Here is a 115,343-nt window from a genome sequence, read left to right on the forward strand (position 1 = left end):
GACCCCGCCCGGGTGGGCCCCGGCGGCGGGCCCCCCCCCCCCCCCCCCCGGGGGGGGCCCGCGGGGGGGGGCCCCGCCGGGGGGGGGGGGGGGGGGGGCCCCCCCGGGGGGGGGGGGGGGGCCCCCCCCCTTCCCTGCGACCGTCAGTCCGTCTCCGCCATCAGCCGGTCGAGCACCTCGGCGAGCCCCGCGACGTGCGGCGGACGCAGCACACCGAGGTGGTCGCCGCCGACCCGGTGCAGCTCCAGGCCGCCGGGGGTCAGCTCGGTCCAGCGCGCCAGGTAGTCCCTGAAGGGCTGGCCGGAGGCCACGTCGTGCCCGCCGCCCGCGAGTTCGTCGCCGGCCAGCAGGTGCATCCGCCCCGGGTAGGGCCGGTGCCGGTAGCCGAGGGTGGCCTGGGCCAGCTCGCGCCAGACCTTGAGCCGGCCCGCCCAGAAGGTGTCACCGGGCCGGGGCGCCAGCCGGGCGCCCTCGTCGATGACGTAGTCCAGCACCTTGAGGAACTCCCCCTGGAGGAGGGCGATCTCCTCCTCCCCCACCGCCAGGTCGAGTTCGCCGAGCAGGCTCTCGCCGCGGGCGAACATCGCCACCTCCTCCCACAGGTTCCTGCGGGTGTGGCTGTCCAGGGCGGGGTCGAGCAGGGCGAAGGTGACCTGTTCGCCGTCGCGGTGCAGCCGGTGCGCCAGTTCGCTGGTGACCGGTCCGGCGCCGCACCAGCCCAGCAGGTGGTACGGGCCGGTGGGCCGGATGGCCCGGATCCGTCCGAGGAACTGCTCGGCGACGCTGCCGATGCTCTGCGGGGAGGCGACGTCGCGGTGCAGCCCCGGCCACTCCAGGCCGACCACCTGCCGGTCCTCGGCGAGGTGTTCGGCGAGGTGGACGTACCACTGGGCGCCGCCCGGGTAGACGCAGAACAGCGGTGCCCGGTCACCCTCGCGCCGCAGCCACAGCACGGAGTCCGCGAGGCCGTCCGCGGCGTGCGCCGGGTCGGCGGCGCGGGCGGGCGCGAGGTCGGCGGCGACGGCGGGGTCGATCGCCCGGGCCAGCTCGGCGACCGTGCGGTGCTGGTAGAAGTCCCGGAAGGCGACCGCCGTCCCGTGCTCCTCGCGGAGCCTGACGATCACCCGCATCGCGATCAGCGAATGCAGGCCGAGGTCGGTGAAGGAGTCGTCCACGCCGATCCTGGGCAGGCCGAGCACCTCGGCGAGGGCCGCCGCCAGCAGGCCCTCGACCGCGGTGCGCGGCGCCAGGTACGGGGTGGCGGGGAGGCTGTCGGCGTCGGGCTCGGGCAGGGCGCCCGGGTCGACCTTGCCGCTCGGGGTGAGCGGCAGGGCGTCCAGCAGGACGAAGCCGGACGGGACGAGGTACTCGGGCAGGTGGCCGAGCAGCCAGTCCCGCAGCTCGGCGGCCCCGGTGACCGTGCCGTCGCGCGGCACCACGTAGGCGACCAGGCTGCGGTCGCCGCCGGGCGCGGTGCGCACCCGGACGGTGGTCTCACGGACCGCCGGGTGGCGGCGGAGCACGCCCTCCACCTCGCCGGGCTCGACCCGGTAGCCGCGGATCTTCACCTGGTTGTCGGCCCGGCCGCCGAACTCCAGCAGGCCGTCCTCCCGGTGGCGGGCCAGGTCGCCGGTGCGGTAGAGCCGGGCGCCCGGCACCGCCGCGTACGGGTCGGGGACGAAGCGGTCGGCGGTCAGCCCGGGCCGCTCGGCGTAGCCGCGGGCCAGCTGGGCGCCGCCGATGTACAGCTCGCCCGTGACGCCGGCCGGGACGAGCCTCAGATCGCGGTCGAGGATCCGCATCACGGTGTTGGCCACCGGCCGGCCGATCGGCACCGGGCCCGCGGGAAGCCGGTCGGCCGTGGACTTCAGGATGCAGCAGCCGACGGTGGCCTCGGTCGGGCCGTAGTGGTTGACCACCGCCGTGGCCGGGGCGTGTTCGGTCCAGGCGCTGAGCGCCTCGCGGGTGAGTTCCTCGCCGCCCACCACCAGCCGGTCGGTGGCGGCGGCGAGCGCGGCGGGCGCCAGGGTCTGGTTGAGCAGCGCCAGGTGCGTCGGGGTCAGCTTGACCAGGCCGAATCCGCCGCGTTCCAGGGCGGCCACCAGGCCGTCCAGGCCGGGGGTGCCGTCGTCCTCGGTGAGGGTGACCGGCCGGCCGGACAGCAGGGCGGGGAAGAGCGAGGTGACCGGCAGGTCGAAGGTCATCGCGGAGTACAGCGGGGAGCCGGTGCCGCGCACGTCCGGGAACTCGGCCGCCGCCCAGGAGGCGTAGTTGACCAGGGAGCGGTGCTCGATCATCACGCCCTTGGGGGTGCCGGTGGAGCCCGAGGTGTAGACGATGTAGGCCAGGTTGCCGGGCGTGGCGACCGGGCCGAGGTCGCCCGGGTCCAGCGCGTCGAGTTCCGCGTCGCGGTCGAGCAGCACCGTCCCGGCGGGGTGGCCGGCGACCAGGCCGGCCAGCTCCTCCTGGGTGAGGACGGCCGCGGCGCCGGTCTCGGTGAGCACCCCGGTCAGCCGCCGGGCGGGGTGGGCCGGGTCGAGCGGCAGGTAGGCGGCACCGGCCTTGAGCACCCCGAGCAGCGCCGCGACCAGGTCGGGGCCCCGGCGCAGCAGCACGCCGACCTTGGACTCGGGGCCGACGCCGAGCCCGCGCAGCCGCCGGGCGATCCGGTTGGCCCGGGCGTTGAGTCCGGCGTAGTCGACGGTGCCGCCGTCGGCGCGGTGCAGCGCGACGGCGTCCGGGGTGCGGGCGGCCTGCCGCTCGAACAGCTCGTGCACGCAGGCGTCCGGGACCGCCGTCCGGGGCCCGGTCGCGTAGCGGTCCAGCAGTTCACGCTCCTCGGCGGCGAGGGCGTCGGCCCCGGCGTCGCCCTGCGGGTCGGCGGCCATCGCCTCCAGGATCCGCCGGTACAGCCCGGCCAGCCGCTGCCCGTTGGCACGGCTGATCCGCTCGGGGCGGCCGTAGAGGACGAACACGCCGGGGAAGGTCGAGGCGTCCAGCGCGAACTCGTTGGGGCTGACGTCGACGACCTTGTCGGACTCGATCTGCCGGTCGTCCAGCACGTGGAAGTCCAGGTAGGTGAAGGACACCTCGATCAGCGGGGTGCCGTCGCCCCAGGCGCGCTGCATCTCGGGCAGCGGGAAGCGGCGGTGCGGCCAGGCCGCCACCTCGGCGGCGAAGACCCGCCCCACCAGCTCGCGCCACGTGCCGCCGGTCAGTTCGACGCCGAGCGGCACGGTGTTCAGGTGCATGCCGCGCACCAGCTCGCCGCCCTCCGTCTCCAGGCGGCCGTTGAAGACCAGTCCGCTGTGGAAGCGGTGGCTGCCGCTGATCGTGGCCATCGCCTTCAGGTGCGCGGCGAACAGCACGCTCTTGAGCGGCACCCCGGCGGCGGCGGCCAGAGCGCGCAGGCCGGGCTCCAGGTCGCGGAACGGAACGGCGACCTGGTACGGCTGCTCGCCGGCCGCCGGATCGGCGGCCCAGGACGGCGGCAGCACGACGCGCTCGAAGCCGGCCACCCCCTGCTGCCAGAACGTCCGGTCCTCGGCACTGGCGAGGGAGCGCCGCTCCAGCGCGATGTGGTCGGCGTAGCGGACGGTGTGCCGCTGCCCGGCGGCGGCCGGGGCCTGCCCGGCGCGGATCGCCCGGTAGTCGCGCATCACCTCGTCGATCAGCGAGTGGTGGCTCCAGCCGTCGAGGATCGCGTGGCACTCGATGAAGGAGAACGTCCAGCGGTCGTCGGCGGTCTGGTGGACGTGGAAGCGCAGCATCGGCGCCCGGCCGACGTCGAAGGGCGTCCGGCGGGTCCGGGCGGTGAACTCCGCCAGCTCGGCGCTGACCCGCTCCTCGTCGAGCCCGCGCAGGTCGTCGTAGCCGACCTCCAGGGTCGCGTCGGCGTGGACGAGCTGGAGCGGCTCGGAGTAGCCGGTGAGGTCGAAGGCGGTGCGCAGGATCTCGTGCCGCCGGACGAGCAGGGCGGCGGCCTCCCGCAGCGCGGGCAGCGCGAACGGCGCGTCGTCGACGAACGGGAAGAGCGTGATGTTGTGGTAGGGGCTCTCGTCCCGGTCCGCGAGCATCTGGTAGACCATCGCGGCCTGCACCATGGCGAGCGGGTAGGCGTCCACCAGGCCGGGCGGAAGGGCGGCGCGGTCGGCGTCCGGGAGCAGCGCGAACGGCGCCACCCGCTGCTCCTCCACGCTGGCGGGTCCGCCGGGCCTGGCGAGGTCGGCGAACCGGGCCAGGCCCTCGACGCTCTGGTGGACGAGCAGGTTCTGCACCGTCAGGTCGATCCCGCGCCGCCGCAGCGCGCCGACGACCTTGATCGCCCGGATCGAGTCGCCGCCCAGGTGGAAGAAGTTGTCGAGGGCGCCGACCCGGGGCAGTCGCAGCACCTCGGCCCAGGTCTCGGCGACGGTCTGCTCCGTGCCGGTCCGCGGGGCGACGTGTTCGGGGCCGCCGAGGCCGCGGTGGGCTTCGGGGGCGGGCAGGGCGCGGCGGTCGATCTTGCCGTTGGCCGTCATCGGGAAGGCGTCCAGCGGGACGAGGATCGCCGGCACCATGTAGCCGGGCAGCGTGCGGCCGAGGGCGGCGCGCAGCTCCGCCACGTCGAGGGTGCGGCCCGCCCCGGGCACGACGTACGCGACCAGCCGGGCCTCCCGCTCGTCGGGGCGGCGGTGCGCGATCACCAGGCTGGTCTCCACCCCGGGGAGCGCGCCGATGGCCGCCTCGATCTCGCCGGGTTCGATCCGGTGGCCGCGGATCTTCAGCTGGGCGTCGGCCCGGCCGGTGAACTCCAGTTCGCCGTCGGCGCCGTAGCGGGCGAGGTCGCCGGTGCGGTACATCCTGGCGCCCGGGGTGGTGGCGTACGGGTCGGGCAGGAAGCGCTCGGCGGTCAGCGCCGGGCGGTGCAGGTAGCCGCGGGCGAGTCCTGGGCCCGAGACGTGGAGCTGGCCCCGGACGCCGATCGGCACCGGGTTGAGGTCCGCGTCGAGGAGGTGGAGCCGCAGGTCGCCGAGCGGGCGGCCGATCGGGCTGCGCCTGGCACCGCCGGTCTCCTCGGCCCGCACCGGGCGGTAGGTGACGTGGACGGTGGTCTCGGTGATGCCGTACATGTTGACCAGGACGGGCCGCCGGTCGCCGAACCGGTCGAACCAGGGCGCCAGTTCGGCCACGTCCAGCGCCTCGCCGCCGAAGACGACGGTCCGCAGCGAGAGCGCCTCCGGCCCGAGGCCGGCCAGCGCGACGGCCTCCTGGAGGCCGCGGAAGGCGGAGGGGGTCTGGTTGAGCACGGTGACGCGCTCGGTGACCAGCAGGTCGAGGAAGTCCTGCGGCGAGCGCGAGACGGCGAACGGCACCACCACGGCCCGGCCGCCGTTCAGCAGCGCGCCCCACAGCTCCCAGACCGAGAAGTCGAAGGCGTAGGAGTGGAACAGCGTCCACACGTCCTCGGGGCCGAAGCCGAAGTCCTCCTGGCAGGAGCGCAGCAGGCGCAGCACGTTGGCGTGGGTGACCGGGACGCCCTTGGGGGCTCCGGTGGAGCCGGAGGTGTAGATGACGTAGGCGGTGTTGCCGGGATCCGCCCGCGGGGCCGGGTCGGTGTCGGGCCAGTCCTGGCCGGTCTCGTCGAGCAGCAGGGTGGTGACCGTCTCCTCGCCCGTGCTCCGGTCGGTGACCAGGGCGGTCACCCCGGCGTCGGCGAGGATGTAGGCGAGCCGGTCGGCCGGCTGGCCCGGGTCCAGCGGGAGGTAGCCCGCGCCGGACTTGAGCACGCCGAGCAGGGCCACCACGAGGTCGAGCCCGCGGTCGCAGCGCACGCCGACCAGGCTCTCCGGGCCGGCGCCGAGCGCGCGCAGCCGGTGGGCGAGGCGGTTGGCCCCGGCGTTCAGTTCCGCGTACGTCAGCGAGACGCCGTCGCAGGTGGCGGCGAGGGCGTCGGGGGTGCGCTCGGCCCACTGCCGGAAGACCTCGGGCAGGGTCTCCTCGGCGGGGTAGCTGCGGCCGGATCCGCCCCAGGAGGCGAGGAGTTCGCGTTCGGCGGCGGGCAGCAGGTCGAGCCGGCCGACCGGCCGTCCTGGCTCGGCGGCGATGCCGGCCAGCAGCCGCAGGTAGTGCCCGATGGTCCGCTCGATCGTCGCCCGGTCGAACAGCGCGGTGGCGTACTCCAGTTCGCCGGTGACGGAGCCGTCGGCGGTGGTGGTGAGCGCGAGGGTGAGGTCGAACTTGGCGGTGTGCCAGTCGACCGGCCGCTGCTCGGCGCGCAGCGCGCCCGGCTCGGCCTGGGTGTGCGCGGCGAGCTGGAAGACCACCTGGAAGATCGGGTTGCGGGAGGGGTCGCGCTCGGGCGCCAGCTCGTCGACCAGCCGCTCGAACGGGGTCTCCTGGTGGGTGAACGCGCCGAGCGCGGTCTCCCGGACGCGGCCGAGCAGGTCGAGGAAGGACGGGTCGCCGGAGAGGTCGGTGCGCAGTGCGACGGTGTTGGCGAACAGGCCCACCATGGGCTGGGTGTCGGCCTGCTCCCGGCCCGCGACCGGGGTGCCGACCACGACGTCGCTCTGCCCGCAGCCGCGGCCGAGCAGCAGCTGGAAGGCGGCCAGGAACACCATGAACGGGGTGGCGCCCTGGGCGCGGCCCAACTCCACCAGGGGATCGGCCAGTTCGGCCGGTACGGTGAACGTCTCGATGGCGCCGGCGGCGTCCCGGACCGGACCGCGGGGCCGGTCGGTCGGCAGATCGAGCGGCGTGAGGTCGGCCAGGGCGCCGCGCCAGTAGGCGAGTTGACCGGCCAGCCGGTCGCCGGACAGGTGGGCGCGCTGCCAGGCGGCGAAGTCCGCGTACTGTACGGCGGGCGGGTCGAGCGGGCTCGGCCGGCCGGCCGCGTACGCCTCGTAGAGCTGCCCGAGTTCGCCGAGCAGGACGTCCTCCGACCAGCCGTCCGAGGCGATGTGATGGATGGTCAGCAACAGTGCGCACTCATCGCCGGCGAGCCGGGCGAGCAGCGCCCGGACGGGGTGCTCGGCGGCCAGGTCGAACGGCCGCCGGCCGTCCTCGGCCACCAGCTCGGCGAGCCGCCGCTCCGCCGGCTCCGGCTGCTCCCACCGCTCCGGCTCGGCGGACCCCAGGTCGACGGTGGTCAGGGCGATCGGCCCCGGGGCGTCGATCACCAGCACCGGCTCGTCGTCCACGGCCGGGTAGCGGGTGCGCAGCACCTCGTGCCGGGCGACCAGTGCGTCCAGCGCCCGCCGCAGCGCCACCCGGTCCACCGGTCCTGGCAGCCGCAGCAGCAGCGGCATCAGGTACTCGGTGCCGCCGGGCCTGAGCCGGTCGAGCACCCACATCCGGTGCTGCGCGAACGACAGCGGGAGTGCGCCGTCCCGGGGCACCGGGGCGATCCCATCCTGCCGCTTCTTCGTCAAGCCGCGCAGGCGTCGCTGCAGCAGCTCCGTGCGGGAGCTCGGGCTCGTGCTCATCCTTCGCCTTCCTGTGCGTGCGACGGGGTCCGGTGACGGTGCAGGGCCTGTCCCTCGGGTCCTTGCCGGCCGGGCGTCAGCCTGCCGACTGCGGGAAGCGGGCGGCAGGGTCAGCACGGCCGAGGTTGCGGCGGCGGACTGCGCGCGTGACTGCCGGTCCTTCTCTGGGCCCGGGGCGGCCGACCTCCCAGCATCGACCCATGACCGACACCGTGCGCGAGGAAGTCCCCGAGAAGGTCCCGCCGTTGGCGCGCAACCGGGACTTCCTGCTGCTCTGGCAGGGAGCGGCGGTCTCCGGGCTGGGCTCCAACGTCTCCGGCGTGGCCTATCCGCTGCTGGTCCTCGCGCTGACCGGCTCCCCGGCCGACGCCGGGTTCACCGGCTTCCTCGCGCTGCTGCCGCACCTGCTGTTCCAGCTCCCGGCGGGAGCGCTGGTCGACCGCTGGAACCGCAGGCAGACGATGATCTGGTGCGACGTGCTGCGCTTCCTGGCCATCGGCAGCGTCGCGGCGGCGCTGCTGCTGGACCGGCTGTCGCTGCCGCACATCCTCGCGGTCGGCTTCGTCGAGGGCACGCTGACGGTGTTCTTCCAGATCGCCGCCTCGGCGGCCGTCCCCAACGTGGTGCACCCGTCCCAGCTCGCCACCGCGCTCTCCCGCAACGAGGCGCGGGCCCGCGGCGCCACGATGCTCGGCAAGCCGCTGGGCGGCCTCCTGTTCGGCCTCGGCCGGGCGGCGCCGTTCCTCTTCGACGCCGCCAGCTACCTGTGGTCGCTGGTCTCCCTGCTGCTGATCCGCACGCGGTTCCAGGCCGAGCGGAGCCCCCGCGGCGGCCCGCTGCACCGCGAGCTCACGGAGGGCGTCCGCTGGCTGTGGCGCCATCCGTTCATCCGCACCACGACCTTCCTGATCGCGGGCAGCAACCTGCTGTTCCAGGCGGTCTTCCTGACGGTCATCATGATGGCGCGCGGCCAGGGCGCCTCGTCGGCCTCGATCGGCCTGATGTTCGGCCTGGGAGCGGTCGGCGGGGTGCTCGGCTCCCTGGTGGCGCCCGGGCTGGAGCGCCGGCTGTCGATGCGGGCCGTGGTGGTCGGCGCCAACTGGGTCTGGGCACTGCTGGTTCCGCTGCTCCTGGTGGTCCACGGCCCGTACCTGCTCGGCGCGGTGTACGGCCTGATGTGCTTCGTCGGCCCGGTGTGGAACGTGGTGACGTCCGCCTACCAGCTCGCCGTCACGCCGGACGCCATCCAGGGCCGGGTGCTCGGCGCCGTCGGCCTGGTCGCCTACGGCGCCGTCCCGCTCGGCTCGCTGATCGGCGGCCAGCTGCTCTCCCGGATCGGCGCGGACTCCACCGTGGGGGTGCTGGCCGCCTGGATGGTCCTGCTCGCCGCGACCGCCGCTCTCAGCCCCTCGGTGCGCTCCGCCCCCTCGCTCTCGGGCGCCGCCGCCGAGTCCGCTCCGACCGCCTGACCCGGGGCCCCGGCGGCAGGGCGCGCGTGCTGCTCCTGCTGCCCGTTTGTCTCTTGCCGCCGTTCCCCGGCGCCCGGCAGGCTCACCCCGTCGCAGTGTCAAACCCCGAGGCTAGGAGGGCCGTGATGGCCGAGGAAGCCACCGACACCTGCCCGTACCGGCTCGTCGCCCCCGACCGGCGGCATGCCCGCCGGCGCGCCGGCGGGGAGTGCCCGGCGCACCCCGGGACCGGGCGGACCGGGCGGCTGCCGCTGAGCCCGTGCCGCCGTACGGACAGCGGTGTCACCGGGGGCTCCCGTGCGCGGGTCTGACCAGGTGCCGGCCGGCGTGCTCCGGACCGTGGGCCGGACGCCGCTGGTCGAGCTGACCAGGATCGACCCGACCAGCCACTTCCGCCTGTTCGCCAAGCTGGAGGCGCACAACCCGGGCGGCTCCATCAAGGACCGCTCCGCGCTGGAGCTGCTGTCCGAGGGCATCCGCTCGGGCCGACTGGTCCCCGGCCGGTCGGTCGTCGTCGAGTCCAGCTCGGGCAACCTGGGCATCGGACTCGCCCAGGTCTGCGGGTACTTCGGGATCCGCTTCATCTGCGTGGTGGACCCCCGTGCCAACCGCCAGAACATCGCCGTCATGCGGGCGCTGGGCGCCGAGGTCGAGGTGGTCACCAGGACCGACCCGGTCACCGGCGAGTACCTGCCGGTGCGGATCCGGCGGGTGCGCGAGATCCTCGCCACGACCGAGCACGCCTACTGCCCCGACCAGTACTCCAACCCGCTGAACCCGCGCTCGCACCACGCGACCATGCGCGAGATCTGCGAGGCCGTGCCCGACGGCCTCGACTACCTGTTCTGCGCGACCAGCTCGTGCGGAACGCTGCGCGGCTGCGCCGAGTACGCGCGGGAGCACCGCCTCCCGGTGACCATCGTGGCCGTCGACGCCGAGGGCAGCGTCATCTTCGGCCGCAGCCCCGCGCCCCGGCTCATCCCCGGGCACGGCGCGGCCGTCCGCCCGGCCCTGCACCAGGACGGCCTCGCGGACGAGGTGGTGCACGTCAGCGATCTCGACTGCGTGGTCAACTGCCGACGGCTGGCGCACCGCGAGGCGATCCTGGCCGGCGGTTCGGCGGGCGCGGTGATCGCCGCGGTCCGGCGGATGAGCGCCCGGATCCCGGCCGGCGCGACCTGCGCGGTGATCCTCCCCGACCGGGGCGAACGCTACCTCGACACGATCTACAACGACGACTGGGTCGCGTCGCACTTCGGCGACGTCGCCCGCCTCTGGAAGGAGAACGGCCCGGTGGCCGAGGTGACACCATGCTGATCCTGACAGCCCGTGAGGTCCGGCAGGTCCTGGACGGTGCCGAGCACCAGGTCGTCGCGGCGGTCAGCCGGGCGTACCGGCTGCACGCGGCCGGCCGGACGGTGCTCCCCCACTCGCTCTTCCTGCGGTTCCCCGAAGCGGCCCGCGACCGGATCATCGCCCTGCCCGGCTACCTCGGGAACGCCGGGGGCCCCGGGGGCTCCGGGGGCTCCGGGGGCTCCGGGGACGAGGAGCCGGTCGCCGGCATCAAGTGGATCTCCTCCTTCCCCGGCAACCTGGACGCCGGGCTGGGCGTCCTCGACCTCGCCGTCGCCGACCTGGTCCGCCGCAGGGCGCGGGAACAGGGCCTCGGCACGGACGTCCCGGACTTCCTCAGCCCCGAGGCGTAGGGGCCGTGACTGCGCCAGGGGCGTGCGCCGTGACGCCGCGAGGGGAGTGTGCCGCGGGCCGGTCAGTCCCCGCACAGCGCCCGGGCGAGGCCGCACAGCTCCGCACGGTCCGCGCAGCCGGTCTTCTGGAGCAGGCTGGAGATGTGCTTCTCCACCGTGCGGGGCGAGATCGACAGCCGCTGGGCGATGTCCTGGTTCCCCGGGCGCTCCACGAGCAGGGCGAACACGTCGTACTCACGCGGCGTCACCCCGACCCTCCGCAGCCCCTCCGGGATCAGCTCCCGCCCGGTGCGCCGCTGGGCGACCACCACGCCCGCCTGCCGGATCAGCGACCGGCAGGCACCGGCCACCGAGCGGACGCCGGCCTGGTGGAAGTGCTCCTCCGCGGTCCGCAGCCAGGTGACCGGGTCACCCCAGCCGTCGGCGAGGGCCGCCTCGGCGACCAGGCGCAGCCCGAGGTGACGGGCGGTCGGGAAGCCCCGGAACTCCTGCGACGCCAGCTCCACCAGGCCCACGGCCTCCCGGCCGCGGCCCTCGCGCCCGAGCAGGACGGCCTCGGCGAGCACCAGGAACTGCCGGTTCCACGCCAGAGCCGCGGCCGGGGCCGCCAGGACCGTCGCGTACACCGAACGATCGGCGGTGTCCGCGATGACGGCGAGCAGCGGGCCGAGGCCGTGCCGTCCGCTGATGTAGAACACGCTGGGGTGCCGGTCCTCCCAGGCGGCCGAGGCGGCCAGCTCCTCCAGCGCCTGGGCGCGGTTCTCCTCCAGCAGGGCGCAGAAGGCCCGGCACAGGCCGTGCAGGACCGGCGTGAGGAAGGAGGCGGAGTCGTCGGCCCGCTCGAAGCGGAGCAGTTCCCGCTCCATCTGCCGCCGCCGGCCCTGGTGGGCGGCGACGGCTGCCGCCACCAGCAGCAGGTAGCGGTGGATGCCGAGGTTGCGCATCCGGGCGCTCGGCTCCAGGCAGCGGTCGATGATCTCCCGGGCGGCCGTGAAGTCGGCGCGTTGCAGGGCGTCCATGGCCAGCAGGCCTTCCGCGTTCTGGGCGAGGACGAGGGCGCCCAGGTCGCGGGCGGCGTCCCTGGCCTCCCGGATCCGGCGCGCGTCACCGGTGCGCAGGAAGGCGTTCCCGCCGAGCCGCAGCAGCGCCTCCACCCGCCAGACCGGCAGGGCGTGCTCCTCCGCGACGGCGAGCATCCGCTCCAGGCACGCGTCCGCGTCGTCGAAGCCGTGCTCACGGGCCAGCAGGGCGAGCAGCTGCCAGGCCTGGCAGGCCACCACGGGGAGCTTCTCGCGCTCGGCGACCTCGGCCGCCTCGCGGGCCAGCCGCTCGGCCTCCGCCCTCGCCCCGCCGTGGCCGGGCAGCAGCGCCAGGTGGCCCTCGACCACGGCGAGGGCGGCGTTCTGCCGGGGATCGCCGGCGCCGCCGAGCTGCGCACGGGCGGCGGCGAGCTGCGCCACGGTGTCGGCGGCGCGCTCGGCGATCACCGCCACCCAGGCGAGCCTGGTGTGCAGGGCGACGCGGCGTTCGATGTCCAGCGCGCCGGCCCCCGCGTCCGGCAGCGACTCGGCCAGCGCGAGCACCCGGTCCAGCTGCCCGGCCTCGGCCAGCGCGTAGACCAGCGACTCGACGATGTCGGTGCGGTCGGCCGCCGCGGCCAGCTCGTGGGCCCGCTCCAGCAGTTGCACGGCGGTGGCCGAGGCGCCCGCGGCGAGCGCCCGGCGGCCCGCCTCGGCGTACAGCAGCGCCGCGCCCGGCCCGTCGCCGCCCAGTTCCCGCAGGCGCGCCACCAGCTGGCAGCGCCCGTCCCAGAGTGCCGGGTCGGCCGCCAGGATCGCCTCGGCCGCCCGCCGGGCCAGCACCGCCCGCTCGGCCGGCGGCAGCCCGGCGAGCAGCGCCTCCGCGGTGAGCGCGTGCCGGAAGGCGTACTGGTCGACGGCGGTGAAGTCGGGGACGACGAAGCCCGAGGCGGCCGCCTCGGCCAGGTGGTCGAGCAGCAGCCGCATGCTGTGGCCGGTGATCAGTTCGAGCGTGCCGAGCGAGAAGCCGGTGCCCAGGGTGGCGGCGAGCAGCAGCAGGTCGCGCACCTGCGGATCGAGCTGCTCCAGCCGGTGCCGCAGGCCGCTGACCACGCTGGCCGGGACGGCGGCCGCCAGGTCGCCGGCGACCCGCCAGCCGCCGTCGTCCTGGCGCAGCGCCCCGGAGCTGACCATCTCGGTGAGCAGTTCCTCGACGAGGTAGGGGTTTCCGTTGCTGAAGGTGCTCAGCCGGTCGACGACGGCGGCGGGCACCTGCTCGGAGCGCAGCTCCAGGCAGCCGGCGGCGAGCGCGCCGATCTGGCGCGTGCCGAGCGGCTCCAGGGCGGCCAGCGAGGCGACCCGGCGCCGCTCGCCGCCCCGGGCCAGCTCAAGGGCGGCTCCCGGCTCGGGCCGCAGCGTGGCGACCAGGAGGATCGGCAGTCCCGCCAGGTTGTCGACCAGGTAGTCCACCACGGCGATGGTGTCCGAGTCGGCCTCGTGCAGGTCCTCCAGGACGAGCAGGCAGCCGCCGTCCCGGCCGAGCACGGTGAGCAGCCGCAGCATCGCCTCGGCCAGCTCGACCGCGCTCTCCGGGTAGCCGGGCACGGCGGTGTGCCGCCACTCCGGGATCACCCGGCCCAGGGCGGGACGGTAGGGTTCCAGCTCCGGGTCGTCGGGGACACCGATGACCCGGAAGCGGGAGTTCAAAGCCTCGATGAGCGGGCGGTACGCGATCCCGGCACTGGTCGGGCTGCCGCGTCCGCGCAGCACCGGCAGGCCCAGTGACTCGGCCCGGCCGGCGCAGTCCCCCGCCAGCCGGGACTTGCCGATCCCCGCCTCCCCCGCCAGGAAGACCGCGTGACCCGCATTGTGCTGAAGATCACTCAGGACACGCTGGATCAGCCCGAGTTCGCTCTCGCGGCCGATGGTCGTCGGGGATGTGTTGCGCACATTTGCAGGCTACTGTGCCGAACTTGTGCTGAGTAGTGATCTCCGTAGGAAGATAATCTTGCTTCCTCGGGAACACCGGCCTGTTCCGGCCGGTCCGCCCGACTGGACGGTCAGGGGCGCTCGTCAGCGACCGGGACGACGATGGTGGTCCACCCGACGGTGGTACGGAACGCCGAGGGCGCGTGCAGCAGCCGGGACCGGCGGCCGAGCGCACCGCCGCCGCGCAGCCGGATCTCACCCGCCGGGTGGTCGGCGGTGGCTCTGTTCCCGCCGACGGGCTGCTGTGCGTGCGGCGCGAGGTCGGTGGTGTTCATGAACGGTGTCCTTCCGCTGAGGATGGTCTCGGGGGCGACGTCAGATGGTCCCGGAGGTGACCGCACCTCCGGACACGGGTCGGGCCTGCGGGGTTTCGAGGCCCCGTGATGGTTCGGAGACCGACGGTGGTTCAGGGGCCGGTGCCCGCATCAGCAGCACCGACGGGACGCGGTCGGCGAAGCCGAGCCGCAGCAGGCCGTGGCCGAGGCCGGCCAGGCCGGTGAGCAGTCCGGGCGACGCGATCCCGCCGGAGGCCGCGCGGCGCGGGCCGCTCCGGACCGCACCGGCGGCCCGGTCCCGCGGGGCCGGACGGCCGGGCGTCAGGTGCAGCAGCTCCAGCGCGCCCCACTCGCCGTGGCACAGGCCGGGGTCGGGCAGCGGTCCGGCGCCCGCGAGCCGCCCGAGGGCCTCGGCGACGGCCTCGGCCGGCCCCGGGTCCGCCATCGCCTCGGCCCGGTCGGCGACCGCCAGCGCCACCCCGGACAGACCCGCGCACCAGGAGAGGTCCGCTCCGGCGGACGGCAGCGCGGCCACCGCCGACCGCAGCGCGGCCAGCCCCGCCCGGCGGTACCGCTCGCCTCCGCCGGCGGCGGCGAAGCCGAGCAGCGCCCAGCCGACCCCGGCGGCGCCGGTGGCGAAGCCCGGCGCCGCCGGGACGGGCGCGGCGGCGAGCCGGTCGGCGCAGGCACCCGCGCCGCGCCAGAGTTCGGCCGACGGGCGCACCCGGTGCGCGGCCAGCAGCGCGGCCAGGCCACCCGCCGTACCGTCGAGCACACCGGTCGGCCGCTCGGCCCCGGCGGCCCGGACGGTCAGCGCGGCCGCCGGACCGGTCAGGGCGCGCAACCCGGCGTCGTCCAGGGCGGCCGCCGTCAGGGTGAGGGCGTGCAGGATGCCGCCGAGCCCGGTGAAGCCGCCCGAACCGACCGCGCCGAGGTCCTCGTCCGGGAGCGCGGCGAGGCGGTCGAGCAGCTCCGGCACCGGGCGCAGCGCGTCGAGCGCCGTCCCGGCGTAGCGGTCATCGCCGGTGACGGCGGCCAGCTGGGCGAGGAACAGGGCGATCCCCGGGTATCCGTGCCCCAGGTCGGCACCGCAGGGCCCGAGCCTGCGGTACCGCTCGCCGAGCAGTTCCGTGCCCAGCCAGTTCGCCCGTCCCCGCGCCCGGTGGGCCTGCCCGACCAGCAGGTCGCCGAGTTCCCGGGCGGCGGCGAGCAGCAGTTCGGGGGCGGGCGGTTCGCCGAGGTGCGGGCCGGGCACGTCGGCACCCGGGCCCGGCACGGCCGCGGGGTGGGCCGCTTCCGCGGCACGGCAGGCCAGCGACGCCCGGACAATCCGCTCCTGCCCGGCGAGGCCGGCCTCGTCCATCGCCGCGAGGCGGTCCGTCACCCGGGCCAGTCCCGGCCGGTCGAGGGCCCCGGGGATGCGGGTGCCGGTGCCGCTCCACAGGTCGACGCGGCCGGGGCGGGCGGTGAACACCGGCACGTCGCCGTCCCACAGTTCGGCGACCTCGTGGTCGAGCAGTCCCGGCCAGCCCTGGTCGTCCACGGCGTCCGTACCGAGCAGCCGCAGCAGTCCCTCCCGCTCGCCCGGCTCCCGCAGCACGTCGGGGTGGGTGGCCTCGGCGAGGACCGTCGCGTAGACCTGGGTGGCCCGGGTGACCACCCTGACCTCGTCGTCGGCGAAGCGGCGCAGCAGCCCGGTCAGCTCCCGCCGGCCCGCCAGGATCGCGCGGTAGCCCGCGCGGAAGCCCGCCACCAGTGCCTCGGCGTGGGCGGCGGGCTCGGCGTCGGCGCCGCCCAGCCGGGGGCGGTTGGCGCCGCCGCCGACCGTGCCGGGCCGGCGGACCAGCCGCATCCCGTCGGTGCCGGCGCCCTCCCAGCCGACCGTCTCCAGCGGCGCGTGGTGGTCGGTGCCGCCGCCGAGGCCGGAGAGGTCGAGCGCGGCCTCGTCCCCGAGCACCAGGTGCGGCAGCAGGCCGGTCCGCTGGACGGAGGCCTCCAGCGCGCGGCCCGCCGGGTCGTCGGCGGCCGGGTCCGCGGGCCTGGGCGGGTGGAAGAGCGTCTCGACGTCCACCGGCACCGGGTGGTCGGCGCAGGCGATCAGGTTCTCGAAGTGCAGGTCGGTGAGGTCGAGGAGGTGGGCGAGGGCGAGCAGCGCGCCCTGGCGCCGGTAGAACCGGTCCAGCTCGGCCCGGGAGGTGCAGGGGCGGGCCTCGACGAACTCCGACCAGCCGTGGCCGGGGCGGGTCAGCAGCGCGGGTGTGCGCAACCCGGGTGTCCCGGGGCGGGCGTTGAACCAGTCGACCAGGTCGCCGAAGTGACGGTCGGCCGCGAGCGGGCGGGGCTTGTAGACCACCCGGCTGCCGTCGGCGAAGCGCAGGACGGCGACCCGGCGGCCGCGCCGGTGCGCGTCGCCGGTGGTCCGGTCCACGGCGACCAGCGGCCCCGGGTCCCGTCCGGCCAGCAGCCGGGCGACCAGGTCCGGGCGGTCGGCGGTGTACCGGGTGAGCAGCTCCGCCATGGCCTCGACGGCGTTCACACAGGTACGGCCGACCAGCAGGGCCAGCAGCGGGTACCCGGCGCACAACCGGGCCAGGCCGGACCGGGTGCCGGTGGTGGCGACGAAGTCGCGGAACCTGTCCTGCGGGGTCGCGCCCGACAGCCGTCCCTCCTCCCGGGCCCCCCGGAGCTCCAGCACCAGCGCGCGGGCCGCCAGATCGCCCAGCGCGGTGGCCGTGGCGGCGGTGAACTCCTCAGCGATCCCGGGCAGTCCGGCCGACCGGCCGACCGCCGGGCCGAGCGCGGCGAGCAGCCGCTGCCCGGCCAGGCGTGCGAACGGTGCGAGCACGAGGGCGAAGCCGGCCGTACCGGGCAGCGGCCCGGACGGCGGGACGGGGTGACCGGGTGCGGTGGCGAGAGCGGCCTCGACGAACCCGGCCGGATCGGACCCGGCCGGGCCGAGGTGTCGCGGGCCCGGGAACGGCACCGGCGTGAGAGTCGGCGACCACCGGGGCGGGGCGACCGCCTCCGCTGTCACGAACGCTCTGTCACCGATCACGGCGAAGAGCCTGTCAGTCCGCGCGGTGACGGCGCAAGAGGTGAAATCCTGCCGGAATTACCCTACCCGGCGGCGGCCTTGAGGGGCCCTCACGTGCCCCGGGGGCCGGCGGGCGGGGCGGATGCCGGCTGAGGCCCGGAGCACGAACCGGCGGCGCTGACCGGCGGACGGGGGATGGCCCGGCAGATGTCCCGCCAGGGCCACGGCTCTCCGGCCTCGGCCGCCGTCCGCCGACGGCCCCGCGCGTCCGGTGGGGTGACCGGCGGGGTGACGGGCGGTGAGCGGGAGGCCTGGAGTGACGTCGGAGCCGCCGCATCCGCCCGAGCGGGATTGCCCGTGGCATAAGGCCGCGGGACAGGACACCGCGAGATGGTCGCAAGAACACACAACCTGCGCAAAAAACAAGGGAGTTGATGTTCAGTCAGCTGTACCGTGGAATGAGCATGACGCTCCTGGCCGGCGCCCGTGCCCCGGGTCGGGGCCGGCCGGCCGTGGCTGCCATCGGCGCAAAGGGGGAGCTTCCTGATGGCATACGCGAAGGGTTATGACGTCTCCGACTTCCAGTCGGGCATTCCGGGAGACGCGGAGTTCGTCTTCATCAAGGCCAGCGAAGGCGGCCACACCGGCCAGTCGGGGTACGCCGGCAAGCTCGCGGACGCCCGGGGGCGGGGGCTGGTGGTCGGGCACTACCACTTCCTGCACGCGGAGAACCCCGTCGACGGCGAGGTGGAGCACTTCTGCCGGGTCGTGGGCGGGGTTCCCGCGGGTGAGCTGCTGGTGCTGGACTTCGAACCGTACGGGCAGTCGGTCGGCGACGGGGACGCGACCGCGGCGAAGAACCGCTGGCTGGCGGCGGTCAAGCAGCGCTACCCGGACCGCCTGGTCGGGCTCTACACCAACCGGGACTACTGGTTCAGGACCGACGACAACGCGGGCGACTTCCTGTGGATCGCGGACTACGTGTCCGCGGGCTCGCCGCGCATCCAGGCCTCCTGGCGCTTCCACCAGTACAGCGACGACCCGCTCGACGCGGACGTGTTCAACGGCTCGCTGGACGAGTTGAAGGCGTGGGCCGGCCTCACCCGGGCCCCCGCCCCCGAGCCGCCCGCGCCGGCGCCGGCCCCCTCGCCGCAGTCGCCCGACTGGCCGGGCCTGCAACTGGTGAACCGGGACCAGTGGGGCGCGCGGCCCTGGCGCGAACCCAACGGTTCGATCCCGTACGCCGGTCCGCGCGCCGGAGTGAAGGTGCACTACCTCGGCACGGCGTACACCTTCGACACCCACGACACCTGCCCGGCCTACGTACGGCGGCTCCAGGCCTCGCACATGGACGACGACGGCTGGTCGGACATCGGCTACAGCTTCGTGGTCTGCGAGCACGGCCACGTGTTCGAGGGCCGCGGCCTGAACCGGCGCAACAGCGCCAACGGCGACGTCCCGCTCAACGAGGCGCACTACGCGGTGTGCGGACTGCTCGGGTGCTCCGGGTCGACCGAGCCGACCCCGGAGCTGCTCAACGGGCTGCGGGACGCGATCGAGTACTGCGCGCGACAGGGCCCGGCGGGCCCGGAGATCAAGGGGCACCGCGACGGCTACTCGACCGACTGCCCCGGGCCGGGCCTGTACGCCTGGGTGACCTCGGGTGCGCCGCGCCCGTCCGGGACGGTGGTCACCCCGCCCCAGCAGCCCGCGCCGCAGCCCGACCCGACCCCGGCCCGGTACCAGAACGGCATCGGCGGCCTGTCGTACGGCTACGGCGCGCACGGCCCGCACGTCACCGCCGTCGGCGAGGCGCTGGTGGCGGCGGGCTTCGGCTCGCACTACGGCGAGGGCCCCGGCCCGGACTGGACCGACGCCGACACCCTCAACTACGCCGACTACCAGCGCAGTCTGGGCTACTCCGGCGGGGACGCGGACGGCGTGCCCGGCGAGGCGACGCTGCGCCGGCTGCTCGGCGGGGCCGTCCCGCTGGCCGAGGTGTCCAAGTCGAACGTGGTCGCGGCGGCCCGGCAGGACCCGGACGCGCCCCAGGGCGCCACCACCCACGCGGACGACGTGTACACGGTGGAGCGGGCGCTCGTCGCCGAGGGGCTGCTCGACCGGCAGTGGGCCGACGGCTCGTTCGGCACCAGCACCATCGCCGCCTACTCCGCCCTGCAACGCGGGTACGGGTACAGCGGGCAGCAGGCCGACGGCGTCCCCGGCATCGACTCGCTGACCCGGCTCGGCCAGGCGCACGGCTTCACGGTCGTCGGCTGACGCCGACTGAGGAGGACCGATGTACCAACTCGCCCTGTCCCTGTGGCGCACCTGTGTGCCCTACATCGTCGCGTTCCTGGTGGTGCAGGCCGCGCGACTCGGCCTCCACCTGGACAACGCCTCCGTCACCTCCGCCCTGGTCACCGGCTTCGGCACGGTCTACTACGCGGCGTTCCGGTTCCTGGAGCACCGGTACGGGGCGACCTGGGGCTGGTTCCTGGGGGCCGCCCGGCCACCGTCCTACGAGCCGCCGGCCGCCCCGGCCGCACCTGCTCCGAGCGCCCCGGCCGCACCTGCTCCGAGCGCCCCGGCCGCACCTGCTCCGACCGCTCCGACCGCTCCGGCGACGACTCCGCCGTCCGCGCCCGAGCCCGCGACGCCCGCGCCCACTCCCCAGCCCGAGCCGACGCCGACGCCCGAGCCGACGCCGGCAGTCCCCCCGACGGCCCGGCCCGACTACCGCAACCTTCCCGAAGGCGGCTGACCGGCCCCACCCGGCACCGCCAGGGGGTGCGGATTTCCCACGCCCACACCCCCCCACATAATTATCACAGTAATACAATTGGCTTTCCCAGTTCGGGTCTTGACGAATAGTCAACCCGAATATGAGACTGAGCCTGCCACCAATGCATCAGGACCTCGCGGCCCGTCCGCGATCCGATTCATTTCTCCGGGTCTCTTGATGCACGAAGTGAACGGAGGGGGAATTTGCCGACGACACCGACCTATCCGGGCGTCTACATCGAAGAGCTTCCCAGTGGCGTCCGTACCATCACCGCGGTCAGCACCTCGGTGACCGCCTTCGTCGGGGCCACCCGGCGCGGTCCGCTCGACCAGCCCGTCACCATCACCAGTTTCGCGGACTTCGAACGCCGTTTCGGCGGGCTCGCGAGCCAGAGCCCGGTCAGCTACGCCGTCCAGCAGTTCTTCCTCAACGGGGGCTCGCTCGGCGTCGTGGTCCGGGTCGCGGCGGCCGGCACCGGCGCCGCCGCGGGCGTCACGATCGGCTCGACGCAGACCTCCACCGCCACCCCGGCACTGGAGGTCACGGCCGTCGAGCCGGGGGCCTGGGGCGCGGCGCTGCGGGTCGCCGTGGACTACCGGACGCCGACCCCGGCCGAGACCTTCAACCTCCAGGTCTTCGACACCTCGGGCGCCGTCCGGGAGTCCTTCGCGGACCTGTCGGTCCGGGACACCGCTCCCCGGTTCGCCGAGACGGTGGTGAACAGCGGCTCGGCGGTGGTCCGGGTGAAGGTCCTGGCGGAGAGCCGGCCGGACCCGGTGGGCACCGTCTCCAAGCCGTTCGCGGCGACCCTGCCGGACCTCACCCACGAGATCCAGGTCAAGATCGGCGACGTCTCGCGGACCGTCAGGATCCACGACCCCGCCGCGGACGGCGCCGCGCCGGCCACCGTCGCCGAGCTGGCCCTGCTGCTGGAGCGCAAGCTGCGCGCACTGCCCGACGCCCCTGGCCGGCGGGCCTTCGCGGGCACCCGGGTGGGTGTGTTCGGCCGGCAGCTCCAGGTCGTGGCCGGCTCCTCCGAGCCGGCCGACGTGGTCCGCTTCCTCGGCGAGGCCGCCAACAACCTCGGGCTGGAGGGCTCGGTCAGCCCGCCGGTCCACGCGCTCGCCGGCGGCCAGGACGGCGGAGCCCCCGGCCTGACCGACCTGATCGGCAGCGAGGCGGGCAAGACGGGCATCCAGGCACTGCGCGACGTGCAGGACGTCAACCTGCTGGTGCTGCCCGAGCTGGCCGGCTACGCCTCGATCGACGACGCCGTCACGGTCGTCTCGGCCGCCCAGGCGCTCTGCGCGGAGAAGCGGATGTTCCTGATCGTCGACCCGCCGCAGGCGTGGACGACGCTGGACGCCGCCAGGGCGGGCCTGTCCGCCTTCGACTCGGTGCGCAGCGACCACGCGGCGCTGTACTTCCCGCACCTGGAGCTGGTCGACCCGCTCACCGGCCGACTGCGCGGCTTCCCCCCGTCGGGCACCGTCGCCGGGGTGATGGCGCGCACCGACGGCCGGCGGGGCGTCTGGAAGGCGCCGGCGGGCACCGAGGCCGGGCTGCCCGGGGTGCGTGCGCTGACCGTCCCGCTGACGGACCGGGAGAACGGCCTGCTGAACCCGCTCGCGGTGAACTGCCTGCGGACGTTCCCCGTGGTGGGCCCGGTGGTGTGGGGCGCCCGGACCATGGCCGGCGCCGACGTGCTCGGCTCGCAGTGGAAGTACGTCCCGGTGCGGCGCCTCGCGCTGATGCTGGAGGAGAGCCTCTACCGCGGCACCAAGTGGGTCGTGTTCGAGCCCAACGACGAGCGGCTGTGGGCGCAGATCCGGCTGAACGTGGGCGCGTTCCTGCACTCGCTGTTCCAACAGGGCGCGTTCCAGGGCACGTCCGCGCGTTCCGCCTACTTCGTCAAGTGCGACCGGGACACCACCACGCAGGACGACGTCAATCGCGGCGTGGTGAACGTCGTGGTCGGATTCGCACCGCTCAAGCCCGCGGAATTCGTGATCGTCAAGATCGAGCAACTCGCCGGACAGTTCGAGGTTTAGGATCTCCATGGTCGAGTTCACCGTCAATCCCCACCGGTTCGATCCGTACAAGAATTTCAAATTCCTGGTCGTCTGGGACGGCCGGGTCGTCGCCGGAATCAGCAAGATCAGCCCGCTGAAGCGCACCACCGAGGTGGTGAAGCACCGCAGCGGCGGCGATCCGAGCTCGCCGCGCAAGTCGCCGGGCCGCACCGACTTCGAGGCGGTCACCCTGGAGCGCGGCGTCACCCACGACCCGGAGTTCGACCGCTGGGCCAACAAGGTCTGGATGGTCGGCGCGGGCCGCGGGGCGGAGGTCTCGCTGCGGGACTTCCGCAAGGACCTGGTGATCCAGGTGCTCAACGAGTCCGGCCAGGTGGCGGTCGCCCACAAGCTGTACCGCGCCTGGCCGAGCGAGTACCAGGTGCTCGGCGAACTGGACGCCAACGCCAACGCGGTGGCGATCCAGAGCCTCAAGCTGGAGGTGGAGGGCTGGGAGCGGGACGAGGAGACGCCCGAACCGGAAGAGCCGTCCTTCCAGCAGCCGGCCTGAGCGGCGGACGATGGAACTCGCCGGACAGGCCGCCCTGTTGGCCACCTGGGAGGCCGGTCTGGCGGCCGGCCGCGCCGGACGGGCCCTGCTGCTGCACACCGTCGCCCGTCCCGGCGTCGGGGCGGCGGAGCTGCTGGCCGTGCCGCTCGGCGAGCGGGACGCCGAACTGTTCGGCCTGCGCGTCGAGTTGTTCGGCGAGAAGCTCGACGTGCGGGTCGGCTGCCCGGGGTGCGCGGAGGAGATGGAGTTCGCGTTCGAGGCCGGGCAGCTGCTCGGTGCCGCGCGGCCGGCGACCGGGCCACCGACGGCGTCCGCGCCACGGCCGGTGTCCGCACCGCAGCCGGCCACCGCACCGCAGTCGGTCACCGGGCCGCAGTCGGTCACCGAGGCACTGCGGGTGGAGCTGGACGGCTGGCGGGTCCGCTTCCGGCTGCCCACCCCCGGCGACCTGGCCGCCGCCGAACAGGCCCCCGGGGGCCTGGCCAGGGCCGTACTGCTGGAGCGGTGCGTCCTGACCGCCGAGCACGACGGGGAGCCGGTGGCCGCCCGGCAGCTCCCCGAGCCGGTCCAGCGGCGCCTGGCCGAGGCCGCCGCGGCCGCCGACCCCTGCGCGGACGTCCGGCTGAACCTCAGCTGCCCCGGGTGCGGCGAGCCGGCCCTGGCCGAGCTGGACATCGCCTCCTACCTCTGGGAGGAGCTGGACGACTGGGCCCGGGCGACCCTGCTCGACGTCCACCTGCTGGCCACCGCCTACGGCTGGAGCGAGACGGAGATCCTGGCGCTGAGCCCGCTGCGGCGCCGCTACTACCTGGAGCTGTGTGCAGATGCCTGACCACTTCGACCGCCTGGTGGCGAAGGGCGCCCCGGGCCGGGCCCCGGCCGGGGCCGAGGTGCGCGTGCGCCCGCGCCTGCCCGGGCCGTTCGAACGGCTCGACACGCTCGGCCCGGCGCTGCCGGCCGTCCACGAGGAGCCGGCCGTACCGGGCCGTACCGTCGGGCCGCCGGTCTCCGCACCGCTCCCCCGGCCGACGGCGGCGCCGCGCCCGGCACCGGCCGGGGGAGCGCCCCGGGCGGCGGCCGGCGACGACCGGCCGGCGGCCGCCGCGCCCGTCCTCCCGCTGCCGCGCCCGCCGCTGCTGGTCACGCCGCCGAACGCCCCCGCCGCACCGGCCGCCGAGCCGGTGGTACGGGCCGCGGCCGCCCGCCCGGCAGCCGGCCCGTCCGTCGCCGTACCGCCCCGGGCGCCCGCGCCCGGGCTGCCCACCACGGCACCGCCGACGCCGGTACGGCCCGCCCTCTCACCGGCCTCCGGACGGCGGGCCGCCGTGGCGGCCGCCCCGGGCCGCGCCTCAGGGAACGCCGCCCGCGGCCGGCAGCGGCCCGTCGAACAGGCGGTCCGGGTCCTGATCGGACGGGTCGAGGTCAAGGCCGCCGAGCGCACCCCGGCCGCCCCGCGCAGGCCCGCGGCGGCCCGCCGGGCCCCCGCCCTCGACCTGGACGAGTACCTCGGCCGGGAGCCCTCATGACCGGACGGGAGGACCCATGAGCAACCACCTCGCGATCGCGACCGTCAGCGAGGCGCTGCGGCTGCTCATCAGCCGCGCGCTCTCGCCCGACATCCCGTTCGCGGTCGAGGTCGGCACCCGCAAGCCGCCGACCGAGCCGCCGGCCGACCCGGCCATCACCGTCTTCCTCTACCAGGTCACGCCCAACGCCTCGCTGCGCAACCGCGACGCGCCCACCCGCGCGACGGACGGCACCGTGCTGACCCGGCCGGCCGCCGCCCTCGACCTGCACTACCTGATCAGCTGCTACGGCGAGGAGTCCCAGCTGGTCGGCCAGCGGCTGCTCGGCTGCGTGGTCCGGGCGCTGACCGAACAGCCGGTGCTGTCCCGGCAGTTGATCGAGGAGGCGGCCGACCAGCCGTACCTGACCGGGACGGACCTGGCCGCCGCGCCGCAGCGGGTGCGCTTCACGCCCACGACCATGGACGTCGACGAGATGTCCAAGCTGTGGAGCACGCTGCTCCAAACGCCGTACGCGCTGTCCGTGTCCTACCAGGCCACCGCCGTCTTCGTGGAGGGCAAGACCGATCCGGTGGCCGGCAAGCCGGTGCTGCGCCGCACCGTACGGGCCGTGCCGTCCCGCGGGCCGGTCGTCGAGCGGGTGCGCTCCCGGCCGGCCGGGTCGCGGGGCGCCCCCGAGGAGGGGCCGGTGACCAAGGACCGGGAGCTGGTGGTTCACGGCTCCGGGCTGCGGGCGGACCTGGTCGTGGCCCGGCTGGGCGGACGGCGGGTGCCGGTCGGCCCCGCCGGAGTCCGGGACGACCGCCTCGTGGTCGCCGTACCGGAGGACCTGCCGCCCGGCGTGCACCGGGTGCAGGTGCTGCACGGACTCGCCCTGGACGGCCGGCCCGCCGCCGAGCACCTCGCCGTGGAGTCCAACGCCCAGACCTTCGCCCGGCAGCCGCGGATCGTCGCGCCGGTCGGCACCGCGGACCGCGACGACGGACCGGCCGGGGTCTCGGCCCGGCTGGACGTCCGGCTGGACCTTCCGGTCCTGGACGACCAGCAGGTCCTGCTGCTGCTGGACGAGTTGGACCCGCCCGCCGGGCGGCCCGGGGCGAGCCACCAGTTCCGCGCGCCCGCACCGCCGCGGCCGCGCCCCGACCCGTTCGAGGTCCGGGTGCCGGTCGTCGGCGTCCGCCCGACGGCGTACCTGGCCCGGGTCCAGGTGGACGGCGTACCCAGCGAGTTGACGGTGTCCGCCGACGGGTCCTTCACCGGCCCCGTCGTGGACCTGACGCACTGACCGCAGGACGGGGGACGGGGGACGGGATGAGCACGCGCCGAAGGCAGGGCCGCGACGGCCCGGCGGACGAGCCGCACCGGCGGTCGCTGTCGGCCGCCGTCACCGCCGTGCTCGAACGGCTCGACGCCCACGCGGCCGGCCGCACCGACCGGCCGCCGTCCGGCGGGCCAGCACCGACCGGTGAATCCGCACCGTCCGGTCAACCCACGCCGCCCGGTGAACCCGCGCCGCCCGCTCCCGCCGGCCGCCGGGGCGGGCGCCGGCAGCCCGCCACCGCCCTGGACGCGCTCACCGCCTCCTTCGGGCTCACCCCGTTCGAGCGCGACGTCCTCGTGCTGGCCGCCGCCCCCGCGATCGACCCCACCACCGCCGCCCGGTGCGCCGCGGCGTGCGGCGACCCCGGGCACACGTACCCGACGTTCTCGCTCGCCCTCGCCGCCCTGGACCAGCCGCACTGGAGCGCGCTCACCCCGGTGGGCCCGCTGCGCCGCTTCCGGCTGGTCGAACCGGACGACGAGACGGCGCTCACCGCCTCCCGGCTGCGGATCGACGAGCGGGTGCTGCACTTCCTGGTCGGCGTGCCGTACCTGGACGTACGGCTGCACGGCCTGCTCACCCCGGTCCGGCCGCCCGGCGAGCTGCCGGGCCCGCACGAGCGCTGCGCGGCCGAGCTGGCGCACGGATGGACCACGACCGGGCTGACCGGCCCGCCGCACACCGAACTGACCGGCGCCGACCGCCGTACCCGCTGGGAGATCGCGGCGGCGGCGGCCCACCGCGCCGGGCTCGGCCTCTACGCCGCCCACCGGGAGGACCTGCCCACCGAACCCGCCGAGCGCGAGCGGCTCGCCCGGCTCTGGCAGCGGGAGGCGATCCTGATCCCGGCCGCGCTGCTGGTGGAGGGCGGGGAGCCCGGCCGGGAGCGCCCGCAGGCCCCGAACGGCACGGAGGCCTTCCTCGCGAGCCTGGCGGTGCCACTGGTCGTGTCCGGCGACGAGCCCCCGCCGGCCGGTACCTCGGACCGCGCCCGGCTGACCGTGCCCCCGCTCGGCCCCGAGGAGCAGCTGGCGATCTGGGCCGCGGCGCTGGACGGTGCGCCGGGCATCGCCGAGGGCGAACTCCGCGCACTGGCCGCGCAGTTCTCGCTGCCCGGCCATGTGATCCGGTCGGCGGCGGCGACGGCCCGGCGGGCGGCCGAGGACGGCGGGGACAACGGCGCGGACATCAGCCCACTGGCCTGGCACGCCGGGCTGGTGGAGGCCCGGATGTCCCTGGACGAGCTGGGCCGGCGGGTCGAGCCGCGCGCCGACTGGGAGGACCTGGTCCTGGAGGAGCGCCAGCGCGCGACGCTGCGCGAGATCGTCGCCCACGTCCGCCGGCGCGGCACGGTCTACCAGGAGTGGGGGTTCGAGTCGGTGCTGCGCCGCGGCCTCGGCGTCACCGCGCTGTTCGCCGGCGGGTCGGGCACCGGGAAGACGCTGGCGGCCGAGGTCGTCGCCGGGCGGCTCGGCGTGGACCTGTTCGTCATCGACCTCTCCCAGGTCGTCAGCAAGTACATCGGCGAGACCGAGAAGAACCTCCGGCGGGTCTTCGACGCGGCCGAACGCGGCGGCGCGCTACTGCTGTTCGACGAGGCCGACGCGCTGTTCGGCAAGCGCAGCGAGATCAAGGACAGCCATGACCGCTACGCCAACCTGGAGGTCAGCTACCTGCTGATGCGGATGGAGGCCTACCGGGGCCTGGCCGTGCTCACCACCAACATGAAGAAGGCGCTGGACCCGGCGTTCATGCGGCGGATCAGGTTCGTGGTCGACTTCCCGTTCCCCGGGGTGCCGGAGCGCGCCGAGATCTGGCGGCGGGTCATCCCCGAACAGACCCCCAGCCGGGGCCTCGATCCGGAGCGGCTCGCCCAGCTCACCGTGGCCGGCGGCTCGATCCGCAACATCGCGCTGTCCGGCGCCTTCCTGGCCGCGGACGAGGGCTGCCCAGTGGAGATGCGGCACCTGCTGGCCGCCGCGCGCACCGAGTACCTGAAGCTGGAGCGCTCGCTGACGCCCTCGGAGGTCGGCGGATGGATCTGACCGAGGGGCTCGGGGCAAAGCAGAGCGACCCCGGGCGGAGCGACCCCGGGCACAGCGGCGCCTGGCCCGGGGGTACCAGGCCCGGGGGTACCCGACGGATCGAGGTCGAGATCGGCGAGCTGGTCCTCGACGGCTTCGCGCACCTCGACCACGACCGGCTGGCGGCGGCGTTCCGGCGCGAACTGACCCGCCTGGTCAAGGCGCGCGGCGTGCCGCTCGCGGCCGGCGGCGACCGCACCCTCGACCTGCTCTCCGGGCTGCCCCCGCTGCCGCCGGGCACCTCGCCGCAGCGGCTCGGTGAGGCGCTCGCCCGCGCCGTGCACACCGGACTGTCCGGCGGCGGCCGGCCGCCGGGACGGGGGCGGACATGACGCGACTCGCCGCCGCCGCGAAGGATTCCGCACCGGACAGCAGGCAGGGCTCGGCCCGGCGGAAGACCCGGACGCCGAAGGCCAGGACGCCCGAACCGAAGGAGATCGTCTCCGGCGCCGGCCAGCCGCTCGACCCGGGCGTGCGCCGGGAGCTGGAGGCCAGGCTCGGGCACGACCTCAGCCGGGTCCGGGTGCACACCGACCGGGACTCCGCCGCGCTGACCGAGCTGATCGGCGCGGACGCCGTCGCCGTCGGCCCCGACCTCTTCTTCGGCGAGGGCAGGTACCGGCCGGCCGCCGAGGACGGCCGGCGGCTGCTCACCCACGAGCTGCTGCACACCGTCCAGGCCCCGAACCCGCTCGGCGCGCTGCGGGCCGGCCGCGACCTGGGCGCGGTCAGCCTGCCGCAGGACGCGATCGAACGGGAGGCGGAGCACGGCGCGCGCGCCGACCGGCCGACGGCGGCGACCCCGGGAGCCACCCCGGGCTGGCTCCGCTACGCGACCGTCGACGCCGACCGGTTCCGCACCGAGCGGCTCGATCCGGCGACGCTGGTCGACCGGCTGGCGGCCGGCATCCTGCGCTCGCTGCGCGGCGACCCGACCGACTCCTCCGGCCGGGTGCGCCTGCAACTCGCCCGCTTCGCACCCGAGTTGCAGGAGTCCGTGCTCGCCCGGCTGGAGGACGGGCTGCCCTCCTCGGACTACACCCGGGTGCTGGAGCTGGTCGAGGCCGCCGAACACCGCCCGGCCGACGGGGACGGCGCGCAGACGCCCGAGCCGGTCACCGGCGCCGCCGAGCGGGCCGAGGACGAGCGCGAGCAGGACGACGACCCCGGACCCGAGCGGGACCGGCGACCGGCCCAGGAGGCGGATCAGGAGGCGGACCGGCCGGACGGCCCGAAGGGGCGGCGCAGGCACCGCAAGGGCCGGGACGGCGAAGCGGAGGACACCGAGGAAAGCCCGAAGCAACAGGACGAGCAGCCGGCACCGCCCGCTGAGGGCGAGGCGGGCCCGGCACCTCAGGGCGCGCCGACAGCCGGGCGGCCCGCGGCCGGTCAGGAGCAGCCCGCGTCCGTCCCCGAGACGACGCCGGAGGCTCCCGTCGCGGCGGAGGCGGCCGCCGCCCCGCCGGTGGCCGTCCCCGTGACCGGCGCGCCCGGGGCCGGGCAGCCGGACACCGCCGCCCAGCCCTCGGCCGGGACGACGCCGCAGGAGCCCGCCGCAGGACCTCCGCCGCAGCCCGCACCCGTCAAGCCCGAGCGCCTGGACGCGATCGCCCAGGCGCCGGACAGCCCGCTCGCCCGGCACGGGCTGCTGGAGGGCGACCACCCGCAGGGCGAAACCCGGGACGAGGAACGGCCGTTGGGCGTGGAGCCCGGCGCGGACGCCGAGGTCCACGACACCCCGGGCGCGGACCAGGAGCGGCAGGCGCAGTCGACCGGCGCCACCGATCCGGAGCTGGGGCCCGGGGACTTCCTGCCCTCGTCGGACCTCGACGTGTCCGCCGTCCCGACCGTCGACCGGATCCCGCTGTCGGCGGACGGCGCACCCGCGGCGAACGCCGAGGCACCGGCCTTCCCCGAGCCGCCCGCGACCAAGGCCGAGCAGGTCCAGGAGGAACGCGAGAGCCGGCCGGAGACCGACGAGGAGCCGGCGGCACCACCCGAGCCGGCCCAGCCCGGGGCCGCCCCCTCCCCGGCCCCCGCGGCGGGGGCCGGGGAGGCCGAGGACCGCGGTGGCCGCGACCTCCAGCCGGAGCGGCCGGTCGAGCAGGAGGTCGGCCCCGATCCGGCCCAGGCCCGGGCCGTCGAACCCGTGGCCCCGGAGCCGCAACCGGAGGCTGAGCCGGAGCAGCGGGAGCCGGAGGCCGCGGCGGCGCCCGCCGGGACGGCGCGGGAGGCCGAGCCCGCGGCGTCACCCGAGCCCGCCGTCCCGGAGCCCGTCCCGGAGCGCGGCGCGGCCCCCGGCGCGGCGGGGCCGGTCGGCGGCGAGGGCCCGGGCGGGCCCGCCGGCGTCCGGGACAGCGCGCCCGAGACCGCGCCCGACACCATGCCGGGCGCCGCCGGTCCGGCGGCCGAGCAGGCCGACGCACCGTCCGCGCTCGCCGGCGGGCCCGCCCAGGACGCCTCCCTGGAGGCCGGCGGCGGCGCCTGCGCGGGCCCGCAGCAGCCCACCACCGAGGCGGAGCCGGACGGTGCCCCCGGTGGCGGTGGCGGCTGCGCGGCCGGAGCCGCCGGCGGCGCGGGCCCGGCCCCGGCCAAGGAGGAGGAGAAGCCCGCCCCGCCCGACGTCTCCGCCCAGGACCCGCAGAGCGCGCTCGCCACCGCCGCGAGCCTGCCGCCCGATCAGCTGGCCGCCACGCTGGACGGCGTGGACGGTTCGGTGGACCGTACGGTCGCCGAGCAGCACGCCGCCCTTCAGGCGTCCCCGCCGGCCGCCCAGCGCCCGTCCGGGGCGCCGCAGACCCAGTCCGGCACGCCCGAGGCCGCGCCGCCGGCCGAGGCGGTGACGGAGCGGCTGGAGCGGGTCGGTCCTGCCGGCCCGGACGGCGAGCAGCAGGAGGCCGAGCGGAAGAAGGTCGAGGGCCGCAACCCCGGCGACCGGGTCGCCGCACCCCACGTCGCCGACGACGCGGGCAACCAGGTCTCGGCGCAGGAGGTGCAGCAGGTCCAGGGCGCGGTCGACGGTGTGCCCTCCACCGACCCGGCGCTGAACACCACCGTCGGCCGGGCGCCCACGGTCGAACTGACCGGCGAGAGCGATCCGGCACGGACCGACCGGCAGGCGGCGAAGCTCAAGGACGGCTCCGCCAGGATCCTCGGCGTCGGCCGGGAGGACGCCGCCAAGCCGATGGGCGAGGACCGGATCTACCCGGACGTGCCGAAGGAGACCCTCACCGCCTCCGTCCCCGGCGGCAGCCGCAGGCGCGGGGGCGCCGGCGCCGGGAGCGCGGTCGACACCAAGCCGGGCATCGGCATCGTGACCCGGCAGGAGCGCGGCCCGCAGATCCAGGCCGCGGTCGGCCGGGGCCAGGGCCGGCTGGCCTCCGAACAGGCCACGCGGAAGCAGGGCGAAGCCGACGCCCGCCGACAGAACCAGGCCGAGGTCGACCAGGCGGTGGCCGACAACGCCCAGTCCCAGGCCGGCGAGCGGGGCGAGGCCGCGGAGAAGGTCACCGCCGAACGCGAACAGTGGCGCACCGAGCAGGACCAGCAGATCTCCGGCGCGGACCGGGACGCCGACGCCGAGCACAAGGACAGGACCGGCGCGATCGACAAGAAGCGCACCGAGGCCGACAAGGACGTCCAGGACCGCCGGCAGCAGGACAACCAGAAGATCCAGGACAAGCGGAAGGAGGCCGAGGAGAAGGCGCGGAAGGAGAAGGACCGCAAGAAGGAGGAGTCCGAGGGCTGGTGGGGCTGGGTCAAGTCCAAGGTCAAGGCGGCCTTCGACGCCCTGGTCGAGGCGGTCACCAAGGTCTTCGACTACTTCCGCGGCCTGATCAACGACATCATCGACGGCTTCCGGAAGTTCGCGGACTGGGCGATCGACCAGGCCAGGAAGTTCGCCGTCGAGCTGATCGACAAGCTCGCGGACGCGCTGATCAGGATCTGCGACGTCCTGCTGGCGGCGTTCCCCGAACTGCGGGACAGGTTCCGCAGGAAGATCGAGGAGTGGCGCGACAAGGCCGTCGCCAAGGTCAACGCGTGGGCGGACCGGCTCAGGAACGCCGTCAACAAGCTGCTCAACGCGCTGGCGGCCGGGCTGAACGCCCTGCTGGACGCGCTGGAGACGGGGCTCAAGGCCGCGATCGAGGCGGTCCGCACGGCGGTGATGGACGCGATCGACTTCGTGCGGAAGGCGATCGCGGTGTTCGGCGAGTTCGCGGCCCTGATCGGCGACATCGCGCCGGACCCCGGCGGGTGGCTGAAGAAGCTCGGCACCGCCGCGGTCGACGGCATCCAGCACTACCTGTGGGGTGCGATCAAGAGCGCGGTGCGGACCTGGTTCGACGAGAAGGTGGAGTCGGTCGTCGGCCTGACCTCCACCCTGGTGAACGTGCTGGTCAAGGGCTGCGTCTCGATGGCCCAGATCGGCCGGATGGCCTGGCAGGCGATCGTGGCGGCGCTGCCCGGGATGATCGTCTCGATCGTCGTCGAGAAGCTGGTGTCGATGATCGTGCCGGCGGCGGGCGCGATCATGGCGATCATTCAGGGCCTGACGGCCGCCTGGAACACCATCAGCAAGATCATCGCGGCGATCGGGAAGTTCGTCGCCTTCCTCAAGGCGGTCAAGTCCGGATCGGCCGCCTGCCTGTTCGCCGAAGCGGTCGCGGCGGGCGTGGTCGCGCTGCTGGACTTCATCTCCAACTTCCTGCTCAGCAAGCTCAAGGGGGCCGGCAAGGCGGTCGGCACCAAGCTCAGGGGGATAGCCCAGAAGATCCTCAAGGGCCTGGCCAGGGCCGGCCGGGGCACCCGCGAGGCGGCCGGACGGGCGGTCAACAAGGCCCGGGCCGGCCTGCGCCGGGCCGGCCAGTCGCTGCGCCGTCGGCCCTCCCCCGCCCACGGCCGACCCGCCCGTACCGGCCCGGCCCGGCACACCGTCCGCCGCGCGGAGCACCACCAGGAGACCGCCCCCGGCCGCCAGCGCCGCCAGGTCACCCACCCGAAGTCCACCCGGCCCCGCCGCCCCACCTCCCCCGTCGGCCGCGCCCTCAACACCTCCCGCCAGACGGTCAAGGCGGCACTCAACCGCGTCCGGGTCGCGGCCCGCACCCTCGGCCGCAAACTCCTCAACAGCAAACTCGGCCGCGCCCTCACCAACGGCGCCCACCGCATCCGCGACGCCTACCGCAAACAGCGCGACCGCCTCCGCGCGTGGCACCAGAAGCGCCAACAGCAGCGCGCCCAGCGCCGCGCCCACGAGAACTCGCGGGCGGCCAAGGAGCAGCGGCTCTCTCTGATCGTTGCAAAGATCACTCCGAAACTGCAGGGACTGCTCCACCGCGGCGCCTCTGACATCACCATTCGAGCCGTACTCGCGGCGATGCGGACCTGGTACCGACTTTCCGGCCTGGAGTGGCTCGGAGAGCGGAGTATCCGCTTCCGTGCCTGGCTCAATCCCGACATCGTCTTCCTGCACGGCGTGGCTTTCCCGATCGATGATCTGCTGGCGTTCGTCCGCAAAGTCGGCGCAGAGGTCGTGCGAGCGCCGCAGTGGGCACGTACCGCCGGAGTCAGCCAGGATTCGATACCCGGCCCCACCTCCATACCGACATCCGCCGGCAGGGGCTACGAAGTACACGAACTCGGCAACCGCTCCGGCGCGGAGGTACAGGAGTATCTCCGCGGGCGCCCGGGAACAACCATGTGGCAGGTGGACATCCAACGCTATCGGGATCAGTCCGGAGCCGCCCTCGACGTCGACTGGCAGCAATGGTGGGGGCGAGCCACGAGGAACCGAGGGATCCTTTTCAGCATTCCTTACCGTTCGGAAGAGAAACAGCCGTGGCGAGGTGAGCGAAAAAGAGCTCCGTCCCGCAGGGACAGCATGGGTCTGTCATATAAGGAGATTGCAAATCTGTTCGACTCGTGGCAGGGACGACGCGGCGCCCTGAAGCAGCAGGTGATCGCCCAACAGGCGGTCGGAATGCTCGGTGGAAGAATGCCGGACGGGCCGAACCGGCGCTTCACCGCAGAGTTGACTTCGCTGATGATCCAGCAGGAGGGCCTGCGGAACGTCGGAACCATGTCGACCGGTGCCATGCTCCTGGACATGGCGGCACGTGGCCATGTCACCCTCGCGGACGCGGCACGACTCCACCCGATGGCGCCCAAGGATTCACAGGCAGGGGCCAGGGAGTTGCGCGCGTCCATCTTCCAGGGAGCGGACCGGACGTCTTTCGCGGAACGGCTACGCGATCGGGAAGTCGATGTCGTCGAGGCGTGGGTCCGAAGCCTGGGCAAGGAAATCGTCGTGGATTCCTATGCCACCGGACAGGAGAAGCGAAAGCAACTCATGCAGCAGATCCGAGATCGAATTCACCGGATGTACAATATCGACCCGCGCTACACGGCGCTTCGGAACGGAATGGACTGATCGATGCGGAACTCGAAATTCAAGACAACCAGAATCGTGTTGCGCTCGTACCCGGCGGAGGACGAGGTGGACGAGTTTGCCGGCCTCCACGGCTGGCCGAGGAGAGCGGAAGTGGAGGCCCGGCGCGAAGGCGGAAGCCCGTACACCGTCTCCTGGGATCTGGGTGATGAAAGCGTCCTCGATTATGTCGAGGACGGCATGTCGAAGAATTGCTATCTCATCGTACACGGCCCGACCCGCGAGAGCGTGGAACCAGTCGGGGAGATGATTTCCGAGGAGCTCTTCCCGTGGGACCACACCGAGTTGCTCTGGTGTGTCGACAACGCACCGAATCCCATTGAACTCGGCCTGTCAATCATTCGACTCGCGCTCGGATCTCCGGATGGCTTTCACGACGAGACATTTCGGCGGGTCAAAAGCGGGCTGACCCATCCGGATTCCCAGGTGCGGGACATGTCACTGTGGGCCAGCACGTATTCACCGTGGGCCGAGTACATCCCGCTGCTACAGAATCTGGCAGCACAGGATCCCGTCACCGAGATTCGCGAGCGGGCAGGGCTCGTCCTTGAGGCCTATCGCGTCCGAGGGGGAGGTGATGGGTCATGACCGGGTACACGGACACCCCCAGGCCCATCAGGGCCGGGCTGGTGATCGTCGATGCGCTGCGCGGGACGCCGCAGCGGGTCGTCGTGTTGCAGTTCAACCCCGACAGTCTGGAGCGCTCGCTCGCCCCGCAGGCCGCGGGGGCCGACGGGACCGGGGACCGGACGGAGGCGTTGCGGCTGAAGGGTCCGGCGGTGGAGACGTGGAAGTTCACCGCGGAGCTGGACGCGACCGACCAGTTGGAGCTGCCGGCGCCGAACGGGATCCATCCGCAGCTGGCCACGCTGGAGTTGCTGGTGCAGCCGGCCAGCGCCCGGCTCAGGACCAACCAGGGGCTGGCCGCCGTCGGCACCCTGGAGATCACCCCGGTCGAGGCCCCGCTCACCCTGTTCACCTGGGGCAGCAAGCGGATCCTGCCGGTGCGGCTGACCGAACTCACCATCACCGAGGAGGCGTTCGACATCGACCTGAACCCGATCAGGGCCACCGTCGGGATCGGCCTGCGCGTCCTGACCGTCAGCGATCTGCCGACCGGCCACCGTGGGGCCGAGCTGTACCTGGCGCACCTGGCGCAGAAGGAGCGCCTGGTCGGTTCCGCGGCCGACGGCCGGCTGAGTGCGCTCGGCCTGGGAGGAGGATTCCGGTGACCGCCGACCACCCGCTGGACGCGCTGCCCGCGCCCTCGCCGTACCCGCCGACCAGCCGGTACCACGGCGTCCCGGTGGCGTTGCACACGGCACCGGACGGACGCCAGGTCCCCTACCTGCGACGGCGGTTGATGCCGGGCACGGACGGTCTGACCCCGCTCGCCGAGCACACCGTCAGTGCCGGCGACCGCCCCGACCTGCTCGCCTACCGCTATCTCGGCAGCGCCGACCAGTGGTGGCGGATCGCCGACGCCAACCCGGTGCTCGACCCCCGGGAGCTGACCGCGACGCCGGGCCGGCGGATCGTCGTCGCGCTGCCCGGCGGGGTGCCGGGGGTGGGGAATGCCTGACGCCCCGGCCGTCACGGGCGGCGGGCCGATCGGGTCGGTCCACCTGAGTCTGCTGATGGGTCCGCAGATCCCGGTGCCGGTGCCGCAGCCGGTGACCGACGCCCTGCTGTCGGCGCAGGTCACGGTGGCGTCCGGGCAGCGCAGCGGCTTCCAGCTCGCCTTCGACCTGTCGAAGCGCGGGCCGATCAACACCGCGCTGCTGCCGGGCGGCTTCTTCGACCCGAAGATCAGGGTCGTGCTGATGGTGACCGTCACGGGCACCCCGACCGTGCTGATGGACGGTGTGATCATCCGCCAGGAGGTCGGCATCAGCAACCAGCCCGGCCAGTCCACGCTGACCGTCACCGGCGAGGACCTGACGGTGCTGATGGACCTGGAGGAGCGGGCCGGGGTGCCGTTCCCCGCGATGTCCCCGGCGGCCCGGGTCGCCGCGATCATCGGCACGTACGGGCAGTACGGCATCGTGCCGCTGGTCATCCCGGAGCTGGTGCCGCAGACGCCGATGCCCACCCGGCGGATCGACTTCCAGAAGGGCACCGACCTCGGATACGTCAACGAGCTGGCCAAGGCCAACGGTTACGTGTTCTACCTCGATCCGGGGCCGGTCCCCGGGACGAGCCGCGCCTACTGGGGGCCGGAGAACCGGCTCGGCGTCCCGCAGCACGCGCTGAACGTGAACATGGACGCGCTGTCCAACGTCGACCAGCTGACCTTCGCCTTCGACGGGACCGCCCGCGAGGAGCCGGAGGCCCGCATCCAGCTCCCGGCGACCAGGGTGTCCGCCGTCCTGCCGGTGCCGGAGGTCAGCATCCTGCGCCCGCCGCTCGCGCTCAGGCCCGCGCCGGCGCTGAAGAAGAAGGTCATCGCGGACACCGCCAAGAAGGACACCGCCCAGGCCGTCGCCGAGACCATCGCCAAGGCGATGCAGTCGGCGGACGCCGTCTCGGGCTCCGGGCAGCTCGACGTCGTCCGGTACGGCCACGTCCTGCGGCCGCGCGAGCTGGTCGGCGTCCGCGGCGCCGGGCTCACCTACGACGGCCTGTACTTCGTCAAGAGCGTCACCCACAACCTCCAGCGCGGCTCGTACACCCAGAACTTCACGCTGACCCGCGAGGGCCTGATCGCCCTCCAGCCGACCGTCGTCCCGTAGCGCCACACCGTCGTGGCGGCACAGTCCCGCGGCGCCACACCATCGAGGTACCACAGTCAGGAGTTGCCGGCATGGCCGAACCGACCCGCTACCTCGGCAAGTTCCGGGGAACGGTGGTGAACAACGTCGACCCGCTCGGGATCGGCCGCATCCAGGCCCAGGTGCCCGACGTGCTGGGCGAGGTCACGTCGACCTGGGCGATGCCGTGCTTCCCGGTGGCCGGCCCCGGCATGGGGCACTACGCGGTCCCGCCGGTCGGGGCGGGGGTGTGGCTGGAGTTCGAGCAGGGCGACCAGAGCTACCCGGTCTGGACGGGCTGCTGGTACGGCTCCGCCTCGGAGGTCCCGGTGGAGGCGACGACCGGCCCGCCGGGCGTGCCGAACACGGTGCTGGAGACCTCCGGGCGGCGGGTGATCGTCCTGTCCGACGATCCGACCACCGGGATCACCCTCCGCACACCGGGCGGAGCCTCGATCGTGATCAACGACACGGGCATCCGGATCAGCAACGGCCAGGGCGCCGAGATCTCGCTCGTCGGCGCCACCGTTTCCATCAACCAGGACGCCCTGAGCGTGACCTGACGGGGGGATTCTCGTGCCCGGAAATCTGCTGCACGTCAATGCGACGGTGACCTGCCCGCACGGCGCCCAGGCGACGGCCCGGCCCGCCCAGGCCCGGGTGCTGGTCGCCGGCCAGGCCGTCACCGGCACCGCCGACCCGTACACCGTGACCGGCTGCCCGTTCACGGTGGCCGGCAAGCCGCAGCCCTGCGTCACGATCCGCTGGGTGGTGCCGTCCGCCCGGATCCGGGTGAACGGCTCCCCCGCGCTGCCGCGGTCCGCCGTCGGACTGTGCCAGAGCGCCGAGCAGATCCCGCAGGGGCCGCCGGTCGTGACCGTCGTCCAACAGCGGGCGGTGGGGACATGAGCACCGCACCCCCGGCCAGGACGGACCTCGCGTTCCCGTTCCGGATCGACAGCCGCGGGCGCACCGCCGAGGCGGCGTACGACGACCACGTACGGGACCTGATCGAGCAGTTGCTGTTCACCAGCCCCGGCGAGCGGGTCATGCACCCGGACTTCGGCTGCGGACTGCTCGACCTGGTCTTCGCCCCGAACAGCCCGGAGCTGGCGGCCACCCTGCAACTGTCCGTGCAGGCGGCGCTGCAACGGTGGCTCGGCGACGTGATCGAGGTCGTCTCGCTCGACGTGGAGAGCGAGGACAACGTGGTGCGGGTCGAGCTGGCGTACGTCGTGCGCCGGACCGGTGCGCAGCGGCAGGACGTGTTCGAGGGCGGGGTGGCGGCATGACCGGCCGATCCGAAGTGACCGGGCAGTCCGACGTGACCGGGCAGTCCGACGTGACGGGCCGATCCGAAGTAACGGGGCAGTCCGACGAGGCGACGGCCCGGTGCGGGACGGAACTCCGCCGCGCCGACGTCCGCGCGGCCCGCCTGCTGGGCCTGGACGGCGCCGAGCCGGACGACGACGGGCGCACCCTGAGCGTGACCTTCCTCGGCCGGGCGCCGGACGAGCTGGGCCCGGAGAACATCCGCGTCGACGGCGGCCGGCGGATCACCGGCCTGCGCGCCCTCGCGGTCGACATCGAGCGCGCCGACGACCCGGAGCTGGACGACCGGATGCACGTCACCCTCGACCGGGCCGGCGACACCTCCCGCTACCGGCTGACCGTCGTCGAGGCGGACGCCTACGGCCGGCCGGGCAGCCGCCCGTACCCGGGCTTCGACCCGAGGTACGCGAGCACCGGCTTCTCCTTCGGCGCCGACTGCCCCTCCCCCTACGACTGCCGCGCCGAGGAGAGCTGCCCGCCCGCCGTCCGGCCGGCCCCGGTGATCGACTACACCGCCCGCGACTACGAGAGCCTGCGCCGGCTGGTGCTGGACCGGATGAGCCTCACCACCCCGGGCTGGACCGAGCGGCACCTGCCCGACCTCGGCGTCACCCTGGTCGAGCTGCTCGCCTACACGGCCGACCAGCTCTCCTACCAGCAGGACGCGGTGGCCACCGAGGCGTACCTCGACACCGCCCGCCGCCGGGTGTCGGTGCGCCGGCACGCCCGGCTGGTCGACTACCCCGTGCACGACGGCTGCAACGCCCGCACGTTCGTCGCGCTGACGGCCGACCGCCCGCTCACCCTGCGGCACGGCACCTTCCGCTTCGCCGCCGTCGACGTCAGCCGGCTCGGCCCGCAGGAACGCCCGGACCTGTCCACGGTGATCCCGGACGAGGAGCTGGACGCGCTCACCACCACCGCCGCCGTCGAGGTGTTCGAGCCGCTCGGCGGGGCGGACCTGGTGCTGCGCCCCGCGCACAACACCATCCGGTTCTGGACCTGGGGCGACCAGGACTGCGTCCTGCCCCGGGGCGCGACCGGCGCCACCCTGCGCGACGACTGGCACCGGGCCGACCGGCCGCAGGACCGCGACCGCGGCCGGCACCTGGCGCTGCGCCCCGGCGACCTGCTGGTCATCGAGGAGGTGCTCGGCCCGCGCACCGGCGCCGCCGCCGACGCCGACCCGGCGCACCGCCAGGCCGTCCGGCTCACCTCGGTCACCCCCCTGGTCGACGAGCTGTACGAGCAGCCCGTGGTCGAGGTCGCCTGGGCGGCGGAGGACGCGCTCTCCTTCCCGGTCTGCCTGTCCGCGCACGGCGGGAGCGACTGCGGCCCGATCGCCGACGTGAGCGTCGCCCGCGGCAACGTCGCCCTGGTCGACCACGGCCGCTCCCTGACGTTCTGCGGCGCGGCCCCGGAGACCTTCGCGGTGCCGCCGGAGCCGGTCCGCGTGGCGCCCTGCGGGCCGGACGGCTGCGGCTGCGCGGACCGCGCCGAGGGCAGCCCCGCGGCGGAGGCGATCCACGCGCTGCTCGACCAGGCGAGGACCGGCCGCCGGCTCGGCCCCGGGCAGGTCCGCGAGCTGGACGCGCTGGTCGGCGAGGCGGCCGTCCGGCGGGCCGGGCTGAGCATCCGGCTCGCGCCCGGCGCCAACCGGGAGGACGCGGAGAACGCGGGCGCGGAGGGCGGGGACGGCCCGGGCGCGGTGGTCGAGCCGCCCACCGCCGACGCCCAGGCGGAGGCGCTGGAGACGCTGCTCGACCAGACCCGCTACCCCGTCCTGCCGCAGCCCTTCCGCCCGCCGCTGCGCCACGCGCCGGTCACCCAGGCGGCCGCCTACCCGGACCGGGCGCACGTCTGCGCCCGGCAGGCCGCCCTGCTCGCCGGCGTTCCCGGACTGGTCCGGCAGCGGCTGGAGGAACTGTGGCACCGGGCGAGCCGCGGCCACGACCTCTCCCGCGCCGAACTCGCCGAACTGACCCTGCTGTTCGGCGCCCAGGTGGTGCACGAGCTGCGCCTCGCCGAGCGGCCCGCCGCCGCGCTGCGCGAGCTGCTGGCCCGCCGCACCCGCCTGCTCGCCGCCAAGCTGCGCCGCCTGGAGGTGCTCACCGCGCGGGCCCGCTCCGGCGGGGTGCTCCGGCAGCCCACCGTCTGGGAGGTCGCCCAGAGCTGGGGCGCCCGGTACGCCGCCGGGCTCGACCCCGACTCCCCCGCGCTGGCCGGCCCGGCGAGCGGGATCACCGTCCAGGACCCGCGTTCCGCCCTGCCCGCGGTCCTCGCCACCGCCGAGGGCCAGGAGTGGACGCCCCGCCGGGACCTGCTCGCCGACGGCCCGCGGGACCGGCACTTCGTGGGCGAGCCCGAGGACGACGGCGGGCTCGCGCTGCGCTTCGGCGACGGCCGCCACGGCCTGCCGCCCCGGCCCGGCACGGAGCTGCGGGTCGCCTACCGCGTCGGCAACGGCACGGCCGGGAACGTGGGCGCGGAGGCCGTCAACCACCTGGTGGTCTGCCGGGACCGGCCTCCCCACCCGCGGACCCGGCCGCGGGACGCGGTGCTCCGGGTCCGCAACCCGCTGCCCGCGACCGGCGGCGTCGAGCCCGAACCGCTCGACCGGGTCCGGCAGCTGGCCCCGCTCGCCCTGAGCCGCACCCGGCTGCGCGCCGTCACGGCCGCCGACTACGCGGAGCTGGCCGCCACCCTGCCGGGCGTCCGGCGGGCCGCAGCCGAACTCCGCTGGACCGGCAGCGGCCAGGAGGTCCACGTCGCCGTCGAACCGTACGGGCAGGCCACCGCGGACACCGCCCTGCTGGAGGCGGTCGGACACGGCCTGGAGGCGTACCGCCGGATCGGCCACGACCTGGTCGTCCGTCCCGCCCTGCTGGTGCCGCTCGACCTCGGACTGCTGATCTGCGCCGCCGCCGGCCACCAACGCGGCCATGTCCTCGCCGAGTTGCGGCGGGTGCTGGGCAGCCGCGCCCTCCCCGACGGCCGCCCCGGCTTCTTCCACCCGGACGCGCTGGGCTTCGGCGACCCGGTGCGGGTCTCCCGGCTGGTGGCCGCGGCCGCCGCCGTGCCGGGTGTGGTCAGCGCCCAAGTGACCCGGCTGCGAAGGCAGTTCGGGCGGGACGACGGCGAACCCGTCGACGGGCTGCTGCGGCTCGGCGCGCTGGAGATCGCCTGCTGTGACAACGACCCCGACCGGCCGGAGAACGGCCGGCTGTCGATCGTGATCGGAGGTGGCCGATGAACGGCCAGTGCACCTGCGGCTGCGCGGGCACCGCCACCGCGACCCCGGCCCCGCTGTTCAACCCGCCCGGGCTGGACAGCGTCGGCTACCGCGTCGGCCACTACGGGGAGTTCCTCGCGAGCCTGCTCGCCCGGCTGTCCGGCCCCGCCTACCCGGCGCTGCGCGACCTGACGGTCCGCACCCCGGACGACCCGGCGATCGCGCTGCTGGACTCCTGGGCCGTGCTCGCCGACGTGCTCACCTTCTACTCCGAGCGGATCGCCAACGAGGGCTACCTGCGCACCGCCACCGAGGAGAGCTCGCTCGTCCTGCTCGGCCGGCTGGTCGGGCACCGGCCCCGGCCCGGCGTGGCCGCCGACACCTACCTCGCCTACACGCTCGACCACGACCCGCGGGCCGCCGAGGACCCGACCGTGACCATCGCGCGCGGCGCCCGCAGCCAGAGCGTCCCCGGCCCCGGCGAGGACCCGCAGTCCTTCGAGACCGCCGAGGACCTCGCCGCCCGCTCGGCCTGGAACGAACTGGCCGTGCTGCGCCGCCGCCCGTACCAACTGACGCCCGGTCAGCTGAACCCCGGCGGCCGGGCCGAGCTGTTCGCCGCGGGCACCGCCAACAACCTCAGGCCCGGCGACCGGCTGCTGTTCGTCTTCAGCGCCGACAAGGCCGCCGACCCGGTCCACCGGGTGCTGCGGCTGGTGCCCGAGGTGCGGCTCGACCGCGAGAACGACGTCACGGTGATCGGGCTGCCCCGGGACCTGCGCACCCTCAGGGACCTGCGCGCCGAGCTGACGGACTGGATCACGGTCTCCGAGGGCGCCCCGAACCCCAGGCCCGGGCGCAGCCGGATCATCCGGGACTTCGACGACCAGGTGCTGGCCCCGCTGCGCGCCGACCTGGACCGGCCGTCCGGTCCGCTGGGCACCCCGGCCGGGTTCGCCTACCGGCTCGTCCCGGTGATCGCCCGGGCGGCCGAGGCCGCCGAGCTGGCCGGGGCCCGGCAGCCGGTGGCCGACTGGTTCGGCCGCCTCGGCGAGGAGCTGGCCGGCCTGCGCGGCCGCGCCCACCAGCTGGAGCCGCCGCAGGCCCCCGACGAGCCGGGACCGCCCGGCTCCGGAGCCGCCGACCCGGCCGTCCGCGGGCTCGGCTCGCTGCTGGCGGCGCTGCGCACCGCCCCCACCCGGCCCCCGCTCAGCGCCCGGGACCTCGCCCGCGACCCGCAGCGGCTCTTCGCGGCGGGCTCGGACCTCGGCGCGCAGCTGCTGTCCGCACTCGACCCCCGGCTGCGCGACGGCCTCTACCCCGCCTGGCGGCGGATCGACCTGACGGCGCCGCTGGCCGTGCACGAGATCCAGGCGATGCGGGTGGTCGCCACCCCGTTCGGCGCCACCGCGCCGCTCAAGCCGGTCTACGGCACGGACGGCCGGATCGACCGCTACGTGGACTGGCCGCTCGCCGGCAGCACGCTGATCGGCGTCCGGGTCACCTTCGACGCCGCCGGCACCGTCCCGAGGACCGCCGACTTCACGTACGTCGAGGCCGGCAGCCTGGTGCACAGCGGCTTCTCGCTGCCGTGGGACCACACCTTCCCGCTCGGGCCCGGCCAGGTCAAGGTGGTCACCACCGAGCCGCCGGTGCCGCTGGCGCCACCGCCGCCGGACCCGCACGCCGCCGCCGTGCCCGCTCCCGGCCAGGAGCCCGGCGTCAGCGCCCGGTTCCTCGCCGAGCTGCCCGAACGCACGGTCCTGGTGTCCCGCCCGCAGGCCGACGGCCGCGTCCACGTGACGGTCGACGGCGGCCCGGGCCCCGCGCTCGACTACCGGCTCGACCCGGGCCAGGAGAGGACCGGCGAGTCCGGCGAGCTGAACGTCCGGGTGCACCGCTACACCGCCACCGACCAGTCGGACCCGGCGGTCGAGGTGGTGTTCACCACCAAGCTGCAGCCGGTCTCCGGCACCGTCCTCACCCTCGACGCCGTGTACGACCAGATCGCGCCCGGCAGCTGGGTGGTCGTCCAGCGCCCCCGCAAGGGGATCGACGGCGGCATCCCGGGCAGCCGCGACCTCGCCGAGGTCGTCACCCGGGTGACCGACGTGCGGGTGATCTCCCGCGCCGACTTCGGCATCACCGGCAAGGTGACCGAACTGTCCCTGCAACAGCCGTGGCTGGACGACAGGGACACCCAGCTCTCGGACATCAGGGACGCCACCGTCTACGCCCGCGGCGAGTCGCTGCGGCTCGCCGACGAGCCCGTCACCGAGGACGTCCACGGCGACCGGATCGAACTCGCCCGGCTCTACGACGGGCTGACCCCTGGCCGGTGGATCACGGTCGGCGGCGAGCGGACCGACATCCCGGCCACCACCGGCGTCCGGGCCACCGAACTGGCCATGATCGCCGGCGTCGGGCAGAGCGTCGACCCGCGGCTGCCCGGGGACACCGTCCGCACCACGATCACGCTCAGCGCCCCCCTCGCCCACCGCTACCGGCGCGACACCGTCCAGGTCCTCGGCAACGTCGTCCGCGCCACCCAGGGCGCCACCCGCGACGAGGCCGTCGGCAGCGGCGACGCCGGCGTCCCCGGCCAGCGCTTCGCGCTGTGGCAGTCGCCGCTCACCTGGCTGGCGGCCGACACCCCCAGGGGCGCGCGCAGCACCCTGGAGATCCGGGTCGACGGGGTGCGCTGGACCGAGGTCGACAGCCTCGCCGGGCGCGGCGCGGACGAACGCGTCTACGTCACCGGTACCGCGACCGACGGCCGTACCACCGTCACCTTCGGCGACGGCGTGCACGGTTCGCGCCTGCCCACCGGCCGGGAGAACGTCCGCGCCCGCTACCGGATCGGCATCGGCGAGGCGGGCAACGTCGGCGCCGGCCGGATCACCCAGCTCACCACCCGGCCGCTCGGCGTCTCCGCCGTCGTCAACCCGCTGCCCGCCACCGGCGGCGCCGGCCCGGACGGTCCGGGCCTGGCCAGGCGCACCATCCCGCTCGCCGTCACCGCCCTGGACCGGCTGGTCTCGGTGCCCGACTACGAGGACTTCGCCCGCTCCCGGGCCGGCATCGGGCGCGCCAGTGCCGGCCGGCTCTCGGACGGCAGGCGGGAGCTCGTCCACGTCACCGTGGCCGGGGTGGACGACATCCCGCTCACCGCCGACTCCGACCTGATCCGCACCCTGCACGCCGCGCTCACCGCCTACGGCGACCCGAAGCTGCCGGTCCTGGTCGCCCTGCGCGAACTCGTCCTGCTGGTCGTCGCGGTGAACGTGAAGGTCGACCCGGACCACTCCTGGGACCTGGTCGAACCGGCGCTGCGCCGCGCCCTGCTGGAGCGCCTCGGCTACGCCGGACGCCAACTCGGCCAGAGCGCCCACCTGTCCGAGGTGCTCGCCGTCGCCCAGGCCGTCCCCGGCGTGGACCGGGCGGACGTCGACGCCTTCACCGGCGTGCCCGGCAGCCTCACCCCGGAGGGCCTGGAGCACCTGTCCGACCTGCTCGCACAGCCGCAGCCGACGGTCCGGGCCCGGCTCGCCCGCTACGAGGAGCAGCGGTACCGGGTGCGCGACCCCGCCGGGGAGTCCCTCACCGACATCGCCGCCCGCAACGGCATCCCGGTCGCCGAGCTGCTGCACCTCAACACGGCGGTCACCGACACCCGGCCGCTGCCGGCCGGCCGGGTGCTGACGGTGTTCCGCGGCATCCGCCCGGCCCAACTCGCCGTGCTGTCACCGGATCTGCCCGACACGTTGATCCTCAAGGAGGTCCGCGCATGACTGACCCGAGCGGCCGGGACCCGGACGGACTGCTGGAGCTGCTGCCTCGGTGGCACCGGCTGCGGGACGCCGACGGGGGCGAGCCGCTGCGCGCCCTGCTGGCCGTCGTCGCCGAGCAGGTCGACGTGGTCCGCGACGGCATCGACCAGGGCTACCGGGACTGGTTCGTGGAGACCGCCGCCGACTGGGCCGTCGCCTACCTCGGCGACCTGGTCGGCTACCGGATCCTGCCCGGCTACGAGGAGGTGCTCGCCACCGGGCTGCACGGCGGAGCCTCCCCGGAGCGGGCGGCGGCCCGCGACCGGCTCGCCGCCCGGCTGGCGCCGCGGCACGACGTCGCGAACACCGTCGCCAACCGCCGGCGCAAGGGCACCCTCGCCCTGCTGGAGGAGCTGTCCGCCTCGGTCGCCGACTGGCCGGCCCGGGCCGTGGAACTCTCCCGGCTGCTCGGCGCCACCCAGCCGGTGCGGCTGCTGCGCCCGGACGAGGAGCCGGCCGACCGTCAGCGGCTGGGCCGCGGCCGGCTGGCCGACGTCCGGAGCGGCGCCGCGCTGGACCTGCTCGGCGGGCCCTTCGACGCCCAGGCGCACACCGTGGACGTCCGCCGGGCCGCCTCCGGCCGCCGCCAGGGCGGGCGTACCCCGGCCGGTGTCGCCCTGTACGTGTGGCGGCTGAAGCCGTACCCGGTCACCCGGGCGCCGGCCTACTGCGTCGACCGGGCCAGGAACCTCTTCACGTTCTCGGTCCTCGGGAACGACGCCCCGCTGTTCACCCGGCCCGAGCCGGAGCCGTCGGCCACCCACCTCGCGGCGATCGACAACGTGCCGGCCCCGATCCGGCGCCGGCAGCTGGCCGAGCGCCCGGCCGACTACTACGGGCCCGGCAAGAGCTTCGCGATCTGGCGCGACGGCGCCCAGGAGCCGGTCCCGCCCGCCGAGATCACGGTGGCCGACCTGACCGACTGGACGTACCGGCCCAAGCGCGGCCAGGTCGCCGTCGACCCGCTGCTCGGCCGGATCGCCTTCGGTGCCCGATCCGCCCCGCGCCGCGGCGTCTGGGTCGACTACCACTACGCGTTCGGCGACGACACCGGCGGCGGGGAGTACCCGCGCGACCGCCCGCAGGCCCGGCACCGGTCGCTCTACCGGGTCGGCCCCGGCGAGCCGTACGAGCGGATCAACGACGCCTACCGGCAGTGGCGCGCCGAGCAGCAGGACGGCAGCGCGGGCGGCGCGGCCGTCATCGAGATCACCCACAGCGGCGCCTACCAGGAGCAGCTGGACTTCGACCTGGAGGCCGACGACCGCCTCGAACTGCGCGCCGCCGAGGGCACCCGGCCGGTGATCCGGCTGCTCGACTGGTACAGCAACCGGCCGGACGCGCTCAACGTGCGGGGCGTCCGCCCGGGCGGGCGGCTGGTCCTGGACGGCCTGCTGGTCACCGGGCGCGGGGTCAACGTCACCGGGCCGGTCGCCTCCGTCACCCTGCGGCACTGCACCCTGGTGCCCGGCTGGTCGCTGGAGCCGCACTGCGAACCGCACGCGCCGCAGGAGCCCAGCCTCGTGCTGGACCACACCACGGCCTGCGTCCGGATCGAGCGCGGCATCCTGGGCTCGATCCAGGTCGTCGGGGACGAGGTGGCGGACGAACCGCTGGAGATCCACCTCACCGACAGCGTCCTGGACGCCACCGGGCCCGAGCGGCCGGCGCTCTCCGGGCCCGACTGCGAACACGCGTACGCGCTGCTGCACGCCCACCGCTCCACGGTGGTCGGCGAGGTGCACGCGCACGCGGTGCCGATCGCCGAGGACTGCCTCTTCACCGGCCGGCTGCGGGTCGCCCGCCGCTCGCTCGGCTGCCTGCGGTTCTGCTACGTCCCCCCGGGCTCGCGCACCCCGCGCCGGTACGAGTGCCAGCCCGACCTGGTGCGCTCGGCGGTGACCGACCTGGTCGAGCGCGGCGAGCTGCACCCGGCGCGGGCCGCCCGGCTGCGCGACACGGAGGCGGCGCGGGTCCGCCCGCTGTTCAGCAGCCTCCGGTACGGCACGCCCGACTACGGCCGGCTGGCCGCCGGGTGCGCGCCGGAGATCACCCGCGGCGCCGAGGACCGCTCCGAGCCGGGTGCCTTCCACGACCTGTTCCAGCCCCAGCGCGAGGACAACCTGCGGGCGCGGCTGGCCGAGTACACGCCGGCCGGCACCGACGCGGGGGTCTTCTTCGTCTCCTGAGCCGCTCCCGACCTGTCCTGTCCCCTCCTGCCTTCTCGTGACTCCTCCTGAATCCTCCTGACCAGACGACTGTGAGAGGGAACCCGTGCACGCAGACTTCTCGCGCCTGACGTTCCGGCCCGGCAAGCACTACTCCGCGGTGCTGACCCAGCAGGGCCGGGTCCAGCTCGACGCCGACGCCAACGAGCAGGCCGCGATCGAGCGTTACCAGCTGCGCACGCTCGCCGCCGACCTGATCGGCCGCCGCGGCGGGCCGGCCGCGGCGGCCGGATTCGCGATCGGCTACGTGCCGGGCAACCACGACGTGGACGACCTCACCATCGGCGCCGGCCGGTACTACGTGGACGGCATCCTGTGCGAGGCCTACCGGCCCGAGCCCGGCCTCGCCGCGCCCGACGACGATGACCGGGCCGACGACGGCGACCGGGCCGGCGACGGCGACGCCGGGCAGGAACCGGCCGGCTGGACGTACTGGGACCAGCCGGACGCCTACCGGGACCAGGACCGCCCCGGCGACCGGCTGCCCGGCGCGTTCCCGTTCCTGGTCTACCTGAAGGTCTGGGAGCGCGGCGTCACCGCCGTCGAGGACCCGGAGCTCCGTGAGGTCGCGCTCGGTGCGGCGATGCCCGACACGGCGGCCAGGGCCAAGGTCGTCTGGCAGGTACTCACCCTGCCCGCCTCGGAGTTGAGCGTGCCGGACGGCGGGGCGTCGCGGGTCCGGGAGGCCTTCGACGCGTGGGCCGAGCCGCACGAGCGGCCCGCCTCCCGGCTGGCCGCGCGCGCCCGGCGGCCGGAGCGGGCGAGCGAGGACCCGTGCCTCACCCACCCGGAGGCCGCCTACCGGGGCCCGGAGAACCAGCTGTACCGGGTGGAGGTCCACCACGGCGGCCCGGCCGGCGGCGGGGCCGGGCGCGACGGCTCGGCCGGCGGCGCCACCTTCAAGTGGTCCCGGGAGAACGGCTCGGTCGTCCTCCCGATCGCCTCGGTCGAGGGCGTCTGGGTCGACCTCACCACCCTGGGCGACGACGACCGGCTCGGCCTCTCGGTCGGCGACTGGGTCGAGGTCGCGGACAGCGCGTACGTCAGCCGGGACGAGTCGGCGGACCTGCTCCAGGTGGAGGAGACCGACCTGCCGGGCCGCCGGGTGCGGCTGTCCGCCGAACCGGTGCCGGAGGTCGGGCGGCAGGCCGGGCGGCACCCCTTCCTGCGCCGCTGGGACCACCGGGCGCCCCGCGGCCGGGACGCCCTACCGCCGGTCGGCGGCGCCCTGCGACTCCGCGAAGGCGCCTGGCTCGACCTGGAGGACGGCGTCCAGGTGTACTTCCGGCCGAGCGGCGCGTACACCCGGGGCGACTACTGGCTCATCCCGGCCAGGACGGCCACCGGATCGGTGGAGTGGCCGCGGAACGAGGCCGGCGAGGCGCTGCTCCAGGCACCGGCCGGGGTCCGGGTGCACCACGCCCCGCTCGCCTGGGTGAAGGGCCCGACCACCGTCGTCGACCTCCGGCAGACCTTCGCCCCGCTGACGGCCGCCGCCCCGCCGGAGGCCTGACCCGGGCTCGGCGGACGCCGGGAGGCCTGACCGGGCTCGGCGCGGCCGACGCCGGAGACCGGTCAGGCCGGGGACGCTCCGAGGAAGCGCAGAACGGCGAGCACCCGGCGGTGGTCCGTGTCGATCACCGGCAGGTCGAGCTTGGCGAAGATGTTGTTGATGTGCTTGGCCACCGCGCTCTCGCTGACCGTCAGCGCCTCGGCGATGCCGGCGTTGGAGCGCCCCTCGGCCATGAGGCCCAGGACGTCCCGTTCACGAGGGGTCAGCCGGTCCAGCGGGTCGCTGCCCCGTCGCAGCAGCAGCTGGGCGACGACCTGCGGATCCAGCGCCGTGCCCCCGGCCGCGACCCGCCGCACCGCCGCCACGAACTCCTCCACATCGGCGACGCGCTGCTTGAGCAGGTAGCCCACGCCGCTGGTGTTGGCCGCCAGCAGGTCGGCCGCGTACCGCTCCTCCACGTACTGCGAGAGCAGCACCACCGCCGTCCGCGGCCACCGCCGACGGATCACCATCGCGGCGCGCACCCCCTCGTCGGTGAAGCCGGGCGGCATCCGGACGTCGACCAGGGCGAGTCCGGGCCGGTGCTCCTCCACCGCCGCCAGCAGCGCTTCCCCGTCACCGACTTCCGCGGCGACCTGGAAACCACCCATCTCCAGCACCTTGACCAGACCGATCCGCAACAGCACCGAGTCCTCGGCGATCACCGCTCGCACGGCAACTCCGCCGCGATGGTCGTCGGTCCCCCGACGGGGCTGCTGACGCGGAAGGTCCCGTCGACGGAGCCGACCCGCTTGGCCAGCCCGCTCAGCCCCGTACCGGCGGAGGCGTCGACACCGCCCAGTCCGTCGTCGGTGACATTCACCCGCAACACCTTCCCGACCCGCCTGACGGTCACCTCGGCACGTGTGGCGCGAGCGTGCTTGGTCACGTTGGCCAGCGCCTCGGAGATCACGAAGTACGCGACCGACTCCACCGCGGGCACCACCCGCTCCTCAAGATCGACCCGCAGGCGCACCGGCAACGGCACCCGGGCGGCCAACCCGGACAACGCCGCGTCCAGCCCTCGGTCCTCGAGGACGGCCGGGTGCAACCCGCGTACCAGATCGTTGAGTTCGGCGATCGCCTCCTTCGCCTCGAGGTGTGCCTCCGCGATCACCTCGCGGGCCTCACTCGACAGGTCGGGGCGCGTGGCCATGGCCAGGCCCAGGTTGACCGCGAGGGAGACCAGCCGCTGCTGGGTGCCGTCGTGCAGGTCACGCTCGATCCGGCGGCGCTCGGCGTCGACCGCCTCGATCAGGTCGGTGCGGCTCCCGGCCAGGTACTCGACCCGCTCCTGGAGCCGCTGGGCCCGGCTGGGCCCGAGCAGCGCCGACGCGAGTCGCGACTCCGTCCGGGCCACCGCCCCCGCCGTCCAGGGCGCGGCGCACAGGAGGGCGATGCCGGCCACCGTGTACCACGGCACCTGCGTCGCGTAACCGAACCAGTCCTGGCGGACCCCCGCCGGCAGCACCCACACCCAGCCGCAGCTGACGGCGCCCGCCAGGCCGGCGGCCGCCATCGCGAGCACCGACAGCTCCGACGCGGCCACCAACGGGCCCAGGAGAAGGTGGTATCCGAGCCGGCGCCAGATACGCGTCGAGGAGAGCCGTCGGGCGACCGCCGCCCACGACCACCGTTCCGGCGTGGGCGCCGGCCGGGGGATGTCCACGCCGAGGAGTGCCCGGTGGCGGTACCGTTGAACGGCCGTCAGCACCGGTACGCAGAGCGGGATCAGGGCGACCGACACGGTGAGCACCAGAGCCCAGTCCCCCGTCCTGGCGACGACCGTCGCGCCCCAGGACCACACGGGCACCAGGGCCAGGTGCGGCAGGACACCGGCGGCCAGGAAACCGGTGTCCCGCCGCATCCGAAGCGCCGAGCGCCTCGGCACGGGTGGAATCTTCATGATCCGACACTAGGACACCTCGACGCGGGCCTGCCATGGGCCTGGCACCCGACTCCGTGGTGGCACCAGTGCCACCGTTGTGACGGCGCGTTCGCCGGCGGCGACCGCGGAGTCACGGCAGGACCTTTCTAGTTGGGGGCGGCGGTCATGGAGGCGACGGCGTCGGCCACGCTGGACCGGTAGAGGCCCATCTTGGGGTTCAGCACCCGCGCGTCGCCGCCCAGCGGGAAGTTCCGGGTGTCCGCGAGGGGCATGGTGCCGTCCGGGTCGGCCAGCACGTTGAGTTCGGTGATGCCGGGGGTGGTACCGGTGGTGGCACCGCTCGGGTCGAGGTCGATCACCGCGTAGGCCTTCTGCCCGGCCGGGACGGAGTACCGCAGGGTGCCGCTGGCGAGCACCGGCTTGAGGTTCTTGCTCCGGTCGGGCGAGGCGGCGGCGCCCAGGTCGACCGCCGGGGTGGAGCTCAGGCTGCACGCGCTCTTGCCGGTGTTGTGCACCTCGATGACCCGCTGGCCGGGTGCTCCGGTACGGACCGTCACCTGTATCGCGAGGTTCTGGCCGTCGCACGGGCCGGCGGCGGAACCGGCACTCCCGCCGTCGGAGCGGGTGCCCGACGGGCTGGCGCCGGACGGCTTGTGCGATGCCGCTCCGGTGGCCGGCGCGCCTGCCGTGGCCGGCGCGCCCGCGGTGGGGGCACCGGAGGCCGGGCCGCCCGCCGCCGAGGGCGTGGCGGCCACCGTGGCGGCCGCGGAGGCCGTCGAGCCGCCGGCCGAGTCGGTGCTGTCGGGCCCGCAGGCGGTCAGCGCGAGCCCCGCCCCGACGACGAGGGCGACGGAGGCGAGCAGCGGGCGACGGTGGCGGACGGACATGGGTGGCTCCCCGATGGTGGTGCGTGCTGACTGCGTGGACACCTCACAAGACGGTCGGCCGACGGCTTTCGGTGGCATGAACAGCGTCACAGTCGTCAGGACATGACGAGGATCGGACTGTGACATTCGGTCGGGTGCGGTGGGGTTGACAGAGTGTCAGGCAGGGGGAAGGGCGCACGGCGGACGGGATCAGTCGCGCTCGTGCCGTGGGGGGGTGCGGCGGGCGCGGCGGGCGCGGCTCAGCGGCCGAGCCGCGCCTCCAGCCGGGCCTTGGTGAGCTGGAGCCAGGCGATGTAGGAGGCGCCGAAGGCGTAGCCGTGCTCATGGGCCATCGTGTGCACCTCGCGGGCCCAGGCGGCGTCGAGCTCGGGGATCTGCGGGTCGTAGCGATCGGGCATCGGCATGGCCGAGGAGTCCGCGTGCTGCTTGAGCCGGTACTCCAGCTCCGTGGTGACGAGGTCCAGGGCGATCTCGGGGTCGAGCTGCCCGGCGAAGAAGAAGCGCAGGGTGAAGTCGGGGTCCTTGGGGCGCGACGAGGGCTCGAAGGGAGACCTCGCCCACTCCAGGAGCGCGGTGCGCCCCTCCTCCGTCAGCCGGTAGACCTTGGCGTCCGGCCGGCCCTCGCGCGGGTCGACCTCGAAGTCGACCCAGCCGCGCTCCAGGAGCTTGGCCAGCCGGCGGTAGATGTGCGGGAGCTGGACGCCGTACCCGATGAACCGGCCCGGTCCGTCCATCCAGCGGCGCAGGTCGTAGCCGGACAGGCGGCGCAGGGCCAGCCCCCCGAGGATCACACAGTCGAGCTGCATGGGCCGCACCTATGTTCTGAGGAACTTATGACCGACAGATTTACCCGCCGGTAGGCGGATGTCAAGACTCCCACCCCGAACTCGTCACGCGTCGGCGGCACAGCGGAAGCCCGCGTGCCCGCTGGAGCTGTCCGGGCTGTTGGCGGTACGGGCGGCCACCCGGTAGCGGTTGCAGTAGGACTTGTGGCACATGTGGGAGCCGCCCCTGATGACCCTGTCGGTGCCGGCGGCGGGCCCGGCCGGGCCGACCGTCGGACGGCCCACCGGATGGTCGGTGGTCCACCAGTCGGCGCACCACTCCCAGACGTTGCCGGACACGTTGTACAGCCCGAAGCCGTTGGGTTCGAAGGAGTCGACGGGGGCGGTGCCGCGGTGGCCGTCGGCCGCGGTGTTCCTGGTGGGGAAGGTGCCGCGCCAGATGTTGCAGCGGTACTCCCCCTCCGGGTCCAGCTCGTCGCCCCACGGGTAGCGGGCCTGCGACAGGCCGCCGCGCGCCGCGTACTCCCACTCCGCCTCGGTGGGCAGCCGCTTGCCGGCCCAGGACGCGTAGGCGGCCGCGTCGTTCCAGGACACGTGGACCACCGGGTGGTCGCCCCTGCCCCGGACGCCGCTGCCCGGGCCCTCGGGCCGGTCCCACGCGGCGCCCTCCACCCCGCACCACCAGGGGGTGCGCCCGGGGCGCGGAGCACCGCGGCGCAGCTCGCCGGGCAGGAAGGCGGCGAAGACGTAGGACCAGCCGATGCGCTCCGCCTCGGTGCGGTACCCGGTGTCGGCGACGAAGGCGGCGAACCGGTCGTTGCTGACGGCGTGGACGTCGATGCGGAACGGGGCCAGCCGGACCGGGCGCACCGGGCCCTCCCCGTCGCCGGGGAAGCCCTCGGCGTCCTCGGTGCCCATCAGGAACTCGCCGCCGGGCAGCAGCACCGTCCCCTCGGTGCGGGCGGACCGGCGCGGCGACGGGAGCGGAGCCGGGAGCGGAGCCACCGCTCCTCCCCCGGACGGCATGCAGCAGCGGGCGGGTGCGGTGGAGTCGGTCATGCGGGGGTCCTTCCGTGCTCGCCGGGACCTATCGCCTCCGGCAGTTATGTTCTAACGTACATAGGGTCGCGGACCCCGGCCGGAGGCGGGAGGCCTTCCAACTACGGCAAGGCCCTGATGGTGATCGCCGGCGCCGACGGCGAGGTCAGCGATCCGGAACTCGACTGGCTGATCGACCACCAGCGGCGGATGGGCGCACCGGACGACGTCTGACCCGTCCGACCCGCCTGACGCGTCCGCGGATGCCGCACCGGCGCCCTGCGCCGCGGGCTCCGGGTCACTCCCCGGCGGCGAGCCAGCGCAGCCGTCCGTCCCTGGCGTACGTCCGGCAGGTGAGGGCGACGCCCGCCGAGGACGTCGCGGTGGCACCGGCCTCCCGGCACTTGCGGTGCGGCTCGTTGCAGCTGCCCTTCTTCTTCCCGGGTATCCGAGCGCAGTTCTCGGTGTCGTGCGCCTCCTTCCCCTCGGGCGAGAGGTTGTCGTAGTTGCTCCCGTCGTGCCGCCCGGGCGAGTCACCGCCCGCGGTGCCGGCTCCGGCGGGCCTGCCCGGTGCGGCGGCCGCCCGGGTCGGGGCCGGCTCCGCGGGCGCCGTCGGCTCAGCGGGCGCCGTCGCCTCGGCGGTCGGCGTCGGCGGAGCGGGCGGCTGGACCGGCACGGGCGCGGCGGACGCGCTCGGCGGGGTCGACGGCAGCAGGGGCGAGGACGGCGCGGCCGGAGTCGCCGCCCCGGCGGCGGAGGAGGCCGGCGCGGAGGCCGAGACCGCGTCGGACGAGCCGGGGCCGCAGGCCGTGGCCGCGGCGAGGAGCAGACCCACAGCGGCCGCCGCCGCTGCCTTCCGCAGGGTACGTACGCTGATCTCGGAACTGGGCATCGGGCCAGTCTAGGCAACCGATGATCTTGGTCTTCCCGGTGGTACGGGTCCCGCCTCCGCCGAGGCCGCGGTGCGCCGGCCCGGAGGCGAAAGGGGCTGCGGCGAGGGACAGTTGCCGGCCCGCGCCACCGGGCCCCCGTCCGTCCGGCCCGTCGGCCTCCGGCAACGGCTGCTACAGTGGCAGTGACCTGTAGTCGTGTGATCGAGGAGTGGCAGACGTGGCGGGTGACGACGACATCTCCGGGTGAGATCCGGATCTGACGGCCACTGGCCGGTGCTTCGGGAGCGCCGCCGAGGTGGTTCGTTTCGTCGACCCCTTTTCCACACGTCTGCCCAGGGCAGAGGTCTGTCTCCCTGCCCTCATTCCGTTCGAGGTCATCTCCATGTCCGACGCTGCCGTCGTCTGCTCCAACGTCTCCTTCGCCTGGCCCGACGACACCCGGGTCTTCCACGACCTGTCCTTCACCGTGCCCGCCGGCCGGACCGGGCTGGTCGCCCCCAACGGTGCCGGCAAGAGCACCCTGCTCAAGCTGATCTCCGGCGAACTCAAGCCCGCCACCGGCTCGGTGACCGTCACCGGACGGCTCGGCCACCTCCGCCAGAGCCTCCCCCTGACCTCCGGCCTCACCGTCGCCGAGGTCCTCGACGTCGCCGGGATCATCCGGGCCATCGACGCCGTGGAGTCCGGGGACGTCGACGAGCGGCACTTCACCACCATCGGCGACGACTGGGACATCGAGGAGCGCACCCGCGCCCAGCTCGACCGTCTCGGCCTGACCGACCTCACCCTGGACCGCGGCCTGGACACGCTCAGCGGCGGCCAGATCGTCTCCCTCGGCCTCGCCGCCCAACTGCTCAGGCGCCCCGACGTGCTGCTGCTCGACGAGCCCACCAACAACCTCGACGCGGAGGCCAGGCACAAGCTCTACGACGTGCTGGCGGACTTCAACGGCTGCCTGCTGCTGGTCAGCCACGACCGCGCGCTGCTCGACCGGATGCAGCACATCGCCGAACTCGGCAACAGCGAACTTCGCTTCTACGGCGGCAACTTCACCGAGTACGAGGAGGCCGTCCAGGCCGAGCAGGAGGTCGCGGAGAAGAACGTCCGCAACGCCGAGCAGGAGCTGAAGCGGGAGAAGCGGGAGATGCAGCAGGCCCGCGAACGCGCCGAGCGCCGCCAGAGCAACGCCGCCCGCAACCTCAAGAGCGCCGGCCTGCCCCGCATCTTCGCCGGGAACATGAAGCGCGGCGCCCAGGAGTCCGCGGGCCGGTCCGGCCAGGTGCACGCGGCCCGGGTCAGCGAGGCCAGGGCCAGGCTCGACGAGGCCGGACGCGCCCTGCGCGAGGAGCAGCGCCTCTCCCTGGACCTGCCCGACACCCAGGTGCCCGCCGGACGCAACCTCTTCCTCGGCGAGGGGCTTCAGGTCAGCCACGCCGGCCGGCCGGTGTTCGCCGACGGCGGCGTCGACCTGAGCGTGCGCGGCCCCGAGCGGATCGCGCTGACCGGGCCCAACGGGGCCGGGAAGAGCACCCTGCTGCGCCTGCTCACCGGCGAACTCACCCCGGACAGCGGGGAGATCAAGCGCAACGACGGACGGATCGCCTACCTCTCACAGCGCCTCGACCTGCTCGACCTCGACCGCACCGTGGCGGAGAACTTCGCCGCCTTCGCCCCCGAGCGGCCCGAGACGGAGCGGATGAACCTGCTCGCCCGCTTCCTGTTCCGCGGCGCCCGCGCCCACCTGCCGGTCGGCGTGCTCTCCGGCGGCGAGCGGCTGCGCGCCACCCTGGCCTGCGTGCTGTGCGCGGAGCCCGCCCCGCACCTGCTGCTGCTCGACGAGCCGACCAACAACCTCGACCTGGTCAGCGCCGGCCAGCTGGAGAGCGCCCTGAACTCCTACCAGGGCGCCTTCCTGGTGGTCAGTCACGACGAGCGCTTCCTCGCCGAGATCGGGGTGAACCGCTGGCTCCGGCTGGCGGACGGCACGCTGAAGGAGACGGGGGCGCCCGCGGTGTGAGCCGCCGGTGTGCGAAACGGCCCGCGCCGAGGCTCCGTGCCCGGCGGGCCGCCCCACCGCCCCTCGCACCGGAAGGATCCCCCGTGCTCCAGCACGCCCTCATCGCCCACGACGTCGTGCGCGACCTCGGCGGCCGACGCGTCCTCGACGGCGTCGGCCTGACCGCCGCCCCAGGCCACCGGATCGGCCTGATCGGGGAGAACGGCGCCGGCAAGTCCACCCTGCTGCGGGTGCTCGCCGGCGTGGACGAACCCGACGCGGGAAGCGTCTCGCGCCCCGCGGACCTCGGCTTCCTGCGCCAGGAGACGCCCTTCGAGGCCGGCGCGACCGTCGCCGCCGTCCTGGACGACGCGCTGCGCCAGGCCCGCGAGGAACTGGACCGGCTCGGCGCGGAGATCGCCCGCACCCCGGAATCCGCGCCCGGCCACGCGGAACTCCTGGACGCCTACGGCAGGCGGCTGGAACGGGCCCAGGGCCGGGAGTCCTGGGACGCCGACCGCCGCGCCACCCTGGTCCTCGACGGGCTGGGCCTCGGCGCGCTCGGGCACGACCGCGCGCTCGGCGGGTGACCCGCTCGGTGACCTGCTCCCCGAAGGAACAGTCTCCGGGGTCCGGTCCGCCGGTGTCAGTCCGGATGGTTCCGGATTCCGCGCGGTGCGGGGTGTGGCTAGCGTCCGGACCGTCGGACATCCGGCGGTCCGGACGGGCCGCCGTCACACGCCCTGGAGGCCACCGTGACCGCGAACCACCCCACCCGCAGGGGCATCCTGAAGTCCGCCGGCGGGCTCGGCGCCGCGCTGGCGCTGGGCGCCACGGGCGCGCTGGCGTCGGCGTCGCCCGCGGCGGCGGCCGGAGACGGGTTCGGCCTGAGCATCGTGGAGCGCGGCGAGGGCGACCCCCGGATGTGGTACTACCGCTTCCGCACCGCCGCGATCGGCTGGAACCCCGCCGTGAACGTGCTGCTGCCGGACGACTACCACAGCAGCGGCCGCACCTACCCGGTGCTGTACCTGTTCCACGGCGGCGGCACCGACCAGGACTTCATCACCTTCGACCGCGAGCACATCCGCGACTGGACCATCGGCAAGCCGCTCATCGTGGTGATGCCGGACGGCGGCCACGCGGGCTGGTACTCCAACCCGGTCAGCTCCAACGTGGGCCCGCGCAACTGGGAGGACTTCCACATCGGCCAGCTGATCCCGTGGATCGACGCCAACTTCCGCACCTACGCCGAGCCCGAGGGCCGCGCGGTGTCCGGCTTCTCGATGGGCGGCTTCGGCGCGCTGAAGTACGCCGCCAAGTACTGGGGCCACTTCGCCTCGGTGAGCGCCCACTCGGGCCCGGCCAGCCTGCGCCGGGACGGCAGCCTGGTCGCGAACTGGGCCAACCTCTCCGCGGCCGCGCTGGACCTGGCGGGCGGCACGATCTACGGTGCGCCGCTGTTCGACCAGGCGCGGGTGAGCGCCGACAACCCGGTGGAACGGATCGAGAGCTACCGCAACAAGCGGGTCTTCCTGGTGGCCGGGACGAGCCCCGACCCGGTCGACTGGTTCAGCCAGGTCAACGAGCCCCAGGTCCTCGCCGGGCAGCGGGAGTTCCGCTCCCTGCTCGACGGCGCCGGCATCCCGTACGAGGCCCACGAGCGGCCGGGCGGCCACGTCATCCGCGCCGACATGATGCAGCACGACATCGACGGCATCATCGACCGCCTGCGCAAGGCGTGAGGGGAGCGTCGGTGCGCTTCTCCCTCCCCCGCAGCGCCTCGCGGGCGGCCCTGGCCGCGGTCGCCCTGCTGCTGCCGGTCACCGTGCCGGCCGCCCCGGCCGCGGCCGCCGGGTTCGCGGCTTCCTGTCCCTCCGCCGGCTTCATCTCCCAGCACTACACCCAGGAGCACAACGGCATCGACATCGCCGCCCCGCACGGCACCCCGATCCACGCGGTCGGCGACGGCAAGGTGCTGATCTCCGGCCCGGCGCAGGGCTACGGCCAGTGGATCCGCGTCCTGCACGAGGACGGGACCATCACCGAGTACGGGCACATGTACGAGCGGGACGTGGCCACCGGCGACCACGTGACGGCCGGTCAGCAGATCGCCCTGATGGGCAGCGAGGGCACCGCCGACGGCCCGCACCTGCACCTGCGGGTCTGGGCCGACCCGGACGCGTCCGTGCGCACCGACCCGGAGCCCTACCTCGCCGAACGCGGCGTCACCGTGCCCTGCACGCCTGGCTCGGGCCCCCGTCCGACGCCGTTGGTGTATCCGGCGGAGTCGGGGCGGGTGGTCTCCGCGCGGTCGGCGGACGGACGCCTTGAGGTGTTCGCCGCCGGGGCGAACGGTGTCTCGCACGCCTGGCAGACGGCGGTGAACGGCGCCTGGTCCGAGTGGGAGAACCTCGGCGGCCCCGGCGGCGCGGAGTTGGCGATCGGACCGAACGCCGACGGGCGCCTGGAGATGTTCGCCATCAACGGCGACTCCTTCCAGCACCGCTACCAGCTCCAGCCCTCCGGCGCCTGGTCCGACTGGGAGACCTTCGGCACCGGCGGCCACGACATCGCCACCGGCACCAACCAGGACGGCCGCCTCGAAGTCTTCGCCTCAGGGCCCAACGGCATCTACCACAAGTACCAGACGGCACCCTCCGCCGGCTGGTCCGAGTGGGAAGCCACCGGCGGAGGACCCGCCAACAGCGAGATCGAACTCGGCAAGGCCCCCGACGGACGCCTCGAAGCCTTCGCCCTCAACGGCACCACCTTCCAGCACCAGTGGCAGACGGCCGTCAACGGCACCTGGTCCACCTGGGACACCTTCGGCGAAGGCGGCCACGACCTCACCGTCGACCACAACCAGGACGGCCGCCTCGAAGTCTTCGCCTCAGGACCGGCCGGCGTCTACCACAAGTACCAGACCAACCCCACCAGTTGGTCCGGCTGGGAAGCCACCGGCGGCCCCGCCGACTCCCAGCTCACCAGCCACCCGACCGCGGACGGCCGCGTCGAGGTGTTCGCCATCAACGGCAGCACCGCACAGCACATCTGGCAGACCGGCATCGACGCCCCCTACAGCCCGTGGGAGACGTTCGGCGGAGGTGGCAACGAGATCGGCGCCGCCGCCAACGCCGACGGCCGGATCGAAGTCTTCGGCACCAGCACCACCGGCGTCCACCACCGGTGGCAGACCGGATTCGCCACCTGGTCCGACTGGGCCTGGCTCAACACCACCCCCGGACCCGCCGTCGACTGACCCCGCCGGCGCCCCCGGGCCCATGGCCGTGCCCGGGGGCGCCGAGGCTCCGAACACCCGCCCGAGCCCTTCCCTCCCTCTTTGTCAAGTACCCTGCGGCATACGGTTTACAGTCGTGCGCGAAGAGGTACCGTTCGTCCGTCCGGCAACAGTCGGCACGCGAAACGGGGAGCGGTGCACAGCACCGGAGCGGTGCGCGGGACGGAGGAACGGTGAGCGGGATTGTCGTCCACCTGCCGGAGGGGAACGGCGACGACACGGTGACCTTGCGGCTCGGCCCCGGAGAGCGGGCACGCTTCGGCCGCGGCTCCGCCCGCACGCCGGTGGAGCTGCGCCTCGGCGACGAGACGGTCTCCCGGCTGGCCGGCGAGATCCACGCGACCGACGACCACTGGCAGTTGAGCAACCTCAGCAACACCCACGCCTGCCTGGTGGAGAACCCGGAGGGCGCCGGCGAGTACCTGCGGGTGCCACCGCGGCGGATCGGCGCGCCGATCCCCTTCGAGTTCTCCCGGGTGGTGCTGCCCTCCCGCCGGGAAACCCCGCTGTCCTTCCAGGTGTTCGCGCCCGACCACGTCTACCTGGACCCCCACGCCCGCGGCGGCTCCGGGGAGAGCCGCACCATGACGGCGTACTCGCTGGACGAGACCGCCACCTACTTCCTGGTCCTGGTCGCGCTCTGCGAACCGTGGCTGCGCGACCACTCCCCCGCCGCAGTCCCCACCACCCCGCAGGTGGTCGCGCGGCTGCACGGCCACCCCGCCTGCGCCCGGCTCACCGCCCGCGCGGTCAGCTCGCACCTCGACTACCTCGCCGACGAGAAGCTCCGCATCGACCTGCCCGACGGCGCGGGGCGCGCGGACCGCCGCAGCGGCAAGCGCGAGGCCGTCGTGGGACTCGCCCTGAAGTTCGGCATCGTCCGCGAGGAGCACCTCGCCCTGCTGCCGCGCCCCGAGCCCGTCGGGTCCGGACGGTAGGGGGAGGGCACCCATGGTGCACGACCGGGCCGACCCGGCCTTCCCCGGGGACGGTGAGGAACTGCTGCCGGCCGGCCACCGGGTCGGCGAGTGGACCGTCACCGGGCCCATCGGCGAGGGCGGCTGGGCGACCGTCTACGCCGCCCGCGGCACCGGCGCCGACGAGACGACCGGTACCGACGACGTGGACGGCACCGTCGCCCTCAAGGTGCTGCCGACCGCCGGACTCACCCCCCGCCAGGCCCGCCAGGTCGCCGAAGCCGCCCGGCGCGAGGCCGAGTTGGCCCGCGGCGCCCCGCACCCCCGGCTGGTCCGCCTGCTCGACACCCTCGTGCTGGCCGCCCCCGACCACCCCTCGCTCGACGGCGCGATCGTCCTGGTCATGGAACGGGCCAGGTGCACCCTGCGCGACCTGCTCGCCACCGGCGTCGACGAGGCCGGGGGCCGCCGGATCGTCGTCGGCATCTGCGAGGGCCTGGCCCATCTGCACCGCTCCGGCTGGGTCCACAGCGACCTCAAACCGGAGAACGTCCTCATCGGCCGGGACGGCGAGGTCCGCCTCTCCGACTTCGGCCTCGCCATCGAACTCACCGGCACCCACGGCCACTCCGCCCCGATGGGCACCCCCGACTACCTCCCGCCGGAACGCTGGAAGGAACCGCTCGGCGAACACGGCGTCAAGGTCCGGACCACCGCCGACATCTGGGCGCTCGGCATCGTGATCCACGAGGTCTTCGCCGCCGGTGTCCGGCCGTTCCCGGGCGACACCCCCACCGCCCGCTGCGCCGCCGCCCAGCAGTATGCCGAGGGCCGCGCCGCGCTGCGCCTGGCCGCCGCCGTCCCCCCGTTCTGGCGCGCCCTCGCCGCCGACTGCCTCGCCCCCACCCACGCCGCCCGCGCCCCGCACACCGCCGAGAGCCTGCTCGCCCGGATCCGCGCCCACCGGCCCGGCCCCCACCCACGCCGGCCGCGCCGCCCACGGCCGCGCACCGCGCTGCTCGCCCTCGCCTCCTGCGCCACGGCCGCCGTCACCGCCACCGCCCTCTGGCCGGACCCCGGTCCACCCGGACGCCCCGCCCACGTCCGGGTCTTCAACGCCGAACGCGGCTGCCAGGACCGCACCGACCGCGACCCCCAGTGCAGCCTCGGCCTCGCCGTCGACCCGACGCGCCCCTACACCGCGGGGAACGTCGTGCCCACCCGCGTCTGGCACAACGACACCCTCGACGCCGACTGCCAACTCCCCACCGGTCTGCCCGTCATCAACGAGGAGGACCTCACCTCCACCCTCTGGTACCGCATCCACCTCCCCGGCCCCACCACCGCCTGGCTCCCCGCCGTCCGCACCCGCGACCGCCCCGCACTCCTGCGCTGCCCCTGACCGCCGGCGGGCCCCCACGTCCTACCGGCCGCTCCCGCCCGTCGCCGCCCCGCCGCCCGTCGCCGCCCCGCGCAGGGACACCCCGAAGTGGGTGCGGAGCCGCCGCACCTCCCACCAGGCCACCGCCGTCACCGTCGCGGGACCGCCGACCACGGCGGCCAGCTGTACGGGCAGCGGACCGGGCGGCAGCCCGCCGAACACCAGCCCGATCACGGCGAGTTCCCAGACCAGGACGCCGGTCAGCACCGGCGGGAACACCGGGTGCACCCGGTCCATGGTGAAGGCCGTACGGACCACCGTCGGCGAGGCGAACACCACGAACATCACCACCCAGACCGGCACCGCCAGGACCAGCAGGTCGAAGACCTGCCCGACCAGCAGCACCCGCACCGACCCCCGCAGCTGCCCGGCCAGCCACAGCAGCACCGGAACCGCCGTGCACGCGCCGACGTACTGCAACGCCATCAGCACCGCCGGTCGCACCTGCGCCCGCATGGCCGGGCGCGCGGCCGGCCCGGCGAGCCTGAACAGCACCCCGACCACGACCGGCGCCGTCACCAGCACCAGCACCGGAGTGATCGTCAGCCGCATCTGCACCTGGTCGTTGGCCTCGCTCCAGTCGTCCGGTGACCCGTACACGGCCAGCACCACGAACCCCGCCGCGAGCGCCAGCCACCCCCGGGCCTTCTGTACCCGCAGCACCACCTGGTCGGTGATCCCCCGCGGCCCCGGCACGACGAACACCCGCCGTGCCAGCCGCCGCGCCGACCTGGCCATCGGGTAGAGCCCCAGGAACATCAGGAACGGCCACAGGCAGAACAGCGCCGGCACCAACGCCCACCCGCCGACCGCCCGCCGGGCGGGCGCCAGCAACTCCCGCAGGGTGGGCCACTCCTCGCCCCTGAACCGCTGCCGGAGCGGAACGCCCTGCTGCCGGAACTCCCCCTGGTGGAAGGGGTTCCGCTGGTAGGAACTCTGGTCCCCGTACGTCACACCAAGTCCTCACGCGGTCGCCGCCCTGCTGCCGGTACCCGGTCAGCCCTTGCAGCGCCGCACCCTACTGCCGCCCGCCCACACCCCGCACGCCCGGGCATCCACGCACCCGGGCGCCGCGCCGTGACGTGCGGTGACGCGCGCTCAGGCGGGTGACGCACCGGCCCCCGAGGCCCGGGGGTCAGTCCTCGGCCCGCCCCCTGAGGCCGTCCAGCACCAGGTCCGCCAAACGCTCCGGCAGGTCCGGCCCGATCGGGCGGTGGCCGAGCAGGGCGCGGGTCTGGAGCGGGGAGCAGAGCAGTTCCAGCGCGAGGGCCGTGTCGGTGCCCGCGGGGAGCTCCCCGCGGTCGACGGCCCGGTCGACGATGGCGCCGGCCTGATCGAGGCGGGACTGCCAGAAGGCCTGCCAGGCCTCGGCGAGGTCGGGGTCCCCGGCGCTGAGCGAGGCCGCCTGCGCGACGGACCGGCCGGCCGGCGTGGCCAGGTACTCGGCCAGCGCGCGGGCGAAGGCGGCCAGGTCGGTGCGGACGGCTCCGGTGTCGGGGACGGGGATGCCCTCGCTGCTCCCGGTCAGCATGGCGTCCAGCACGAGCTTCTCCCGGCTGCCCCAACGCCGGTACACCGTCGTCTCGTTGACCCCCGCACGGGCCGCGACCCCGGCGATGCTGAGCCGGGTGATGCCCTCCTCGGCCAGCGCCTCCAGGGTGGCCGCCAGAACGGCCTGGCGGACGCGGGCGGCTCGGCCGCCCGGGCGGCGCCGGACCGCCTCCGCTTCTTCCTCGGTCATGTGTCGATCACCTCGGCCACCACTCTAACGCAGGTCTTCTTGCATTAAGCGGCACCCAGGCGCATAGTCGCTAATGCAAGAGTTCCGGCTTTAAAAGCAGCAGGAGGCACCACCATGTCCTTCACCTGGCCCCTGGACCCGCAGGACCTGTTCGTCGAGCGCTACCCCCAGATGACCCTCGGCCTGCCCGCCGACGAGGTGGACGCGGTCCGCGCCGCCGTCACCGGGATGTGGCCCGACCGGCCCGGCGGCTGGGTGTACGAGTGGTCCGCCCTCGCCGCCCGGCACGCCGCGGCCGGGCACCACCGGCCGGCCGCGCAGGCGTACGGCTGGGCCAAGTTCCCCGCCCTGGCCGACGGCCCCAAGCGCACCGCGCTCGCCCGCCAGGTCGAGCAGTACCTCCTCGCCGCCCCCGGCTTCCCGGTGGAGTTCGAGCGCCGCACGCTCACCGTCCCGTACCGCGGCGGCGAGACCACCCTGCCGGTCCACCTGATGGCCGTCCCCGGTCTGCCCGCCGACGCGCCGGTGGTGCTGGCCAGCGGCGGGGTGGACTCCTGGAAGACCGACCTGCACGGCATGTGGGAGCAGCTCGCGCTCACCCTGCCCGCACGGCTGCTGCTGTTCGACCTCGCCGGCACCGGCGAGACCGCCCACCTGCCGATGACACCGGACGGCGGGGCCGAGGTGATCGCCGGACTGGTCTCCTTCGCCCGCACGATCGGCAACGGGAAGGTCGGCCACTTCGGCATCTCGATGGGCGGCTACTACTCCGCCCGGAACGGACTGACCGGCGCGGTGGACGCCTCCGTGGTGCTCGGCGGCCCGGTGGAGCGCTCCTTCGCCGCGGGCCGCGGCTTCGCCTTCGGCATGGAGGGCATCGTCGGCAACGCCCTGGGCTTCGACACCCTGCCGAGCCCGGCCGAGCGCGAGGCGGCCTTCGCGGCCTTCGACCTGCGCCCGCTGCTGGACCAGGACGCCAACGGGCCGATGCTGGTGGTCAACGGCACCGAGGACGTCCACGTCCCGCTGGACGACACCCTGGTGTTCGAGGGCCGCCGGGACACCCGGGTCGAACTGATCCCGGACACCGGCCACTGCGCCATCTCGCGCTTCGGCGAGGCGATGGCCGTGATCACCCCCTGGCTGGCGGACACCCTGGCCGGCTGACCCGGCGGTCCGGTCAGGGCACGGGCCCGCCCGGCGCCGCCTACGAGTCGGGCCCGCGCCCACGGGTCAGGCCTGGTCGCCGCCTCCGGCCCGGGCGGTGACCAGGCCGGACTCGTAGGCGGCGATGACCGCCTGGGCACGGTCCCGGACGTCGAGCTTGCCGAAGATGCTGGTGATGTAGTTCTTCACCGTGGAGGCGCTGATGTCCAGCGCGCGGGAGATCCCGACGTTGTCGAGGCCGCCGGCCATCAGCCGCCACACCTCGACCTCCCTGGGCGTCAGCCCGCACACGTCGGCCGGCGGCTGCGGGGCGCTCAGCGGCGCCCGGACGTAGGTGGAGATCAGCCGGGTGAGCAGCCGCGGGGCGACCGCGGCCTCGCCCGCGTGGACGGTGCGGATCGCCGCGCCCAGGTCCTCCGGCGAGACGTCCTTGGGCAGGAACCCGTGGGCGCCGGCGCGCAGCGCGGCCACCACGTACTCGTCCATGTCGAAGGTGCTGAGGGCGAGGACCCGGCAGCCGGGCAGGGTGCGGGCCAGCTCCCGGGTCGCGTCGACCCCGTCCAGGACGGGCATCCGGATGTCCATCACCACGACGTCGGGGCGCAGCCGCTGGGCGAGGGCGACGGCCTGCTCCCCGTTCTCGGCCTCGCCGACCACCTCGAAGGACGGGTCGGGCGAGAGGATCAGCGACAGTCCGCGCCGCACCAGCGGCTGGTCGTCCGCGATCATGACCCTGATGCCCGGCGCCGCGCTCATCGGGCGGCCGTCCCGTGCTGGACGGCCGCGTCGGCCGTCTCGTCGGAGGCCAGCGGGAGGTCCGCCAGCACGGCGAACCCGCCGTCCGGCCGGGGGCCGGCCGCCAGGGTGCCGCCGTGCAGGGCGACGCGCTCGCGCATGCCGATCAGCCCGTACCCGCCCCGGCTCCCGGCCGGCGGCGGCTCCTGGGCCGGCACGCCCCCGCCGTCGTCGCACACTTCGACGGTGACCCGGTCGGGACGGTACGTCAGGAGGACGCGGGCGCGGGCGGGCCCCGCGTACTTGCGGGTGTTGGTGAGGCCCTCCTGGACGATCCGGAACACCGTCAGGCCGACGGTCGGCGGCAGCGGGCGACGGGGCCCGAGGACGCTGAACTCCGTCGGCAGGCCGACCCTGCGGGACTCGTCCACCAGCCGGTCGAGGTCCTCCACCCCGGGCTGGGGCGCCGGCGGTGCGGCGTCCGGCTCGTCGCCGGCCCGCAGGACGTTCAGGAGCTGGCGCATCTCGCTCAGGGCCAGCCGCCCGGAGGACTCCAGGGTGACCAGGGCGTCCCTGGCCACCTCCGGGTTCGCCAGGTTGGCCCTGGCACCGCCGGCCATCAGCTGCATGGTGGTGATGTGGTGCGCCACGATGTCGTGCAACTCCCTTGCGATGCGGCGGCGTTCGCCGGCCACGGCGCGGTCGGCCAGCAGCCTGCGGTTGGCCGACACCTCCCGTTGCCAGCGCGCGACCCCGAGTCCGGCGCCGGTCACCAGCAGGGCGGAGCAGGAGGTGGCGACGAGCCCCTGCCAGGTGGGGAGCCCGAAGTGGCTCTGGCTCAGCATCATCAGCACCGTCGTCGCGGCGGCGGCCGCGGCCGTCACCGGGCCGGTGCCGGCCCGGGCGACCGAGTACAGGCCGACGATCAGGACGGCGCCGAAGTGGTCGCTCGGCGGGATGGACAGGTCGACCCCGGCCTCGATCACCAGGACCGCGGCGAGCGCCGGCAGCGGGCGGCGGCGGCGGACGAGCAGCGGCAGGGCCGACAGCGCGACGAGGAGCAGGCCCGGCGCGCTCACCCTGCGCACCCCGTCCAACTCGCTGAAGAGCAGGTAGTTGAGCAGGTCGAGCGTGCAGGCGACGGCGGCGACCAGGGCGTCGGTGTGGGTCCACGGCGCGTTGTCGCCGCCCTGCGGACCGTCCGCCGTACCCGCCCCGCCCGCCGTACCCGTCGCCCCCGCAGCGGGGCCCTGCCGCCCGCCCATGGTCGTTCCCCTCACTGCCCGGCCAGCGCCGCGCGTCCCTCACCGGCCCCGGCACGGGCGTCCACCCGCGCTGATCAGCCCCGACGGCCCCATTGTGTCATCGGCCCACCCCGCCCCGGCATGGTCCCAGCGGCCGATCACGGCGGCACCGGCCAGGACCACGGTCCCGGGTCCCGGCCCGGCCGGGGAGCTGGGGCCCCGGTACGGATCGTCCGGAGCAGGGACGTGTGCGGCCCCTCCCGGGTGATGGTCTGGAACCCGGCCGGGAACCCCCGGCGCCGAGACTGCTGTCGTGGACGTCCGCGTCCACCGTCGGAGGAAAAACGTGATCCGCGCACTGACCGGGTTCTCCACCAGGAACCCATGGAAGGTCATCGTCCTGTGGGTGGTGCTGGGGGTCGCCCTGAGCGGCCTGACACCGGCCCTGATGGCCCGCGTCACCCAGAGCCAGAGCGCGGACTTCCTGCCCGCCTCCTACGACTCGGCCGCCGCGCTGCGGATCGCCGAGGAGAACTTCGGGCTGAAGCCCGACGCCACCACGGTGACGGTGCTGGTCGCCAGGACCGACGGCGCCGCCCTCACCGCCGCCGACCAGCAGCGGATCGAGGCCGAGGCGGCGAAGCTCGCCGGGCGCCGGGTCGCCATGCCCAGGAAGAGCGACGAGCCGGCCTTCCTCGTCCCCGACCGCTCCCAGACCCCCCGGATCGCCCCGGCGATGACGGCACCCGACCGGAGCTTCGAGCTGCTCTCCGTCGAGCTGGTCGGCACCCCCTCGGACGAAGGGGTGCAGGGCGTCTTCCGGGCCTTCCGGGACTCCGCCAGGACGCAGTTCTCCGAGGCGGGGATGCGCACCGGCTACACCGGAGGACTCGCCGACGCGGTGGACACCGCCGACGCCCACGGGACCGCGGTCAAGGTCGGGGGCGCCCTCGTCATGGGGCTGATCGTCCTGCTCAACGTGCTGGTGTTCCGCAGCGTGGCGGCGGCCCTGCTGCCGCTGCTCGCGGTCGCCATGATCGGCGGCACGGCCGGCGGGGCGGTGGCCGGCGCGGCGATGCTGACCGGTCTCAAGCTCGACGCCGGCACCCCCGGACTGATCTCCGTGGTCCTGGTCGGCATCGGGATCGACTACCTGCTGTTCCTGCTCTTCCGGTTCCGCGAGCAGCTGCGGGCGCGGCCCGAGCAGCCCGCCCGCGAGGCGGCGGCCCAGGTCTCCGCCCGGGTCGGCACCGCGATCACCTCGGCCGCGCTGACCATCGTGGCCGCCTTCGCCACCCTCGGGGTGGCGAGCTTCGGCCAGTTCCGTTCGCTGGGCCCGGCCATCGCCATGGCGGTCCTGGTGATGCTGCTGGGCAGCCTCACCCTGATGCCGGCCCTGCTCGCCGCGTGCGGCCGCGGGATGTTCTGGCCCTCCCGCACCCTGAGCCACCGCCCGCGCGAGGGCTTCGCCGCCCACTTCGGCGCGCTCGTCGCCCGCCGGCCGCTGCCGATGCTGCTCGCCGCCGTCGCCCTGCTCGGAGTGCTGGCCGCCGGGATGGCCGGGATCCGGATGGACTACGGCCAGGGCGGCGCCACCGGGAAGACCCAGGCCGCGGCCACCGCCGCCGAGATCTCCCGCGCCCTGCCGGCCGGCGTCTCCGACCCGACGAGCGTCTACGTCGTCACCACGGACGGTTCCACCCTCGCCCCTCAGCGGCTGGACGGCCTCGCCCGGGCCCTCGCCGGGGTCGACGGCGTCGGCAAGGTCGGCGGAACCGCCTTCGACGGGGGCCGGCACGCCGCCAGGATCGACCTCTACCTGAACACCGACCCGCAGAGCCAGCGGGCCCGTGACCTGGCCTCGGGCCCGGTCCGCGCCGCGGTCGCCGCCCACACCCCCGCCGGGACCACGGCCCACGTCGGCGGCACGGCGGCGGTGTTCGCCGACATCTCCGTCGCCGTCGACCACGACCTGGCGGTCGTCTTCCCGGTCGCCGCCGCCCTGATCGCCCTGATCCTGCTGGTGCTCCTGCGCAGCCTGCTCGCCCCGCTGGTCCTGATGCTCTCCGTCGGGCTCGGCTTCGTCGCCACCCTCGGCGCCGCCACCCTGCTGTTCCAGCACGGTCTGGGCGAACCGGGCGTCAGCTTCACCCTCCCGCTGGTGCTCTTCCTGTTCGTGGTGGCGCTGGGCACCGACTACAACATCCTCATCACCGACCGGATCCGCGAGGAGATGCGGGTCCCGGGGCCGACCCGGGCCGCCGTCGCCCGCGCCGTCCGGCACACCGCGCCCGCCATCGCCACGGCCGGCCTGGTCCTGGCGGGCTCCTTCGCCACCCTCGCCGCCACGCCGGGCAGCGAGCAGGTCGCCTTCGCGCTGACGCTCGGCATCCTGCTCTCCGCCGTCGTGCTGTCGCTGGTCCTGGTGCCCGCCGTGGCCGCGCTGCTCGGCCGCGCCATCTGGTGGCCCCTGCGCCCGGCCCGCCACCGCACGGCCGCGCCGGCCCCGGAGCCCGTCCACGTCCCCGCGCCCTGACCTGCCTCACCCGCCTCCTGCCACGGCCGGAACCGGACGATCACCTCGCCCGGTTCCGGCCGTGGCAGGCTCGTGCCCATGGCCATGACCCCGCCCTCGAACGCCGAGGACTTCACGTTCACGCTGGACGACGCCCTCGACATCCCGGTCCGCGTGCGCTCCGACGGTGACCTGACGCGGTGGCGGGAGCCAGGACGGACCAAGGCCGCACAGCCCTGGCCGCACGCCCACGGCCTGCCGGGGGACGGCGAGTACCTGGTGACGACGACCTGGCGCCAGCTGGTCGACGCGGCCACCAGCGTGGGTCGGGACCTCACGCCGTGGCTGCGCCGGACGCCCTCGCTGGCGGTCAACGAACTCGTCGCCCGGGTCTCCCCGCTCCACGCGTACCTGTCCCTGCGGGACTTCCCGGTGCCCGCCGGCAAGGGAGCGGGACGGCGCCTGTTCGTGAGCGCCGTGTACCGGCACGGCACCGAGCGGAGCGCCCACAGCGCCTTCGGCTACCACCTGGGCATGACGATGGCCCAGTGGCTGACCGTCGGCATGGCCGGCCTGCCCTCGACCGTCCACCTGGAGGGCGGCGGCGTCCCGGAGTTCACCGACGCGTCCGAGAAGTTGCCGGACCTGTACGGCAACCATCCCGCTGAGGAGCTGCCCTGGCTGATCGAGGCCAAGGGCCGCAAGCACCTGGGAAAGCAGCGGCTGAGCGAGGGCCAGGAGCAACTCGACGGCGGCTCGGCCGCGATGGCCGTGCCCCACCGGCAGGTCCTGTGCGGGACCTCCCTGCCGCGGGCCGACCGCTGGGAGGACGACCCGCTGTTCATGATGGTCAACACCGCCGTCGTGGTCCCCCCGCCCGGCGGCGGCACCGTCCACCACCTGCCCGACCCCCCGTCCGGCGACGACGAGGAACAGGCCCCCTCCTCACCGGACGCGCTCCTTCGGGTGGCACGCCGGCAGCTCCTCGTCTACCGGGCCCTCGCCTTCGGGGCGGTGCAGGACCGGCGGATGATCCGTCTCAGCGGACCCGGGCACCGGGAGGGCCGGGCCAGGTCCGGGGCGAACCGGACGCTGCCCCTGGAGTTCGACACCGGTACCCGCTACCTGCGCGAGTCCCCGCGGCGGCACGGCGTCCCGGACGCATGGGCGGACCGGATGGAGGGCGCCCGGACCTTCCTGGTCGGCCGCATCCCCGGCGTGGGCCTGCACCTCGGCATGTCCAGCGGACTGTACGCGGCGTGCGCGGCCCTGCACCGCGCACAGGCGGAGGTGCCGGCCGACGAGCCGGTGTTCCCGCCGGACGTGCCGCTCGCAGGCCTGGACGAGGACGACCGGCGGGAGGAGCGGAGCCGGCGGGCCCGCCGGACGTTCTACGACCGCGAGCACGAACTGCTCCCGCGCACGAAGCGGGACATGGCCGACGCCTACGGGGAGGCGGAGAGAGCACCGGAAGGCCCGGTCGGCACCGGCTTCCGCCCGGAACCGCCGGATCCGGTCCGGGAGTTGCTGGAGGCCAGGACCGCGGAGACCTATCTGGCGATCGAGCCCACCGACCCGGTCCTGGCCCCCTACCGCCGCTGAGCCGCGCCGGTACCGGTCAGCTCTCCGGAGGGGCGCTGATCCGCCGCACCCCGAAGCCGATGCGCTCCAGCCAGGCCGCGGCTCCGGCCTTGCCGCCGGAGAACTCACCGCTGGTGAGGGCGCGGCCGAGCGCAGCGCGGGCCGGCCCCCGGGGGTGGGCCGGCCCGCTGGTTCGGTGTGCCGTGGCGCGGTGGCCGACGGTCAGTCGGCGGCGCCGACGCGGGGAGCGGGGCCGCCGCCCTGCCGGGCCTCGTCCCCGGTCTCGTCCCCGGCCTCGCTCCGGCCCTCGACCAGGACGGCGGGCTCCAGTGGCGAGGCGATCTCCTGCGGCTTGCTGCGGGAGGCCCAGTCGCGGATGCCGAGCAGCACCATCACGAAGAAGATCCCGTAGACGATGCCGGAGAAGTACAGCTCGGAGTGGACCGCGAGCGGCACGCCCACCAGGTCGACGGCCAGCCAGACGAACCAGAACTCCACGTAGCGGCGGGCCTGGCTGTACATGGCGAGGATCGAGCCGATGAAGATCCAGGCGTCCGCGAGGACCATCCACAACGGCGCACCGGGGTAGAAGGAGGCGTCCGCCCCCTTCAGCACCGCGCCGAACACGGCCGTCCCCAGCACCATCGCGGCGGCCAGCACGACGCGTTCCTGCCACGACGCCCAGCGGACGTTGATGGTGCCTTCCTGCTCGCGGCTGCGCTTCCAGGTCGCCCAGCCCCAGGAGGCCGACACGATGATGACGATCTGTCGGGCGGCGTTGCCGCCGAGGTGCACGTTCAGGCTGGCGATCAGGAGCAGCACCGAGCCGAGGATCTGCACCGGCCAGGCCACCAGCGAGCGCCGCAGGGCCAGCCAGACGGTGGCGAGCGCCAGGATGTTGCCGAGGAAGTCGGACCAGTAGACGGGGAGGCCGAAGAAGCTGAACTGCTCGTTCAGCCAGTGGAATGCGCTCATGACTCACACCTTTGTTCGTGCCGAGCGAGGTGGGGGAGGACGGTCGGCCCCGCCGAAGCGGGGGGAGCGGGGCCGACCGGGCATGTGGCTCAGGGCGCGCGGGCCCGGTGGGGCCGGCCCGCGCGCCGGGCAGGGAGAAGGGTGGTGCGGGTGGATCGGAGGCGCCCCGGGGGGTGAGGGGGGCTTCCGGAGGGTGGTGCCGGTGGATCAGGAGAGGCCGGCGAGGACGCGCCGTCCGCGCTCGGAGTCCAGCAGGGCATCGGAGCGGCGGACGTCCTCCCGGGCGGCGAGCAGCAGCTCGTCGACCGAGGCGAACCTCTCGGTGCCCCGGATGCGGGCGACGAACCACAGGTCGATGTGTTCGCCGTACAGGTCGCCCGGGGCGTCGTGGCAGTACACCTCGGTGTGGATCTCGGAGGTGTCGCAGAAGGTGGGGTTGGTGCCGATGCTGATCGTCGCGCGGTGCACGGTGCCGGTCGTGCGCCGGGCCAGCCAGCCGCTGTAGATCGCGGGCGGCGGGACGGGCGTGCCGGGGTCGGGGGCGATGTTGGCGGTGGGGAAGCCGAGCCCCGTCCCCCGGCCGGCGCCGTGCACCACGGTGCCGGCCAGGGGGGTCGTCGGGACGTCAGCCATGGGGGGTGAGCTCACGGAACTGGCTGGTGTGGAAGACCAGCGGCTCCACCCCGGGGAACAGCTCGGCGGTGAGCAGCTCCATCAGGACGATCTCGTGGTCGCCGCCGTCGTACACCGCGTACACCCGGGCGGTCAGCCAGAGCGCCGCGTCGTGGATCAGCACCGCGCCGTCCGGGGTCGTCCGCCACCCGGTGCCGTCGAAGCGGTCGCCCTCGCGGGAGGCCAACCGCCGGCAGAGCGCGCCCTGGCCGCGGCTGAGCACGCTCAGTCCCAGCACCGGCGCCTCCCCCAGCCTCGGCCAGGTGGTCGAGGTGCGGGCCACGCTGACCGCGACCATCGGCGGCTCCAGCGAGATCGACACGAAGGAGCTCACCGCGAGCCCGACCGGCTCGCCGTCGCGCAGCGCGCCGAGCGCGACCACGCCGGTGGGGTAGGCCCCGAAGGCCTGGCGCAGCACCGCGGCGTTCAGCCGGTCCGCGTCCGAGGCCGCCGCGTGCGGCTGCTCCGGGTCGCCCGGTGCCGCCGGGTGCGGCCCGACGGGTGCGGCGGGCGGGTTCGGGTGGTGGGCGGGAGTGACCATGGTCGTCGCCGTCCTCTCGTGTCGTCGCGGCTGGGGTGGGTCAGTGCCGGTACCGCGCGGCCGGGTGGCTGGCCGGCAGGGCCCGGTCGGACGCGCCGGTCAGCCGCTCGCGCAGCGACTCGCCGGCCGCGTACTCGCCGCGGAAGACGCCGCGGGCGCGCAGGATCGGCAGCACCGACTCGACGAACTCCGTGGTGGAGGCCGGCTGCACGGTCGGCGAGAGCAGGAAGCCGTCCAGGTCGGCGCCCTCGGCCAGGGCGCAGATCTCGTCGGCGATCTCCTCGGCGGTGCCGACCACCGGACGGGCGCCGACGCCGTGGGTGTGCCAGTCGGCGAGGACGTCGCCGACGGTCTTGCCGGCGAAGCGGGCGACCTGGGTCTGCGACATCTCGGTGGAGAGCTCCGTCATCGGGGTGTCCGGTGCGTACGAGGAGAGGTCGAGGCCGGTGAACATGGCGTAGCTGGCGACGGTGACCTCGGGGCGCTGGGCGTCCAGGACGCGCTGCCAGCGGCGCTCGGCGTCCGCGGTGGTGGCGCCGACCACGCAGGAGAACGCCGACATCACCTTGACCTCGTCGGCGCCGCGCCCGGCCCGCACGGCCTCCTCGCGGATCGCCGCGGTGTGCCCGGCGAGCTGCCGCACCGAGCCGCTGCCGACGAACATGCACTCGCCGTGCCGGCCGCCGACCTGCCGCCCGGCCGGGGAGGCGCCGGCCTGGAACAGCACCGGGGTGCCCTGCGGGGAGCGGGCGGTGTTGCCGTAGCCCTGCGAGCGGAAGTACGGGCCGTCGTGCTCGACCTGGTGCACCTTGGCCGGGTCGGCGAACCGGCCGGCCTTGTCCTTCTCCAGGGCGTCGGCCTCCCAGGCGCCCTCCCAGTACTTGTAGACCAGGTCGAGGAAGTCCTCGGCCATCTTGTAGCGGTCGTCGTGCGCCACCATCTCCATGCCGAAGGCCTTGACCGCGGTGTCGGCGGTGCCGGTGGTGACGATGTTCCAGCCGAGCCGGCCGCCGGACAGCTGGTCCAGGGTGGCCAGTCGGCGGGCGAACGCGTACGGGGGCTCCACCAGCACCGAGCCGGTGACCACCAGGCCCAGGTCGGTGGTGCTCGCCAGCAGCGCCGAGGCGATCACGAACGGGTCGAGGCGCGGCAGGTCGAGGGTCTCCTCGGTGGCGATCGGCGGGCGCACCCCGTCGATCTCCGACCAGCCCCAGGCGTCGGCCAGGAACAGGAAGTCAAGCTTGGCGTCCTCGCAGAGCTGCGCGATCTCGCGCCAGTACCCGAGGGTGTCGAACAGGTGCCGGCGGCTGTCGGGGTGGCGCCAGGTGGCGGTGCCGCTCGCGTTGGTCTGGGCGTTCTCGAACAGTCCGAGCTTGAGGTTGCGCATGGGTTGTTCTCCGTTGAACTGGTGATGCGGGGGAACCAGGGGCACTGGAGGGTGGGGGAAAACCAGGGGGAACAGGGGGAACAGGGTGTGGAGCGGTGGAGCGGGGGAACCGGAGGTGGGGTGACCGGTCCCGTCAGGGTGCTACGGCGACGGCGGGGGCGTCGAGCACGGCGGTGTCCGTGTCGAGCTGCGCCGCGGACGGCATGGAGGACTGGGCGCCGAGGCCGGTCACGGCCAGCGAGGCCGCGCGGACGGCGCGTTCGGCGGCCGCGAGCAGGCCGGCGCCCCGGGCGAGGGAGTCGGCGAGCGCACCGCAGAAGGTGTCGCCGGCGCCGACGGTGTCGACGGCGTCCACGACGGGGGCCGGCAGGTGCACGGCCGGGCGGCCCGGCTGTTTGACCAGCGCCCCGTCCGCGCCGAGCGTCACCACGACGGCCCGGCAGGGCAGCTCGGCCCGTTCCAGCAGGTCGCGCGCCCCGTCGGGGCCGGCGGGTCGCGCCGCACCGAGCAGGGTGGCGAGTTCGCCGAGGTTGGGCACGAGGACGTCGACGGCGGACAGCACCTCGGGGGCGACCGGCCTGGCCGGGGCCGGGTTGAGGACGACCGTACCGCCCTGCCCGCCGGCCCGCAGCACGGCGGCGGCGACCACCTCGGCGGGGATCTCGTGCTGCACCAGCACCACCTCGCCCGCCGCCCTGACCAGCCGTTCCGGCAGGTCGGCGACCGACAGGGCGGCGTTGGCGCCCGGGTTGACCACGATGGTGTTCTCGCCGGCCCGGTCGACCACCACCGAGGCGATCCCGGTGGTGCTCTCCGGTGCCGGGCGCACCGCCTCGACGTCGACGCCCTCGGCGGCGAGCGCCCGCAGGATGGGGCCGGCGTCCGTACCGACCCGGGCGACCAGCCGTACCCGCGACCCGAGCCGGGCCGCCGCGACGGCCTGGTTGGCGCCCTTGCCGCCGACGCCCTCGACGAAGCCCCGCGCGAGCACGGTCTCGCCGGGGCGCGGCAGGTCCTCGACGGTCAGGACGAGGTCGCGGTTGACCGAACCGACGACAGTGATGAGCGGCATCCGCACTCCTTGGGAGATCGATCTCCCACACTGTGGCCCAGCCCCCGGAAACCGTCAAGTACCCTCGTGCTGCGCATTCCGCCCGCTCAGCCGAGACCGAATCCGACCACTAAGGACCCGCCCACGTGACAGCGCCCCGACTCCTCGACGTGGCCGCGGCCGCCGGCGTCTCCCGCGCGACCGCCTCACGCGTCCTGGCCGGCACCCCGCGCAACGTCGACCCGGAGCTCGCCCGCCGCGTCGAGGAGGCCGCCCAGGACCTCGGCTACCGCACCAACCACTCCGCCCGCGCCCTGCGCACCGGCACCACGGGCACCGTCGGCGTGGTCGTGCCCTCGCTCGCCAACCCGTACTTCGTCCAGCTCGCCGACGCCATCGCCCAGCAAGTCCGCGCCGCGGGCGGGCAGTTGGTGGTCTCCGACGCCGCCAACGACCCCGCCGTCGAGGCCGAGCAGATCGAGACCCTGCTCGGCGGCCGGGTCGACGGCCTGCTCGTCGTCCCGGTCTCCGCCGGCGCCTCGGGCCCCGCCGTCCGGGCCGCCGCCCAGCGCGCCCCGGTCGTGCTCTTCGACCGCTGGGCCACCGGCTCCGGCACCGTGGCCGTCACCCTGGACAACACCGCCGCGATGGGGCTGCTCCTGGACCACCTCGAAGGCCTCGGCCGGCACCGGATCGCCCTGGTCGCCGCCGACCAGGCCTCCTCCTCCGGTGCGGAACGCCTCGCCGCCTTCACCGGGGCCCGCGGCGCCGACGCCACCACCGTCCTGCTGCCCAGCTTCACCACCGACGCCGGCCGCACCGCGGGCCGCCGCATCGCCGAACAGCACGGCCTGATCGACGCCGTCGTCTGCGGCGCGGACGTCCTCGCGGTGGGCCTGGTCAGCACCCTCCAGCGCTCGGCCGTCCCCGTGCCCGGCCGGATCGCCGTCACCGGCTTCGACGACACCGAGATGCTCGAACTCCTCGACCCGCCCATCACCTCCATCCGCCACCCCCTCGCCGCGATGGCGGAGCGGGCGCTGACCCTCCTTCAGGCGCCGTCACGGGAACGCAGGGAGAGCGTCGAGCGCTTCGCGCCGCAGCTGGTGGTCCGCTCCTCCACGGACGCGAACGCCTGAGACCCCTCGCCCCCGGCGGCACCGCCGGTGACCGGACGGAAGGCGGCCACGCCGACGCGGAACCCCGGCAGCACCGGGAGGACGGACGCCCTCGGAGCCGGGCACGACCGGCAGCGCCCACCGGACTTCCGGCCGGGCCCCGGGCGCCGGACGCCTGGACCGCGCGTCACGAACAGTCGCCGAACGGACCGTCACTCCCCCACGCCTCCGGCCGTCCGACCCGACGCCCCGTTGCCGCACGGCACGCCCGGCGGCGCTCCACGCCTCCGTGCCTCCAGGCCCCAGGACGTGACGATCCGTGAAACGGATCTGGCGCCTCCCTTCACGATTCCGATACGGTCTGGACCAATCAGCGGCCGGCTGTCCTCCGCCGTGCCCCCGCTGCCCCCGCACCCCTTCCGGGAGTCGTCATCAGCGCCCAGACCGTCCCCGTTCCCCTCACGCTCCCGGCGCTCCTGGACCACCGGGCCGCGGTCCACCCCGAGCGCACCGCACTGCTGGTACCGGGCGGTGGCGCGCTCACCTACGGCGAGTGGCGCGAGCGTGCCGTCCGGACCGCGCACGGCCTGGCCTCGGCGGGCGTACGGCCGGGGGACACCGTGGCACTGCTGTTCGCCAACCGGGAGTGGGACGCCTACGCCGTCGCGTTCCTGGCCGCGCACTACGCGGGCGCGGCCGGGCTGGTGATCCGCGAGGACCTGGCCGGGGACGACGTGGAGCGGCTGGTGGAGGTCACCGGGGCGCGCTGGGCGGTGGCCGGGAGCGGCCCGCGCACCGCACTGCCCACCTTCCGGCCGGAGGAGCTCGAAGCGCGCGGCATACCGGCCGGGGCCGAGCCCCCGCACCCGGCCGGGCCCGGTGACCTGGCCCAGATCGTCGGCACCTCCGGCACCACCGGCACCCCGAAGGGAGTCCGGGCCGCCCACGCGAGCCTGACCGCAGGCCTCCTCCTCAACCCCCGGCCCCGCCCGTACGCGCACTCGCGGCACGCGGTGCACGCCTTCCCGATCGGGACCAACGCCGCCCAGGCCGTCCTGGTGAACGCCCTGGTCGCGCAGCCCACGACGATCTGCCTCCCGCGCTTCGACGCGGAGGAGTTCGGGCGGGTGGTGGAGGAGTACGGCGCGGGCACGGTGTTCCTGGTGCCGTCGACGGCGGTGGAGCTGCTGAACTCCGGGGTCGCCGCCCGGCGCGACCTCGGCGGCGTCCTGCTGGTGAGCTCGACCGCCGCCGCCCTGCCGCCCGCCGTCGCCGCCGGGCTGTCCGCCGCCCTGCCGAAGGCGACGGTCGTCAACACCTACACCTCGGCCGAGGCCGCCCCCGCCCAGATCTCCGCGGTCGTGGACCCGGGCCGGCCCGGGTCGGTGGGCCGCCCGACCGACCCGGCCGACCTGCGGATCCTGGACGACGCCGGGGAGCCGGTCCCGCCCGGCGGGACCGGCGAGATCTGGCTGCGCCAGCCCGGCCCGCCGCGCGGGTACGCCGGGGCCGGCCCCGGCACCGTGTTCCGCGACGGCTGGGTCCGCATGGGCGACCTCGGTCGGCTGGACGGGGACGGCTTCCTGCACCTGGTCGACCGGGAGAGCGACATCGTCAAGTCCGGTGCGCTGAAGGTTTCGACGCTGCGGATCGAGGCGGTGCTGCACGAGCACCCGCAGGTCGCCGACGCGGCGGCGCTCGGGGTGCCGCACCCGGTGATGGGCCAGGTGCCGGTCGCCGCGGTGGTCCCGATGCCGGGCGGGATCGACCTGGACGGCCTGCGGCTCTTCCTGAGCGAGCGGCTCGCCAGGCCCGAACTGCCGGTGCGCGTCCTGGTCCTGGACTCGCTGCCGCGCAACCCGAGCGGCAAGGTCGTCAAGCACCTGCTGCGGACCTCGTTCGAGGAACCCGCCGAGGTGACCGGCAGAGCACCGGAGACGGAGCGCGAGCTCGCCCTCGCGGGCCTGTGGCGGGCCGTGCTGGGGCGCCAGGTCCGTGCGGTGGAGGAGGAGTTCTTCGCCCTCGGCGGGGACTCCTTCCGGGCGGTCCAGCTGGCCGCCGCGATCTCCGCCGAGTTCGGCGTCGCGGCCCGCACGGCGCTGGTCTTCGAGCGCCCCTCGCTGCGGGCCCAGGCGGCCTGGCTGGAGGGGGCCGAGGCCGCTCCGGCCGGGCCGGCCGAGCCGGACGGGGCCGAGGTCCCGCCCTTCCTGCGCTCGCTGCGCGCGCAGCCGCACGACCTTCCGCTCACCTCCCAGCAGGAGAACTTCCTGCGCTGGATGGCCGAGGCCCCGGACCGCAACGTCGGTTCGGTGGCGGTGATGTTCCGGGTGGCGGAGGCCCTGCGGACGGACGTCCTGCGCGAGGCGCTCTACGAGGCGGTGCGGCGGCACCCCGCGCTGCGGACCGGGTTCGTCCCGGTGCCCGGGGCCGAACCGGGCGTGCTGCGGGCGGTGCTGGACGACGAACCGCGCGCGGACGTGGTGCTGGTGGACGCGCCCGGCGCGAGCGACGACGAGGTGTCGGCGCGGCTGGTCGCGGTGCGCGACCGGCTGACGGACGTGGGGTCGGACCCGATGACCAGGCTGGCCGTGGTGAGCCGGGGGCCGGAGGACCACGTCGTCCTGCTGTCGGTGCACCACCTCGTCAGCGACGGCTGGTCGCTGGGCGTGCTGCTGCGCGACCTGGGCGTGCTGTACTCCGCGCTGCGCCACGGCCGACGGGCCCCGGCGGTCCGTCCGGGGCCGGAGTACCGCGAGCTGGTGGAGTGGTCGAACGCCCACTGGCCGGTCTCCCGGACGCACTTCGCCGCGGCGCTCGCGGACGCGCCCGCCGCCGTCGACCCGTTCCCCGGCCGCCGGCACACCGAGGTGGTGCTGAGCGCCGCCCACGCCTTCACGGTGGCGCCGGAGCGGGCCGCCGCGCTGCGGGCCAGGACGGCGGAGCTGGGGGCCACCCCGTTCCTCGCGGTGGCGGCGGTGTGGAGCGGTCTGCTGGCCGCCCGCAGCGGGCAGCCGGACCTCGTCCTGATGACGCCGGTGCCGGGCCGGACGAGGCCGGAGGCGGAGCGGGCGGTCGGCTGCTTCGTGCAGTCGCTGCTGGTGCGGGTGGACGCCTCGGGCTCGCCCGGCTTCGCCGAGCTGCTCGACCGGGTGCGCACCGCCGCCACCGCCGCGCTGGACCACCAGCTGTACCCGTTCGCGGAGTTCAGCCCGCGGGCGCCGTTCGCGGCCTGGCTGCGGTACGAGAGCTGGAGCGCGCCGGCCCAGCTGCCGGGGGTGGCCTGCGCGGCCTGGGAGCTGCCGCGCAACGCCACCGTGCCGTACCCGCTGCCCGGCGGCGACCTGCACGTCCCGGAGCTGGCCGTCGCCGAGCAGCCCGACGGCGGGCTGCGGTGCTGGCTGCGCTACAACGAGCACGCCTTCGACTCCGCGGCGGTGACCGCCCTCGCCGAGGACCTCGACGCGGCGCTGGCCGGGGCCGCCGGGGTGTGACCGGGCGGTCCGCCCCCGCCTCCGGAAGGAGTCCGGACGCACCGGGGCCCGGCTCCGCCCTCCGCGGAGCCGGGCCCCGGCCGTTCAGCCGACGAGCCGCCCGGACGCCTCGTCCTCGCTGAGCGCGTCGATCTCGGCGATCAGCAGCGCTTCGATCCGGCCCGCGAGCGCGGCCGGCGTGCTGCTCTCGAACACGTCCCTGATCGGGACGTCGAGGCCGAGCCCGGACCGGATCCGCGCGGCGACCCTGGTGACCAGCAGGGAGTCCCCGCCCAACGCGAGGAAGTCGTCGAACACCCCGACCCTCGGCACCCCGAGGACCTCCTGCCACAGCTCGGTGACCAGGTGCTCGGCGTCGGTGCGCGGGGCGACGTAGCCGGGACCCGCCGCCGTCCCCGGGTCCGGCAGCGCCGCCGGGTCGAGCTTGCCGTTCGGGGTCAGCGGCAGCCGGTCCAGCACGACCACGGTGTCCGGGACCATGTAGGCGGGCAACCGCACGGCGAGGTGCTCGCGCAGTTCGTCCCGGCCGGGCTCGGCGCCCGGTCCTGGGACGGCGTACGCCAGCAGCCTGCGGCCGTCGCGGACCAGTGCGGCGGCCTGGGCGACGCCCGGGTGCGCGGTCAGCGCGGACTCGATCTCGGCGGGCTCGATCCGGTAGCCGCGCAGCTTCAGCTGCCCGTCCCCGCGCCCCAGGTACTCCAGCCGGCCGTCCGGCCGCCACCGCGCCCGGTCGCCGGTGCGGTACATCGTGCCGCCGGTGAACGGGTCGGTCACGAAGGCCGCCTCGGTCAGGTCGGGCCGGCCCAGGTAGCCCCGCGCCAGGCCGATGCCCCCGATGTGCAGTTCGCCCTCGGCGCCCCGGGGCAGCAGCCCGCCGCGCTCGTCCAGCACGTACAGCCTGGCCCCGGGCAGCGGGCGGCCCAGCGGGGGCCGGTGCGCGGTGTCCTCGGCCGTCAGTTCGGCGGCGGTGACGATCACGGTGGCCTCGGTGGGCCCGTAGGTGTTGACCAGCCGGACGGCGTCCCCGTGCCGCCGGCGCCACCGGTCGACCGGGCCGGGGCGCACCTCGGAGCCCCCGATGACCACCAGGCGCAGCGCCTGCGGCCAGCGGGTCTGCCCGCCCAGGGCGACGAGCTCCTCCCAGTAGGCCGTCGGCAGGTCCAGCACGGTGACGGACCGGCCGGACGGGCCGTCGAGCAGGTCGGGCAGGGTCCGTCCGCCGCCGGGCAGCAGCACGACGCACGCCCCGGACGCCAGCGCCGGCCAGATCTCCTCGACGTGGGTGTCGAAGCCGAGCGAGGCGAACTGGACGATCCGGTCGGCGGGGCCCAGCGCGTAGCCGTCCGGGCCGGCCATCCAGTCGACCCGGGCGGACACCGCCGGGTGGTCGACGGCGACGGCCTTGGGGGTGCCGGTGGAGCCCGAGGTGTAGAGGACGTAGGCGGGGCCGGCCGGGTCGGGCGGGGCGAGGTCGCCGGTCCCGGGCCCGGGCAGGTCCGCGCCGGTGAGGGTGAGCACGGCGCCGGCCTCGCGGACCATCAGGGCGCGCCGCTCCTCGGGGTGGGCCGGGTCGAGCGGGAGGTAGGCGGCGCCGGCCTTCCAGACCGCGGTCAGGGCGACGACCAGGTCGAGGGAGGGCGCCATCGCGACGGCGACCACCCGGCCCGTCACCGGGCCGAGCCGGCGGGCGAGTTCGGTGGAGCGCCGGTCGAGTTCGGCGTAGGACAGCGTCCGTCCTTCGCATTCCAGGGCCGGCGCCCCGGGCCGCTCGGCGACCTGGTCGGCGAACCGTTCCAGCACCGTCCGCACGCCGGCCGGGGCGTCGGGTCCGGCGCCCAGGGCGAGCAGCTCGGCCCGCTCCCGCGCTCCGACGAACCAGTCTCCGTGCAGGGGGAGTTCCGGGTCCTCGACGATCCGCGCGTACAGCTCGCGGCACCGGTCGCCGAGCGCCTCGACGGTCTCCCGGTCGAACAGCTCGCGGTCGTAGCAGAAGGAGAGGGTGATCCCGCCGTCGGCGGTGCGCCAGCTGTCGAGCAGCAGGTCGGTCTTGGCCTGCTCGAAGCCGGAGTCCATGCTCGTGGTGCGCACGCCCGCGGGCAGGTCGGGCTCGCCGGCGCCGTCCGCGAGTTCGTACTGGCTCTGGTGGACGAAGACGGCCTGGTAGAGCGGCCCGGCTCCGGCGTCCGGGGGCAGGCCGAGGTGGGCGGCGAGCCGTTCGGCCGGGGCGTCGGGGCGGCTCAGGGCGGCGAGCGCGGCGGACCTGGTCCGCTTCAGCGCGGTGCGGAAGTCGGGGTCGCCGGTCAGGTCGGACCTGATCACCGCGGTGCGGTTGAAGTAGCCGACCAGGGCCTCGTGCGCGGCCTCGGTGCGGCCCGCCAGCGGGGTGCCGACGACGAAGTCCCGGCAGCCGGTCCAGCGCGCGAGCACGCTCTGGTAGCCGGTGAGCAGCACCATGAACGGGGTGCACCGCTCCTGGCGGGCGAACCGGTCGAGGGCGGTGGTCAGGGCGGGGTCGAGGGAGACGGTGACGAACCCGGCGGGCCTGGCGGGGTTGCGCGGTCGCGGCCGGTCGAAGGGCAGTCGCAGCGCTCCGGTGCCGGCCAGCCGGTCGGCCCAGAACCGGAACGCCTCCTCGCCCGCCGCGCCGCCCGTCGCGGCCTGCTCGGCGCGGGCGAAGTCGCCGTACTGGAGGGCGAGTTCGGGAAGGTTCGCGGGGGCTTCGCCGATCGCCTCGCGGTAGAGGGCGAGCAGTTCGCGCCACATCGTGCGGAAGGACCAGCCGTCGGCGACGACGTGGTGGACGACGACGCTGACGGCGTGCTCGCGCTCGCCCGCGCTGATCAGGGTGGCGCGCAGCGGCGGCGCGGCGGCGAGGTCGAACGGCGCGTTGACGTACGGGCGGCAGGCGTCCGTGAAGTCGGACTCGGTGGCGCCCTCGGGCAGTCGCAGGGTGACCAGGTCGATCCCGGCCGGGGGCTGGACCAGCTGGACGGGCTCCGCGTCGTCGGGGCCGGCGTACACGAAGCGGGTGCGGAGGATCTCGTGCCGCTCGGTCAGCCGGTTCAGGGCGGTGCGCAGGGCCCGCGGGTCGATCGGCCCGGTCCAGCGCCGGTTGAGGTACATGTTGAAGCCGGCGTCGTCCGGGTGGAGCTGCTGGAGGAACCAGAGCCGGCGCTGTTCTGCGGTCAGCGGGTGGGTGGTGCTCACCGGACGGTCACCTCGGTCTCGGAGCGGTGCGGGTGGGTGGGTGCCGCGGCGTCCGCGGTGGCTGCGGCGGCTGCCGGTCCTGCCAGTCCTGCGGGTTCTGCGGGTTCTGCGGTGCCCGCCGGGCCGGCGGTCCGGCCCTGGATGGTCTGGAGGCCGATCAGGTCGTCGGGTTCGGCGTCCGGGACGTCCCGGTCGAAGTGGCGCAGCACCGGGACGGTCAGGCAGACCAGCGCGAGGACGGCCATGGCGAGGCCGAACAGCAGGTAGAGCAGTCCGATGCCGCGGCCGTCGCCGGTGCCGGTGAGCCGGCCCACGGTGGTGGCGAGGGCGCCGTCGTGGTCCATCAGCGGCTGGAGCAGCCCGGGGCCGAACGGGGCGATCAGGGCGAAGCCGACCGGCAGGGTCGACCAGGCGACCATGGTGTTCACCGCGATCACCCGGCCGTGGAAGCGCAGCGGCACCTTGGTCTGCACGATGGTCGCGTAGGAGCCGTTGAGCAGGGCGAGTGCGAAGGTCATGCCGAACGCGCCGAGGGCGACCGTCCAGACCGACGGGCGCAGCCCGGTGAGCAGGCAGGCGGCGGCGACGGCGAGGGTGGCGAGCAGCACCCCGCGCAGCCTGCCGTGCCGCGGTCCGCCCCAGACGAGCAGGGTGATCCCGCCGAGGACGGCGCCGAGGCCGGCCGCGGTCGACACCCAGCCGGCCGCGGAGAGCGCTGCGAAGGAGAGCACGAGCGGGGTGGTGAGCAGGAACAGCGGGGAGAGGAAGACGTTCAGGACGGCGAAGTACAGCAGCATCGCCCGGAAGTGCCGGCTGCCGAGGGCCCTGCGGAAGCCCTCGCGGATCTCGGCGGAGATGCTCTCCCTGCGGGTGGAGCCCATGACGTCGGGGAACCGTACGGCCAGGGTGACGCCGAGGGCGAACACGTAGCTGGTCACGTCGAGGACGAGGATGCCGCCGAGTCCGATCGCGGCGAGCAGGCCGACGGCGAACAGCGGGACGAGGAACTGGGCGAGGCCGAAGGCCATCTGGACGACGCCGTTGGCCCGGCCGAGGTAGCGCTTGGGGACGAGCTGCGGCACGGCGGCGTTCCAGGCGAGCCGTTGGAAGGTGAGGGCGGTGGAGAGCACGGCGATGAGCGCGTAGGCGTGCCAGACCTGGAGGCTGTCGGTGAGGTACAGCAGGAGCAGCAGGGCCTGGGTGGCGCCGGCGGCGATGTCGCCGCGGATCATGGTCCGGCGCCGGTCGCCGCGGTCGACGACCGCGCCGGCGAGCGGGGCGGCGAGGATGCCGGGCACCAGGCCGCAGGCGGCCAGCAGGCCGAACTGGGCCAGGGAGCCGGTGCGCAGGTAGATCCAGACCGGCAGGGCGAACTCGGTGAGCGCCGATCCGATCATCGACACCTGCTGCCCGGAGGCGACGGTGAGGAATCGGCGCATGGTCGGCCGGACGGGCCCGTCCGGCCCGGCCGGGCCCGGTCCCCCGGCGCCGGCGACGAGGCCGTCCCCGGCGGACCCGGCCCTGGACACCCCGGCCAGCCACCAGGTGGCGCCGTCCGTCCTGCGGTGGCGGTCCTCCTCCCCCGCGGCGATCGACCGGTGGACACCGGTGACGATGGCGGCGAGTTCGGCGGCCCGGTACTTGAGGTAGAAGTGGCCGGCCTCGTCGAGCACCACCACGGCGGTGGTGCCGGTGAGCCGGTGCCACTCGCGGAAGCGCTCCTGGTAGAACTCGGTGGCCGGGTCGCGTTCGCCGCAGACCGCGATGACGGGGGCCTTGATCCGTCCGTCCTCCGTGCCGAACATCCGGGTGAAGTAGCGCTCGACGTCCTTGGTGCCGGTGCGGCGGTTGTGGACGATCAGCCGCAGCTGCTCCGGTTCCAGTTCGTCGGTGTCCATCCCGGCGGCCGCCAGGCCGTTGATCATGTCCTGGTCGCTGCGCATCCGGTCGAGGAGTTCGGCCCAGCGCTCCCCGATCGCCGCGCCGCGCCCCCTGGGGCGGGCGAAGGGGAAGATGCCGCCGAGGTGGACGGCGTCGATCTCCCGGCCGGCGGCCTCGACCCGGCGGGCGATCTCCACGGCGAGGCGGACGCCGACGCCGCAGTGCCCGTACAGCACGATCCGGCCCTCGACGTTCTCGATGATCTCGCGGGCGCACCGGTCGGCGACCTCCTCGACGCCCATCGGCTCCTCGCCGAGTTCGTGTCCGGGGACGGCGATGGAGTGCAGGGCCCAGTCGTCGGGCAGGGCGTCGGCGAGCGGCTTGTAGATCAGCGCGCTGCCGCCGCCGTAGGGCGCGCAGACCACGCTGCCGGTGGTGCGGCGGCGTTCGGGGGTGAGGCGGTGCAGCAGCCCGGCCGGGCCCCGGTCGGCGTCCGGGTCGGCGACGAGCCCGGCGAGCTGCCGGACGGTCGGGAAGCGGAAGAGGTCCATCACGCCGACCGGGGTCGGCAGGTCGGGGAAGGCGCGGCGCAGCCGGGCGACGACCTGGGTGGCGAGCAGCGAGTGCCCGCCGATCTCGAAGAAGTCGTCCAGGGCGCCGACCCCGGCGACGTCGAGCACCTCGGCCCAGATCGTGGCGATCAGGGCCTCGGTGCCGTCCTCCGGTTCGACGTGGCCGCCGGCCGGGGCGGCGTCCTCGGGCTCGGGCAGGGCCTTGCGGTCGACTTTGCCGTGGGCGAGCAGCGGGAGGCGGTCGAGGACGACGAACCGGGCGGGGACCATGTAGTCGGGCAGGACGGCGCCGAGTTCGGTCCGCAGTTCGGCCGGGGCCTGGACGGCCGTGTCGCCCGCGCGGCCGAGGTAGGCGACGAGGTTCTGCCGGATGCCCTCGCCGCGGACGGTCACGAAGGCCTGGGCGACGCCGGGCAGCGCGGTGAGCGCGGCCTCGATCTCGCCGGGCTCGACCCGGTAGCCGCGGACCTTGATCTGGTCGTCGGCGCGCCCCAGGTACTCCAGCGCGCCTTCGGGCCGCCACCGGGCCAGGTCGCCGGTGCGGTACATCCGGCCGTCGGCGAACGGGTCGTCGACGAAGCGTTCCGCCGTCAGGTCGGGGCGGCCCAGGTAGCCGCGGGCCAGCCGCTCGCCGCCGAGGTACAGCTCCCCCGTCACGCCGGGCGGCACCGGCCGCAGGTCGCCGTCCAGCACGTAGCAGCGCGCGCCGGCGAGCGGGGTGCCGATCGGGGTGTTGCCCGGGCCGTGCTCCCCGGGGAGGACCTCGTGGACGGTGACGCCGACCGTCGCCTCGGTCGGGCCGTAGTGGTTGAACACCGCGCACCGGCCGCGGGCGGCCAGGTCGGCGGCCCAGGCCCAGGACGAGGCCTCGCCGCCGAGCACCAGCGCCCGGCGCGGCAGCAGGCGCTCGACCGGGGCGTCGGCGGACAGCGCGGCCAGGTGGGAGGGCGTCATCTTGAGGTAGTCGAGCCGCGCGGTCTCGATCTGCTCGGCGAGTTCGGCGCCGGCGATGCGGCGCGGCAGCAGGTGCACCCGGCCGCCGGTGGCGAGCGCCGTGTAGAGCATGGTGATGCTGAAGTCGAAGGACAGCGACTGGAGCAGCCCGTAGCGGGCGCCGGGTTCGATCCGCAGCCGTTCCCGCACGCCGGTCAGGTAGTTGACGATCTCGCGGTGCTGTACCGCGACGCCCTTGGGCTGCCCGGTGGAGCCCGAGGTGTAGATGACGTACGCGAGGTCGTCCGGGCCGGAGGCCTCCGGGAGCGGTTCGTCGTCCGGGGCGAGGTCGACGCGGTCCACGAGCAGGTCCGCGCCCGTGTGGCCGGGGAAGCGGGTCCGCAGCTCCGAGTCCGTCACCAGCACCCGGACGTCCGCGTCGGCCACCAGGTGGGAGAGCCGGGCGGGCGGCTGTTCCGGGTCCAGCGGCAGGTAGCAGCCGCCGGCCTTCAGGACGGCGACCAGTGCGACGGCGAGGTCCGGCGACTGCTCCAGGCAGACCGCCACCCGGTCGTCCGGGCCGACGCCGAGCGCGCGCAGCCGTCGGGCCAGGGCGGTGGCCCTGGTGTCGAGTTCGCGGTGGGTGACGGTCTCGTCCTCGAAGACCAGCGCCGGGCTGTCGCCCGCCCGCCGGGCCGCGGCCGAGAGGAGGGCGGTCAGCGTCCGCGGTCCGTCCTCGGGCAGGGCCGGGCCGGCGGCCCAGCCGTCGACGGCGTCGCGGCGCTCGGCGGCGGTCAGCACCGGCAGTTCGTCGAGGGGCCGGCCGGGGTCGGCCGTCGCGGCCGTCATCAGGACCTCGAAGCGCTCGGCGAGCCCTCGTACGGTGCCGGCGTCGAAGAGGTCGGTGCGGTAGGTGATCAGGCCGAACAGCCCGCCGTCCTTCTTCTCCCGCAGGTAGAAGGCGAGGTCGGCGTGGCTGGTGGTGGCCGCGTGCCCGAATCCCTCGGCGGGGGCGGCGGGTGTGGCGGCGGCCGCGCGGTCGCCGTAGTTCTGGTAGGCGAAGGTCACCTGGAACACCGCCGAGCGGCTGACGTCCCGCTCGATGTCCAGGTCGGCGACCATCTGCTCGAACGGCACCTCCTGGTGGGTGTAGGCGTCGAGGGTGGTCTCCCGCACCCGGCCGACCAGCCCGCCGAAGGTGGTGCCGTCCGCCAGCCGGGCCCGGATCGGCAGCATGTTGACGAACGCGCCGACCACGGGCTCCAGTTCGCGGTGGAGGCGGCCGGCCACGGCCGAGCCGATCGCGAAGTCCCGCCGGCCGGTGTGCCGGGCGAGCAGGGTCTGGAGTCCGGCCATCAGCACCATGTAGGCGGAGGCCCCGTGGGCACGGGCGCACTCGGCGACGGCGCCGGCGAGTTCCGGGCTCCAGTGCAGTTCGACGGCGGCGCCGTCGAAGGTGAGCAGCGGCGGGCGGGGGCGGTCGGCGGGCAGTTCCAGGGCGGGGACGTCGGCGAGTTCGGTGCGCCAGTAGTCCCGGGAGGCGGCCAGCGCGCCGCTGTCCAGCCGGTCCCGCTGCCAGCGCGCGTAGTCGCCGAACTGGACGGGCAGCGGCGGGAGTTCGTGGTCGGCCTGGTGGGCGTACCGGTCGTAGAGCAGGTCCAGTTCCCGGTTGAGGATGTCGATGGACCAGCCGTCGCCGACGATGTGGTGCATGACCAGGGCGAGGACGTGGTCCTGGTCGGAGAGCCGGACCAGCAGGGCCCGCAGCAGGGGCCCGGCGGCGAGGTCGAAGGGGATCGCGGTCAGCGCCCCGATCTCCTCGGCGGCTCTTCGGCCGGGGTCGGGGTCGCCGGAGGCGTCGACGAACGTGGCGGCGAACGGGCCGGGTCCGACGACCAGGACCTCGGCCCTGCCGTCCTCGGTGACCGGGAAGGTCATCCGCAGCGCCTCGTGACGCTCCACCAGGGCGGTCAGCGCGGCGTCCAGGGCCGGGCGGTCCAGCGGTCCGCGCAGCCGCCGGGCGGGCGCGAGGGTGTACGCCGTCCCGCCGGGTGCGAACTGGTCCATGAACCAGAGCCGTTCCTGCCCGCTGGACAGCGGCGGCGCGGTGCCCTCCGGGCGGGGCTCGACCGCCCGCACCGGGGCGGCGGCCCGCCGCAGGCGCTGGGCGAGCAGGGATCGTTTGGTGTCGGACCAGTCGGCGGGCAGGTCCTGGGTGTCGGTCATCGGCAGTCCATTCGGGCATGCGAGGGGGCGGGCACGGAGCGGCGCTGGGCGGCGGTCAGCGCCGCTCCCGCACGACGGCGGCCAGGGCGGCCGGGGTGGAGGCGTCGAAGAACAGGTCGAAGGCGAGGTCGACGCCGAGCGCGTCCCGGATCCGGGCGGTGATCTGGATGATCGTCAGCGAGTGGCCGCCGAGGTCGAAGAGGTCGTCCTCGGCGCCGATGTCGTCGGTGCCGAGGACCTCCCGCCAGATCGCCAGCACGGTCGCGGTGACCTCGTCACCGGCCTCGGCCGGCTCCGCCGCCTCCGGGCGCGGCGGGGCGGGCAGCGCGCGCCGGTCGAGCTTGCCGCTGGACGTGAGCGGCAGGCGGTCGAGGGCCACGAACTGCCGGGGCACCATGATCGCGGGCAGGGTGCGCAGCAGGTGGTCCCGCAGCTCCGCGTCGGTGGGCTCGGCGCTGCCGGGCGCGGGCACCCGGTAGCCGACCAGTCCCGGCTCCCCCTCGTCCGGCTGGTGCACCGCGACGGCCGCGGCGGCGACGGCCGGGTGGTCGAGCAGCGCGGCCTCGATCTCGCCGAGCTCGATCCGGTGGCCGCGGATCTTCACCTGGTCGTCGATCCGGCCGTGGTACTCCAGCTCGCCGTCCTGGGTCCACGCGACGAGGTCGCCGGTGCGGTACATCCGGCCGCCGGCGAAGGGGTCCTCGACGAAACGTTCCGCCGTGAGTTCGGGCCGCCCCCGGTAGCCCTGGGCGACGCCCTGGCCGCCCAGGTGGAGCTCGCCGGGGATCCCGGCGGGCACCGGACGGCCGTCCGGGTCCAGGACGTACGCCCTGGTGTTGGGGACGGGCCGGCCGATCACCACGGCGTCGGCTCCGGCGGGGACCTCGGCGCAGGTGGCGTAGATGGTCGCCTCGGTCGGGCCGTAGCCGTTGATCAGCCGGTCGAGGGCGCCGCGCAGTTCGCGGGCCAGCGGCAGCGGCAGCGCCTCGCCGCCCACGATCCCGGTCAGCCCGGCCGGCAGTGGCCCGGCGCTGAGCAGCACCCGCCAGCCCGACGGGGTCGCCTGGAGGTGGGTGACGCCCTCCCGCCGGATCAGCTCGGCGGTGCCCGGCGCGTCCAGCGCGGCGCCCTCCGGGGCGAGCACCAGCCGGCCGCCGGTGACGAGCGGCAGCAGCAGCTCCAGGACGGAGATGTCGAAGGAGAGCGAGGTCAGGCCGAGCCAGACGTGCCGCCGGCCCGAGCCGATCCGATCCGCGAAGGAGGTCAGCAGGTTGACCAGCGCCGGGTGCCCGATCTCCACGCCCTTGGGCCGCCCGGTCGACCCGGAGGTGTACAGCACGTAGGCCAGCGGCCCGGGCCGGTCCTGGGCCGCCGACGGCCGGGGGCCGGGGCGGTCGCCGTCGAGGCGGAGCACGGCCGGCGCCGCCGCGAGCACCTCGGGGGCGGGCTCCCGGTCGGCGACCAGCAGTCCGGCGCCCGAGTCGGCGAGCAGGAAGGCGAGTCGCTCGGCGGGGTGGCCCGGGTCGAGCGGCAGGTAGCCGGCCCCTGCGGCGTGCACGGCGAGCAGCACCGCCGGCAGCTCGGCGGTGCGCTCCAGGTGCAGGGCGACGAGGTCTCCGGGGCGCACCCCGGCCCCGCGCAGGACGGCGGCCAGCTCGTCGGTCCGCTCCACCAGCTCCCGGTAGCTCAGCCGCTCGGCGCCCGCGCTGACGGCGGGGGCGTCCGGTGCGGCGGCGGCCCGCTCCCGGACGAGGTCCAGCGCCGTGCGGTCGTGCGGGAAGGGGCGCGCGGTGTCGTTCCACTCCTCGGTCACCCTGCGCCGCTCGGCCTCGTCCAGGAGGGCCAGGGTGCCCAGCGGCGCCCCGGGCTCGGCCGTGGCGGCGGCCAGCAGGGCCCGGTAGTGCGCGGCGATCCGCTCGGCGGTCTCCGGCGGAAGCACCGCCGGGGCGTACTGGAGCGAGCAGGCGAGCCCGTCGGCGGTGTCGACCACCTGGAGGTGGAGCGTGTTGCGGGCCGCCCCGTTGAACACCGCGCGCTCCACCCGGACGGTGCTTCCGGAGAACACCGGCTCCGCGGCCAGGCCGCGCCGGTAGCCGAACGACACCGGGGTCAGCCCGGCGCGCGGGGTGAGCCCGCCGACCGCCTCGCCGAAGGGCACCGAGCGGAAGGGGTAGCCGCCGCGGGCCTCGGCGCGCACGGCCCTCGCGTAGTCGGCGAACGGCGTCGCGGTGGTCGCCCCGGCCGGCGCGTGCACCGGCAGCTCGTTGACGAACAGCCCGATCTCGCCGGCCTGTCCGGCCGTGCGGACGGACAGCGGCACGGCGACCGGCACGGCCTCGCCGCCGTAGCGCAGCAGCAGTCCGTGCAGCGTGGCGAGCAGGAACTCGAAGACGGTGACGCCGCACTCCCGCGCGGCGCCGGCCAGGGCCGCCCGGCCGGCCGCGTCCACCCGCCACCCGACCGAGGCTCCGGACTCCGGGGCCGTGACGGCGCGCGGCAGTCCCGGCAGGACGGGCTCCGTCGCCGCGGCCCAGCGTGGGCCGTACCAGTGCGCCGCGCGGCGCACGAGGTCCGGGTCGGCCGGGCTCGGGGGTGCGGGCGGCAGCGGGCCGGCCGCCGGGGCCGCCCCGTCCAGGGCGCGCGCGTAGGCCGCGGCCAGCTCCGTCAGCAGGACGTCCTTGGACTCGCCGTCGAACACCGCGTGGTGCGCGACGACCAGCAGTTCGGCCGCCTCGCCGCGGCCCCGGTAGAGGGTGAACCGCGCCGGGGGGCCGGTCCGCAGGTCGAACGGCCTGGCCGCGTCCTCGGCCAGGCGCTTGCGCAGGCCGTCCGCGCAGTCCGTGGTGGCGTCGACCACGTCGAGGACCGGGCCCGGGCCCGGCTCCGCCACGAGGTCGCCGTCCCGCTCCACGAACACCAGCGACAGGGCCGGCTGACGGGCGGTCAGCGCGGTGACGGCCCGGCCGAGGGCCTCGGCGTCGACCCGGTCGAAGGAGACCAGGACCGGCATGTGGAACACACCGTGCGTACGGCCGAGACGTTCGGTGAACCAGATGCCCCGCTGGAACGTAGACACGTGAGGGGAGGAGGGATGCGGCATGTGCGGCTCGATTCGGCAGTCGGTGTATGGTGCGTCGCCGCGACCGGGGGCCGACACGGCCGGCGCCCCGGATGCACTGGCGGCGCGGCCGCCGGTGAGGTCCGGCCCGGCCCTGGCCGGCCGGCGGGCCGCTCCGGCCCTGGCCCGCCCGGGCTCACAGATCCCCCCTGCGCGCTGCCGGTTCGGAGCCGATCTTCCCCCCCGCGGAAAGATCTCCTGGCCTAGACCTGCCGAGAGGTTGGCAGAGAAGGCGGGCGGCGGTCAAGGGTCGTCTCATCCCTTCTGTCGATGCGTCATGAACGCGTCCAACCTGCGGGAAAGCCCTCGGCGAAGATCGTTCTGACCGCCCGTCACCGCCCCGGCGGCGGCGGGGCGCGGCCGCTTCACCCGGGGCGCCCGCAAGGGGCGCCAAACACCGCGCCAAACACCGGCCAAGGCGCACCGGCGGGCGGAATCCGGAATACCGCTTACGTGCATCGGCTCCTCACATCCCGGCCCCAAGGCGACCTTGTTTCGCGGTCAGCCTGTCGCCTAAGGTGAGCGAAGCACTTCGTTCCGTGTGCTTCCTTCTCTCACATTCCCGGCCTGGAAACCCTTCCTGGCCTGGTCTTTTTACATGCTTGACACGCTCACGTCATTTGGCGTTCTCACGATGCCCGCTCGACCGCTTTCTCCCGCTCCCGAAGCAGAGAAGAGCCCCGTCATGCCGCCGCCCCATCCGTACCCCTGGCCCCACCGGCCCGGGACCTCCTGTCCCGGCCCGAGCATTCCGGCCGGCCGCCCGAGACCGTCCTACCGAGACCCGCACCCCGGCTGAACTCGCCGGGTCGCGAACACCACCTGCCACGATCCGATCAGCAGAATCACCACTCCGGACGTGAAGAAATGACCGACCGCCTGGACTTCAGCCTCACGCAGTTGCGCTATTTCGTCGAATCGGCCGAACTGGGAAACATCTCGGAAGCGGCGGAGAAACTCCGCGCGTCGCAATCGACCGTCTCCTCGGCCATCATGCGGCTGGAACGCCAGCTCGGCGTCCAGCTGCTGCTGCGCCACCACGCCCGAGGGGTGTCCCTCACCCCGAACGGGCGGCACCTCCTGCTCGGCGCCCGGGCGCTGCTGGGACAGGCCAGGAGCCTCCAGGAACAGGGGGACGCGCTGGCCGGCGGCATCGAGGGCGGCATCTGCGTCGGGTTCCTCACCCCTCTCGCCCCGTTCCTGCTGCCGCCGACCCACCGGGTCACGGCCCAGCGGCACGCGGCGCTGCGGCTGAACACCTGTGAGGAACCGGCCGACCGGCTGCTCGCGCTGCTCCGCGAGGGCCGCTGCGAACTGGCCGTCACCTACGACGTGCTGAGCGGCGACGCCCGGTTCTTCCCGCTCGCCGAGCTGCCCATGCGGGCGCTGCTCGCGGAGGACGACCCGGGCGGCCGCGCCGGCCCGGTCCGCCTGGCCGAGCTCGCCGACCGGCCGTTCGTGGCCCTCGACGACCCGGCACTGCTGCTCCACTTCGAGAAGTTCTTCGCCGATGCCGGCGTTCCGATGCCGCCGGTGATCACCGCGGCCGGCCCGGAGACCGCGCGCGGCCTGGTGGCCGCCGGGTGCGGATTCACCCTGACCTACCAGCACACCCACCGGCCCGCCACCCTGGACGGCGGCCGGCTCCGCGCGGTGGAACTCGCCGGGGAGGCGCCGACCGCCTCGCTCGGCGTGGCCGCCGCGCCGGGCCTCGCCCTCGGCCGGCGCGGCCGGGCGGTCCTGAACGTCCTCAGATCGGTGGTCCCTTCCGGCCGGCTGTGAGGCCGCCGCGCGCGACGCCGTGCTCCACCAACCCCCGCTCCCCCTCGACGACGTCGGAGGAATGCCGTGTTCGCCATGCTCTTCGCCGGTCAGGGCAGCCAGTTCAAGGGAATGGGCGCCGAGGTCCTCGGACGCTACCCGGGGCTGGTCGGGTTCGCCTCCGACCTGCTCGGGTACGACCTGGCCGCCCTGTGCACGACGGACCCTGACGGCCTGCTCTCCAGGACCGAGTACACCCAGCCGGCGATCTTCGTCGTCAACGCCCTGCACGCCTTCGAGCACACCCGCAGGGAGGACCGCCCCGCGGACGTCTACCTGGGGCACAGCCTCGGCGAGTACAACGCCCTGCTGGCCGCCGGGGTCTTCGACTTCGAGACCGGGCTCAGGCTGGTCGCCAGGCGCGGCGAGCTGATGGCCGCGGCCTCCGAGGGGGGCATGGCCGCCGTGCTGGACACCCCCGAGGAGAAGCTGCTGGCGATCCTCGCCGAGCACGGGGTCGAGGGCGTCGACATCGCCGGCCTGAACACCCCCGCCCAGCTCGTCATCGCGGCCACTCCCCCGGTGCTGGACGCCGCCGTCGGCTGCCTGGAGGAGAACGGCGTCCGGGTGGCGCGGCTCAAGGTGAGCGCGCCGTTCCACTCCCGCTACATGGAGCCGGCCCGGGTGCGTTTCGCGGAATTCCTCCGCCGGTTCGAATTCGCCGAACCCACGACGCCGGTCGTCTCCAATGTCACCGCCGGGATCCACCGGCCGCGGGAGACCGCCGCCCTGCTCGCCGAACAGCTCGTCGCGCCGGTGCGCTGGACCGACTGTGTCCGAAGTCTGCTCGACCGTGACGAGGGGCTGGAGTTCACCGAGATCGGGGGCCGGTCCCTCACCCGAATGGTCCATACCATCAAGACTGGAGCCTGAACGATGGAAACGACGACGGACACGATCCGGACGTACCTGGAAGAGCGCTTCCTCTTCGAGTTCGACGACGAGATCACCCCCGGCACCGACCTCTTCAAGGCGGGTGTCATCGACTCCTTCGGTTACGTGAGAATGATGCGGTTCCTGGAAACCGAGTTCTCCCTCACCCTCGACGGCGAGGAGATCCTGATGGACGTCCTCGTCTCGCTCACCGCCATCGACGAATTCATCCAGAAGAAGCTCGCCGGGAAATAGGAGGACCCTCATGTGCGGAATAGCCGGGTTCCTCTCGGGCCCGTTGCCAGGAGCCACCGGGGTGATCACCTCGATGCTCTCGACCATCCGCCACCGCGGACCGGACCAGGCCGGCTACTACCTGGACGACGGGCTCGCCATGGGCACCGTACGGCTGGCGATCGTCGATCCCGCCGACGGCGACCAGCCGATGGCCGACCCGACCGAGCGCCACTGGATCTGCTTCAACGGCGAGATCTACAACCACGTCGAGCTGCGCGCGGAGCTGGAGGCCCTCGGCCGCCCGTTCCGCACCGACCACTCCGACACCGAGGTCGCGCTCCAGGCCTGGCTCCAGTGGGGCCCGGACTGCTTCGCCCGCTTCAACGGCCCGTTCGCGCTCGCGATCAGGGACAGCGCGACCGGCGGGCTGGTGCTGGCCCGCGACCGCTACGGCAAGCGCCCGCTGTACTACGCCGAGCACGACGGCGCCCTGCTGTTCGCCTCCGAGGCGAAGGCCTTCGGCGCCTTCCCCGGCTTCCGGTTCGAGCTGTCCCCGCAGGACCTGGCGGCCGTCTACGCGGTGTGGACGCCGCTGCCCGACCGCACGCCCTTCGCCGGCGTCCGCCAGCTGCCGATGGGCTCCTACCTGGAGGTGAACGGGCGCGGGCGCACCCTGCGCGCGTACGAGGAACTCACCTTCGACGTCCCGGGCTTCGACGGCACGGAGCAGGAGGCGGTCGCGTTCGTCCGGGAGAACCTGCGCAGCGCGGTGGAACTGCGCCTGCGCTCCGACGTCGAGGTCGGCGTCTACCTGAGCGGCGGCCTGGACTCCTCCGTGGTGACCAGCCTGGCGACCAGACTGTCCCGGCACCAGGTCCGCACCTTCTCGGTCGCCTTCAAGGACAAGGACTTCGACGAGTCCGACAGCCAGCTCCTGGTCGCCGGACACCTGGGCACCCTGCACTCCGCCCTCCCGGTCACCGGCGCGGACATCGCCGACAACCTGCCGGCCGCGGTGTACCACGCCGAGGTGCCCACCTTCCGGACGTCCTTCGTCCCGATGTTCCTGCTCTCCCGCCACGTCCGCGACGCCGGCATCAAGACCGTGCTCAGCGGCGAGGGCGCCGACGAGGCCTTCCTCGGCTACTCGCTGTTCCGCGAGACCATGCTGCGCGAGCGCTGGCACGAGCTCTCCGACACCGAGCGCCGCGCCGCCCTCGCCACCCTGCACCCCGAGCTGTCGCACTTCGGGCCGGCCCACCAGAGCCATCTGCTCGGCCTGTACCAGCAGTTCGCCACCGAGCGGCTCCCCGGCCTGTTCTCCCACGAACTGCGCTACCAGAACGGCAGGTTCGCGGCCCGGCTGCTCGCCGCCAAGGACGACCCGTTCGCCGGCCTGCTCGACCTGGTCGACCGGACCCCTGGCTACCGGTCCCTGTCCGCGGTGCAGAAGGCCCAGTGGCTGGAGTACAAGACCCTGCTGCCCGGCTTCCTGCTCTCGACCCAGGGCGAGCGCGTCGCGCTGGCGCACAGCGTGGAGAACCGCTGCCCGTTCCTCGACCCCGCGGTGGTGCGGGCCGCCGCCTCGGTCAACCTCCGCTTCGACGACGGCTGGAACGAGAAGGCCCTGCTGAAGAAGGCGTTCCGCGCCGAACTCCCGCAGTGGACCACCGTCCGCCCCAAGCAGCCCTACCGCGCCCCGGGGGCCGGGGCGTTCAAGGAGCACCGCCCCGACTACCTCGAACTGGTGCTCTCCGACGGCGAGCTGGGCAAGCTCGACTTCCTGGACCAGCGCTTCGCCCGCCGGCTGACGGACCGGATCATGTCCTCGCCCGTCGAGGAGGTGAGCACCAAGGAGGACCAGGCCTTCGTCTACCTGCTCACCACCGCCGTGCTCCACCGGCAGTTCGTGCTCGACGGCGCGGGCCGGGCCGGCGGCGCCCCGGCCGGAGCGCTCGACCTGAAGGTGACCGTGGACCGGCGTCACGCCGTCCGGACCGAGAAGGAGACCCGGTGACCACCGACGGCACGGCCATCATCGGGCTCGCCCTGCGCTTCCCCGGGGCCGACACCCTCCCCACGCTCTTCGGCCACCTCGCCGCCGGACGCTCGCTGATCACCGAAGTCCCCGCCGAACGGTGGTCCAAGGAGCGCTACTTCGGCGACCCGCGCACCGGCGGTGAGCGCACCAACAGCATCTGGGCCGGTTTCGTCGAGGACGCGGACCGCTTCGACGCCGCCTTCTTCAACATCTCCCCGCGCGAGGCCGAGACGATGGACCCGCAGCAGCGGTTCGCCCTCGAACTCGCCTGGAAGGCCATCGAGGACGCGGGCTACCGCGCGGGAGAACTCGCGGGCAGCAACACCGGCGTCTTCATGGGCCTGTGCCACGCCGACTACGCCGAACTCATCGAGCGCGACGACGTGGCCACCGACGCCTACCTCCCGACCGGGACGGCCTACTCGATCGTCGCCAACCGGCTCTCCTACTACTTCGACTTCCACGGCCCGAGCATCGCCAACGACACCGCCTGCTCCAGCTCCCTGGTCTCCGTCTACGAGGCGGTGACCGCGCTGAACAACGGCGACTGCGACCTGGCACTCGCCGGCGGCGTGAACCTGTGCTGGTCCCCCAAGCTCTTCGTCGCGTTCAGCAAGGCCGGCATGCTCTCGCCCACCGGCCGGGCGCACGCCTTCGACGAGAACGCCGACGGCTTCGTCCGCGGCGAGGGCGGGGCCGTCCTGCTGCTCAAGCCGCTCGCCCGGGCGCTCGCCGACGGCGACCCCGTCCACGGGGTGATCAAGGGGGTCGGCACCAACCACGGCGGCCGGACCAACTCGCTGACCGTGACCAGCCCGGCCGCCCAGGCCGCGCTGATCGAGTCCGTCCACACCAGGGCGGGCGTCGCCCCGGACACCGTCGGCTACATCGAGGCCCACGGCCCCGGCACCCCGGTCGGCGACCCGATCGAGGTCGTCGGCCTCAAGCGCGCCTTCCGCAGCCTGTACGAGGCGGCCGGCACCGAGCCCAGCCCCGGCACCACCGGCATCGGCTCGATCAAGACCAACATCGGGCACCTGGAGTCCGCCGCCGGAGTGGCCGGCGTGGTGAAGGTCGTCGCCGCCATGGCGGCCGGCGTGCTGCCCGCGACCGTCAACTTCCAGGCCCTCAACCCGCTGATCAACCTGGACGGCAGCCCCTTCTACGTCGTGGACGGGACGACGCCCTGGCCCGCCCCCGAGGGCGCCCCCCGCCGGGCCGGCGTCAGCTCCTTCGGCTTCGGCGGGACCAACGCCCACCTGCTGCTGGAGGAGCCGGAGCACCGAGCCGCGCCCTCCGAAGGCCCCGGACCGTACGTCCTCCCGCTGTCCGCGCGCAGCCCCGAGCGGCTGCGCGCCCTCGCGGCGCAGCTGCGCGAGCACCTGCTCGCGGCGGAGTCCGCGCTGCGGCCGCGGCAGTCCCTGGCCGACGTCGCCCACACCCTGCGGGTGGGCCGCGAGCCGCTGGCCGTCCGGGCGGCACTGGTCGTCGCCGACCGGGAGCAGCTGGCCGCCGCCCTGGAGTCGCTCGCCTCCGGCGCGCTCGCCGCGGGCGGGTCCCTCAACCCGGCCGGTGCCGGCCCCGAGGTCATGACGGCGGTCGAGGACTGGCTGGGCGGCGGGGACGCCGGCTGGCCGCACCACCCCGGGGCCCACCGGGTGCGGCTGCCCACCTACCCGTTCGCCCGGGACCGGCACTGGTACCGGATGCCGGAGCCCGTCGCCCCCGCCGTCGGGCAGCTGCACCCGCTCGTCCACCGCAACACCTCCGACCTGGCGCAGCAGCGCTACACCTCGACCTTCACCGGCGCCGAGCCCTTCCTCGACGACCACCGCGTCGGCGGCCGGCGGGTGCTGCCCGCCGCCGCCTACGTCGAGATGGCCAGGGCCGCCGTGGAGCGCTCCGCCACCGGGGAGGGCACCGTCCGGCTGAACGACCTGGCCTGGCTGCGGCCGGTCACCGTGGACGGGGAACCGGTCGACGTCCAGGTCGAACTGACGCCCGGGGAGCAGGGGATCGCGGTCGGGTTCCGGGTCGACGGGACGGTCCACGGCACCGGCCGCGCCGACCTCGTGCCGCCCGCCCCGCCGGCCCCGCTCGACCTGGCCGCGCTGCGCGCCTCCTGCCCCGACGCGGCCGACCCGGAGACCGTCCAGCAGCGGCTGCGCGCCCAGGGCCTGGAGTACGGCCCGGCGATGCGCGCGCTGCGGGAGCTGCGCACCGGCGCAGGCCAGGCACTCGCCCGCATCCGGGCCACCGAGCCCGAGGGCAGCGGCCACCTGCTGCCGCCGAGCCTGCTCGACGCGGCCTTCCAGGTCTCCGTCTCCCTGATGGGCGACCAGGACGGCCCGACCCTCCCGCTGGCCCTCGACGAGGTGCTGGTCCACCGGCCGTGCCCGGCCGAGAGCTGGGCCTCGGTCCGGCGGACCGGCGGCTCGGGAACCGTGGCCACCTTCGACATCGACCTGTGCGACCGGGAGGGCACCGTGCACGCCACGCTCCGCGGGCTGGCCCAGCGCGCCACCGGCGCCGGCCCCCGCGTCGTCACCGCCACCACCCGGTGGACGGACCGGCCGCTGCTCCCCGGCGCCACCGCCCGCACCCCGCACACCCCCGCGCTGCCCGGCATCTCCGCGTCGGCCCCGGCCGACGGCGTCGACGCCGTGACGGACGCGGTGTTCGCGGCCGTCCGGGACGTGCTGGCCTCCCGGCCCACCACGGAGCACCGCTTCGTGGTGCTGGTCGACGGACGCGTCCCGGCGCACTTCCACCGGCCGCTCGCGGGCCTGTTCCGCACCGTCGCCGCGGAGAACCCGCTGGTCTCGGGACGGGTGGTGCGGGTCGACGGGCTGGACGCGGCCGGCCACACGACGGTCGAGCGGATCGTCCGCGAGGAGTGCGCCGACGACGGCGCCGACAGCGAGGTCCGCCGGGCGGCCGACGGCGTCCGGCAGGTGCTGGAGCCGGTGGAGACGCCGCTCGGGTCCGGCCCCGCCGTGCCCGCGCTGCGCACCGGCGGGGTGTACTGGGTGACCGGCGGCCTGGGCGGCCTCGGCCCCCACGTCGCCCGCTACTACGGCCGGGCCCAGGCCACGGTCGTGCTCAGCGGCCGGTCCGCGTCGGGCTCGCTCGACGCGCTGCGCGCCGACGGCGTCGACGCCCACTACCTGCCGGTGGACGTCACCGACGCCGAGGAGGTCCGGGCCGCGGTCGAGACGATCCTGCGGGACCACGGCTCGCTCGACGGGGTCGTCCACGCGGCCGGCGTGCTGCGCGACCAGTACCTGGTGCGCAAGGACCTGGCCGACGTCCGCACGGTGACCGCGCCCAAGATCCGCGGCGCCCTCAACCTCGACGCCGCCACCCGCCACCTCGGCCTCGACCACTTCGTGCTGTTCTCCTCGGTCGCCTCGGTGTACGGCAACCCGGGCCAGTCCGACTACGCCGCGGCCAACGCGTTCCTGGACGCCTTCGCCGGGCACCGGCAGGCCCTGGTCGACGCCGGGGAGCGCGGCGGCCGTACCGTCGCGATCGGCTGGCCGCTGTGGGCGGACGGCGGCATGACGATGGACGCCGCCGGCCGGGAGGCGATGCGCCGCGAGCGCGGCTGGGAGCCGCTGCCCACCGAGGACGGGCTGCTCGCCCTCGGCCGGGCGCTCGCCGCCGACGCCCCGGCCCACGTCGTGGTCGGCTACGGCGCCGGCGCGACGCTCGCGGCCAGGACGGCCGCCGCCCCTCCCGCGGAGGCACCGGCCGCACCCGCGGTTCCCGCCGCCTCCGGCGCCGACGGCGGGGACCTGACCGAGCGGACCGAGGAACTGCTGCGGCGGGTCGTCGCCGAGGTCCTCCGGCACCCCCCGGAGCACCTCGACCCGGCCACCAACCTCATCGAGTACGGCATCGACTCGCTGAGCATCATGGGCGTGACCACCGAGCTGGAGAAGCTGTTCGGGCCGCTCTCCAAGACGATCTTCTTCGAGTACCTGAACATCGCCGACGTCGCCGCCCACTTCGTGGAGTCCCGGCGCGAGCAGCTGGAGGCCGTCCTCGGCTCGGCCGTACCGGAGCCCCCGGTGGTGTCCGAGCCGTCGGTGGTGCCGGAGCCCTCGGCGGTGCCGGAAGCCTCGGCGGTGCCGGAGCCCTCGGCGGTGCAGGAGAGCGGGCAGGCCACCGTCACCGCGCCCGAGGCGCCGTCGCGGCCCCGGCGGGACCGGGACGACCGGCACGACATCGCGATCATCGGGGTGTCCGGCCGCTACCCGGGCGCCGACACCCTCGACGAACTGTGGGAGCTGCTGGAGAACGGCCGGCACAGCTTCGAGGAGATCCCCGCCGAGCGCTGGGACCACGGCATCGTCCACGACAGCGACCGGTCCGTCCGGGGAAAGAGCGTCATCCGCACCGGGACCTTCCTGCGCGACATCGACGCCTTCGACCCCCGCTACTTCCGGATCTCCAAGCGCGAGGCCGAGCAGATGTCCCCGGAGGTACGCCTGTTCCTCCAGGCCGGCGTGCAGGCCCTGGAGGACTCGGGCTACTCCCGGGAGACCATCCGGCGGCGCTACCAGGGCGACGTCGGCGTGCTCGTCGGGACGATGAGCAACCACTACAACCTGTACGGCTTCCAGAACAGCCTCACCCGCGGAGCGCCGCAGAGCGGCAGCTACACCGGGACGATCCCCAACATGCTGTCCTACTTCTACGGCCTGACCGGGCCGTCGATCTTCCTGGACACCATGTGCTCGGCCTCCTCGACCTGCGTCCACCAGGCCGTGCAGATGCTGCGGGCCGGCGAGTGCCCGATGGTGGTCGCTGGCGGCGTCAACCTGCTGCTGCACCCGTACAACCTGGTCACCTCCTCGGAGGAGCACTTCACCACCGGCACCTCCGACGTGATCCGCAGCTTCGGCGTCGGCGTGGACGGCACCATCCTCGGCGAGGGCGTCGGCGCGGTGGTGCTCAAGCCGCTGGTCGACGCGGAGCGGGACGGCGACCACGTGTACGCCGTGATCAAGGGCACCGCCCTGTCCAACGCCGGTGCCCGCAACGGCTTCACCGTGCCCAGCCCGGCCATGCAGGCCAGGGCGGTCGAGAAGGCCGTCGAGGACGCCGGGATCGACCCGCGGACGATCACCTACGTGGAGGGCCACGGCTCGGGCACCGCGCTGGGCGACCCGATCGAGGTGCGCGCCCTCACCACGGCGTTCCGCGGGTTCACCGAGGACCGGCAGTACTGCGCGCTCGGGTCGGTCAAGGCCAACATGGGCCATCTGCTGGCCGCCGCCGGGATGGTGGGCCTGGCAAAGGTGCTGCTGCAACTGCGGCACGGCAAGCTGGTGCCCTCGCTGCACAGCACGGAGCTCAACCCGGACATCGACTTCGCGGACACGCCGTTCCGGGTGCAGCAGACCCTCGCCGACTGGCAGCCCGTCGTCACCACGGTCGACGGCCGGCAGGTCACCCACCCTCGCCGGGCCGGGATCACCTCGATCGGGGCCGGCGGCATGAACTCGCACATCATCCTGGAGGAGTACCCGCCGCACCCGGTGCGCCGGGAGCCGTTCGGCGAGCAGCTGTTCGTGTTCTCCGCGATGAACGAGGCCGCCCTCGGCCGCTACCTGGCCGTCTTCCGCGACCACCTGGCCGGGGCCCGCGAGGCCGACCTGCCCGACATCGCCTTCACCCTGCGGGTGGGGAAGAACGAACTGCCGCACCGCTGGGCCTTCGTGGCGGCCGACCTGGCCTCCGCGCTGGCCGCCGTCGACGGCTACCTGGCGGGCCGGCGGGAGCTGCCGGACCACGAGGTGGCCGGGCCCTGGCTCGCGGGCCGCGGCGTCGACTGGGACCGGCTGCCCACGGCCCGCCGGGTCCCGCTGCCCCCGTACCCCTTCGAGCAGGTGCGCTGCTGGGTCGAGCAGGAGCCCGACGCGCCGTCCGTGCTCGCCCCGCTGGCCTACCGGGAGCGGCTGCACCCGTTCCTGGGCCGCAACGAGTCCGACGTCCGCGGGCTGCGCTACACCGCGGAGATCCGCCTCGACGACCTCCTGGACTACACCTACCGGCAGGACAAGGTGCCCGTCGTCGTGTCCACCTTCGCGGTGGACCTCGCGCTCGCCACCGCGAAGGTCACCGGGTTCGCCGACGAGCCCGCGGTCCACGACCTGCGGGTGCTGCGTCCGGTCGACTGGTCCGCCACCGACCGCCTGGTCACCGAGTTCGCCGACGGCCACGGGCTGGTGCGGGCCGGGGACGGGCCGCCGGCCGTGGAGTTCACCGTCCGGCCGGCCACTGCGCCGCCGGCCGGACGGATCGACCTCACCGGCCTGCGGCCGCTGCTGGACCGGGCCGGCTTCCTGGCCGGACTGGCCGAGGGCGGGGTCGTTCCCCGGCCCGCCTCCTGCGGCGTCGACGGGGTGTCCACCGCCCGGGACGGCCGGACCGTGCTGCACCTGTCCGGCCCCGAGTTCCAGCAGGACCACGTCCGGCGCAACGTCGGCATCGAACCGTCCGTGCTCGCCGCGATCGCCCTGGGCGTGCAGTGGACGGCGCGCCGGGCCGGCGATCCGGAGTGGCCGCGGGTCGCGCCCAACCGGATCGGGGAGGTCACCGTCCGGGCCGGGGGTCCGGTCGCCCACGTCGTCCTCGGCGGGGACCGGATCGTCCTGGCCGACGGCTCCGGCGAGATCCTCGGCGTGCTGGACGGCGTGCGGTACGGCACCGGGGGCACCGCCTCGGCCGGCCACCGGGCCGCGCGGCCCGCCGTGGTTCGGCCGGCCGCCGTTCAGCCGGCCGTGGCCACGGCTGCCGTGACCACGACCACCGCAGCCACCGCAGCCCCGACCACCACCGCCGCAGCCACGACCGCCGCGACCGGGCCGGCGGCGTCCGGCGTCGTGGAGGTGCTGCGCGAGATCGCGGCGGGGCTGCTGAAGTTCGAGCCGGCCGAACTCGACCCGAGGACCGGCCTGGACGCGTTCGGCTTCGACTCCATCTCGCTGGTCTCCTTCGCCGAGCAGATCGAGGAGCGCTTCGGCGCCAGGGTCAGCCCGGCCGTGTTCTTCGACCTCAGCACCCTGGAGGCGCTGGGCGCCCACCTGGTCGACGAGCACGGGGTCCCGGCCGCGCCGCTCGACCCGGCCCGTCCCGTGGCCGTCGCAGCGGTCGTCCCCGCGGCCGCCACGGCGCCGGTCCCCTCGACCGCCACGGCTCCCGCACCGGCACCGTCACCCCGTGCCGGGACGGACCCGCTACCGCCGATCGCCGTGATCGGCGCCGCCGGACGCTTCCCCGGCGCCCGCGACCTCACCGAGTACTGGGCCAACCTGGTGGCCGGGCGGGACTCCGTCACCGGCTTCCCGCTGGACCGCTACGACGAGGAGCAGCGCCGGACCATCGCCGGCCTGGACTTCCCCCAGCGGATGGGCGTGCTGGACGACGTCGACGCCTTCGACGCGGCGTTCTTCCGCATCCTGCCGCGCGAGGCCGAGCTGATGGACCCGCAGCACCGCCTGGTACTCGAGACGGTGTGGCAGGCGCTGGAGGACAGCGCCCACCGGCCGAGCGAACTCCCCGCCAACACCGGGGTGTTCATCGGCGTCACCGGCAACGACTACGCGACGCTGCTCACCACCGGCGGGGTGCAGCCGGACGCCTTCACCGCGACCGGCAACACCCACTCGATCCTGGCCAACCGGATCTCCTACCTGCTCGACGTGCGCGGCCCGAGCGAGCCCATCGACACCGCCTGCTCCAGCTCGCTGGTGGCGGTGCACCGCGCCATGGAGGCCATCAGGTCCGGCGCGTGCGACCTGGCGATCGCGGGCGGGGTGAACGTCCTGCTCGACGCCGGCACCTTCGTCAGCGCCCACCGCGCCGGGATGCTCAGCCCGGACGGCCTGTGCCGCACCTTCGACGCCGACGCCGACGGCTACGTGCGCGGCGAGGGCGTCGGGGCCGTGATCCTCAAGCCGCTGGCGGCGGCCGAGCGGGACGGCGACGCGATCCTCGGCGTGCTCCGGGGCAGCGCCTACAACCACGGCGGCCGGGCCAACTCGCTCACCGCGCCGAACGCCGACGCCCAGGCCGAGCTGGTGACCGCCGCGGTCGGCGGCCTCGACCCGGACACCATCGGCTACATCGAGACCCACGGCACCGGCACCGCCCTCGGCGACCCGGTCGAGGTCCGCGCGCTGCGCACGGCGTTCCGCCGGCTCGGCCGCAGCGACGACGGCGCCTGCGGGCTCGGCTCGGTCAAGACCAACATCGGGCACCTGGAGTCCGCGGCGGGCATCGCGGGGCTGCTGAAGGTGCTGCTCGCGCTCCGGCACGGGGTGCTGCCCGCCAACCGGCACCTGCGGCGGGTCAACCCGTTCGTGGAGCTCGCCGACGGGCCCTTCCACCTGGTCGGGGAGAACGAGCCGTGGCCGCGCCCGCGCGACCGCGACGGCCGTGAGGCGCCGAGGCGCGCCGGGGTGAGCAGCTTCGGCTTCGGCGGCGTCAACGCCCACGTCGTGGTCGAGGAGTACGTCCGGGACGGTGCGGAGCGGGGCGGGCCCTCCGGGGACGTCGCGGTGCCGCTGTCGGCCCGTACGGCCCGGCAGCTGACCGACCGGGCCCGGGACCTGCTGGCCTTCCTGGAGTCCCCGGACGGGGACGGGGTGTCGCTGCGCTCCGTCGCCCGGACCCTCACGGCCGGCCGCGAGGAGATGGCCGAGCGGATCGGCTGGACGGTGTCCTCCCCGGCCGAACTCGCCGACCGCCTGCGGGCGTTCGTGACCACCGGCGAGCGCGGCGAGGCCTCCGGCGCGCTGGCGCGCTGGATCGCCGGTGAGGCCGTCGACCCGTCGGTCCCGGCCGACGGCCCCCCGCCCGGGCGGGTGCACCTGCCCGGGTACCCCTTCGCCCGGGACCGGTTCTGGTTTCCCCGGACCGGGCCGGTCCCGGGACCGGCCGGCCGGCCCGTGGCCCGGCCCCTCGCCGAGCCCGCCGCTGATCCGACCGCCGAGCCGGTCACCGAGCGCGCCGAGGCACCCGTCACCACCCTGTCGGTCCCGCAGTGGGCCCCGGCGCCCGCCGCGCCCGGGCGCCGCCACGACCGCCGCGCGGTCGTGCTGTGCGGCATCGCCGGGGACGTCCCCGGGGCGATCCGGCTGGAGACCGCCAAGCGGCGGCCCGAGAGCCGGTTCCGCGACCTGTCCTGGAAGCTGCTGGAGACCGTCCGGGGCCTGACGGCCGAGGACGGCACGGTGCTGGTCCAGGTGGTCACCGACACCCCCGCCCTGGCCGGACTGCTGCGCTCGGTGGCCAAGGAGGACCCGCGGGTCCTCGGTCAGGTGATCGTCGTGGACGGCGCCGCGGCCGCCGACCCGGCCGCGGTGGTCGCGGAGAACGCCGACGGGGCGGACGACCTCGTCCGCTACCACGACGGCGTCCGGCAGACCCGCATCTGGACCCAGGCCGGCCCCGCCGCCGGCCACCCCGCCCCGCCGTGGCGGGACGGCGGCGTCTACCTCGTCACCGGCGGGGCCGGGGGCATCGGCGCCGCGACGGCCCGCCGGATCGCCGCCGACGTCCGGCGGCCCACCCTCGTCCTCGCGGGCCGGTCACCGGCCGACGAGCGGGTGACGGCGCTGCTCGCCGAGCTGCGCCTGGCCGGCGCGCTGGCCCGCTACGTCCGGGCCGACGTCTCGCGCTGGGAGGAGGTCCGCCACCTGGTCGCCGAGGCGGGCGAGGTCACCGGAGTGGTGCACGCCGCGGGCGTGGTCCGCGACGCGCCGCTCGCGGACAAGACCCCGGAACAGTGGGAGGAGGTCCTCGGGGCGAAGGCGGACGGGCTCGTCCACCTCGACCGGGCCACCGAGCACTGCCCGCTGGAGTTCCTGCTCGCCTACTCCTCCGGCGCCGGGATCACCGGCAACCCGGGGCAGTGCGACTACGCGGCCGCCAACGCCTTCCTGGACGAGTTCGCCGCCGCGCGGAACGCCTCGGTCGCCCGCGGACAGCGGCGCGGCCGGACGCTCTCCGTCGCCTGGCCGCTGTGGCAGGACGGCGGCATGGCCGTCGACGAGCGCACCCTGGCCTACCTGCGGGAGGACCGCGGGCTGGTGCCGATGCCGACCGGCACCGGCCTCACCGCCCTGGTCGACGCCTGGCACACCGGGGCGGACCAGGTGTGGGTGCACCACGGCGTGCCGGCCGTCCCGGTGGCACCGCCCGTGGCCACGCCCGCGACCGCGCCGTCCGAGCGCGCCGTGCTGGACCACCTGCGGGAGGTCCTCGCGGAGGTCAGCGGGCTCGCCCCCGCCGAGGTGGACCCGGACCGGTCGTTCGTCGAGACGGGCCTGAACTCGGTGATGGTGCTCCAGCTCAACCGCGCCCTCACCCCGTTCTACCCGGAGGTCTCCTCGACCCTGTTCTACGAGCACCCGACCCTGCGGGCGGTGGCCGCCAGGCTCGCCGCCGGCCGGCGGCCGGAGCCCGCGCCTCAGCGGCCGGCCGGCGTTCCCGCCTCCGTCTCCACCGCCGTCTCCACCGCACAGCCCGTCGGGGGCCGACCCGTCGCCCCCGACGAGCCCATCGCCGTCATCGGGCTGAGCGGCCGCTACCCGGGCGCCGCCGACCTGGACGGCTTCTGGGAGAACCTCAGGGCCGGCCGCGACAGCATCCGCGAACTGGACCGCTGGCCGCTGGACGGCTTCTTCGAGGCCGACCGCGGCACCGCGGCCGCCACCGGGCGCAGCTACAGCAAGTGGGGCGGCTTCCTGGACGGCTTCGCGGACTTCGACCCGCGGTTCTTCGGCATCGCCCCGCGCGACGCGTACGCGATGGACCCGCAGGAGCGGCTGTTCGTCCAGGCCTCCTGGGAGGTGCTGGAGGACGCCGGGTACACCAGGGCGCGCCTCGCCGAGCAGCACGACCACCGGGTCGGGGTGTTCGCCGGCGTCACCAAGGTCGGGCACGCCCGGCACGGGGCGGGTCTGCTGCCCTCGGGCGAACTCGTCGTCCCCGGGCTGTCGTTCGCCTCGCTGAGTGCCAGGGTCTCCTACCTGCTGGACCTGTGCGGACCGAGCCTGACCGTGGACACCATGTGCTCGGCTTCGCTGACCGCGATCCACGAGGCCTGCGAGCAGCTGCGCAGCGGCGCCTGCGAGGTCGCCATCGCCGGTGGGGCGAACGTCTACTCCCACCCGCTGGACTACGTCGAGCTGTGCCGCTCCGGCATGCTCTCCTCCGACCGGCACTGCCGCAGCTTCGGCTCCGGCGGCCACGGGTTCGTCCCCGGCGAGGGCGTCGGCTGCGTGCTGCTCAAGCCGCTGTCCCGGGCGCTCGCCGACGGGGACCGGGTGCTGGGGCTGATCCGCGCCACCGGCGTCAACCACGGCGGGCGCAGCACCGGTTACACCGTGCCGAGCCCGACCGCCCAGGGCGCGCTGATCCGCCGGGTGCTCGACCGCGCCGGCGTCTCCGCCCGGCAGGTCGGGTACGTGGAGGCGCACGGCACCGGCACCGAGCTGGGCGACCCGATCGAGGTCGCCGGGCTGGCCGGGGCGTTCCGGCAGGACACCGACGACCGGCAGTACTGCGCGCTCGGCTCGGTGAAGTCCGGCATCGGGCACCTGGAGGCCGCGGCCGGCGTGGCCGGCCTCACCAAGGTGCTGCTCCAGCTCAGGCACCGGGAGCTGGTGCCCACCCTGCACGCCGAACAGCCCAACCCGAACATCGACTTCGCATCGTCCCCCTTCCGGCTCCAGCGCGAACTGGCGCCCTGGCACAGCGAGGGCCCGCGGATCGCCGCGGTGTCCTCCTTCGGTGCCGGCGGCTCCAACGCGCACGTGATCGTCGAGGAGTATCCCGTGCAACCCGCAGACGGCACCGAGGACGGCGCCGAGCAGGTCGTCGTCCTGTCCGCCCGGACACCCGAACAACTCACCGCCTCCGTCGACCGGTTGGCCGCGTTCCTCGACCGGGAGCCGCGGACGCCGCTGGCCGGGGTCGCGTACACGCTCCAGGTCGGGCGGGAGGCGCTGGCCGAGCGGTACGCGGTCGTGGTCTCCTCCACCGGGGAACTGCGGGACGCGCTGCGTTCCGGCCGGGGACACCGGGGCACCGCGGGGGCCTCCGGCGGGCTGCTCGCCGAACTCACCGCGGACGGCGAGCTCCAGGAGCTGCTCGTGCGGCGGTGGAGCGCCGCCGGGGAGCTGACCAAGATCGCGGCCCTGTGGGCGTCCGGCGTCGCGGTCGACTGGCGGCGGCTGCACCCGGGGGCGCGGCGGACGGTCTCGCTGCCCACCTACCCGTTCGCGGCGGACCGGTTCTGGGTCGGCGACCTGGCCCCGGCCGGGGCGGCGCCCGCACCTACGGCCGTACCCGCTCCGGTGGCCGCTCCGGTGGCCGTCGCGGCGCCGGAGCCGGTGCAGGCCGTCGAACCGGTCAGCGAACCGGCCGACCTGGACGAGCTGGTGCCCGTGCTGGTGCGGCAGAAGGTCGCCGCGGCCCTCGCGCTGGACCCGGGCGAGGTCCTCGGCGGGCTCGCCTTCGCCGACCTGGGCCTGGACTCCATCCTCGGGGTCAGGGTGGTCCACGAGCTCAACACCGCGCTCGCGCTGGACCTTTCGACCACGGTGGTGTTCGACCACAGCACGGTCGACCGGCTGGCCGCGCACCTGCTCGCCGAGTACCGGGACGTCATCGCGCCCGCCCGCGCCGAGGCCCCCGTCCCCGAGCCCGCTCCGGCTCCTGCCCCTCAGTCCCCTGTCGCTCCGGCCCCCGTCCGTCAGGAGCCCCGCCCCGTACGGGCGGAACGCGCCCCGGAGAGCACCGACCGCGGGCCGATCGCGGTGGTCGGCATGAGCGGCCGGTTCGCCGGCACCGGCTCGCTCGACGAGCTGTGGACCCGGCTGGAGCACGGGGACGACCTGGTCACCGGCACCACCCGGTTCCGCCTCGACGGCGTGAGCCCGTGCACCCGGGGCGGCTTCCTCGACCGGATCGACGAGTTCGACGCGCTGTTCTTCAACATCTCCGGCACCGAGGCCGCCGCGATGGACCCCCAGCAGCGGCTGCTGCTGGAGGAGTCGTGGAAGGCCCTGGAGGACGCCGGGTACGCCGGCCGGATGGAGCACCGCCCCTGCGGGGTGTACGTCGGCGCCTGGGCCGGGGACTACCTGGAACTGCTCGACGAGGACGCCCCGGCCCAGGCCCTGTGGGGCAACATGGCCTCGGTGATCCCGAGCCGGGTCAGCTACGCCCTCGACCTCAAGGGCCCGGCGATCGCCGTCGACACCTCCTGCTCCAGCTCGCTGGTGGCGATCGACCTGGCCTGCAAGGACCTCTGGTCCGGCGAGACCTCGATGGCCCTGGCCGGCGGGGTGTTCGTCCAGTCCACGCCGCGGCTGTACGGGCTCGCGGGCCGCGCCGGGATGCTGTCCCCGACCGGCCGCTGCCACAGCTTCGACCACCGCGCGGACGGCTTCGTCCCCGGTGAGGGCGTCGGGGTCGTGGTACTCAAGCGGCTCTCCGACGCGCTGGCGGACGGCGACCACGTGCACGGCGTGATCACGGCCGTCGGGGTCAACCAGGACGGCGCCACCAACGGGATCACCGCCCCGAGTTCGGTCTCCCAGGAGAACCTGATCGGCTCGCTGTACGAGCGGTCCGGCGTCGACGTGGAGCGGATCGGACTGGTCGAGGCGCACGGCACCGGCACTCCGCTGGGAGACCCGATCGAGTTCCGCGCCCTGGACCGGGTCTTCCGCGCCCGCACCGACCGCACCGAGTTCTGCGCGCTGGGTTCGGTGAAGACGAACATCGGGCACGCCCAGTTCGCCGCCGGCATCGCGGGCGTGCTGAAGGTCCTGCTGGCGCTGCGGCACCGGCGGATCCCCGGCTCGCTGAACTTCGAGACCGCGAACGAGGCGGTCCCGCTGGCCGGCAGCCCGTTCTACGTCAACTCCCTGGCCCGGGAGTGGGCCGCGCCCGAGGGCGGCCCGCGCTGCGGGGTGGTGAGCTCCTTCGGCGCCAGCGGCACCAACGCCCACGTCGTCATCGAGGAGGCGCCGCCGGTCGTCCGGCCCCCGGCGCCGCGCACGGACCACCCGGTGGTGCTGTCGGCGCAGACCGAACCGCAGCTCGCCGAGCAGCGGCGCCGGCTCGCGGCGCACCTGCGGGCCCACCCCTCGGTGGACCTGGGCGACCTCGCCCACACCCTGTGGGCCGGCCGCAGGCGCTTCGAGCACCGCTTCGCGTGCCTGGTGAGCGACACCGCCGAACTGCTCGCGGTGCTCGACGGCGACGCGCCCGCCCGTCCGGCGGGCGACGCCCCGGCGCCGTCGCGCGGCCGGATCGTCCCGCTGCCGACCTACCCGTTCGCCCCGGACCGGCACGGGCCCTCGGCGGGCCGCGACCGCGTCACGCTCGCCCGGACGGACGGCCTGCTGCGCGACCACGTCGTGCAGGGGCGGCACATCCTGCCCGCCGTCGCCCATCTGGAGCTGGCCCGCCGGGCCCTCGGCGGCACCCGGCTGCGGATGACCAACGTGACGTGGGTGCAGCCGCTGGAGGTCGGGGCGGAGCCCGTCGAGGTGCTGGTCGGCCTGCGGGCAGCCGCCCGTGGCGGCCACCGCTTCGAGATCTCCACCGGCGGGACGGTCCGCTGCGAGGGCACGGTGGCGCACTCCGACGCCCCGCGCCCGGCCAGGGTGGACCTCGCCGCCCTGCGCGCCGACTGCCGGGAGACGGTGACCGGCGAACGGATCCACCAGGCGCTGCGGTCGAAGGGCATCGAGCACGGCCCGAGCCTGCGGGCGATCCGGCAGGCGCACGTGGGCTCCGACACGGTGCTCGCCGAACTGGTCCTGCCCGGCTCGGCCGAGCCCGGGGCACTCGCCCCCGCCCTGCTCGACTCGGCGATCCAGGCCACCGTCGCGGCGCACCTGACGCGACTGCACGACACCGCGGTGCCGTTCGCGCTGGAGCGGCTCGACCTGTTCGCCCCCTGCACCCCGGCGATGACGGCCGTGGTGCGGGGCATCGGGGCCGGGCCGCTCGGCCGGCTCGACATCGACCTGGTGGACGGGGACGGCGAGGTCCGGGTCCGGCTGACCGGCTACAGCTCCCGCCGGACCGCACCGTCGGCCGTCGCGCCGTCGGCCACCGCACCGTCGTCCGTCGTGCCGTCGGCCACCGCACCGTCGTCCGTCGTGCCGTCGGTCACCGCGCCGCGCACCGGAGCACCCGTCACGACCGGCGCACCCGCGGAACCGCACACCGGCGCGCCCGTCGAACCGGCCCTCTACGCCCCGGTCTGGGACCCGATCGCCGCGACCGACCCCCGGGTGCCCGCCGCCGCGGACCGGGTCCTGGTCGTCGGCGGTCCGTCCCCGCTCGAAGGCGCGCTCGGCTGGCCGCTGCCCGCCACCGCGACCGTCGAGGAGGCCACCGCCGCGCTGCGCGGCCTCGGCCCGATCGACCACCTGGTGTGGACGGCGCCCGAGACCAAGCTCGCGCCCACCGACGCCGCCGGGTACACCGGCGCGCAGAACGACGGCGTGGTGGCGGCGTTCCGGCTGGTGAAGGCGCTGATCGCGGCCGGCTACGACGCCAGGCCGCTCGGCATCACCCTGGTGACGACCCGGGCCCTGGCCACCCACCCGGACGACGCGGTCCAGCCCGCCCACGCCGGGCTGCACGGCCTGTTCGGCTCGCTGGGCCGGGAGTACCGCAACTGGACCGTCCGCCGGGTCGACCTGGACGGCTCCGGCTGGCCCGCCGACCTCACCGCACTGCCCGCCCACTCCCCCGACGACTCCTGGGTCCGGCGGACCGGTCAGTGGCTGGCCCGCCGCTGGGCCCCGTGCGAGGCCCCCGAGCGGCCGGTGTACCGCGACGGCGGCGTGTACGTCGTCATCGGCGGCGCCGGCGGGCTGGGCGCGGCGTGGACCGGCCACGTGGTCGGGAACCACGGCGCCCACGTCACCTGGATCGGCCGCCGGGCGCAGGACGCCGCGATCACCGAGCGGATCCACGCCGCCGGAGGCCCCGGGCACGTCCGCTACCTCCAGGCCGACGCCGGGGACCCGGCCGCGCTGCGCCGGGCGCTGGCGGAGGTCCGACGCGAGCACCCCCGGGTGCACGGCGTCGTCCAGGCCACCCTGGTGCTGCGGGACGCCACCTTCGCCCGGATGGACGAGGCCGACCTGCGGGCCGCCCTGGCCGCCAAGGTCGACGTGACGGCCGCGATGGCCGAGGTGTTCGACGGCGAACCGCTGGACTTCGCCGTCCTGATGTCCTCGATGCAGTCCTTCACGACCGCCGCCGGCCAGGGCAACTACGCGGCCGGCTGCACCTTCAGCGACGCCTACGCCCACGCCCTGGGGCAGCACTGGGACACCCCGGTGCGGGTGATGAACTGGGGCTGGTGGGGCGGACTCGGGAGCGTGACCTCCGAGTTCTACCGGGAGCGGATGACCAGGGTCGGCCTGGTGTCGATCGAACCGCCGGAGGGGCTCGCCGCCCTGGACGCCCTGCTCGGCGGCGCGCAGCGGCAGCTCGCCTACGTGCGGACCGACCGGCGCAACACCCTGGCCAACTTCGACCGCGCCACCAGGGTCTCCGCGCCCGCCCCGGCCGGCCCTCCGCACACCGGCGCGCTGCCGGCCGGCCCCGGCTCCGGCTCCGGACTCGACTCCGGCCTCGGTTCCGGCCTCCACGAGGCGACGGCGGAGGCGGACCCCGACCTGGACGAGGTCGTCCGCTGGCGGCGGGCCGAACGGGACCCGTGGCTGGCCAAGGTCCTCGCCGCGCAGCTGGCCGACGTCGACCGCACGGCGGTGCTGCCGCAGTACGCCCAGTGGTGGGAGCACGCCCAGCGGGTCCTGGTGCCCGCCGAGCCCGCCGACCTCGTGCTGGCCCGCTGGGAGCGGCAGTGCGAGCGGTGGTCCACGGACCCCGACCGGGCGGCGGAGCTGCGGCTGGCCTCGGCCATGCTCGGCGCCCTGCCCGAGATCCTGACCGGCCGCACCCGCCCGACCGACGTGATGTTCCCGCGCGGCTCGATGGAGCTGGTGGAGGGCTGCTACCGCGACAACCACGTCGCCGACCTGTTCAACCGCACCATGGCCGGGAGCGCCGCCGCGCTGGTCGCCGACCGGCTGCGCCGGGAGCCGGGCGCCCGGCTGCGGATCCTGGAGATCGGCGCCGGCACCGGCGGCACCAGCGTGGGGATGTTCGCGGCCCTCCAGCCGTACCGGGAGAGCATCGAGCGCTATGTCTACACGGACGTGTCCAAGGCCTTCCTGAACCACGCCCGGGCCTCCTACGGCCCCGAAGTGCCGTACCTGGACTGCCGGTTGCTGAACATCGAGCAGCCGCTGTCCGGACAGGAGGTGCCCGAGGGCGTCTTCGACCTGGTCATCGCCGCGAACGTGCTGCACGCGACCAGGGACACCCGCAACACCCTGCGCAACGCCAAGGCGGCCCTGCGGCCGGGCGGGTGGCTGCTGCTGAACGAGCTCTCCGCGTTCGACCTGTTCAGCCATGTGACCTTCGGTCTGCTCGAAGGCTGGTGGCTGTTCGACGACCGGTCGCTGCGGATTCCCGGCTCGCCGGCGCTGTCGCCCGAGAGCTGGCGGGACGTGCTGGCCGGTGAGGGCTTCCGCACCGTGGTGTTCCCGCTGTCCCGGGCGCTGCCGCTCGGACAGCAGGTCATCGCGGCGGAGAGCGACGGGGTGTCCCGGCAGCTGGTGCCGGAGGGAAGCCGGCCGCAGGCCGCCCCGGCCCCGACCCCGACCCGGCCCGTCAAGGCCCGTACCGCCGAGGCACCGCCCGCACCTGCGCCGGCACCCGCCCCCGCCCCTGCCCCTGCCCCTGCACCCGCCGCGCAGGCCGCCCCCGTCGCCGCACCGGTCCTGGTGGCGCCGGCCGATCCTGCCGCGCTGATCCTGGCGAAGGCCGCGACCGTCCTCGGCATCCCCGCCGAGCGGATCGACACCTCCGCCCCGCTCACCGACTACGGGCTGGACTCGATCCTCGTCCTCCAGCTCACCAACGCCCTGCGCGAGCACTTCGGCGAGGACGTCTCCCCGACCCTGCTGTTCGAGGCCGAGAGCGTCGACGCGCTCTGCGCCCACCTGGCCGGTGCCCCCGGGCGGCGCTGGGCCCTGTCCAGCGGGCAGCTGACCATGTACCGGGACCAGCTGCGCTGCCCGGACTCCGTCGCCTACCACCTGCCGCTCCTCTTCGAGGTCCACGGCGACCCGGACGAGGCGGCGCTGGAGCGCGCGGTCCTGGAGCAGTCCGCGATCCACCCGCTGCTGGGCGCGGTGATCGCCGAACGGGACGGCGTGCCGTACCTGGAGGTCGATCCGGCCCGGGGCCCGTCCTTCGAGCGGGTCGCTCTCACGGCCACCACCAGGGCCGGCCGGCAGGCCGCGCTGCGCGAAC

The 115,343-nt window shown here is 75.0% G+C and carries 62 protein-coding genes and 1 pseudogene (1 of these 63 cut by a window edge); 41 read left to right on the forward strand and 22 right to left on the reverse strand.

Annotated elements, in window-relative coordinates; genetic code table 11:
- Window positions 1-143: 143 nt before the first annotated feature.
- Window positions 144-7,466, reverse strand: a complete 7,323-nt coding sequence (locus tag ACIQOW_RS24215) for an amino acid adenylation domain-containing protein (protein WP_401088207.1) — start codon at window positions 7,464-7,466, stop codon at window positions 144-146.
- A 200-nt stretch (window positions 7,467-7,666) separates the two neighbouring features.
- Here ACIQOW_RS24215 and ACIQOW_RS24220 point away from each other — a divergent pair, with 200 nt between their 5' ends.
- From ACIQOW_RS24220 to ACIQOW_RS24235, 4 genes are all read left to right on the forward strand, one after another.
- The gene (locus ACIQOW_RS24220) at window positions 7,667-8,935 is read left to right on the forward strand and encodes an MFS transporter (protein WP_401088209.1); all 1,269 of its coding nucleotides are present in this window, start codon (window positions 7,667-7,669) and stop codon (window positions 8,933-8,935) included.
- Window positions 8,936-9,060: 125 nt separating this feature from the next.
- On the forward strand, window positions 9,061-9,246 hold the full coding sequence (locus tag ACIQOW_RS24225) for a hypothetical protein (RefSeq protein WP_401088211.1): 186 nt from the start codon (window positions 9,061-9,063) through the stop codon (window positions 9,244-9,246).
- A gap of 16 nt (window positions 9,247-9,262) precedes the next feature.
- Entirely contained in the window at window positions 9,263-10,252 is a 990-nt protein-coding gene (sbnA, locus tag ACIQOW_RS24230; protein WP_401088213.1) for a 2,3-diaminopropionate biosynthesis protein SbnA, read from the forward strand.
- Window positions 10,246-10,641, forward strand: coding sequence for a hypothetical protein (locus ACIQOW_RS24235; protein WP_401088215.1), 396 nt, complete (start codon window positions 10,246-10,248; stop codon window positions 10,639-10,641). Before sbnA ends, ACIQOW_RS24235 begins: the two co-directional genes overlap by 7 nt.
- A gap of 62 nt (window positions 10,642-10,703) precedes the next feature.
- Here the strand turns inward: ACIQOW_RS24235 and ACIQOW_RS24240 are convergent, their stop codons facing one another.
- The 3 genes from ACIQOW_RS24240 to ACIQOW_RS24250 form a co-directional block, all read right to left on the reverse strand.
- Window positions 10,704-13,610 (reverse strand): AAA family ATPase, encoded by a 2,907-nt coding sequence (locus ACIQOW_RS24240; RefSeq protein WP_401088217.1) that lies wholly within the window; start codon window positions 13,608-13,610, stop codon window positions 10,704-10,706.
- 110 nt (window positions 13,611-13,720) lie between these two features.
- Window positions 13,721-13,924, reverse strand: a complete 204-nt coding sequence (locus ACIQOW_RS24245) for a hypothetical protein (protein WP_401088218.1) — start codon at window positions 13,922-13,924, stop codon at window positions 13,721-13,723.
- Between the two features lie 40 nt (window positions 13,925-13,964).
- Window positions 13,965-16,907 (reverse strand): type 2 lanthipeptide synthetase LanM family protein, encoded by a 2,943-nt coding sequence (locus ACIQOW_RS24250; RefSeq protein ID WP_401088220.1) that lies wholly within the window; start codon window positions 16,905-16,907, stop codon window positions 13,965-13,967.
- Between the two features lie 597 nt (window positions 16,908-17,504).
- Here ACIQOW_RS24250 and ACIQOW_RS24255 point away from each other — a divergent pair.
- The 21 genes from ACIQOW_RS24255 to ACIQOW_RS24355 all read left to right on the forward strand — a co-directional run bounded on the left by ACIQOW_RS24255 (window position 17,505) and on the right by ACIQOW_RS24355 (window position 48,593).
- Window positions 17,505-19,238, forward strand: a complete 1,734-nt coding sequence (locus ACIQOW_RS24255; RefSeq protein WP_401088221.1) for a peptidoglycan-binding protein — start codon at window positions 17,505-17,507, stop codon at window positions 19,236-19,238.
- Window positions 19,239-19,257: 19 nt separating this feature from the next.
- Complete coding sequence (locus tag ACIQOW_RS24260) at window positions 19,258-19,722, forward strand: hypothetical protein (RefSeq protein WP_401088223.1); 465 nt, start codon at window positions 19,258-19,260, stop codon at window positions 19,720-19,722.
- Window positions 19,723-19,946: 224 nt separating this feature from the next.
- Entirely contained in the window at window positions 19,947-21,794 is a 1,848-nt protein-coding gene (locus tag ACIQOW_RS24265) for a phage tail sheath family protein (protein WP_401088225.1), read from the forward strand.
- A 7-nt stretch (window positions 21,795-21,801) separates the two neighbouring features.
- A complete protein-coding gene (locus ACIQOW_RS24270; RefSeq protein ID WP_401088227.1) occupies window positions 21,802-22,326 on the forward strand; it encodes a phage tail protein in 525 nt (174 codons plus the stop codon).
- 10 nt (window positions 22,327-22,336) lie between these two features.
- On the forward strand, window positions 22,337-23,158 hold the full coding sequence (locus ACIQOW_RS24275; protein WP_401088229.1) for a hypothetical protein: 822 nt from the start codon (window positions 22,337-22,339) through the stop codon (window positions 23,156-23,158).
- Complete coding sequence (locus ACIQOW_RS24280; RefSeq protein WP_401088231.1) at window positions 23,151-23,852, forward strand: hypothetical protein; 702 nt, start codon at window positions 23,151-23,153, stop codon at window positions 23,850-23,852. The genes ACIQOW_RS24275 and ACIQOW_RS24280 overlap by 8 nt, the downstream gene beginning before the upstream one ends.
- Before the next feature lie 16 nt (window positions 23,853-23,868).
- Entirely contained in the window at window positions 23,869-25,137 is a 1,269-nt protein-coding gene (locus ACIQOW_RS24285) for a DUF4255 domain-containing protein (RefSeq protein ID WP_401088233.1), read from the forward strand.
- A gap of 26 nt (window positions 25,138-25,163) precedes the next feature.
- Window positions 25,164-27,218 carry an ATP-binding protein gene (locus ACIQOW_RS24290; protein ID WP_401088235.1) on the forward strand — a complete coding sequence of 685 codons (2,055 nt, stop codon included), beginning with the start codon at window positions 25,164-25,166 and terminating at the stop codon, window positions 27,216-27,218.
- Complete coding sequence (locus ACIQOW_RS24295; RefSeq protein WP_401088236.1) at window positions 27,209-27,589, forward strand: hypothetical protein; 381 nt, start codon at window positions 27,209-27,211, stop codon at window positions 27,587-27,589. Before ACIQOW_RS24290 ends, ACIQOW_RS24295 begins: the two co-directional genes overlap by 10 nt.
- Window positions 27,586-33,690 (forward strand): DUF4157 domain-containing protein, encoded by a 6,105-nt coding sequence (locus ACIQOW_RS24300; RefSeq protein ID WP_401088238.1) that lies wholly within the window; start codon window positions 27,586-27,588, stop codon window positions 33,688-33,690. Before ACIQOW_RS24295 ends, ACIQOW_RS24300 begins: the two co-directional genes overlap by 4 nt.
- Window positions 33,691-33,693: 3 nt before the next feature.
- Complete coding sequence (locus tag ACIQOW_RS24305; protein WP_401088239.1) at window positions 33,694-34,296, forward strand: hypothetical protein; 603 nt, start codon at window positions 33,694-33,696, stop codon at window positions 34,294-34,296.
- The gene (locus tag ACIQOW_RS24310; protein ID WP_401088241.1) at window positions 34,293-34,940 is read left to right on the forward strand and encodes a hypothetical protein; all 648 of its coding nucleotides are present in this window, start codon (window positions 34,293-34,295) and stop codon (window positions 34,938-34,940) included. Before ACIQOW_RS24305 ends, ACIQOW_RS24310 begins: the two co-directional genes overlap by 4 nt.
- The gene (locus ACIQOW_RS24315) at window positions 34,937-35,290 is read left to right on the forward strand and encodes a hypothetical protein (RefSeq protein ID WP_401088243.1); all 354 of its coding nucleotides are present in this window, start codon (window positions 34,937-34,939) and stop codon (window positions 35,288-35,290) included. The genes ACIQOW_RS24310 and ACIQOW_RS24315 overlap by 4 nt, the downstream gene beginning before the upstream one ends.
- Window positions 35,283-36,440, forward strand: coding sequence for a hypothetical protein (locus ACIQOW_RS24320; protein ID WP_401088244.1), 1,158 nt, complete (start codon window positions 35,283-35,285; stop codon window positions 36,438-36,440). The genes ACIQOW_RS24315 and ACIQOW_RS24320 overlap by 8 nt, the downstream gene beginning before the upstream one ends.
- Before the next feature lie 71 nt (window positions 36,441-36,511).
- The gene (locus ACIQOW_RS24325; protein WP_401088246.1) at window positions 36,512-37,021 is read left to right on the forward strand and encodes a phage baseplate assembly protein V; all 510 of its coding nucleotides are present in this window, start codon (window positions 36,512-36,514) and stop codon (window positions 37,019-37,021) included.
- Window positions 37,022-37,034: 13 nt separating this feature from the next.
- Window positions 37,035-37,367 carry a hypothetical protein gene (locus tag ACIQOW_RS24330; RefSeq protein WP_401088248.1) on the forward strand — a complete coding sequence of 111 codons (333 nt, stop codon included), beginning with the start codon at window positions 37,035-37,037 and terminating at the stop codon, window positions 37,365-37,367.
- Window positions 37,364-37,750, forward strand: coding sequence for a GPW/gp25 family protein (locus ACIQOW_RS24335; RefSeq protein ID WP_401088250.1), 387 nt, complete (start codon window positions 37,364-37,366; stop codon window positions 37,748-37,750). The genes ACIQOW_RS24330 and ACIQOW_RS24335 overlap by 4 nt, the downstream gene beginning before the upstream one ends.
- Window positions 37,747-41,043 carry a putative baseplate assembly protein gene (locus ACIQOW_RS24340; protein WP_401088252.1) on the forward strand — a complete coding sequence of 1,099 codons (3,297 nt, stop codon included), beginning with the start codon at window positions 37,747-37,749 and terminating at the stop codon, window positions 41,041-41,043. The genes ACIQOW_RS24335 and ACIQOW_RS24340 overlap by 4 nt, the downstream gene beginning before the upstream one ends.
- Window positions 41,040-44,813: a putative baseplate assembly protein gene (locus tag ACIQOW_RS24345; RefSeq protein WP_401088254.1), complete on the forward strand. Its 3,774-nt coding sequence runs from the start codon at window positions 41,040-41,042 to the stop codon at window positions 44,811-44,813. The genes ACIQOW_RS24340 and ACIQOW_RS24345 overlap by 4 nt, the downstream gene beginning before the upstream one ends.
- The gene (locus ACIQOW_RS24350; RefSeq protein ID WP_401088256.1) at window positions 44,810-47,041 is read left to right on the forward strand and encodes a hypothetical protein; all 2,232 of its coding nucleotides are present in this window, start codon (window positions 44,810-44,812) and stop codon (window positions 47,039-47,041) included. Before ACIQOW_RS24345 ends, ACIQOW_RS24350 begins: the two co-directional genes overlap by 4 nt.
- 85 nt (window positions 47,042-47,126) lie before the next feature.
- Window positions 47,127-48,593 (forward strand): DUF6519 domain-containing protein, encoded by a 1,467-nt coding sequence (locus ACIQOW_RS24355; RefSeq protein WP_401088258.1) that lies wholly within the window; start codon window positions 47,127-47,129, stop codon window positions 48,591-48,593.
- Between the two features lie 62 nt (window positions 48,594-48,655).
- Here the strand turns inward: ACIQOW_RS24355 and ACIQOW_RS24360 are convergent, their stop codons facing one another.
- The 6 genes from ACIQOW_RS24360 to ACIQOW_RS24385 all read right to left on the reverse strand — a co-directional run bounded on the left by ACIQOW_RS24360 (window position 48,656) and on the right by ACIQOW_RS24385 (window position 54,122).
- Complete coding sequence (locus ACIQOW_RS24360) at window positions 48,656-49,306, reverse strand: response regulator (protein WP_401088260.1); 651 nt, start codon at window positions 49,304-49,306, stop codon at window positions 48,656-48,658.
- Window positions 49,294-50,538 (reverse strand): histidine kinase, encoded by a 1,245-nt coding sequence (locus tag ACIQOW_RS24365; RefSeq protein ID WP_401088262.1) that lies wholly within the window; start codon window positions 50,536-50,538, stop codon window positions 49,294-49,296. The genes ACIQOW_RS24360 and ACIQOW_RS24365 overlap by 13 nt, the downstream gene beginning before the upstream one ends.
- A gap of 128 nt (window positions 50,539-50,666) precedes the next feature.
- Complete coding sequence (locus ACIQOW_RS24370; protein WP_401088264.1) at window positions 50,667-51,407, reverse strand: hypothetical protein; 741 nt, start codon at window positions 51,405-51,407, stop codon at window positions 50,667-50,669.
- 239 nt (window positions 51,408-51,646) lie between these two features.
- Entirely contained in the window at window positions 51,647-52,213 is a 567-nt protein-coding gene (locus ACIQOW_RS24375) for a PadR family transcriptional regulator (protein WP_401088266.1), read from the reverse strand.
- A gap of 84 nt (window positions 52,214-52,297) precedes the next feature.
- Window positions 52,298-53,251 (reverse strand): formylglycine-generating enzyme family protein, encoded by a 954-nt coding sequence (locus ACIQOW_RS24380; RefSeq protein ID WP_401088268.1) that lies wholly within the window; start codon window positions 53,249-53,251, stop codon window positions 52,298-52,300.
- A 277-nt stretch (window positions 53,252-53,528) separates the two neighbouring features.
- The gene (locus ACIQOW_RS24385; protein WP_401088270.1) at window positions 53,529-54,122 is read right to left on the reverse strand and encodes a hypothetical protein; all 594 of its coding nucleotides are present in this window, start codon (window positions 54,120-54,122) and stop codon (window positions 53,529-53,531) included.
- A 383-nt stretch (window positions 54,123-54,505) separates the two neighbouring features.
- On the opposite strand from ACIQOW_RS24385, the gene abc-f reads away from it, so the two are divergent.
- The 6 genes and pseudogenes from abc-f to ACIQOW_RS24415 all read left to right on the forward strand — a co-directional run bounded on the left by abc-f (window position 54,506) and on the right by ACIQOW_RS24415 (window position 61,739).
- Window positions 54,506-56,140, forward strand: a complete 1,635-nt coding sequence (abc-f, locus tag ACIQOW_RS24390; protein ID WP_401088272.1) for a ribosomal protection-like ABC-F family protein — start codon at window positions 54,506-54,508, stop codon at window positions 56,138-56,140.
- Window positions 56,141-56,223: 83 nt separating this feature from the next.
- Window positions 56,224-56,703, forward strand: a pseudogene (locus ACIQOW_RS24395) (ATP-binding cassette domain-containing protein); the annotation flags it as partial.
- A gap of 171 nt (window positions 56,704-56,874) precedes the next feature.
- Window positions 56,875-57,864, forward strand: coding sequence for an alpha/beta hydrolase (locus ACIQOW_RS24400; RefSeq protein WP_401088274.1), 990 nt, complete (start codon window positions 56,875-56,877; stop codon window positions 57,862-57,864).
- 11 nt (window positions 57,865-57,875) lie between these two features.
- The gene (locus ACIQOW_RS24405; protein ID WP_401088276.1) at window positions 57,876-59,381 is read left to right on the forward strand and encodes a peptidoglycan DD-metalloendopeptidase family protein; all 1,506 of its coding nucleotides are present in this window, start codon (window positions 57,876-57,878) and stop codon (window positions 59,379-59,381) included.
- A 212-nt stretch (window positions 59,382-59,593) separates the two neighbouring features.
- Window positions 59,594-60,358 (forward strand): serine/threonine protein kinase, encoded by a 765-nt coding sequence (locus ACIQOW_RS24410; protein ID WP_401088277.1) that lies wholly within the window; start codon window positions 59,594-59,596, stop codon window positions 60,356-60,358.
- Between the two features lie 13 nt (window positions 60,359-60,371).
- The gene (locus ACIQOW_RS24415) at window positions 60,372-61,739 is read left to right on the forward strand and encodes a serine/threonine-protein kinase (protein WP_401088279.1); all 1,368 of its coding nucleotides are present in this window, start codon (window positions 60,372-60,374) and stop codon (window positions 61,737-61,739) included.
- A 21-nt stretch (window positions 61,740-61,760) separates the two neighbouring features.
- Here ACIQOW_RS24415 and ACIQOW_RS24420 read toward each other — a convergent pair whose 3' ends face one another.
- Window positions 61,761-62,732 (reverse strand): hypothetical protein, encoded by a 972-nt coding sequence (locus tag ACIQOW_RS24420; RefSeq protein WP_401088281.1) that lies wholly within the window; start codon window positions 62,730-62,732, stop codon window positions 61,761-61,763.
- A gap of 181 nt (window positions 62,733-62,913) precedes the next feature.
- Window positions 62,914-63,519 carry a TetR/AcrR family transcriptional regulator gene (locus ACIQOW_RS24425; protein WP_401088283.1) on the reverse strand — a complete coding sequence of 202 codons (606 nt, stop codon included), beginning with the start codon at window positions 63,517-63,519 and terminating at the stop codon, window positions 62,914-62,916.
- Window positions 63,520-63,633: 114 nt separating this feature from the next.
- Here ACIQOW_RS24425 and ACIQOW_RS24430 point away from each other — a divergent pair, with 114 nt between their 5' ends.
- Window positions 63,634-64,686, forward strand: coding sequence for an alpha/beta hydrolase (locus tag ACIQOW_RS24430; protein ID WP_401088285.1), 1,053 nt, complete (start codon window positions 63,634-63,636; stop codon window positions 64,684-64,686).
- Window positions 64,687-64,752: 66 nt separating this feature from the next.
- On the opposite strand, the gene ACIQOW_RS24435 is transcribed toward ACIQOW_RS24430, so the two are convergent.
- Together ACIQOW_RS24435 and ACIQOW_RS24440 are read right to left on the reverse strand one after the other, a co-directional pair.
- Window positions 64,753-65,442 (reverse strand): response regulator, encoded by a 690-nt coding sequence (locus ACIQOW_RS24435; protein ID WP_401088287.1) that lies wholly within the window; start codon window positions 65,440-65,442, stop codon window positions 64,753-64,755.
- Window positions 65,439-66,686, reverse strand: coding sequence for a sensor histidine kinase (locus tag ACIQOW_RS24440; protein ID WP_401088289.1), 1,248 nt, complete (start codon window positions 66,684-66,686; stop codon window positions 65,439-65,441). The genes ACIQOW_RS24435 and ACIQOW_RS24440 overlap by 4 nt, the downstream gene beginning before the upstream one ends.
- Window positions 66,687-67,011: 325 nt before the next feature.
- On the opposite strand from ACIQOW_RS24440, the gene ACIQOW_RS24445 reads away from it, so the two are divergent.
- Both ACIQOW_RS24445 and ACIQOW_RS24450 read left to right on the forward strand, forming a co-directional pair.
- Window positions 67,012-69,201, forward strand: a complete 2,190-nt coding sequence (locus ACIQOW_RS24445) for an MMPL family transporter (protein WP_401088291.1) — start codon at window positions 67,012-67,014, stop codon at window positions 69,199-69,201.
- Between the two features lie 78 nt (window positions 69,202-69,279).
- Window positions 69,280-70,782: a hypothetical protein gene (locus tag ACIQOW_RS24450; RefSeq protein ID WP_401088293.1), complete on the forward strand. Its 1,503-nt coding sequence runs from the start codon at window positions 69,280-69,282 to the stop codon at window positions 70,780-70,782.
- Window positions 70,783-70,983: 201 nt separating this feature from the next.
- Here ACIQOW_RS24450 and ACIQOW_RS24455 read toward each other — a convergent pair whose 3' ends face one another.
- The 5 genes from ACIQOW_RS24455 to ACIQOW_RS24475 all read right to left on the reverse strand — a co-directional run bounded on the left by ACIQOW_RS24455 (window position 70,984) and on the right by ACIQOW_RS24475 (window position 75,408).
- On the reverse strand, window positions 70,984-71,736 hold the full coding sequence (locus ACIQOW_RS24455; RefSeq protein ID WP_401088294.1) for a nicotinamide riboside transporter PnuC: 753 nt from the start codon (window positions 71,734-71,736) through the stop codon (window positions 70,984-70,986).
- A gap of 207 nt (window positions 71,737-71,943) precedes the next feature.
- On the reverse strand, window positions 71,944-72,369 hold the full coding sequence (locus tag ACIQOW_RS24460) for a riboflavin kinase (RefSeq protein WP_401088296.1): 426 nt from the start codon (window positions 72,367-72,369) through the stop codon (window positions 71,944-71,946).
- Window positions 72,362-72,949, reverse strand: coding sequence for a flavin reductase family protein (locus ACIQOW_RS24465; protein WP_401088298.1), 588 nt, complete (start codon window positions 72,947-72,949; stop codon window positions 72,362-72,364). The genes ACIQOW_RS24460 and ACIQOW_RS24465 overlap by 8 nt, the downstream gene beginning before the upstream one ends.
- 40 nt (window positions 72,950-72,989) lie before the next feature.
- The gene (locus ACIQOW_RS24470; RefSeq protein WP_401088300.1) at window positions 72,990-74,336 is read right to left on the reverse strand and encodes an NtaA/DmoA family FMN-dependent monooxygenase; all 1,347 of its coding nucleotides are present in this window, start codon (window positions 74,334-74,336) and stop codon (window positions 72,990-72,992) included.
- 133 nt (window positions 74,337-74,469) lie between these two features.
- Window positions 74,470-75,408, reverse strand: coding sequence for a ribokinase (locus ACIQOW_RS24475; RefSeq protein ID WP_401088302.1), 939 nt, complete (start codon window positions 75,406-75,408; stop codon window positions 74,470-74,472).
- A gap of 125 nt (window positions 75,409-75,533) precedes the next feature.
- On the opposite strand from ACIQOW_RS24475, the gene ACIQOW_RS24480 reads away from it, so the two are divergent.
- The gene (locus ACIQOW_RS24480; protein ID WP_401088303.1) at window positions 75,534-76,526 is read left to right on the forward strand and encodes a LacI family DNA-binding transcriptional regulator; all 993 of its coding nucleotides are present in this window, start codon (window positions 75,534-75,536) and stop codon (window positions 76,524-76,526) included.
- Window positions 76,527-76,981: 455 nt separating this feature from the next.
- Entirely contained in the window at window positions 76,982-79,996 is a 3,015-nt protein-coding gene (locus ACIQOW_RS24485; protein WP_401088524.1) for an AMP-binding protein, read from the forward strand.
- Between the two features lie 84 nt (window positions 79,997-80,080).
- On the opposite strand, the gene ACIQOW_RS24490 is transcribed toward ACIQOW_RS24485, so the two are convergent.
- From ACIQOW_RS24490 to ACIQOW_RS24500, 3 genes are read right to left on the reverse strand one after another with little or no spacing between them, the layout of a single operon-like run.
- Window positions 80,081-83,203, reverse strand: coding sequence for an amino acid adenylation domain-containing protein (locus tag ACIQOW_RS24490; protein WP_401088305.1), 3,123 nt, complete (start codon window positions 83,201-83,203; stop codon window positions 80,081-80,083).
- Complete coding sequence (locus ACIQOW_RS24495) at window positions 83,200-88,815, reverse strand: amino acid adenylation domain-containing protein (RefSeq protein ID WP_401088307.1); 5,616 nt, start codon at window positions 88,813-88,815, stop codon at window positions 83,200-83,202. The genes ACIQOW_RS24490 and ACIQOW_RS24495 overlap by 4 nt, the downstream gene beginning before the upstream one ends.
- A gap of 55 nt (window positions 88,816-88,870) precedes the next feature.
- Window positions 88,871-91,891, reverse strand: a complete 3,021-nt coding sequence (locus tag ACIQOW_RS24500; protein WP_401088309.1) for an amino acid adenylation domain-containing protein — start codon at window positions 91,889-91,891, stop codon at window positions 88,871-88,873.
- A gap of 909 nt (window positions 91,892-92,800) precedes the next feature.
- On the opposite strand from ACIQOW_RS24500, the gene ACIQOW_RS24505 reads away from it, so the two are divergent.
- The 5 genes from ACIQOW_RS24505 to ACIQOW_RS24525 all read left to right on the forward strand — a co-directional run.
- Window positions 92,801-93,715, forward strand: a complete 915-nt coding sequence (locus ACIQOW_RS24505; protein ID WP_401088311.1) for a LysR family transcriptional regulator — start codon at window positions 92,801-92,803, stop codon at window positions 93,713-93,715.
- Window positions 93,716-93,790: 75 nt separating this feature from the next.
- Window positions 93,791-94,627 carry an ACP S-malonyltransferase gene (locus ACIQOW_RS24510; protein WP_401088526.1) on the forward strand — a complete coding sequence of 279 codons (837 nt, stop codon included), beginning with the start codon at window positions 93,791-93,793 and terminating at the stop codon, window positions 94,625-94,627.
- Between the two features lie 3 nt (window positions 94,628-94,630).
- The gene (locus ACIQOW_RS24515; protein ID WP_401088312.1) at window positions 94,631-94,882 is read left to right on the forward strand and encodes an acyl carrier protein; all 252 of its coding nucleotides are present in this window, start codon (window positions 94,631-94,633) and stop codon (window positions 94,880-94,882) included.
- 61 nt (window positions 94,883-94,943) lie between these two features.
- Window positions 94,944-96,881 carry an asparagine synthase (glutamine-hydrolyzing) gene (gene asnB / locus ACIQOW_RS24520; RefSeq protein WP_401088314.1) on the forward strand — a complete coding sequence of 646 codons (1,938 nt, stop codon included), beginning with the start codon at window positions 94,944-94,946 and terminating at the stop codon, window positions 96,879-96,881.
- Window positions 96,878-115,343, forward strand: the 5' portion of a protein-coding gene (locus tag ACIQOW_RS24525) for an SDR family NAD(P)-dependent oxidoreductase (RefSeq protein ID WP_401088316.1). It continues 980 nt past the right edge of the window; the window shows 18,466 of its 19,446 coding nt (coding positions 1-18,466); its start codon is at window positions 96,878-96,880; its stop codon lies beyond the right edge, outside the window. Before asnB ends, ACIQOW_RS24525 begins: the two co-directional genes overlap by 4 nt.

Origin of the sequence: Kitasatospora sp. NPDC091335, assembly GCF_044757205.1 — a bacterium.
Classification (GTDB): Bacteria; Actinomycetota; Actinomycetes; order Streptomycetales; family Streptomycetaceae; genus Kitasatospora.

Bases quoted from the DNA above. Each gene is read 5' to 3' on its own strand.
- ACIQOW_RS24215 (WP_401088207.1), bottom strand. From the start codon at position 7,466: ATGAGCACGAGCCCGAGCTCCCGCACGGAGCTGCTGCAGCGACGCCTG.
- ACIQOW_RS24220 (WP_401088209.1), top strand. From the start codon at position 7,667: ATGACCGACACCGTGCGCGAGGAAGTCCCCGAGAAGGTCCCGCCGTTG.
- ACIQOW_RS24225 (WP_401088211.1), top strand. From the start codon at position 9,061: ATGGCCGAGGAAGCCACCGACACCTGCCCGTACCGGCTCGTCGCCCCC.
- ACIQOW_RS24235 (WP_401088215.1), top strand. From the start codon at position 10,246: ATGCTGATCCTGACAGCCCGTGAGGTCCGGCAGGTCCTGGACGGTGCC.
- ACIQOW_RS24245 (WP_401088218.1), bottom strand. From the start codon at position 13,924: ATGAACACCACCGACCTCGCGCCGCACGCACAGCAGCCCGTCGGCGGG.
- ACIQOW_RS24255 (WP_401088221.1), top strand. From the start codon at position 17,505: ATGGCATACGCGAAGGGTTATGACGTCTCCGACTTCCAGTCGGGCATT.
- ACIQOW_RS24260 (WP_401088223.1), top strand. From the start codon at position 19,258: ATGTACCAACTCGCCCTGTCCCTGTGGCGCACCTGTGTGCCCTACATC.
- ACIQOW_RS24270 (WP_401088227.1), top strand. From the start codon at position 21,802: ATGGTCGAGTTCACCGTCAATCCCCACCGGTTCGATCCGTACAAGAAT.
- ACIQOW_RS24275 (WP_401088229.1), top strand. From the start codon at position 22,337: ATGGAACTCGCCGGACAGGCCGCCCTGTTGGCCACCTGGGAGGCCGGT.
- ACIQOW_RS24280 (WP_401088231.1), top strand. From the start codon at position 23,151: ATGCCTGACCACTTCGACCGCCTGGTGGCGAAGGGCGCCCCGGGCCGG.
- ACIQOW_RS24285 (WP_401088233.1), top strand. From the start codon at position 23,869: ATGAGCAACCACCTCGCGATCGCGACCGTCAGCGAGGCGCTGCGGCTG.
- ACIQOW_RS24290 (WP_401088235.1), top strand. From the start codon at position 25,164: ATGAGCACGCGCCGAAGGCAGGGCCGCGACGGCCCGGCGGACGAGCCG.
- ACIQOW_RS24295 (WP_401088236.1), top strand. From the start codon at position 27,209: ATGGATCTGACCGAGGGGCTCGGGGCAAAGCAGAGCGACCCCGGGCGG.
- ACIQOW_RS24300 (WP_401088238.1), top strand. From the start codon at position 27,586: ATGACGCGACTCGCCGCCGCCGCGAAGGATTCCGCACCGGACAGCAGG.
- ACIQOW_RS24305 (WP_401088239.1), top strand. From the start codon at position 33,694: ATGCGGAACTCGAAATTCAAGACAACCAGAATCGTGTTGCGCTCGTAC.
- ACIQOW_RS24310 (WP_401088241.1), top strand. From the start codon at position 34,293: ATGACCGGGTACACGGACACCCCCAGGCCCATCAGGGCCGGGCTGGTG.
- ACIQOW_RS24320 (WP_401088244.1), top strand. From the start codon at position 35,283: ATGCCTGACGCCCCGGCCGTCACGGGCGGCGGGCCGATCGGGTCGGTC.
- ACIQOW_RS24325 (WP_401088246.1), top strand. From the start codon at position 36,512: ATGGCCGAACCGACCCGCTACCTCGGCAAGTTCCGGGGAACGGTGGTG.
- ACIQOW_RS24335 (WP_401088250.1), top strand. From the start codon at position 37,364: ATGAGCACCGCACCCCCGGCCAGGACGGACCTCGCGTTCCCGTTCCGG.
- ACIQOW_RS24340 (WP_401088252.1), top strand. From the start codon at position 37,747: ATGACCGGCCGATCCGAAGTGACCGGGCAGTCCGACGTGACCGGGCAG.
- ACIQOW_RS24345 (WP_401088254.1), top strand. From the start codon at position 41,040: ATGAACGGCCAGTGCACCTGCGGCTGCGCGGGCACCGCCACCGCGACC.
- ACIQOW_RS24350 (WP_401088256.1), top strand. From the start codon at position 44,810: ATGACTGACCCGAGCGGCCGGGACCCGGACGGACTGCTGGAGCTGCTG.
- ACIQOW_RS24365 (WP_401088262.1), bottom strand. From the start codon at position 50,538: ATGAAGATTCCACCCGTGCCGAGGCGCTCGGCGCTTCGGATGCGGCGG.
- ACIQOW_RS24370 (WP_401088264.1), bottom strand. From the start codon at position 51,407: ATGTCCGTCCGCCACCGTCGCCCGCTGCTCGCCTCCGTCGCCCTCGTC.
- ACIQOW_RS24375 (WP_401088266.1), bottom strand. From the start codon at position 52,213: ATGCAGCTCGACTGTGTGATCCTCGGGGGGCTGGCCCTGCGCCGCCTG.
- ACIQOW_RS24380 (WP_401088268.1), bottom strand. From the start codon at position 53,251: ATGACCGACTCCACCGCACCCGCCCGCTGCTGCATGCCGTCCGGGGGA.
- ACIQOW_RS24385 (WP_401088270.1), bottom strand. From the start codon at position 54,122: ATGCCCAGTTCCGAGATCAGCGTACGTACCCTGCGGAAGGCAGCGGCG.
- abc-f (WP_401088272.1), top strand. From the start codon at position 54,506: ATGTCCGACGCTGCCGTCGTCTGCTCCAACGTCTCCTTCGCCTGGCCC.
- ACIQOW_RS24415 (WP_401088279.1), top strand. From the start codon at position 60,372: ATGGTGCACGACCGGGCCGACCCGGCCTTCCCCGGGGACGGTGAGGAA.
- ACIQOW_RS24425 (WP_401088283.1), bottom strand. From the start codon at position 63,519: ATGACCGAGGAAGAAGCGGAGGCGGTCCGGCGCCGCCCGGGCGGCCGA.
- ACIQOW_RS24430 (WP_401088285.1), top strand. From the start codon at position 63,634: ATGTCCTTCACCTGGCCCCTGGACCCGCAGGACCTGTTCGTCGAGCGC.
- ACIQOW_RS24435 (WP_401088287.1), bottom strand. From the start codon at position 65,442: ATGAGCGCGGCGCCGGGCATCAGGGTCATGATCGCGGACGACCAGCCG.
- ACIQOW_RS24440 (WP_401088289.1), bottom strand. From the start codon at position 66,686: ATGGGCGGGCGGCAGGGCCCCGCTGCGGGGGCGACGGGTACGGCGGGC.
- ACIQOW_RS24450 (WP_401088293.1), top strand. From the start codon at position 69,280: ATGGCCATGACCCCGCCCTCGAACGCCGAGGACTTCACGTTCACGCTG.
- ACIQOW_RS24455 (WP_401088294.1), bottom strand. From the start codon at position 71,736: ATGAGCGCATTCCACTGGCTGAACGAGCAGTTCAGCTTCTTCGGCCTC.
- ACIQOW_RS24460 (WP_401088296.1), bottom strand. From the start codon at position 72,369: ATGGCTGACGTCCCGACGACCCCCCTGGCCGGCACCGTGGTGCACGGC.
- ACIQOW_RS24465 (WP_401088298.1), bottom strand. From the start codon at position 72,949: ATGGTCACTCCCGCCCACCACCCGAACCCGCCCGCCGCACCCGTCGGG.
- ACIQOW_RS24470 (WP_401088300.1), bottom strand. From the start codon at position 74,336: ATGCGCAACCTCAAGCTCGGACTGTTCGAGAACGCCCAGACCAACGCG.
- ACIQOW_RS24475 (WP_401088302.1), bottom strand. From the start codon at position 75,408: ATGCCGCTCATCACTGTCGTCGGTTCGGTCAACCGCGACCTCGTCCTG.
- ACIQOW_RS24495 (WP_401088307.1), bottom strand. From the start codon at position 88,815: ATGACCGACACCCAGGACCTGCCCGCCGACTGGTCCGACACCAAACGA.
- ACIQOW_RS24505 (WP_401088311.1), top strand. From the start codon at position 92,801: ATGACCGACCGCCTGGACTTCAGCCTCACGCAGTTGCGCTATTTCGTC.
- ACIQOW_RS24510 (WP_401088526.1), top strand. From the start codon at position 93,791: ATGCTCTTCGCCGGTCAGGGCAGCCAGTTCAAGGGAATGGGCGCCGAG.
- ACIQOW_RS24515 (WP_401088312.1), top strand. From the start codon at position 94,631: ATGGAAACGACGACGGACACGATCCGGACGTACCTGGAAGAGCGCTTC.